We start from the raw sequence: 111,067 nt of genomic DNA, 5'->3' as shown, positions 1-111,067 counted from the left end.
GGCGCGCCCGGCTGGGTCGGCTACGTCCGGGCCGCGGCCGAGGCCGGCATGATCGGCGCGCTCGCCGACTGGTTCGCCGTCACCGCGCTGTTCCGGCACCCGCTGGGCATCCGGATCCCGCACACCGCGATCATCCCGACCCGCAAGGACGCGCTCGGCTCCAGCCTCGGCGACTTCGTCGGCACGAACTTCCTGTCCGAGCAGGTCGTGCGGGAACGGCTGCGCCGGATCGGCGTGGCGCGGCGGCTCGGCGGGTGGCTCGGCGAGCCGGCGAACGCCGAACGGGTGACCGCCGAACTGTCGACCGTCGTTCGTGGCGCGGTCGCGGTGCTGCGTGACGAGGACGTGCAGGCCGTGATGGAGCAGGCCGTGGTCCGGCGGGTGGTCGCGGTGCCGTGGGGCCCGCCGCTCGGCAAACTGCTCGGTGGCGTGATCGCCGACGGCTCGCACCACAAGCTGGTCGACCTGATGTGCGACCGGGCCTACGAATGGGTGAAGGCGAATCACACGACCGTGTTGCGGGTGGTGTCGGACCGGGCGCCGAGCTGGTCGCCGAGGTTCGTCGACTCGATGGTCGCGGACAAGGTCTACGGCGAGGTGCTGTCGTTCGCCTGGCTGGTCAAGACCGACCCGAACCACCCGATGCGGATGGCGATCGACAAGTTCCTGGCCGAGTTCGCCGCCGACCTGCGCACCGACCCGGCGACCATGGAGCGCGCCGAGCAGGTCAAGCAGCAGGTCCTGGAGCACCCCGAGGTGCAGAACGTGATCGGCTCGGCCTGGTCGACGGCGAAGGCCATGCTGCTCGACGCCGCCGAGGACCCGTCGAGCGAACTGCGCCGCCGGGTCCGCGAGGGCCTGGTGTCGCTCGGCCGCCGGCTGACCGACGACGACGCGCTGCGGGACAAGGTTGACGGCTGGGTCGAGGGCGCCGCCGCCTACGTGGTGCTCAACTACCGCGACGAGATCACCACGCTGATCACCGACACCGTGCAGCGCTGGGACGCCGAGGAGACGTCCCGCAAGGTGGAGCTGCAGGTCGGCCGCGACCTGCAGTTCATCCGGATCAACGGCACCGTCGTCGGCGCCCTGGCCGGCCTGCTGATCTACACCGTCGCGCAGCTCATCGTCTAGCCGCCCGCTCCCGCCAGCCGCGCGCCTTCCGCCGGTTGCCGCAGACCTGCATCGAGCACCAGGTGCGGGAGTGGTTGCGGGAGCGGTCGTAGAACGCCCACCGGCAGTCGTCGGCCGGGCACACCTTCACCCGGTCCCACCGCCCGAGCACCACCAGCCGGCTCGCCGCCGCGAGGACCGCGCCCACCACGTCCGGCGCGACCACCCTGGGCACGCCGTCGACCACCGACGCGGTCACCGGCACGTGCACCGGGCGCACCCCGGCCACCGGGTCCCCGACCGCGGCCCGCAGCGTCGCCCGCACCCCGGCCGGATCGACGTCGCCGCGCGCCAGGCCCCGCTCGGCCAGCCAGCCGTCCCACGCCACCGGATCGTCGAGCAGATCGGTGCCCCGCTCCCGGTCGACCGTGTTCAGGAAGTCCAGCACCAAGGCCACGTCCTCGGTCATCCCGCCATCCTACCCCGTGCGAACGAACCCGCAGGTCAGCACGCTAAACACCAGGTGTATAGAACGCGGCTATACACCCTGTGTACTCTGCTCGGCATGTCAGTCGGTCACACGTTGTTAGGTCTGCTGGAACACGGGCCCCGGCACGGGTACGACCTCAAGCGCGCCTACGACGAGCACTTCGGCCAGGACCGTCCGCTGCACTACGGGCAGGTCTACGCGACCCTGTCCCGGCTGCTCAAGAACGGCCTGATCGAGGAGAGCGGCGTCGAGCAGGGCGGCGGCCCGGACCGCAAGCGCTACGCGGTCACCGCCGAGGGCGTCACCGACGTCGAGCGCTGGCTCAGCACGCCGGAGAAGCCGGCGCTCTACCTGCAGAGCACCCTCTACACCAAGGTCGTCATCGCGCTCATGTCCGCGCGCGACGCCGAGGACGTGCTCGACTCCCAGCGCGCCGCCCACCTCGACACCATGCGCGAGCTCACCGCCCGCAAGGCCCGCGGCGACCTGTCCGACCAGCTGATCTGTGACCACGCGCTCTTCCACCTCGAGGCCGACCTGCGCTGGCTGGAACTCACCGCGGCCCGCCTCACCGAACTCCGAAAGCAGGTACGTCCATGACCAACGCGATCCTGGCGGCCGACGCCGTCGTGAAGTCGTTCGGGCCGACCAAGGCGCTCGACGGCGCCTCCATGTCGGTCCGCCCCGGGGAGGTCGTGGCCGTCATGGGCCCGTCCGGCTCCGGCAAGTCCACCCTGCTGCACTGCCTCGCCGGCATCATCAAGCCCGACCGCGGCCGGGTCATCTACGACGGGCGCGACCTCGGCGCCATGCCCGACGTCCCGCGCTCGGCACTGCGCCGCACCGAGTTCGGCTTCGTGTTCCAGTTCGGCCAGCTCGTGCCGGAGCTGACCTGCGTGGAGAACGTCGCCCTGCCGCTGCGCCTCGGCGGCCGCAAGCGCCGCGACGCCGAGGCCAAGGCCCGCGAGTGGCTCACCCGGCTCGAGGTCGACGACGTCGCGCCCAAGCGGCCGGGCGAGGTCTCCGGCGGCCAGGGCCAGCGGGTCGCGGTGGCCCGCGCGCTGGTCACCGCGCCGAAGGTGATCTTCGCCGACGAGCCGACCGGCGCGCTGGACTCGCTGAACGGCGAGCACGTCATGCGCCTGCTGACCGAAGCGGCCAAGGAGTCGGGCGCGGCGGTCATCCTGGTCACCCACGAGGCTCGGGTCGCGGCGTACTCCGACCGCGAGGTCGTGGTCCGCGACGGGCGCACCCGCGAGGTGGCGTTCGCATGAGGGGGTGGGTGAGCGACCTCGCCCTGGGGATCCGGCTGGCCGTCGGGGGCGGCCGGAGCTCCATGGCGAGGTTCGCGCTCAGCACGTTCGGCATCGCGATCGCGGTGGCCGTGCTGCTCGTGGGGGCCTCGGTCGGCAGCATGGTCGAGGAGAACGGCAAGCGCGAGGCGGCCGACGTGTACTGGCTGGAGGGGCAGTCGGAACCGGCGGCCGGCGTCGACCCGCTGTACATCTCCGAGCAGTCGACCGAGTTCCGCGGCGAGCGGGTCGAGATCAACTACGTCTACTCCGACGGCGCCGACCACCCGCTGCCGCCGGGCGTCGACCGCCTGCCCGGGCCGGGCGAGATGCTCACCTCGCCCGCGCTGGCGGACCTGTTGGCCTCCTCGGACGGGCAGCTGTTGCGGCCCCGGCTGCCGGGACCGGTCATCGGCACCCTCGGCAAGGAGGTCGTCACCGAGCCGGACGACCTGAAGGCGTACGTCGGCGCGGAGCCGGCCTTCGTCGAGGCCGGCGAGGCGCAGGCGGTCTACCGGTTCACGGAGGTGCCGACCGGCACCGGCATGCCGCCGCAGCTGTTGCTGCTCGTGCTGATCGGCGCGGTCGTGTTGCTGCTGCCGGTGTTCATCTTCGTCAGCTCGGCCAGCCGGATCGCCGGCGCGGAACGTGACCGCAGGCTCTCGGCGCTGCGGCTGGTCGGCGCCGGCTCGCGGCAGGTGCGCCGGATCGCGGCGGCGGAGTCCCTGGTCAGCGCGCTCGCCGGGCTGGTCCTGGGGTCGGCGGCGTTCCTGTACCTGCGGACGTTCGCCGAGGACGTCGAGTTCTTCGGGATGCGGGTGTACCAGAGCGACGTGGTGCCGAGCCCGGTGCTGGTGGGCCTCATCGTGTTGGCCATCCCGGCGCTCGCGGTGCTCACCGCCCTGTTCGCGCTGCGCCGCACGATCATCGAGCCGCTCGGCGTGGTCCGGCGGACCAAGCCGGTGCGCAGGCGGGCCTGGTGGCGGTTCGCCATGGTCGCGGTGGGCGTGGTGCTGCTGTTCACCGGCGGCGGCGGGGACGAAGGCTCGGACACCTGGGCGGTCGCCGTGTCGGTCGGGACCACGTTGCTGCTGGTCGGGGTGCCGGTGCTGCTGCCGTGGTTGGTGGAGCGGGTGTCCGGGCGGATCCACGGCGGGCCGTCGTCGTGGCAGCTCGCCATCCGGCGGCTGCAGCTGGACAGCGGCACGTCGGCCAGGGTGGTCGGCGGCATCGCGGTCGTGCTCGCCGGGGCGATCGCGCTGCAGACGATGCTGATGACCCTGGAGAGCGACGTCGGGCTGGCGAACGCGCCGGAGGAGCAGCCGGAGCCGACCATCGAGGTGCGGGCCGAAGAATCGGTCGCCGACGAGGTGACCGACGAGGTGATCGCGGTGCCGTCGGTGCTGGCGACGCACCAGGTGCGCGGCACCTCCGTGTACGTGCCGGGCCAGTCGGCCGAGGCGGCCGGTTACCCGTACCTGCACGTGATGGACTGTGCGGCGTTGCTGGCGTTCAGCGGCGTCGAGGACTGCACCGACGGCGACGTGTTCCGGTTCGCCGGCATGGGCGACCAGGTGCGGCCGGGTCAGCGGCTCGAGTTCCGCGAGTACCTTGACCCCAACGCGCCCGAGGGCGACTACGACGTCGTCGGCGACTGGACCGTGCCGGAAACCGTGCGGGAGGTGCCGACGGAGCGCGCGGACTACGCCTACGGGGGGACGATCGCGACCCCGGGCGCGGTCGAGGGCGTCACGCTGCCGGAGATGCGGACCGTCATCCGGGTCGAGGCCGACCCGAACTCCGACGAGCTGGAGCAGCTGCGCAACGCGGTGGCCGGCTTCGGGTGGCGGGCGTCGATGTTCTCGTACAACACGGCCGAGGACCGGACGGCCGACCAGCAGATGTTCGTGACCATCCGCAACGGGCTCTACGCGGGCGCGATCTTCACCCTGCTGCTGGCCGGGGTGAGCCTGCTGGTGTTGGCGCTGGAGCAGATCCGGGAGCGTCGCCGCCCGCTGGCGATGCTGGTGGCGAGCGGGGTGCAGCGTGCGGTGATCGCGCGGTCGCTGCTGTGGCAGGTGGCGCTGCCGATCGCGCTCGGCGTGCTGGTCGCGGTGCTCACCGGGGTCGGCCTGGCGTGGCTGGTCGTGCGCATCACCGACGAGCCGTTCTCCATCGACTGGCTCGGCGTCGGCCTGCTGTCCGCCGGCGCGGCGCTGCTCTCGATCCTGGTCACGGCGATGACGCTGCCGTTCCTGCGCAGCGCCACCCGGCTCACCTCGCTGCGCACGGAGTGAGGCGCGAATTCGATGCAACCGGCGGGCGAACCCGGCGCATGTCTAACGGTAGAGCGCCGTCGAACCGCGACGGCGCGGTCATCGAGGGATGTTGAATGCGCACACGAAAGTGGGTCGTGTCGGGACTCGCCGCGGCCGCGTTGGTGATCGGCACGCCGCTGGTGGCACTGGCCATGGCGGACTCCGACCAGCCGGCGCCGGTGCCTGAGCCGAGCGAGGTGCCGCCGGCGCCGGTGCGTGAGCCGGTCGCGGAACCGCCGTCGAGTGTGCCGGCACCGCCGGTCGCCGTTCCCGGGTCGGGGCAGCCGGCGGACCCGGTGGCGGTTCCCGGGCCGGAGGCGCCGGTGGCCGTTCCCGCGCCGCCGGTGTTGGAGCCGGGGTCGGGCGCGGCGGCACCGCCGGTGATGGAGCCGGGGCCGGGCGCGGTGCCGCCGCCGGTGATGGAGCCGGGGTCGGGTGAGACGGCGCCGCCAGTGGCGGTTCCGGCGCCGCCCGTGATGGAACACGCGCCTCCGGTGGCGGTTCCGGCCGAGCCGGCGGGGTCGTAGCGACCCTGGTGGGCGACAACCGTCCGTCCTACGACGGAGAGTTCAGCGAGTACTTCGCAGCGCGTGCGCACGCGCTGCGAAATACCGCGCACCTCCTGTGCGGCGACTGGCACCGCGCGGAGGACATCACCCAGCTCGCCATGTTGAAGCTGTATGTCGCCTGGCCCCGGCTGGCCCGGCGCGACTCCCTCGACGCCTACGCGCGGCGTGTGGTGGTACGGACGTTCCTCGCCGAGAACCGGCGCGGCTGGCGGCGGCGCGAGCAGCTCACCGAAGAACCGCCGGACACCGTGGCGCCCACCGACGGTGACAGCGCCCACCGGCTGCTGCTGGTCCGCGCGCTGGCCGCGGTCCCCCCGAGGCAACGCGCGGTCCTCGTGCTCCGCTACTGGAACGACCTGAGCGTCGACGAGGTCGCCGCCGCCCTCGGCTGTTCGACCGGCACCGTCAAGAGCCAGGCCGCCCGGGGCCTCGCGACCCTGCGGCAACGACTCGGACCGCACTTCACCGAGGCCACGACCGAGGAAAGGAGTGACGCTCGTGCACGACGAACACGTGCGGACGTTGTTCCACCGCATCGGTGACGGGCCACCGCTCGGTATCGACCCCCGGGACGTCATCTCCCGAGGTCGCCGCCTCCGCGCCCGCCGCAGACGGCTCGCGGTCGTCGCGAGCACCGCCGCCATCGCCGGCGTGACCATGCTGGTCGGCGTCGTCGCCGGCGGTGAGGGTCAGCGGCCAACGCCGGAGAACCTGGTACCGGCCGGGCCGACGACCACCACGAGCGTCCCGGCCACCCCGGCCGAGCCCAGTTCCGAGCCCCCGCCGTCGGTGGTGAACCCCGACGGCCACCCGCCGCCCGTGGCCACCTAACGGAGGGCGGCGAGAGCGTCCCGCTCGCGGTGGATGGTCGCCCGCAGCCGCGCGGCCACCCGCTCGATCGCCGTCGTCGGGTCGTCCCGCCCGAAGCAGAGCGGGCCGAGCCCGGTGGTACGCAGCCGCCGGGTCTCCGCGCGGACCTCGTCCAGGCGGTCCCGGGTCTCGGCCACCGCGGCCCACACGTCGTCCTGGTCGGCCGCCACGGCGTCGGCGCCCCACTCGCGGGCCAGGTCCTCCAGCGCGGCGGCGTCCTCGGCGGCGTAGGCGTCGTTGACCCGTGCGGTGAACTCCGCCCGTCGCCCGCGCTCCGCCTCGTCGGTGCCCAGGTCCGGGTGGCACAGCTTGACCAGGCCCCGGTACAGCCGGCGCGCCCGGTCCGGATCGGGCTCCCCGACCTCGACCGGCTCGTCGGCGGGCTCCGCCGGGGGAGGCGCGGCCGGGCGGCGGCCGGTCCGGGTCGCCAGCACCTCGGCCAGCTCGGCGCGGATCTCGGCCAGCTCCTCGCGCAGCGGGCGCACCACCCGCTCGTGCGCGCGGGTGAACGCGGCCAGCTCGGACCGTACCGACGCCAGCTCGGCCCGCGCGGTCGCCAGGGTCTCGCTCACCTCGGCGAGTTCCCGTTCGGCCCACCCGCGCATCCGCACCGCACCGCTCACGACCACCACCGTGCCAGACGTCAGCCGCCGAGGCGGTACAGGCGCAGCGCCACCTGCACCTCCAGCGCCCGCTCCGGCGCCTGCCAGTCCCCGCCGAGCAGCGACGAGATCCGCTCCAACCGCTGCACCACCGTGTTCACGTGCACGTGCAGCCGGTCCTTGGCCCTGGTCAGGTTGCCGCCGCTGTCGAAGTACGCGTACAGGGTGCCCACCAGGTCCGTGCCCCGCCGCTCGTCGTAGTCCAGCACCGGGCCCAGCACCGACCGGACATAGCCCGCCAGGTCCGTGCGGTCGCCGATCAGCTGCCCCACGAACCCCAGCTCCGGCAGCGCCGCCCCCGACCCCGCCCGGCCGAGCGCCAGCAGCGCCCGCACGCACCGGCCGGCCTCCGCCGCGGCGGCGGCCAGCGCCACCGGACCGGACGCCGGTCCCGCGCCACCGACCGTGACCGGGGCGTCCACCGCCGCCGACAGCTCCGTCGCCAGCTTCGGCGCCAGCGACGCCGGGCCGTCGACCAGCAGCACCACCTGGTCGGCGTGCAGGCCGACCAGCGTCGCGTACCGGGTGCACGCCATCGCCAGCCGGCGCCGGGACACCCCGTCGCAGGACGCGATCAGCACCGCGTGCGGCGCGTCCAGGTCGATGCCCAGCCGCCTGCCCCTGGCCAGCAGCCCGGCCGGGTTCCGGTCCGGCGCGGTCAGCAGGTCCGCCAGCAGCTCCCCGCGCACCTCGTCCTCCGCGGCCGCCACCGACCGGCGCAGCAGCAACAGCAGCGCCGCCACCACGCCCGCGCGCTCGAACAGCCGCCGGTCCGCGTCCTCCAGCGACGGCCGGCCGGTCAGCACCAGGCTGCCCAGCAGCTCCTGGCCGGCGACCACCGAGCACACCCAGTCCTCACCCGCGCGCACCGCCCGCCCGGACGACCGCGACGACGCCACCGCCTCCACCGGCGGGAGGGGCGGCGTGGAACCCACGGCGGCCAGCTCGCCGCCGCCGTCGTCGAACAGCGCGATCCCACCCGCGATCCCGACGCCGAGCACCGACGCGACCTCGGTGGCCACCTCCACCAGGTCGCCGCCGCGCAGCACCAGCTCCATCAGCCGGTCGTGCGCGTCCTCGGCCCGGCGCATCGCCGCGTTGTGGCCGCTGATCGTCTCGTTCGCCCGCCTGGTCTCGGCCAGCAGCTGGGCGTTGTCGATGGCGATGGCCGCGTGGTCGGCGAGCGAGGACAGCAGCGCCACCTCCGAGGCGGTGAACTCCCGCCGCGCCCGGTCGGCCGCGAACAGCACCCCGATCACCTTGGTGCCCAGCGACAGCGGCACGCCGAGGATGCCGACCATGCGCTCGGCCGACACCGCCGCGTCGATCGGCCCGGTGTGCGCGAACCGGGGGTCGGCCAGGTAGTCGGCGCTGGAGTACGGGTGCGCGGTCTGCGCCACCAGCCCGCCGAGACCCTCGCCGTGCCCGATCCGCAGGTTCGGCAGCAGCGAGGACACCGACCCGTCGGTCACCCGCATGTACGTCGTCCCGGCCAGCTCGTCGTTCAGGCTCAGGTACGACAGGTCGACGCCGAGCAGCTGCCTGGCCCGCCGCACGATCGAGCTCAGCACCTCGTCCAGGTCCCGCAGCTTCGACAGGTCCCGCGCGGTGTCGAACAACGCGGTCAGCTCAGCCTCGCGCCTGCGGTGCTCGGTCAGTGTCTGCCGGATCCGCAACGCCACCTCGACGGCCCCATCCAGCTCCGGCGCCCCGACCGCGACGTGCGCCAGCCGCTCGCCGCTCGCCCCTTCGGCGAGCAGATCGAGCAACCGGCGCACGGACACGGTCGTCATCGTGTCAGGTGGACCTCCTCGGCGACCACGTCCTGGCCGTCCTCCAACGTCGAGCCGCGGGTCTCCTTCGCGAGCACCACCGCGACCACGGTGAGCAGGCACATCGACGCCAGGTACAGCGACACCGGCAGCGTGCTGTCCCACGCGTCCAGCAGGGCCACCGCGATCAGCGGCGCCACCCCGCCGGCCGCGATCGAGGCCAGCTGGTAGCCGACCGACGCGCCGGAGTACCGCACCCGGGTGCCGAACAGCTCCGCGAAGAACGCCGCCTGCGGCCCGTACATGGCACCGTGCAGCACCAGGCCGACGGTCGTGGCGAACACCATGATGCCGAACGACCTGGTGTCCAGGAGCACGAAGAACACGAACCCCCACACGCCCATCGCGACCGCGCCGAACAGGTACACCGCGCGCCGCCCGACCACGTCGGACAGCAGGCCCCACAGCGGGATCGTGACGAAGTGCACCGCCGAGCCGATCAGTACCGCGTTCAGCCCGACCGAACGATCCAGGTCCAGCGTCTGGGTGATGTAGACCAGGATGAACGCGGTGATCACGTAGTAGGACACGTTCTCCGCCATCCGCGCGCCCATCGCGATCAGCACCGAGCGCCAGCTGTGCCGGAACACCTGCACGATCGGCGCCTTCTCCGCCACCCCGCGTTCCTCGGCCCGCCGCGCCGCCGCCAGGAACACCGGCGACTCGGCCACCGCGAGCCGGATCCACAGCCCGACCACCACGAGCACCGCGGACAGCAGGAACGGGATCCGCCAGCCCCAGGCCAGGAACGCCTCCTCGGTCTGCACCGCGGCCAGGATCGCGAGCACCGCCGTGGCCAGCAGGTTCCCGCCCGGCGCGCCGCTCTGCGGCCAGGACGCCCAGAACCCGCGCCGCCGCGCGCCGCCGTGCTCGGACACGATCAGCACCGCGCCGCCCCACTCGCCGCCGAGCGCGAAACCCTGCACCAGCCGCAGGAACGTGAGCAGCAGCGGCGCGGCGATCCCGATGGCCGAGTAGGTCGGCAGCAGCCCGATGCCGAAGGTCGCCACCCCCATCAGCAGCAGGCTGACCACGAGCAGCTTCTTGCGGCCGACCCGGTCGCCGAAGTGCCCGAACACGAGCCCGCCGATCGGGCGCGCGGCGAACCCGATGGCGTAGGTGGTGAACGCGAGCAGGGTGCCGGAGAGCGGGTCGAAGGTCGGGAAGAACAGCGTGTTGAACACGATCGCGGCGGCGGAGCCGTAGAGGAAGAAGTCGTACCACTCGATCGTGGTGCCGATCATGCTCGCGGACACGATCCTGGCCAGTGAGTGCTTGCCTGAGCTGGTGGGCAGGGAGCTCATGTTTCTCACCACACTTCGTCGGGGGTGGGATGTCAGGTGGCGGTCCAGCCGCCGTCGAGCGGCACGGACGCGCCGGTGATGGAGCGGGCGTGGTCGCCGCACAGCCACAGCACGAGCTCGGCGACCTCGGCCGGCTCGACCAGCCGCTTGACCGGGGAGCGGTCGAGCAGGACCTTCTCGACGACCTCGTCCTCGGCCAGCCCGTGCGCCGCCGCCTGCGCCGCGATCTGCCGCTCGACCAGCGGGGTGCGCACGTAGCCGGGGTCGACGCAGTTGCTGGTCACCCCGTGCGGGGCGCCCTCGACGGCGGCGACCTTGGACAGGCCCTCGAGACCGTGCTTGGCGGTGACGTAGGCGGCTTTGAACGCGCTGGCGCGGCGGCCGTGCGCGCTGGAGACGTGCACGATCCGGCCCCAGCCGCCGGCGTACATGTGCGGCAGGCTGCGGCGGACCAGCAGGAACGGCGCGGTCACCATGACCAGCTGGATCAGCGCGAACGTCTCCGGTGGGAACTCGTGCAGCGGCGCGACGTGCTGCAGGCCGGCGTTGTTGACCAGCACGTCGACCTCGGTGGGCAGGGACTCGATCGCGGCCCCGTCGACCAGGTCGACGACGTGCGCGACGCCGTCGACCTCGGCGGCGGCCTCCTTGGCCGACTCGGCGTCCCGGTCGACCACGTGCACGGTCGCGCCGGCACCGGCGAGAGCCCGCACGCAGGCGCGGCCGATCCCGCTGCCGCCGCCGGTGACCAGCGCGACGCGGCCGGCCAGGTCGATGTGAGCTGGGCCACGATCCATACCGGCAACGCTAGGTAGGGTCAGAGCCCCGGACCATGTGTCGAAGGACCACAGCTCGACCCGGTCTCGTGTGCGTGTCGCACACCTGTGGTCGAGGTCATGCCGATCTGCGTAACCTTGCATGTGTGATTTGCCCGAAGTGCCAGAACACCATGCGCACCGTGGACCGCCAAGGCATCCACATCGACCAGTGCGACAGCTGTCGCGGGATCTTCCTGGATCGGGGTGAGCTCGAGTCGATCCTGAACGCCGAGCGTCAGTACTCCGCCCAGGCCGCGCCGCCGCCGTACCAGCCGGGGCCGGGCGCCCCGCCGCCTCCGCCGCCCCCGCCCGCCGGCGGCGGCTACTACCGGGACTCGCCGCGTGGCTACGGCTACTCCGACTCCCCGCGCGGCTACCACGGCGGGCACGGTGCACACGGTGGCCACCACGGCCACCGGCGCCGCAAGAGCTTCCTGGAGCAGTTGTTCGACTGATCCCCGGGACGCACAGATGAACCCGATGATCTGTGCCGACTGCGGGATCTGGACCGACGAACCGCGGGTCGAGACCGACGCCGCCGGAACGGTTCTCGTCTGCGCCTCCTGTGGGCACCGAGAGCCGTTCCGGCGCCTCCCGCTGTTCGCGCTGACCGGGCCGAGTGGCACCGGCAAGACCACCGTCGGTCGGCTGCTCGTCGACCGGCTCGCCGACCGCTGCGTGGTCCTGGAGCAGGACCTGCTGTGGGTCGGCGCGTTGCGCGATCCCACCGGCGACTCCGCGGCGTTCCGGCAGACCTGGCTGCGCCTCGCGGCCAGCGTCGGCCAGAACGGTCGCCCGGTGGTGCTGTGCGGGACCGTCGCGCCGCCGCAGTTCGAGCACTGGCCGGAGCGCGTGCTCTTCGCCGACATCCACTACCTGGCGCTGACCTGCGCCCCCGAGGTGCTGCGCGCGCGGCTGCGCGCCCGCCCGGCGTGGCGCGGGTGGGACGCCGACCGCATCGAGGAGATGCTCGAGTTCAACGACTGGGTGCTCGCCGAGCACGCGGACACCAAGCCCCCGATGCGCCTGCTGGACACCACGCAGCGCACCGTCGAGGACACCGCCGACGCGGTCGCCCGCTGGGTGTGGGGCCTGCTCGGCGTGTGACCGGACCCACGCCACCAGCGCAAGCACTGCGCTTGCAACTGCTAGCACTCGCGCGTACCGTCGATGGTGTCGCGAGGAGGTGACCACGATGAGTGACCAGGAGCAGTCCGGCGTCACCGGCAGGGTCACCGACCTCGGGCGGGACATCGGCGAGTACATCAAGCAGCAGCGGGCGTCGGCCAAGATCTCGCTGCGGCAGCTGTCCAAGCTCGCCGGGGTGTCCAACCCCTACCTCAGCCAGATCGAGCGAGGCCTGCGGAAGCCGTCCGCGGAGATCCTCCAGCAGATCGCCAAGGGTCTGCGGATCTCGGCCGAGGCGCTGTACGTGCAGGCCGGCATCCTCGATGTCCCGCACGGCGGCCCGGTGGTCGACGCGGTGCGTGCCGACGACGCGCTGACCGAACGTCAGAAGCAGATCCTGCTCGACGTGTACGAGTCGTTCCGCCGAGAGAACGCGACTTCCGAACAGCCCCCAGTGGAGTGAGAGACATGGTTGCCCTGCCCAAGAGTGAGGACGTCCGCAAGGCGAGCGAGCAGGCCGTCGAGGTGCTCCGCACCCCGCTGCTGGCCGCGCTCGGCGCCGGCGACCTGGCCACCCAGGCCGTGCGCGACGCCGTAGGCAAGACCCGCACCCGGGTGAACGACTCGGCCGGCGCCGCCCGTGGTGCCGTCGACGAGCTGCCCCGCGACCTGGCCGGCGTCCGCGACCGCCTCGACCCGGCCGAGCTGCGCAAGCTGGTCGACGAGTACACCGACGCCGCGCAGAAGCTGTACCAGAAGCTGGCCGACCAGGGCGAGGACGCGCTGGACAAGCTCAAGGCCCAGCCGCAGGTCCGCCGCGCGCTGGACCAGCTCGAGGAGGCCATCGCCACCCTGCAGGAGCGGGTCGGCGACGTGGCGGGCGACGCCCGCGAGCTGGCCGACGAGGTGCTGGCCAAGGTCACCCGGCAGACCCGCTCGGTCGGCGAGAAGACCGCCCGGGACGCGCAGAAGGTCGCCGCCGAGGCCGCCGAGACCATCGAGGAGCTCGGCGACGACGTGGCCCACGAGGTGCGCAGCACCAGCCGCAAGGCCGCGAACCGCACCGCGCCGCGCAAGCCCGCGACCACCACCCGCAAGACCAACGGGACCAAGCCGGCCCCCAAGAAGTAGGTCCGCACGCCCGTCACGCCCCGCGTCCGCTTTCGGAGGCGGGGCGTGGTGTGTCTCAAGTGCGTGGTCCGCTGGTCACCCGCTCCGGTGCGCACGTAGTCTGGGGAGGTGCCGTACGAAGCGCTACTGATCTTGACGATCATCGACTGGGCCGCTGTGCCGGTCGGCGTCTTCGCGTTCGTCCACGCCATGATGCAGCGCCCGGACGCGTACCAGGCCATCGATCGGCTCACCAAGCCCGCCTGGCTGGGCATCACCGGCGGCGCCGCGGTGGCGCTGCTGCTGTTCAGCTTCGCCGGTATCGGCTGGATCTTCTGGATCGCCGGGCTGGTCGCGGCGCTCGTCTACATCGTCGACGTACGACCGAGGCTGATCGAGGTGCAGCGCGGCGGGCAGAAGTGGTGAACTGGACGATCGCCGGGTCGCTGACGCCCCAGCCGGCCCTGGACCGCCCCGACCTGCTCGCCGAACCGGTGGCGAAGGCCCTGGCCGCGCTGCCGGACGCCGACCGGATCGCCGCCGTCGAGATCGACCCGGACCTGGCCGACACCGCCGAGTTCTGCGCCGCCTACAACTCGCCGCTGGCCGCGTCGGCCAACTGTGTCGTGGTCGCCGGCAAGCGCGCCGGCGAGGAGCGGTTCGCCGCGTGCCTGGTGCTCGCCACCACCCGCGCCGACGTCAACGGCGTGGTCCGGCGCAGGCTGGACGTGCGCAAGGCGTCCTTCGCGCCGATGGACACCGCCGTGGAGCTGACCGGCATGGCCTACGGCGGCATCACCCCGATCGGCCTGCCGGCGCAGTGGCCGCTGCTGCTCGACCCGGCCGTCGCCGAGGCGCCCGAGCTGGTCATCGGCAGCGGCGTACGCGGCGGGAAGCTCCTGGTGCCCGGCCCGGTGCTGGCCGCGCTGCCCGGCGCGGAGGTCGTCGAAGGGCTCGGGCGCTAGCCACGAGCTAGGTGCAGGCCCGGCGCAGGGCGTCCAGGCGTTCGGTGTTGCGCTTGGCCCACCTGGCCACGATCGACATGTCCTCGTAGCGGTTCTTCTGCACCTCGACGTACGAGTCGGCGATGCCGAGCAGCGAGTTCTTCACGTCCTGGTCGGCCACGTCCTGGGCCAGCTCGCGGAACCGCCGCTCCTTGTCCTCGGCCCTGGCCCGCAGCCGCTCCGGGTCCACCAGCGGGTTCAGGTCGGCGAGGCCCAGCGCCTCCGCGCAGACCGTCGCCTTGTCCTTGACGGTGTTCACCTGGTCCACCGCCTCGTCCACCTCCGCGCAGCCGCCGGCCAGCAGGGCGACCGCGAGCACGGCGACCCCGTACCGGCGGTTCACGGCGTGCGCAGGGCGTCGACGAGCGTGCGGTCGCCGGTGGTGATCGCGGTGCTCGGGCGGTGCCAGGCGGCCCGGTAGACCGCGTCGGCCGTGCCGACCACGGACGCGTCGGTGTCGATCTCGTCGGCCGGGCCGATCACCGGTACCCCGCCCGGAGTCAGCTCCACCAGCCACGCGCGGCCCGCGTCGGCGGCGTGGAACAGCACGGTGCCCTCGACGTCCGGCAGCTCGCGGGCGAGCCGGCGCGGGACCATCAGCACCAGCAGCTCGTCGATCCCGTCCGCCGCGAACGCGGGTTCGAACACCAGCGAGGGCACCGCGTCCGCCCGGTCCGAGCCGGCGGCGGCGTGTTCGGCGTCGAGCCGGTGGATCGCGGTCTCGTGCGCCTGCCGCCGTGCCCAGAACGCCGCCGTGGACGCGGACGTCGGGTCGAACACCCACGCCGGAGCGTCCGGCCCGGCGGCACGCAGCCCGTCCACCATGGTGGCCAGCTGCTCGTCGAACCAGCCGAGCAGCTCGTCCCACGGCTCGGGCGCCTGGTCCGGGTGCAGGCGCTCCGACTCCGGCGGGGCCACCAGCGACTTGCACACCCAGTTGTAGACCTTCGCCAGGTGCCGGACGAGCTTGTGCACCGTCCAGTCCTGGCACGTCGGCACCGGCGCGTCCGGTCCGGCGCTCACCGCCGCCGCCCGAAACGCCCCCGCCTGCCCCTCGACCTCCGCGACGTACCCACCGAACTCCACCCCACGACCCTAACCGAGTGCGAGGCTCCCTTCGTCGCGTTGAGCGCGACGAAGGGAGCCTGCACCGCATCAGTCCAGGCGGGTGCGGGCGAACTCGGCCATGGCGGCGCGCAGGAACTCCGCGAGCCGAGGGTCGGTCCGGTCGAAGTTCTCCCGGAACCTCGGGTCGTCGGCGTAGAGGTCGCCGAGACCGGTGTAGGACTCCCGGTTGGGCGTCCACATCCCGCTGATCCACCGGTGGTGGCCCTCGATCACGGCCTGGGTCTCCGGATCCGTCGGCTGGTGCCCGGCGTCGATCAGGTCGACCAGCGCACCGAGCTGCTCGGCCCACTTCCGGCCCTCGGTCCGCTGCCACTCCTCGGCACTGCCGACCTTCGCGTTCGCGGCGTCGACGTGCTCGGCGCCCCAGCGCTGCCTGGCCTCCTCCTGGAGGGCCTCCTGCCGGTCCGGGTCGAAGCCCTCGAACCAGTGGTCCATCGACTTGGTACTCATGTTCTCACCTCCTTCCAGCTCGTCGATCGTGCGCGCGACGGTGTCGGCCAGGCGCTGGAACCGGTCCCGCTCGGCGAGCAGCCACGAGTGGTGCATCCGCAGTACCTCGCCGCGCTCACGGCCCCGGTGCACGATCTCCGCGATCGCGTCCAGGCCGACCCCCAACTCGCGCATGACGAGGATCTGCTGCAGCCGCACCAGCTGTTCCTGCTCGTAGTAGCGGTACCCGTTCGCGCCGACCCACGCCGGCGGCAACAGGCCGATGTCGTCGTAGTGCCGCAGGGTCCGTGACGTCACCTTCGACATCCGGGCCACCTGCGCGATCGACCAAGCCATGCCCACTACGGTAGAAGTTGACGTAACGTCAAGGTCAAACCCGATTCGGTGTGGTACCAACCACGGTGTGACGGACCGACTCACGCCGGCCAGGGCGAGCCTGATGGGCCTCGCGGTCGGCGACGCGCTGGGCGAGGCGCTGGACACCACCGGCCTGGACCTGCCCCCGGCCCCGTGGCACTGGACCGACGACACCGAGATGGCCTGCTCGGTCGTGCACGTGCTGGCGACCCGCGGCCACCTCGACGCCGCCGCGCTCGCCGACAGCTTCGTCGCCCGCTACGACGAGGCCCGCAACTACGGCCCCGGCGTCGACGCGATGATCCGCGAGGTGTCCCGCCGCGGCGTGTCGCTGGCCCGGCTGGCGACCGAGACGTTCGGCGGCGACGGCTCCTGGGGCACCGGCGCCGCGATGCGGGTCGCCCCGCTCGGCGCCTGGTACCACGACGACCCCGAGCTGGCCGCCCGCGAGGCCGTCGCGTCCGCCGAGGTCACCCACACCCACCCGGAGGGCGTCGCCGGCGCGGTCGCCACCGCGGTCGCCGCGTCGCTGGCCGCCGCCGGCGCGACCGCCGCCGACCTGCTCGACGAGGTACTGCACCGCACCCCGACCGGCAAGGTCTACGACGGCCTGCGGGACGCCGCCGACCTGGCGGACGCGTCCGCCGGGGAGGCCGCCGCCACGCTGGGCGACGGCGCCCGCCGCAGCGCCCCGGACACCGTGCCGCTCGCGCTCTGGGTCGCCGCCCAGCACCTCGACGACTACGCCGCCGCGGTGCGCGCGGCGGCCCCGGTGGCCGACGACGTCGACACGGTCTGCGCGATCGTCGGCGGCATCGTCGCCGGCCGGCTCGGCGAGTCGGCCATTCCGGCCCAGTGGCGCCAGGCGTGCGAGCCACTGCCCGCCTGGATCCGACATCACCCGTGACAGGATCTCCCCGTGACCTGGTTGATCTGGGTGTTCGGGACCCTGCTGCTGCTGGCGGCCGGGTTCGGCGCGACCTACCTGCCGCGCCGGCGTGCCCGCGACCTGGCCGACCGCACCGCGTGGTCGAGCGCACGGGCGGCGATCGAGTCGGCCGAGGTGAGCCGGGACGCCTGCCCGGACGGGGTCGTCGAGGCCGAGCGGCTGCTGGCGCTGGCGGCGGGCCTGGCCGCGGCGGGCGGTGGCGCCGCCGTCGCCGACGAGGCCCGCGAGCACGCCGAGCGCGCCGACCACCTGTGGCGGGCGGCCGCCGGTGAGTGAGCAGTGAGCGAGCACTGGCCGAGGCTGCGCTGGCTGCTCCTCGGCGTCGCCGTCGCGCTGCTGGTGGTCTACCTCCTCGCGCAGCGGCAGAGCGTGGACGTCAGCTACGGGCAGTCGCCGGCCGGGGGGAACGCCGTCGAGGAGGGGTCCGCCGGGGAGCTGTCCGGCGCGGACGTCCCGTCGGTCGAGGCGATGGAGGGGATGCTGCGCCGCGACCGGGTGGTGCGGCTGCCGGGTTCGATCGCGCACTGGGACCCCGAACGGGTCGACGCCGCCGCGGCCGGTGACGACGTGCGCATCCTCGTCGCCCCACCCGGTCTGGCCGAGGACCAGCGGGACCGGGTGAACGACGTGTCGAACGCGACCGCCGTGGTGCTCGGTACCGAGGTCACCGGTGGCGGGTACCAGGTGAGCGGCGACGACCTGCCGTCCTGGCGCGCGCAGTTCGCCACCGCCGACGTCACCAACCAGCTGGTCGCCCTGCTGCACGCCCTGCGCGACGCGGAGATCCCGGACGACGAGGACACCTTCAGCTGGCGCGCGCCGACGAGCGCCGAGCTGGCCGCCGTCGCGGCCGACCTGCGCGCGAGCGGCCTGCACGTCGCCGAGGGCGCCACCCTCGACGAGGTGCCGGACAACGCGGACGCCGCCCATGACGGCGCCGATGACGCCGCCCTGTTCGCGGTGTTCCCCAGGCAGCCGTTCGGCGAGCCGGTGCCGGAGTACGGGCCCGCGCTCGCCGAGCTGTTCCCGGACACCGGGATCTACGTGATGTACGGCGACTGGGTGGAGTACCACGGGCCGCTGGCCGCCGACTTCGCCGACGTCGTCGGCGCGAGCTTCTACGGCCAGTTCGGCGACCGGCTGAGCCGGTTCGCCTACCCGCAGGGCAACGTGCTGCGCGCGTACCTCGACCGGGTCACCGACGTCCGGTACGCCGGGCTGTTCGACCGCCCGCTGCCGTACCAGCCGTTCGACCCGCTGCGGGTGACGTTGCCCGCGCTGCCGTGGCTGTTCGCCGCGTGCGTGCTCGGGTTCCTGCTGCTGTCGGCCCGTCCGGTGCTCGGCCGGGCCCGCGGCCCCCGCCGCCCGCCGGCCAGGATCGCCGCGCTGACCACGCTCGCGATCGAGCTGTCGGCGCTGTCCCACCACGCGGCGCTGGTGCGCGCGATCGGCAAGCTCCAGGCGGCACGCGAGGCGCTCGCCGACGACCTGCCGGACCGGCAGGTGCGGCGGCTGGTCGACGCCGCGGAGTCCGAGCTGGACACCGCAGCCACCGCCCTCGGCCGGGCCGACTACCGCCCCCGCGTCTACCTGGCCGGGGGGATCTCGTGAAGGGGCTCTTCGGCACCGCGTACGGGCTGTCGGTGCTCGGCTGCCTGGTACTGGCCGGCTGGGCGCTGTTCACCGGCGGGATCCTCGACGGCGAGGTGGCCCGCGAGGTCCGCACGACCTCGGTGTACGCGGCCGAGGAACTCGGCATCGACGAGCGGGCCGCCGAGCGGATCATCGGCAACCGCAGGCTCGTCGTGATCCTCCAGGAGCCGGGCGCCGACCTCCGCGAGACCTGCGATGACGTCCAGGGTGCCGCCGACGACAACGTGATCCTGCTGCTCAGCCACGACGGCGACGAGTACGACACCTACGGCTGCGCCCAGCTCGGCGACGAGGACGAGAACCTCGGCGACCGCGTGGTGGCGGACACCGTGATCTCGAACGGCGTCGACTCGTTCGTCGACGACCCGCTCAGCGCGCTCAAGGTGGTCGCCGTCAACTACGACCTCCTGGTTCGCGCCGGCATCGTGCCGGACGGTGCGCGCACGATCAGCCCGTCCCTGCCGAGGTACCTGATCGCCGGCACCGCGGTGGCCGCCGTCCTGGTCGCGGCCTCGGTGGCCTACCTCGGTGCCCGCCGGGCCGGCCGCTCGGCCGCCGAACGCCGGGAACGACGCGACTCGGCCGAGGACGAGCGCACCGCGCTGAGCGCGCGGTCGGCGGTCCTGGCCCAGGAGATCATCGCCCTGGACCGCCGCTTCCACGGCCGGAACGCCGGCAAGGCCGAACGCCGCTACCGGAGCCTGGCCGCCGAGTACGCCGACCTCGTCGGCGACATCGCGGACGCCGACGAACACGACCAGGTCGACTCCGGCCTCGCCCTCCGGGTGGAGAGCCTGATCATCAGCTGCCGCGAGCTGTCCGACGCGCAGGAACGGAAGCGGAAGAAGAGGAAGCGACAGCGCGCCAAGCGAGGGTGAGCTCGCCGAGGCGCCTGCGCCGGTGGGTGTCCAGCACCGGCCAGCCGCGTTCGGCCAGCAGCCGCACCGTCTCCACCCAGCGGGCCCGCGGACCGAACGGGGTCAGCGGCGCCGCCGTCGCCCAGCACCGGTCGAGCGCGGTGAACAGCGCGTACACCGGCTCGCCCGGGACGTTGCGGTGGATCAACGCCTTCGGCAGCCGCTCGGCCAGGTCCGACGGCCGCTCCAGGTCGCCCGGTCGGCAGGCGAGGGTGAACGTCCTCGGGCCGTCCGAGTCCAGGGTGATCCAGCAGCAGCGTCGCCCCAGCTCGTCGCAGGTGCCCTCGACCAGCACGCCGCCGGGCGCGAGCCGGCCGAGCATCGTCGCCCAGGCGTCGGCGACCTCGTCCTCGGTGTACTGCCGCAGCACGTTGAACGCCCGCACCAGCACCGGCCGCGTCCCGGCCAGCTCGAACCCGCCGCGGGCGAAGTCGAGCCGCGGCGGGTCGGCGGCCGGGCGCGCGGCGGCCACCCGGTCGGCGTCCAGCTCCAGCCCCAGCACCCGCACGTCCGCGCGCACGGTGGCGAGCCGCGCGGCCAGCTCGACCGTGGTGACCGGCGAGGCGCCGTACCCGAGGTCGACCGCCAGCGGGTCGTCGGCGGTCCGCAGCGCCCGCCGGACGGCGTGGTCCCCGGTCAGCCACCGGTCCACCCGGCGCAACCGGTTCGGGTTCGTGGTGCCCCTGGTCGGCGAGCCGACCGGGCTCAGCCGCGCTCGGCCAGCCACTTCTCGGTGAACTCGGCCTCCGTCGCCAGCAACTTGGTGACCTGCTCGACGACGACCTTCTCCAGCTTCCCGCCGACCAGCGGGATGCTCACCCGCACCTCGGCCCGCACCACCAGCAGGCTCTCGCCGCCGTGCTCGCCCAGCCGGGACTGCCCCCGGATCGACCCGGGTACCCCGCTGATCGAGACGCTGGTCTCGGCCGCGTACCGGGACCCGTCCGGCCGCCACCGCTCGGCCCGCTCGACGACCAGGTCGCCGCCGAGGACCGAGCGGGCCGCGCTCGGCAGCCGCTCGGCGTCGACCCCCTGCCGGAGGGTGAACGCGACCGCGTCGCCGGTGCGGGTGTGGTCGAGCAGGGCCGCGTCCTTCCCGCCGATCGCGCGCAGGCGATCGGTGAGGAACCCCTCGTCGACCAGCGTCGAGTAGACCGTGTCGACCGGCTGGGGGTAGGTGGACCGGTGCTCCAGGCTGCGTGCCATGCGACGGAGGTTACCGTTGGAGCCCATGACCAGCCTCCCCCTCGGTGCGGACGGGGTCACCGACCGCGCCGCGGTCCCCCTGTCCGGCTACACGACCCTGCGCTTGGGCGGGCCCGCCGCCCGCTTCGTCTCGGCCGCGTCCGCCGAGGAGGTCGCGGCCGCGGTCAGAGCGGCGGACCGGCGCGGCGACCGGGTGCTGGTACTCGGCGGCGGCTCGAACCTGGTCGTCGGCGACGAGGGCTTCGACGGCACGGTCGTGCGGGTCGGCAACCACGGCAACAAGATCGACGCCCTGGGCGATGGCCGGGTGGCCCTGACCGTCGAGGCGGGCGAGGACTGGGACACCGTGGTCTGCCGCACGGTCGAAGCGGGCCTGGGTGGCCTGGAATGCCTGTCCGGCATCCCCGGCTCGGTCGGCGCGACCCCGGTCCAGAACGTCGGCGCGTACGGCGTGGAGGTCGGCCAACACCTGATCTCGGTGGACCTGCTGGACCGCGCGAGCGGCGAGATCCGCACCCTGGGCGTCGACGAGCTGGGCCTCGGCTACCGCACGTCGGTCCTCAAGGGCAACGAGCGCGCCGTGGTCCTCCGCGTCCGCTTCGAACTGGCCGACGGTGGCCTCTCCGCCCCGATCCGGTACACCGAGCTGGCCCGCGTCCTCGGCGTGCGCCAGGGCAAGCAGGTCCCGGTCGAGCTGGCCCGCGCGGCCGTGCTCGAACTGAGGCGCGGCAAGGGCATGGTCCTGGACGAGTCCGACCACGACACCTGGAGCGTCGGCTCGTTCTTCACCAACCCGATCGTGCTGGACCGCGACCTGGCCGCCGTCCGCGCCCGCATCACCACCCGCCTCGGCCCGGACGTGGCGGTCCCCCAGTACCCGGCGGGTCCCGGCGCGTCCAAACTCTCCGCCGCCTGGCTGATCGAACGCGCCGGTTTCGCCAAGGGCTACCGAGGCCCAGGCGGCCGCGTCACCCTGTCCGGCAAACACACCCTCGCCATCACCAACCGAGGCACGGCGACCACCGCGGATCTACTGACCCTGGCCCGCGAGATCCGCGACGGCGTCCACACGTGCTTCGGCGTCGACCTCCACCCCGAACCCGTACTCGTCGGCTGCACCCTCTAGGAGACGCGATGGATGTGGTACCGACCAAGCTCGAGTCGTTCGACGACCGCCTGAAACTCTTCGGCGACGACCTGTTGGAGCGCCTGCACACCGGCTCCAAGTGGACCGAGGGTCCGGCGTACTTCGCCGCCGGCAGGTACCTCCTGTGGAGCGACATCCCGAACGACCGCGTCCTTCGCTGGGACGAGACGACCGGCCAGGTGGGCGTCTTCCGCCACCCCGCCGGTTACGCCAACGGCCACACCATCGACGCCCAGGGCCGCCTGGTCTCGTGTGAACAGGGCAACCGCCGCGTGACCCGCACCGAACACGACGGCTCCATCACCGTCCTGGCCGACCGGTTCGACGGCAAACGCCTCAACAGCCCCAACGACGTGGTGATCGCCGCCGACGGAGCCGTCTGGTTCACCGACCCGTCCTACGGCATCGACAGCGACTACGAAGGCGTCCGCGCCGAGTCCGAGATCGGCGCCTGCAACGTCTACCGAGTCGACCCGGCAACCGGCGAAGTCCACGTGGTAGCCGACGACTTCGACCGCCCCAACGGCCTGGCGTTCTCCCTCGACCAACGCCACCTGTACATAGTGGACAGCCGCCGCAGACACCTACGCGCCTTCGCCGTGCACGCCGACCGCCTGTCCGGCGGCGAGGTGATCGCCGAGTCCCCCTCCGGCCAGTTCGACGGCATCCGCCTCGACGACCAGGGCCGCATCTGGGCCGCCGCGGCCGACGGCGTCCACTGCCTCCACGCCGACGGCACCCTGCTCGGCCGCATCACGGTCCCCGAGGTCGTGTCGAACATCTGCTTCGGCGGCCCCAAACGCAACCGCCTGTTCATCACGGCCAGCACCTCGGTCTACACCCTGCTGTTCAACATCAACGGTGCCCGGCCCCGGCCGTGATCCATCGTCACGTCCTCTGGCCGAAGACGTAGTGCCGGTTGCCGGAGGGATCGTCGAAGCCGGGGTTCGCCGCGAGGTACTCGGCGACGCTGGGCACCAGATACATCGGCCCGGCGGCCTTGCCCGACGTCGGCACCATGAGCCGCACCGAGGTGTCCGGCTGCGCGTAGGCGATGGTCAGGTCGCCGTCCCGCCACGCCTCCGTCGTGCCGAGCGAGCCGCGATAGAACGCGTCCGCCTCGGTGAGGTCCCACACGGGTACATAGAGGTATTCATGATTCCTCCGGAACGTATCGCCGCAGCGGTGCCCGGCCCGATCACCACAACACCTGGACCCCTGCCAGGGTCTGGAACGCCTCGTCCGCTGTCGCCAGCGGCAGAGACTCCACCATGCACTGCGCGGCGATCATGCGGTCGAACGGATCTCGATGGTCCCACGTCATGGATCCCGCGAGGAGGCTGTGCTCGTCGCCGACGGCAACGCTGTGCACCGCGAGCCGCGCGAGGTGCTGCCGATAGGCCCGTACCAGTACCTCGGCCTGTGGCAGTTTCCCCAAACGTTGCTTCGTCGCGATTTCCCAGGCCGAGGCCGCGGATACGAACAGTTCCGTGCGCCGGTCGGCGACCAGCTCGTGGACCGGCGCGGACAGTCGGACCGGCTCGGTCAACGCCCACAACAGCACGTGCGTGTCGAGCATCAGCCGGCGCGGCGTCATGCCTCCCACGCCGCCAGCTCGTCCTCGGGCAGCGGCTCGTGGAACGAGTCAGGAACGTGATAGGGCACGAACCCCAGCTCCCTTTCCGGCGGCTCCTGAACCGGGATCAATCGAGCCACAGGGACGTCTCCGCGCGCGATGACGACTTCGTCGCCCCGCTCGACGTCGGCCAAGATGGCGGACAACCGCGTCTTGGCCTCCTGCACCTTCACCGTCCGCCGCATACAATCAAACCTACTTGGTCAGGCTTGGTTGGTCAACCTTGGTCTACCTACCCCGCGGCGTGACGCCGACCCGGCCTTCGACGGGTTCTGGCACCTGCCTTCCAGCAAGCTCGACGCCCGGCGAGTCGGTGCTTTCACGCCGCGGCCCGGGAAGCCGAGGAGGAGGTCGGCGTGCTGGTCGAACCGACCGACCTCCGACACACCCACACCATGCACGTCAACGGATCCCAGTGGCTCGGCGAGCCGACCAACCGTGAACCCGGCAAGTGCACCGCCGTCCGCTGGTTCCCCTTTGAACAGCTCCCGGCGCGAACCATCGACTATCCCGCCGCCGGGATCCACGCCTTCCGTGCCGGCGTGGCGTTCAGTACCCGAGGCTGGAGCGACCTCACCCCCGAGGCCTGACCAGCCCCGCGTCGTAGGCGAACACGATCGCCGCCGCCCGGTCCCTGGCCCCGAGCTTGTTGAACAGCCCACCCACGTGCGTCTTCACCGTCGTCTCGGCCAGGTTGAGCTGGTCGGCGATCTCCCGGTTGGACGCTCCGCGCGCCATCAGGCGCAACACGTCCAGCTCGCGGTCGGACAGGGCGCCGACCCGGTCGGCGTACCGGCCCGTGGGGCGGGTGAGCTGGCGGTACGAGTCGAGGATCGGCCCCAGCAGCGTGCCGTCGATCCAGCTCCCCCCGGACGCCACCGTCCGCACCGCCTCGATGAGGTTCTCCGGGGTCGCGGACTTCAGCTCGAACCCGGCGGCGCCGGCGTCGACCGCCGACCACAGCACGTCCTGGTCGCCGAACGTCGTGAGGATGCAAACCGGGGGACCATCGGCCGCGCGCAACCGCCGGGTCGCCTCGACGCCGTCGGTGCCGGGCATCCGCACGTCCATGCACACCAGGTCGGGCGCGCAGCCCGCCACCGCGTCGACGATGTCGTCACCGTCGTCGCGTTCGCCGACCACCTGGATGTCCGGCTGGCTGCGCAGGATCAGCCCGAGCCCGGCACGCACCATGGGCTGGTCGTCGACGAGCAGTACCCGGATCACGTCCGCGTCCCGGTCAGCTGGCGGGGCAGCCGCGCCTCGACGACCCAGCGGGCCAGGTGCGCCTTCGCCCGGAACGTCCCGTTGACCGCCGCCACCCGGTGTTCCAGCCCGGTCAGGCCGATCCCGGTTCCGGCGGGCCGCAACCCGAGCGCGTTCTCGACCCGCACCGTCACGCTGTCGGGGTTGACGTCGATGCGGATCCTGGCCGCCGGGACCGACGCGTGCTTGGCGACGTTCGTGAGGGCCTCGCGCAGCACGTCCTGGAGCACGATCCGGGGCGCCGCCGACAGGTCGTCGACGTCACCGGTCACGTCGAGGGTGATGCGCATCCCCGCGTCGCGGTAGCTCGCCAGCAGGTGGTCCAGCTCACGCCGCTCCGGCGGGGCCGGCGTATGGGTGCCCTCGCGCATGAGCATCAGCGCCTGACGCAGCTCGTCCATGCCGCGGCGGCCGACGGTCTCCGCCTGCCGCAGCGCGTCGGCGGCCTCGGCGGGCGACGACGTGAGGTTCATCCGCGCCCCGGCGAGGTGGAGCAGCACGACGCTGAAACTGTGCCCCACCAGGTCGTGCAGGTCCCGCGCGATCCGCTGCCGGTCCTCGGCGACCGCGGTCTCCGCCAACTTCGTCCTGGTGCGCTCCAGCTCGTCGATCAACGCCCACTGCTGGCCGACCCCGTGCCCGAACACCCAGCCGATCAGCAGGCCGCTGAACCAGATCCAGGCCCCGACCCCGCGGTGCCACTCGGTCGTGTCCAACAACCAGATCAGGAACGGCGACAGCAGGCACAGCGCCATCACGACCGTGTCGACCCGGCTCGTCCGCCCGGCCGCCGCCACCGCCAGCGCGGTGATCACCACGAGGTAGGCGCTCTCGGTCACCACCGCCGCGTCGCCGATGACGGTCGGGATCAGCACCCACGCGAGCAGCAGCCAGCCCGGCATCGTCCGCCACACCGCCCGCACGATCAGCGCCGGCGCCATCAGCAGCGCCAGGATCCAACCCCAGTCCCAGGTGTAGGCGAGGTTGAGCACCGCGAACCCCGTGCCCAGCACGGCCGCCCCGACGACGAACCCGTCGCGGTCACGCAGCAGCGAGCGCATGCCAGAAATATACGGACCCGGTAGGTGTGATCACTCCCGGTGGGCGCGGGTGGCCGACGCCTGGGCGCGCGGCTTGAGCACGATCTGGTCGATGTTCACGTGCGGTGGCCTGGTCACCGCGTACGTGATGGTGTCCGCGACGTCCTCGGCGGTCAGCGGGGTCAGGCCCCGGTACACCTGGTCCGCGCGCCGCTCGTCGCCGTCGAAGCGGACCAGGGAGAACTCCGTCTCCACCATGCCGGGCAGGATCTCGGTGAACCGCACCGGCTCGCCGAGGTGTTCGCCGCGCAGGGTCTGGTGCAGGACCGACTGGGCGTGCTTCGCGCTCGTGTAGCCGGCGCCGTTGTCGTACACCTCCCGTGCGGCCACCGACGTGACCGTCACGACGTGTCCGTCGCCGGAGGCGGTCAGGGCCGGCAGCAGGGCCTTGGTCATCCGCAGGGTGCCGAGCACGTTCGTCTCCCACATCCAGCGCCAGTGGTCCTCGTCGGCCGCCGCCACCGGGTCCAGGCCCCGCGCGCCGCCGGCGTTGTTGACCAGCACCCGGCACGACGGCACGGCGGCCACGAACTCCTCGACCGACGAGGGATCCGTCACATCGAGGGGGTGCGCCTCCCCGCCGGTGTCACGCGCGAGGACGTGTAGTCGATCCAGCCGTCGGGCACCCAGAACGACGTGGAAGCCGGCGGCCGCCAGACCGCGCGCGGTCGCCGCGCCGATGCCCGAGCTGGCTCCGGTAACGACCGCGGTGCCGAGGTTGTTCACGTAACAGGATCCTTTCGGGTCGCGGGAGAGGCTGGTATGACGACAGTCACACCAGCCGGGGCGCACCCCGCGCCGGTCTCGGGCGTCCCCACAAGTGCGCACGCATCACGGCGGAGGTAGATCAGGTGAGATCCAAGCGGTTGTTCGGTTCGGTCGTCACGTTCGTGGCGGGGGTCGCGTTGCTCGCGTCGTGCTCCTCCGACGGCGGCGTGGCCGGCACCGCCAAACCCGCCGACGCCGCGCCCGCCGAGATCGCCTTCGCCCCGGCCGACGGTACCAAGGACGTCTCCGTCCTGGAGCCGGTCAAGATCACCGTCACCGACGGCACGCTCACCGGCGCGACGGTGACCAACCCGGCCGGTGAGGAGGTCGCCGGGGAGCTCGCCGGCGACAAGCTGAGCTGGAGCACCACCGAGCTCCTCGGCTACGGCAAGACCTACACCTACCGCGCCACGGCCACCAACGCCGCCGGCCGCGAGACCACGCTGGAGGGCTCCTTCGCCACCGTCGCCCCGGCCTCGACACCGCGGGCCACGATCAACCCGATCGACGACGTCACCGTCGGCGTCGGCATGCCGATCAGCATCAAGTTCCCCGAGGGCCCGGTCGAGGACAAGGCCGCGGTGGAGAAGGCACTGAAGGTCGAGACCTCCACGCCCGTCGAGGGCTCCTGGGCCTGGCTGAACGACCAGCAGGTCGACTGGCGGCCCAAGGAGTACTGGCCGGCGAACACCGAGGTCGACGTCACCGCCAAGCTCTACGGCGTGAACCTCGGCGGCGGCGCGTACGGCAAGTCCGACCTGACCACCTCGTTCACCATCGGCCGCAACCAGGTGGTGAAGGTGCACACCCCGGACCACAAGATGGAGGTCTACCGCGACGGCAAGCTCTACATGAGCTTCCCGGCCAGCAACGGCAAGGACGCCGACCCGAACCTGAACACGCCCAACGGCACCGTGATCGTGATGGCCAAGGAGAAGGTCGGCAACTTCTCCAACCCGCGCTACGGCTACACCGACGTGGAGAAGCTGTGGGCGGTGCGGATCTCCAACCACGGCGAGTTCATCCACGAGAACGAGGAGAACCGCGCCAACATCGGCAAGGCCAACACCTCGCACGGCTGCATCAACCTGTTCGAGGCCGACGCCAAGAAGTACTTCGACAGCGCCCTGATCGGCGACCCGGTCGAGATCACCGGCTCCAAGGCCGACTTCCCGACCACCTCGGACGTCTTCGACTGGCTGATCCCCTGGGACCAGTGGAAGTCGATGTCCGCGCTGTCGTGACGACCTCGTAGATGATCCGGTACCTGACGGGCGCGGACGGGGTCCGGCTGGCGGTCCGTGAAGCCGGCCACCCCAGCGCTGATTCGACCGCTCCACCGATCGTGCTCGTGCACGGCTGGGCGGCCAGCTCGGCGGCGTGGACGCACCAGCTCACCGACCCCGGGCTCACCGCCGCGCACCGGATCCTCGCACCCGACCTGCGCGGCCACGGCGAGTCCGACGCCCCGGACGGCGGCTACGACGACCCGGCCGCGTGGGCGGGCGACCTCGCCGCGGTGCTCGACCACGCCGGCGCGCCCGCCGTCGTCGTCGGCTGGTCCTACGGCGGCCTCGTGATCACCGACCACCTGCGCGAACGCGGTGCCGAGGGCATCGCGGGGATCGTGCTCGTCGGCGCCATCACCGAGATCGGCGGCGGGCACCCGGGCGGCGCGGTCGGCCCGGCGCTCGGCGGCGTGCTGCGGGAGGTGCTGGCCGACGACCCCGACGTCGCGGTGCCGGCACTGGCGTCGCTGGCCGCCAGGATGACCAGCGAGCCGGCCGCCGGCGCCGAAGTCCAGCGCAGGCTCGCGGACACGCTGCGGGTGTCGCCGAGAGTCCGGCGGGCCCTGTTCCGACGCACGCTGAGCAGCGCGGACGTGCTCGCGGCGGTTGACGTACCCACCCTGGTGGTACACGGCGACGCGGACGAAGTGATCGACTCGACAGCGGGCGAGTACGCGGCCGGGAAGATTCCCGACGCCCGGCGGCGTTGGTTCGCAGGAGTGGGCCACATGCCGTTCGCGGAGCGGGTCGAGGAGTTCAACGGCGTCCTGCGCGCGTTCGCGGGCTCGGTCGCGAACCACTAGTCGGGAGTGGATGTCCTCGTGTCTGTGCTGCAGCTCCACCGGCCGCCGAGCCGGGTCGCCGTGCTCTCCCTGCACACCTCGCCACTCGAGCAGCCGGGCACCGGCGACGCGGGCGGCATGAACGTCTACATCACCCAGACCGCGACGCGGATGGCCCGGCGCGGCATCGCCGTCGAGGTGTTCACCCGCGCCACGTCCTCCGAGCTGCCGCCGGTGGCCGAGCTCGCGCCCGGCGTGCTGGTCCGGCACGTGCACGCCGGCCCGTTCGAGGGACTCGGCAAGAACGACCTGCCGGCCCAGCTGTGCGCGTTCACCGCGGGCGTGCTGCGCGCGGAGGCCAGGCACGAGCCGGGTCACTACGGGCTCGTGCACTCGCACTACTGGCTGTCCGGGCAGGTCGGCTGGCTGGTCAGGGACCGCTGGGGGGTGCCGCTGGTGCACTCCGCGCACACCCTGGCGAAGGTGAAGAACGCCGCGCTGGCCGACGGCGACACGCCGGAGCCGCGCAGCCGGGAGATCGGCGAGCAGCAGGTGGTCGACCAGGCCGACCGGCTGATCGCGAACACGGCCGTGGAGGCGAACCAGCTCGTCGACCTGTACGACGCGCCGCCCGACCGGGTCGACACGATCTCGCCCGGCGTGGACCTGGACCTGTTCCGGCCGGGTGACCGGGCCGCCGCGCGGGCCGCGCTCGGCCTGCGCCAGGACGCGGTGGTGCTCGCGTTCGTCGGCCGGATCCAGCCGCTCAAGGCGCCGGACGTGCTGCTGCGCGCGGCGGCCGAGCTGATCGCGAGCGGGGCGGTGCCGCGTGAGCGGCTCGCGGTGGTGGTGGTCGGCGGGCCGTCCGGCAGCGGGCTGGAGGCGCCGACGTCGCTGCACGAGCTGGGGGCGTCGCTGGGCATCTCGGACGTGCTGCGGTTCCTGCCGCCGCGCCGGGGAGCGGAGCTGGTGGACGTGTACCGGGCGGCGGACGTGGTCGCGGTGCCCAGCCACAACGAGTCGTTCGGCCTGGTGGCGCTGGAGGCGCAGGCGTGCGGGACGCCGGTGGTGGCGGCCGCGGTCGGCGGGCTTCCGGTGGCGGTCGCGGACCGGGCGTCCGGTTTGCTCGTGCCGGGTCACGACCCGGTGCGCTGGGCCGAGGCGCTGGCACTCGCGGTCCGGCCAGGGCTGTGGTCGCGGCTGTCGCGGGGAGCGGTGGCGCACGCGAACGAGTTCTCCTGGGAGCGCACGACCGACGCGCTGGTAGCCGGCTACGTGGACGCGGCCGCGGCGTTCCGGCGGGCGCTGTTCGCGGCCGAGGTGGCAGTCTGAGTGCCGTGACCGACCTCGATGCTGTGATCAGTTCCACGCTGGACGAGCGCGAGCTGGAGTACGACCACCCCGCGCCGGGGCGGTTCTTCGTCACGCTGCCCGGCGTCAAGAAGCTGCGGACCAACTGCTGGCTGCAGGTCGGCGCGCACGCGCTGGTGGTGGAGGCGTTCGTCTGCCGCCGGCCGGACGAGGCGCACGCCGAGGTGTACCGGTTCCTGTTGCGGCGCAACGCGAAGCTCTACGGCGTGCACTACACGGTCGACCAGGTCGGGGACGTGTACCTGGTCGGCCGGGTCGGCCTGCACGCGGTGACTCCCGACGAGCTGGACCGCCTGTTGGGCCAGGTCGTCGAGGCAGCGGACGGCGACTTCAACACGCTGCTGGAGATCGGTTTCGCCTCGTCGATCCGCCGCGAGTACGAGTGGCGGGTGTCGCGCGGGGAGTCGCTGGCGAACCTGAAGGCATTCGAACATCTGCTCACGCCGACCCCGGAATCGGAACACTGACGGCCCGGCGTCGTTTCCAGATGGGAATTCCGAGGGGTTCGCGGCGCGGCTCGAGCGAGGGGGGAGTCGCGATCTCGAGCCGCGCCGCGTGGGTCCCGCCGCGTCGGAGCCCTGAGGCGGGGGGCACCCTGGGTTTCCGGGCGGGGTACGGCTCGGCAGGGGAGACGAGCCGTACTGCTGCCCTCTCGGATCAGGGAGTGCGTGGGAGCTGATCCGGTCGGGCGCTGCCAACCTGTCAGAAGTCGCGCGGCTACACAAGGCCACGAGCTACTTGGCCGAGGGACAACTGCGTTCCGTAGGTAACTATTTGATGACGGTACGGACCGAAAAGGCAACTGGGTGTATTTCGAGGGTTCTGTCTTCCCCCGAATGGGTGCTACCTCGGTGTCTTGCGCGATCTGGCACGCTTTCCTCATGGCTGGATCGATGCACCAGATCGGGACCCTCGTGCTGCTGCGCCACGGCGAGAGCACCTGGAACGCGGAGAACCTGTTCACCGGCTGGGTGGACGTGCCCCTGTCGGAGAAGGGGATGACCGAGGCCCGTCGGGGCGGCGAGCTGATGCGCGAGGCCGGCCTGCTGCCCGACGTGGTGCACACGTCGCTGCTCCGCCGCGCGATCACGACCGCGAACGTCGCCCTCGACGTGGCGGATCGCCACTGGATCGAGGTCAAGCGCGACTGGCGGCTGAACGAGCGGCACTACGGTGCGTTGCAGGGCAAGAACAAGAAGCAGACCCTGGAACAGTTCGGCGAGGAGCAGTTCATGCGCTGGCGGCGGTCGTACGACACCCCGCCGCCGCCGATCGAGCGGGGCAGCGAGTACAGCCAGGACACGGACGTCCGGTACCAGGCACTGGGCGACACCGCCCCGCTGACCGAGTGCCTCAAGGACGTGGTCGCCCGGATGCTCCCGTACTGGGAGGGCGAGGTCGTCCCCGACCTGCGCGCCGGCCGGACCGTGCTGCTGGCCGCGCACGGCAACTCCCTGCGCGCCCTGGTCAAGCACCTCGACGGCATCTCGGACACCGACATCGCGGGCCTCAACATCCCCACGGGCATCCCCCTCCGCTACGACCTGTCCGAGGACCTGAAGCCCCTCAACCCCGGCGGCACCTACCTCGACCCGGAGACCGCGGAGAAGGCCGCAGCCGCCGTGGCCAACCAGGGCCGCTAGTTGTCCACAGGCGTCCGTCGACCACCCCTCCACACCCTTAGGGCCGATAGAATGGCCCTGAGGGGTGCCCCCGGAGCGGGTGGGGGATGCCCTTGACGTGTGCGCGCGAGAAAGCTTCGTGCGGGCGGGCTCGTGCGGGCGGGCTAGCATCCGTGCGCGCGGAGGACGCCATGTGCGGGCCGGGGGACGCACTGTGCGCGTGAGAATGCCTCGTGCGCGGGTGGGAAGGGCTCAGACGAGGCCTAGCTCGCGGGCGCGGACGCCGGCCTGGAAGCGGGAACCTGCACCCAGCGCGGCCATCAGCTCCGCCACCCGGCGCCGGTACGTGCGCACGCCCAACCCCAGCGACCGCGCCGCGGTCTCGTCCTTGCAGCCCGTACCGAGCAGCTCCAGCACCCTCGGCGCCAGCTCCCGCAGCTCCGCGGTCTGCGCGTCGTACACCGCCAGCTCCGTCGCGCCCCGCCACGCCGCCTCGAACAGCGACATCACCCCGGCCACCACGTCCGGCAGCGGGATCACGCTGTAGTTCCGCACTCCGCCCGACGTCTCGCCGGCCAGGATCGCCAGCCGCCGGTCCAGAATGATCGTCTCGTTGAGCTCGTCCGGGGTGATCCGGACGTCCGCCCCGAGCGCGTTCACCTCGGTCACGTGCCGCGCCGAGTTCGGGTCGAGCAGCACCGACGGCCGGTAGATCTTGCGCACCCGCATCCCGACCACCCTGGGCGGCGTGGGTGGGTGCCGGCTCCTCGCCCACGTGTTCAGGTCGTTCGCGGCGCACGCGACGTCCGTCGCCGTCGCGAACAGGTGAGCGGTGCGAGCCCACAGCTCCTCCTCGCCGCGTACGACGGCGACCTGGCCGGTCAGCTCCATGCCGCAAGTCTCCCCGAAACGCAAGCCATCGGCCACGGCCGGCAGGAAGTTGCCGATCCGAGCGCGCCGCACGCCGCCGACGCAGGCTGGAACCCATGAACACCATCACCGCAGCGGACTCCGGTACCTGGCAGCTCGGCGACCGCACCGTCAACCGACTCGGGTTCGGCGCCATGCGACTTCCCATGGGGCCGGGCGGCGTGGAGCGGGACCGCGAGACCGCGATCACCGTGCTCCGGCGGGCCGTCGAACTCGGCGTCAACCACATCGACACCGCCGCCTTCTACTTCGTCGGCCGCCGGTCGGCCAACGAGCTGATCAACACCGCGCTCGCGCCCTACCCGGACGACCTGGTGATCACCACCAAGGTCGGTCCCGGCCGCGACCCGTCCGGCGACTTCCTGTACGCCACGCCCGAGCAGCTGCTCGGCCAGGTCGAGGAGAACCTCCGCCAGCTCGGCCGCGAACACCTCGACGTGGTCAACCTGCGCATCGGCGCCGCCCTCGACCGGGGGACCGGGCCGCTCGCCGACTGGTTCGGGGCGCTCGCCGACCTCCGGGAACAGGGCCTGATCCGCCACCTCGGCATCTCCAACGTCGGCCCCGAGCACCTCACCGAGGCCCTCGCCATCGCCCCGGTCGTCTGCGTGCAGAACCAGTACGGCCTCACCACCCGCCGCGAGGACGACGCCCTCGTCGACCTGTGCGCCCAGCACGGCGTCGCGTTCGTGCCGTTCTTCGCCGTCGGCGGCGCGCCGATGCCGGGCGCGGTCGACGCCCCCGACGCCCTGGAGCAGGTCGCGAAGGAGCTGGACGCCACACCGGCCCAGGTCCGGATCGCCTGGACCCTGCACCAGGGCCCGAACGTGCTGGCCATCCCGGGCACCGGCGACCCCGCTCACCTCGAGGAGAACGTCGCCGCGGGCGCGCTCCGGCTCACCGACGACCAACTGGCCCGTTTGGACACGATCGGGTGAACTCAGCCTGGCCGGAGAACGAACAACGACCGCGTAGATGTCACGACCATCACCGTAAGGCCTCCGCGACTGGTCCACACCACCCCTGACCTGCTTACGATTCGCCCGTGACCGACATGGTCTGGATCCTCCCGACGGCCGGCGCGCTGCTGGTCGGACTCGTCATCGGCTTCACCGCCGGGAAGCGGCGACGTCCGGCGGAGCGCCGGCCCGCCGGCCCCTCCATCGCGGTGCTGATCCAGCGGTTGGTGCAGTCCTCGCACAACGCGATCGTGATCCTCAACGAGTTCGGCGACGTCGTGCAGCACAACCAGCGCGCGGTCGAGCTGGGCGTGGTGCGCGACCGCCGGGTCGACATCCGCACGAAGAAGGCCGCCGAGCTGGTCCTGGAGACCGGCGAGCCGGTCGAGATCGAGCTGTCCCCGACCGAGCGCGGCGTCCAGCTCGGCCGGGGCCCGGAGGCCGTGCGCGGCGAGATCCGTCCCCTCGGCGACGGCTTCCTCGCCGTCGACGCCGCCGACGAGTCCGAGGCCGTCCGGCTCGAGGCCACCCGCCGGGACTTCGTCGCCAACGTCAGCCACGAGCTGAAGACCCCGGTCGGCGCGATGGCCCTGCTCGCCGAGGCCGTCCTGGACGCCGCCGACGACCCGGACGCCGTCCGCCGCTTCACCACCAAGGTCCTGCACGAGGCCACCCGCCTCGGCACCCTGGTCACCGAGCTGATCGCGCTGTCCCGCCTGCAGGGCGCCGAGCGGCTCCCCGAGCTGAACGCGGTCGAGGTCGACGGCGTCGTCCGCGACGCGCTCTCCCGCGCCCAGCTCGCCAGCGAGTCCACCGGCATCGTCATCGCCACCGACGCCGACAGCTGCCTGGTCGTCGAGGGCGACCGCGCCCTGCTGGTCACCGCGCTGGCGAACCTGCTGGACAACGCGGTCGCCTACTCCCAGCCGGGCAGCCCGGTGTCGATCAGCCGCCGCCAGGTCGGCGGGTTCGTCGAGATCGCGGTCACCGACCGGGGCATCGGCATCCCGGCCGACGAGCAGCAGCGCGTCTTCGAGCGGTTCTACCGGCTGGACAAGGCCCGCTCCCGCGCCACCGGCGGCACCGGCCTCGGCCTGGCGATCGTCAAGCACGTCGCCGCCAACCACGGCGGCGAGGTCAAGCTGTGGAGCCGCCCGGGCACCGGGTCCACGTTCACCCTGCGCATCCCCGCCCACAACGGATCATCCAACGGATCACACCCAGGAGAACACCCGTGACGCCCCGTGCGCCGACCTCTGATCAACCTGAGTACCGCTCAACCGCACCTCAGGGGACCGTGACGCGAACCAGCCACGAGTACGTGACCAAGCAGAACCTTTGTTCTCCAACGCAACCGACGCACAAAAATCCGGGGAGGCGGTCGTGACCAGGGTGCTCATCGTGGAGGACGAGGAGTCCTTCGCCGACCCGCTCGCGTTCCTGCTGCGCAAGGAGGGCTTCACCGCGGCCGTCGCGAGCACCGGCCAGCAGGCGCTCGACGAGTTCGACCGCAACGGCGCCGACATCGTGCTGCTCGACCTGATGCTGCCCGGGATGAGCGGCACCGACGTGTGCAAGGCGCTGCGGCAGCGCTCCACCGTCCCGGTGATCATGGTGACCGCGCGGGACAGTGAGATCGACAAGGTCGTCGGCCTGGAGATCGGCGCCGACGACTACGTCACCAAGCCCTACTCCGCGCGCGAGCTGATCGCCCGGGTCCGGGCGGTGCTGCGCCGGGGCGGCGAGACCGCGGACGGCGAGCTGCTGCCCCAGGTGCTCGCCGCCGGCCCGGTGCGGATGGACGTCGAGCGGCACGTGGTCACCGTCGACGGCACCGAGATCCCGCTCCCGCTCAAGGAGTTCGACCTGCTCGAGTACCTGCTGCGCAACGTCGGCCGGGTGCTCACCCGCGGTCAGCTCATCGACCGGGTGTGGGGCGCGGACTACGTCGGCGACACCAAGACCCTCGACGTGCACGTGAAACGCCTTCGCTCGAAGATCGAGCCCGACCCGGCGTCGCCGAGGCATCTGGTGACCGTGCGTGGCCTGGGCTACAAGTTCGAATCTTGACCGAAGGCTTCCCGGATCGCGACCGACGGGTAACCTGACGCTCCGTGCGCCTCGGGGTGTTAGACGTCGGTTCCAACACCGTCCACCTGCTCGTCGTGGATGCGCATCGCGGCGCGCATCCGATGCCGGCCAGCTCGGAGCGCACCGTGCTGCGCCTCGCCGAGCGGCTCACCCCCGACGGTGACCTGTCCGACGAGGGCGCCGACGACCTGGTCCGCACGGTCGCCGAGGCCAGGAAGTCGGCCGACAAGCTCGGCTGCGCGGACCTGATCGCGTTCGCCACCTCCGCCGTCCGCGACGCCGGCAACGCCGCCGACGTGCTCGCCATGGTCCGCGACGAGACCGGCGTCGAGCTGTCGGTCCTCTCCGGCTCCGACGAGGCGCGGCTCACGTTCCTCGCCGCCCGCCGCTGGTACGGCTGGTCGGCGGGCCAGCTGCTGGTCCTCGACATCGGCGGCGGCTCGCTGGAGATCGCCATGGGCGTCGACGAGGAGCCCGACTACGCCATGTCGCTGCCGTTCGGCGCCGGGCGCATCACCCGCGAGCGGTTCACCAGCGACCCGCCGACCCGCGACGAGGTCACCGACACCGCCGAGTGGCTGGCCGACCAGCTCGACACCGTGGCGAAGAAGCTGCGCAAGCAGGGCCGCCCGGACCGGGTGGTCGGCACCTCGAAGACGTTCCGGTCCCTGGCCAGGCTGACCGGTGCCGCACCTTCCTCGGCCGGGCCCCGGGTCCGCCGGGTGCTCACCGAGGTGGGGCTGCGGCAACTGGTCGCGTTCGTGTCCCGGATGCCGGCCGCCGACCTCGCCGAGCTGGAGGGGGTGAGCGCCAGCCGGGCCCCGCAGCTGGCCGCCGGCGCGCTGGTGGCGCAGGCAACCATGCACGCGGTCGGACTGCCGGAGCTGGAGATCTGTCCGTGGGCGCTGCGCGAGGGCGTCATCCTGCGGCGGCTGGACCGGACCAACGGTGAGGATTCGTGATGCTCATAATGTTGGCTGTTCGAACCGACCGACGTCGCTTTCCCCGACGATCGGCTGGACGATTGGCCCGGCGCCGGGCACGGTGGAGTCGATGAGTCACGAAGGCGGACCCGAGCCGGGTCAGCGCACAGTCGCTGAACTGCTCGCCAAGTACGGTCAGGAGACGGGCGAACGCGCGCCCCGTCGCCGCCGTCGGCGCGCCGAGGACATGGAGGACACCGGCGCGCAGGCGATCATCGACCGGGTGCTGTCCGAGAGCGGCGAGATGGCCGCGATCAGCGACGACACCCCCCGCCCCGAGCGCACCTCGCACCGCCAGCAGCGCACCGAGTTCCAGCGTCCCGTCGAGCCGCCGCGCCGTCGCCAGCAGCCGCCTCCCCAGCCACCGCCCCCGCCGCCACCGAGTTCCGGGCCGCCGACGGTGGCCACCAACGGACCGCTGGTCCGGCCGACCCCGCCGGCCGGCCCGCCGCCGTCATCGTCACCGTCATCGTCGCCGCGGATGCCGGCCGTGGCCCAGCCGCCCGAGTCGACCCGACCCGTGCGCGGCGAGCGCCAGACCGGGCCGCAGCCCGCGGTACGCCCGCCCCAGCAACCGCCGGGCCGCCGCCAGCAGCCGTCCCAGCCGCTTCCGGCCCAGCCTCCGGCCCAGTCCCAGCCGCTGCCGAAGCCCCAGCAGCCCTCCCAGCAGCTGCGCAAGCCGCCGCCCGGGCAGCGCAGCGGCATCCAGCCGTCGATGCGCTCCCGGCCCGACGGCGACGCGGGCGCGCCCCAGCAGCCGACACAGATGATGCCGCCAGCGCCGCCCCCGGAGCCGATGACCGAGGAGCTGCCCCGGGTCCCGACCTACCCGTCGATGGAGCCGGCGGCCGACCCGCGCCACCCCGGCGAGGACAGCCGCACCCGGCTCACCCCGGCCGTGCAGCCGCACGACCCGTACGCGTCCGGCCCGCAGCCCCGGGTGCCCGACCGCGAGGACGACTACGCCGGCTACCCGGAACGCGACTTCGACTCCGGCTACGCCGACTACGGCGGCGACCTCGACCAGGGCTACGGCGGCATCGGCCGCGAGCTGGACGACGATCTCCCCGCCGACCTCGACGGCGACCGCGACGGCCGGGACGAGGACGGCGACCGCGCCTACGACGACCTGGACCGCGACCTCGAAGACGAGGATCTCGACGCCACCGACGACGAGGCCGACGCCGGCTCCCGCTCGGCGGTGCGCGAGTGGCTGATCATGGCCGGCCAGCTGGCGGTCGGCGTGGTCGGCGGCGCCGCGGTGTGGCTCGGGTTCAACTGGCTGTGGGGCGCGTTGCCGCAGGCCGCGCTGGTGGCGGCGCTCGTGGTGATCGCCGGGATGGTGTTCATCGTCCGGAAGATCCGCCGCGCCGAGGACCTGCAGACCACCGTGTACGCGGTGCTCGTCGGCCTGCTCGCCACCGTGTCCCCCGCGGCGTTGCTGCTGTTGAACCGGTGACGTGACCACGGGCGGGATCAAGGTCGGGGTGTCGACCGCGTCGGTGTGGCCGCAGACCGCCACCACCGCGTTCCAGCTCGCCGCCGAACTCGGCTACGACGGCGTCGAGGTGATGGTCTGGGCCGATCCGATCAGCCAGGACCCGGCCGCGCTGCGCCGCCGCTCCCGGCAGACCGGGGTGCCGGTGCTGGCTGTGCACGCCCCGTGCCTGCTGATCACCCAGCGGGTCTGGTCGCCGAAGCCGGAGGAGCGGCTGCGCCGGTCGGTGGAGGCCGCCAGGGACCTGGACGCCCCGACCGTCGTCGTGCACCCGCCGTTCCGCTGGCAGAAGCGCTACGCCGACGGGTTCGCCGACCTGGTCGCGTCGCTGGAGGAGGAGAGCGGCGTCGCGATCGCGGTGGAGAACATGTTCCCGGTGCGCCGCTTCAACCGCGAGGTCTCCGCGTTCCAGCCGTCGATCGACCCGACCGATGTCGGGCACCGCAACTACACCCTCGACCTCTCGCACACCGCCGCGTCCGGCGCCGACGCGCTGACCCTGGCCAAGCGGATGGGCGACAACCTCACCCACCTGCACCTGGCCGACGGCACCGGCCTCCCGCGCGACGAGCACCTGGTGCCCGGCCGGGGCGGGCAGCCGTGCGGCGAGGTGTGCGAGTGGCTCGCCGCCCGGGGCGGGCAGGCGCAGGTGGTCGTGGAGATCAACACCCGGCGGGCGCGCGGCCAGGCCGACCGCGCCACCGACCTCGCCGAGGCACTCCTGTTCGCCCGGCTCCACCTCGGACGCTAGGCACGCACCGTAGAGTCACGCTGCAAGGCGTCCGCCGGATGGGGCGGGCGTCCGATGTGCGTGGAATGGGAGCGTTCGTGAACCCGCTACGTAGCTTGATCCTGGCCGCGGCCGGCAACGACGTGATCCGTCGTGCCGTCGCGACCGCCCCGGTGAGCCGGGACGTGGTGCGTCGGTTCGTGGCCGGCGAGACCACGGCCGACGCGGTCGGCGCGACGCGGGGACTGGTCGACGCCGGTCTCACCGTCACGCTGGACTACCTGGGCGAGGACACCACCGACGAGGGCCTCGCCGAGCAGACCGTGCACGCGTACGTGGAACTGCTCGACGCGCTGCACGAACACGGGCTCGCCGACCGGGCCGAGGTCAGCGTCAAGCTGTCGGCCGTCGGCCAGCTGCTCGACGAGCGGCTGGCGGCGGAGAACGCGGCCCGGATCTGCGCCGCCGCCCAGCGTTGCGGCACCACCGTGACGCTGGACATGGAGGACCACACCACCACGGACTCCACCCTGCGCGTGCTGGCCGAACTGCGCGGCACCTACCCGTGGGTGGGCGCGGTGCTCCAGTCCTACCTGCACCGCACGGTCGACGACTGCGCCCGGCTCGCCGGGCCCGGCTCGCGGGTGCGGCTGTGCAAGGGCGCGTACGCCGAGCCGGCCGAGGTGGCGTACCAGGACACGCACGAGGTCGACCTGAGCTACGTGCGGTGCCTGAACGCGCTGCTCGCCGGCGACGGCTACCCGATGTTCGCCACCCACGACCCCCGGCTGGTGCCGATCGTCGGCGCGCGGGCGGAGTTCCACGGGCGCAAACCGGGGAGCTTCGAGTTCCAGATGCTGTACGGCATCCGGCCCGACGAGCAGCGCAGGCTCGCGGGCCTCGGGCACACCGTCCGGGTGTACGTGCCGTACGGCGTGCAGTGGTACGGGTACCTGATGCGCCGGCTCGCCGAACGCCCCGCGAACACGGCGTTCTTCCTGCGTGCGCTGACCTCCCGCGCCTGACGGCCGCGTTCGCGAACGCAATTCGATCAAGACAGACCCGACGTGGCAGGCTAATAATCATGAGCAGTCTTGCGGGTGAGGCCCGCGGCGGGCCCGGTTCGTCCGTCGGCCCGTTCACCGCGGCCTCCAGGGTCCGTTCGCTCGGGGACGGCACCTTCACCGCGGATCTCGGCAGCACGTGGACCGTCGGCGGCAAGCCGCACGGCGGGTTCCTGCTCGCGCTGCTGGCCAGGGCGGCGGTCGCCACCGCGGGCTCCGGCTCCCCGGTCGCCGACCCGCTGTCGGTCAGCGCCCAGTTCCTCCGCGCGCCCGAGGTCGGCCCGGTGCTGCTGCGCACCGACGTCCGCAAGTCCGGCCGGCAGGCGACGGTGGTGTCGGTGCACCTGGAGCAGCGCGGCCAGCCGTGCGTGGAGGGCGTGGTGACCACCGGCCGGCTGCCGAGGGAGCGGGCGGCCTGGTCGGACCTGCCCAACCAGCCGCCGGAGCCGCCCGGCAACGCCGTCGACGTGGCCACGCTGCCGATGGCGTCGGTGTTCCGGCTGACCGCGGGCTGCGACGTCCGCCTCGACCCGAACGGCGCCGGCTTCCTGCACGGCCACGTCGGCGACCCGCCCCGCCTGCGGCTGTGGGCGCGACCGAAGGGTGAGCAGGTGGACCCGATGTTCGCGCTGCTCGCCGGCGACGTGTCGATGCCGGTGACGTTCAACCTCGGCCGCTTCGGCTGGTCGCCGACGGTCCAGCTGACCGCCCTGCTGCGCTCCCGCCCGGCTCCGGGCTGGCTCCGCATCCAGATGGACTGCAAGGCCGTGCACGGCCCCTGGTTCGACGCGGACGCCACCGTCGTGGACGCCACCGGCCGCCTGATCTGCCAGGCCCGCCAGCTCGCGCTCTCCGCCAAGGCCCAGCCGATGCCCTGAACGTCCAAGCGAGTCGTTCATGGGCACGTGGCAGGCTTGCGCGCATGACTGAAGCGGACAGGCCCGCCATCGCCGTGCTCGGTGCGGGCAAGATCGGGGAGGCGCTGCTGTCCGGCCTGCTCACCGGCGGCCGGCGCGCGGACGAGCTGATGTTCACCGAGCGGCACCCGGAGCGGTCGGCCGAGCTGACCACCCGGTACGGCATCCGCGGCGTCGACGTCACCACCGCGGCCAGGGAGGCCGGCGTCCTCGTCGTGGCCGTCAAGCCGCAGGACATCGACCCGGTGCTCGAGGAGCTGGCGCCGGTGGTCACGGCGGACACGCTCGTGGTGTCGCTGTGCGCCGGCCTGCCGACCGCGCTGTACGAGCGCAGGCTGCCCGACGGCGTCCCGGTCGTGCGGGTCATGCCGAACACCCCGATGGTCGTCGGCGAGGCGATGAGCGCCATCTCGCCCGGCCGGCACGCCACCGCCGACCACCTGGCCGTCGTCGAGCAGGTACTGGGGACCGTGGGGACCGTGGTGCGGGTGCCCGAGTCGCAGCAGGACGCGGTGACCGCGCTCTCCGGCTCCGGGCCAGCGTACTTCTTCTACCTGGTCGAGGCCATGATCGACGCCGGCATCCTGCTCGGACTGCCGCGCGCGGTGTCGGAGAAGCTGATCATCCAGTCGGCGGTCGGGGCGGCGTCGATGCTCGCGCGGACCGGGGAGCACCCGGTGACCCTGCGGGAGGCGGTGACCTCGCCGGCCGGCACGACGATCATGGCGATCCGCGAGCTGGAGAACCACGGCGTGCGGGCCGCGCTGCTCGCCGCGATCGAGGCCGCGCGGGACCGGTCGGCGGAGCTGGGCCGCGCGCACGAGCCAAAATAGTCGGTCCTCGGCGTCGCATCTGTCACACCAGTCCCGCTACCCTCGGGTGAAGCACGTGCGTGTCGATACCGCCCGGTGGGGAAGCCGAGCGGCGCGACGCGTGTCGAAGGGCTGGTGATGATGCCGGCGAACGCGAACGACCCCGAACATCCGGCTGGGCTCGCGCAGGCCAAGTTCCTCACCGTCGCCGAGGTGGCGACGGTGATGCGGGTGTCGAAGATGACCGTGTACCGGTTGGTGCACAACGGAGAGTTGCCCGCGGTGCGGGTCGGCAAGTCCTTCCGGGTGCCGGAGAAGGCGGTCGACGAGTACCTGCGCAGCGCCTACTTCGACGCCGGCTGAAACGCCGGCTGAAGCGACGGGTAACCTTGGGGACCGTTGTGCCTGGTTCCCTTGAGCACGTCCGTGACCTCACCGGTCGAGTGGTCGTCGCCGTCCAGGCAATCCGACCACCGACGACAGTGAAGGATCCGCATGGGCTCGGTCATCAAGAAGCGCCGCAAGCGCATGTCGAAGAAGAAGCACCGCAAGCTTCTGCGCAAGACGAGGGTGCAGCGCCGCAAGCTGAAGAAGTAACCACGTCGTGTGACGTGCGTTAACTACACGTTGCCACCGACGTTTCGATCACGATTCAGCGGTAAGCTGGTGGGCGGTCCGCCACTGTGATAGCCGGATCGCCCTCCACCGTGATCGATCCATCGGAGTCGCATGGCGCCCAACGTCGTCCTCGTGACCGGGGTCGCCGACCGCATCGCCGGTCGGCTGGCCGCGGAACTCGCCGCTGACGAGAGCATCGAGCGGGTGATCGGGGTCGACCCGAACCCGCCCGCGACCGGCCTGCCCGAGCGGGTCGAGCTGGTGGCGGCGGACCCGCGTGGCCCACTGGTCACCCGGGTGCTGCGGTCGGCCGGCGTCGACACCGTGGTGCACGCCGCGCCCCTGACCGGTCCCGGTCAGGTCGTCGGCACCATGCGCCTGCTGGCCGGGTGCCAGCGCGCCGGCGGTGTGCGCAAGCTCGTGGTCCGCTCGACCGCCGAGGTCTACGGCGCGAGCGCGACCTCGCCGGCCGTGTTCACCGAACAGGACGTGCCCGACGGCGTCCGCCGCGACGCGCTCGAGGTCGAGAGCCACGTGCGCGGCTTCGCCCGCCGGCACCCCGAGGCCACGGTGACCACGGTTCGCCTGGCCGAGCTGCTCGGTTCCGGCGCCGACTCCCCGCTCGCCAGGTACCTGGCGCTCCCCGTGGTGCCGACCGCGCTCGGCTTCGACGCCCGCGTCCAGGTACTGCACCCCGGCGACGCCGTGGCCGTCCTCCGCCGGGCGGTGACCCACGACCTCCCCGGCGTCTACAACGCCGGCGGTGACGGCGTACTCCTGCTGTCCCAGGCGATCCGCCGCGCCGGTCGGGTGCAGCTCCCGATGCCACGCGCGGCCGTGCCCGCCGCGGCTCGGCTCGCCCGCGCCGAGCTGTCCCCGGACCTCGCGCGCCTGCTCAACTACGGCCGCGTGCTCGACACGACCCGGCTGAAGACCGCGTTCGGCTACGCCCCGCGGTGGTCGACGACCGCCGCGTTCGACGACTACGTGCACGGCCAGAGGAGATGACGAGGTTGGGCGAGGCCCAGGTGATCCCACTTCCCCGGCGGGAGCTCGACGGCCCACCGGTGACGGTTCCTCGGCCGCGTCCCGTGACCCGGCTGCGTCAGCGCCGGGAGGCGCCCGGCCTGCGCGCGTTCGTCCGCAACCGCCTGACCGGTGAGTACCCGGTCGACGAGTTCGGCTTCGACCCCGAGCTGACCGACACCCTGCTGCTCCCACCCCTGCGCGCCGTCTACGAGAAGTGGTTCCGCGTCACCGTGACCGGCACTCTTCCGCCAGGCGGTTCCCTGGTGGTGGCGAACCACTCGGGCACCCTCCCGTGGGACGCCCTGATGACCGCCGTCGCCGTGCGCGACAACCACCCGGAACGCCGCCACCTGCGGATGTTGGGTGCCGACCTGGTGTTCAAGGTGCCGGTGCTCGGGAGCCTGGCCCGCAAGTCCGGCCAGACCCTGGCGTGCCGGGCGGACGCCGTGCGCCTGCTGCGGGCGGGCGAGGTGGTCGGCGTGTGGCCGGAGGGCTTCAAGGGCATCGGCAAGCCGTTCCACGAGCGGTACCGCCTACAACGCTTCGGCAGGGGCGGTTTCGTGACCACGGCGCTGCGGGCCGAGGTCCCGATCGTCCCGTGCTCGATCGTCGGCGCGGAGGAGATCCATCCGAAGATCGCCGACCTCAAGCCACTGGCGAAGCTCCTCGGCCTCCCGTACTTCCCGGTGACCCCGCTGTTCCCGTTGCTTGGTCCGCTGGGCGCGATCCCCCTGCCCACCAAGTGGCACATCCACTTCGGCGACCCCATCCGCCCCGCGCCGTCCACCCCAGACGCCGCCGACGACCCGGCCCAGATCCTGGAGATCGCCGACACCGTCCGCGACACGATCCAGGCCACCCTGGACCACCTGGTCGCCACCCGCCCCTCGATCTTCTGACCCCCCGCGCACCGCTGACCCCGCCCTCGCGCCCAGAGTTGTCCACAGCTACCCCGCACCCCTCCAAACCGCCTCTGATCAGCGGTAATCTGGATCCAGGGGTCCCCCTTGCGATCACGGGGACGTCTGTCGGGAGGCGTTTGCTATCGCACCGACCATGGCGGGGTGGGCGATCGCCTTCCGATGCGCGGCGGTGCTCGGGTGGCGTCGCGATCAGGCGAGGCGGTCGCGTCTGCGGTAGGCGAGGCCGGCGGCCACCGCGCCCGCCACCGCGCCCGCGCCGAGGACCGACGGCACGCCGATCTTCGCCGCCTTGCGGCCGGTCCGGAAGTCGCGGATCTCCCAGCTGCGCTTGCGGGCCGTCTCGCGGAGGGCGCCGTCGGGGTTGACCGCCACCGCGGTGCCGACCACCGACAGCATCGGCACGTCGTTCGACGAGTCCGAGTACGCCGTGCAGCGCCGCAGGTTCAGGCCCTCGCGCGCCGCGAGCGCCCGCACCGCGTGCGCCTTCGCCGGCCCGTGCAGCATCTCGCCGACGAGGCGCCCGGTGTACACCCCGTTCTCGCTCTCCAGGACCGTTCCGAGCGCGCCGGTCAGGCCGAGACGCCTGGCGATGATCGTCGCCAGGTCGACCGGGGTCGCGGTCACCAGCCAGACCCGCTGGCCGGCGTCCAGGTGCATCTGCGCCAGCGTGCGCGTCCCGGGCCAGATCTTGTCGGCCATCAGCTCGTCGTAGATCTCCTCGCCGAGGGCCATCAGTTCGGCGACCGAGTGCCCGGCGACGAAGGACAGGCCGGACTCCCGCGCGTTCCGGATCCCGTCGCTGGTCTCCCGCCCGCCGACCCGGAACATCACCTGCTGCATCGCGAACTTCGCGAGGTCGGAGCTGGTGAAGAACTTCCTGGCGGCCATCCCCCTGGCGAAGTGGAAGATCGACGCGCCCATCATCATCGTGTTGTCCACGTCGAAGAACGCGGCCGCCGTCAGATCCGCGGGCGGCGCCGGCCGGCCCGGCTCCTCGACCTCCGGGGTCGCCTGCTCGATCGCGACCGCGGCCTCGGCGGAAGCCTCGCCCGCCAGCGTGGCGAGCTGCTCCTCGACCTCCGGCTCCTTGTCACGGCCACGCCACAGGGCCACGTCTCGCCTCCGCGCATTCGACCAGCTGTACTCCTACCGACAGCCTAGTAGTGCCCGCTCAACCGCCGATCCGGACGCCGGGGAGCCCGGGCAGCAGCGGCGGCACCTCCACCTGCGGCAGCGGCAGCGGCACCTCGACCGACGGCAGCGGCTCGGTGGGCTCGGAACGGGCCCCCGGCGCGGGCGTCTCGGGCAGCACGCTCGCCACGTCGGGTACCGGTACCAGCGGCGGCAGCGGCGGGGTCGGGGTCTGCGGCTCCGGCTCGGTGCCGGCGGGCGGCCGCGGGGTCGACGTCGGTGCCGGGTCGGCGGGCGACGGCGCGGGAGCCGGCGGGACCGAACCGGACACCCGCTCGCACGTCCCGCTCGCCGGCAGCGCTCCCACGTCGTCGAACGAGCCCGAGGTGATCTGGTAGCAGTCCATCCTGGCCAGCAGCGCGTCCGCCCGACCGGCGATCCGGCCAAGCAGGGTCAGCGACGCCGCCTCCCGGCCGCGCACCGCCGCGGGCAGCGTCACGTCGGTCAACCGCGCCGAATGCCGTCGCGCCCACGTGCCAAGCAGCTCCAGCTGGCTGCCGTCCGCGCGGGTCGCCAGCGCGATCAGCTGACGCGACCCGGCCGCGGCGTCGTTGTCGAAGTCGGTCAGCGCGGTGAGGTAGCTGCCGATCGGCGCGCCGCTCGCACCCGGATAGCGGGTCGCGAGGGTCTCCAGTTCGGTGATCCGCGCGCTGGCGAAGTCCAGGTGCTTGAGCGCCTTCGACTCGTCGCCGAAGGTGAGCCCGAGCGCCGCCGCCTCGGCCGTCCGCTTGAACCCGTACAGCGCGTCACCGGGCAGCGCGTCCCTGGCCAGCAGCAGGCTCATCCCGGTCAGCGACCCGACCAGCGCGAGCAGCGCCACCGCCGCGACGGCCAACCGCCCTCTGGCACCGGACAGGGGTCTGGCGGGGCGGTCCTCCCGCCCGCCGCCCCTGGTCGGCCCCCGGCGGCCGCGCGGCCCCCGACTCGCCCGCGCGACACGCCCGGAGGCGACCCGCTGGGGCCGCACCCGGTCACCGGGAGCAGGTTCGGACAGGCCGGCGAGGACACGCTCGCGCATCCGAGCGCGCTCGTCGGCCGTCGGTGCGGTCAGCGGGGCCAACGCGGCCAGTACCGGCGCGACGCCAGCGGCGTCATCACCGACGGCCGAGTCCGGCCGGTCCGGCTCGCTGCCCGTGTCCACATCCTGCTCCGGTCCTGATCCTGGAACCGAATCCCGGATCTCGTGTTGTGAACGAGCCGCCCGCACCCGGGTTACGGCCGCACGCCTGGATTTCCGCCTCATCGCAGCTCCGTCGGCAGCAGCTGGGCCAGCCGGCGCACCGCCCGGTGCTGCAACGCCTTCACCGCGCCCTCGCCGCGCTCCATCACCCGCGCCGTCTCGGCCACCGACAGGCCCTGCAGGAACCGCAGCACGATGCACTCCCGCTGGTCGTCGCCGAGCTGGCCGACGCACTCCAGCAGCGCCGACCGGGTCAGGTGGGCCAGCACCTGCTGCTCCGGCCCCGCCTCGACCCGCTGCGAGTCGTCGACCTCGGCGGTGGCGACCTCCAACCGGAACCGGCTCGACTTCACGTGGTCGAGCACCAGGTTGCGGGCGATCGTGACGAACCACGCGCCGACGTCGCGGCCCTGGTAGGTGATCGAGGTGATCCGGCGCAGCGCGCGCAGGAACGTCTCGCTGGTGACGTCCTCGGCCAGCTCCCGGTTGCCGACCCGGAACAGGACGTACCGGAACACCACGTCCACGTACTGGTCGTAGAGCTGGGCGAACGCACCCCGGTCGCCGTCCTGGGCGGCGTGCACGAGGTCCCATGAGCGGCCCGGGTCCTGGCTGGAGATGTCAGCCTCCACCGCGTCCCGTGGAACTGGGCGCACGGACGGCATCGACCTTCTCCCTCGCTACCGGAGCCTCGAAGAGCATACGTCTTGTTACTTCGTAGTAGGTAACGGTTCCGCTCGCCGGCCTCCCGGGGTCTCGACCCTGACGACAGTGAGTCGTGCCACACTGCGGGAAGTTACGGGATCCGGGCGAGTGGATGCGGAGGTCCCCCCTGTGGTTGACGCGTCGAGGGCCAACGTCGCCGATCTGGTCACCGAGGCGGCCGCGCGCGTGCCTCGGCACGCGGCGCTCGTCGACCAGCCGACCGGACGGTCGCTGACCTGGCGGCACGTGGACACCGCGGTCACCGCGTTCGCCGGCACCCTGCTCGAAACCGGCCTGGTGCCGGGCGACCGGGTCGCGATCGTGCTGCCCAACGGGCCGGAGTTCGCCGTCGCGCTGTTCGGCGTGCTGCGCGCGGGCGGGGTCGCGGTGCCGGTCGGCACGCACTTGCCGCCGGCCGAGCTGACCAGGGTGCTCACCGACAGCGGCGCCTCGGTCCTCGTCGGAGCGGGCGCCGACACGGGCGCGTACGACACGGGCACCATCCTCGCCCCGCCCGACCTGGACGCCGTGCCCGAGGTCGAGCCGACCGCCGACGCACCGCGCGGCGGCGAGGACGTCGCCGTGCTCTGCTACACCTCCGGCACCGCCGGCTCACCGCGCGGGGTGATGCTGTCCCACCGCGCGCTGCTGTCCAACGTGGAGCAGTGCGCTGCGCTGCGCCCGGCGCCGGTCACCGCGACCGACCGGGTGCTGCTGGTGGTGCCGCTGTTCCACGCCTACGGCCTCGGCCCCGGCCTGCTGCAGGTCGCCGCGGCCGGCGCGACCGCGGTGCTGATGGAGACCTTCGGCGTCGAGCCCGCCCTGGACGCGTGCGCCGGGTACCGGGTGACCGCACTGGTCGGCGTGCCCGCGATGTACCAGGCGTTCGCCGAGGTGCCGGCCGACCGGCTCGCCGAGGCGCTGTCCACCGTTCGGCTGCTGACCTCGGGTGCCGCGCCGCTGCCGCCCCCGGTGCTCACCGCGATCCAGCGCGCCACCGGCCTGCACGTGTTCGAGGGCTACGGGCTCGCCGAGACCGGGCCGGTGCTGACCTCCACGCTGGTCGGCGGCCTCGCCAAGCCGGGGTCGGTCGGACGCCCGCTGCCCGGCGTCGAGCTGGTCCTGGTCGACTCGGACGGCCGCCCGGTCGGCGCCGCGCCGGAGGAGGACGAGCCGGGCTGGTTCGACGACGACGCCGCGTCCGAGACCGGCCGGGTCGCCGCACGCGGCCCGAACCTGTTCAGCGGGTACTGGCCGGACGGCGCGCACGGCCCGGACGCCGACGGCTGGTTCACCACCGGCGACGTCGGCTACCTCGACGCCGACGGCGACCTGCACCTGGTCGACCGGGCCAACGACCTGATCATCGTGAACGGCTTCAACGTGTACCCGAACGAGGTGGAGCGGGTCCTCGGCGAGCTGCCCGAGGTGGCCGAGTCGGCCGCGGTCGGCGTGCCGGACGAGCGGACCGGCGAGCTGGTGAAGGCCGTGATCGTGCTCGCCCCCGGCGCGTCCCTGACCGAGGACGCGGTCCGCGAGCACTGCGCCGAGCGGCTGGCCAGGTTCAAGGTGCCGAGCGCGGTCGAGTTCGTCGACGCCCTCCCGTACGGGGTCACGGGCAAGGTCCGCCGGGCCAGCCTGCGCGGGTAACGTCGGGCACGTGGTGGAGCGAGAGCGAAGGAGCGTGCGCCGTCTGGACTGAGGAGCGCGCGCAGGCGCGTCAGCGCCGAGCACGTGACGAGGGAAGACGGCGGCTTAGCGGATGAGCGAAGCGACCAATGTGACAGTGACCGTCATCACCCGGCAGGGATGCCATCTGTGCGAGGCCGCGGAGGCCGACGTGGCGCGGATCTGCGGCGAGCTGGGCGTCGAGTGGACCACCACCGACGTGGACGGCGACCCGGAGCTGCGTGCCGAGTACGGCGACTACGTCCCGGTCATCCTGATCGACGGCGCCCAGCACGGGTACTGGCGTGTCGAGGAGGACCGGTTCCGCGCCGCCCTGGCCCGGTAACCGATCCGTAAGCCCGATCCGGTTGCCGCCGCCCACCGCGCGGGACGACCGTGGAGAGCGTGCAACTCGACACCGGAACGGCTCGGATGAGCCGCGGTCGCGCGATCGCCGTCGCGCTGGTCTCGCTCGGGGCCGCGCTCGCCGCCGGGCACCTGGTCGCCGGGTTCGTCGGCCCGCCCGCCTCGCCGTTCCTCGCGGTCGGGAACTGGGTGCGCGACCTGAGCCCGCACCCGGTCACCGAGTGGGCCAAGGACACCTTCGGCACCGCCGACAAGCTCGTCCTGTTCCTCGGCGTCACGCTCGTGATCCTGGGCTGCGCGGTCGCCGCCGGCCTGCTCTCCCGGACCAGGCCATGGCCCGGCCTGCTGGTCGCCGGCGCGCTCGGCGTCGTCGGGTTCGTCGCCGTGCTCACCCGCCCCGACCTCGGCCAGCTCGGCATCCTCGCGCCGGCGGCGAGCCTGCTGGCCGGCGTCGGCACCTTCAACCTCCTGCACAAGCGCGCCGACCCGGTCACCAGCACCGGCCGGCGCGACTTCCTGCGGCTGTCCGCCGGCGTCGCGGTCGGCGCCGGCGTGCTCGGCGGCGTCGGCCAGGCGTTCGGCTCGCGGGTCGACGTTGAGGCGTCCCGGCGCGCGGTCGGCCGGCTGCGGGTCGCCGAGCCCGCGCCGCCGATCCCGGCCGGCGCGGACTTCCCCGGCACGGTGAGCTTCCTCACCGACAACCGCGACTTCTACCGCATCGACACCGCGCTGACCGTCCCCCGGGTGACCGCCGACGGCTGGTCGCTGCGCGTGCACGGCCTGGTCGACCGCGAGCTGGAGCTCGACTTCGCCGCCATCCGCGAGCGGCCCCTGGTCGAGCGCACGATCACGATGGCCTGCGTGTCCAACGAGGTCGGCGGCTCCCTGGTCTCCACCGCGAACTTCATCGGCGTCCCGCTGCGCGACGTGCTCCTGGAGGCCGGCGTACGCCCCGAGGCCGACCAGTTGCTGTCCACCAGCGTCGACGGCTTCACCGCCGGCAGCCCGGTCGACGCCGTCCTCGACCCCGAGCGCGGCGCGCTGCTGGCGATCGGCATGAACGGCGAGCCGCTGCCGGTCGAGCACGGCTTCCCCGCGCGCCTGGTGGTGCCCGGCCTGTACGGGTACGTCTCGGCCACCAAATGGCTCACCGAGCTGGAGCTGACCACGTTCGCCGCCGAGCAGGGCTACTGGATCCCGCGCGGCTGGTCGGCCCTCGGCCCGGTGAAGACCCAGTCCCGGATCGACACCCCACGCGACGGCGACACCACCGGCACCACGGTCACCGTCGCCGGTGTCGCCTGGGCCCCGGCCGTCGGCATCGACCGCGTCGAGGTCGCGGTGGACGTCGATTCCGGCGGCGACTGGCGGGACGCCCGGCTCGCCGCCGAGGTCGGCCGGAACACCTGGCGGATGTGGCGCGCCACCGTGGACCTGCCGCCCGGCGAGCACCGGATCGCGGTGCGCGCCACCGACCGGAACGGCGAGACCCAGACCGACGCGTTCGCCCCGCCCGCTCCGAACGGCGCCAGCGGGTGGCACACGATCACCGTCACCAGCCGGTAAGACCCCCTCCACCCGGATGCGAGCCGGCCGTAGTAGACAGGGGGTGGACGTGCCAGGAAAGGCCCCTAACCGGCGACTTTGTGCCTGCGTTCACAAGCGGCTACCGTTAGGCGCATCCCAGGGGCGAGTCTTTCAAGGAGTGTCAGCGTGGCGCAGCGTGGCCAGTCCGACGCAGCCGGTAGAACACCCCGCGCGCCTGCCGAGAACGCGGCCGAGATCACCACTCCGATGCCGACCATCAACGGCAACGGACTGCGGGACCGCGCCCGGGCCATCCCCGAGGCCGCCGTCGCCCGGCTCGCCGTCTACCTGCGGGTTCTCTCCGGAATGCGGGAGCAGGGCGTCGCCAGCGTGTCCAGCGAGGAGCTGTCCGGCGCGGCCGGCGTCAACTCGGCGAAGCTGCGCAAGGACCTGTCCTACATCGGCTCGTACGGCACCCGCGGCGTCGGCTACGAGGTCGAGGTGCTGGTCGACCAGATCGAGCGTGTGCTCGGACTCACCCGTGAACAGAGCGTGGCCGTCGTCGGCATCGGTAACCTCGGACACGCACTGGCAAACTACGGCGGATTCCCAGGCAGGGGCTTCCCGGTGACCGCGCTGTTCGACGTCGACCCCGACCTGATGGGCGTGCCCGTCGGGGGGATCCCGGTCGACCACATCGACGACATCCCGAAGGTCTGCGCCGCGCGCGAGGTGACGATCGGCGTCATCGCCACCCCGCCGCCGGCCGCGCAGGCCGTGTGCGACCGGCTCGTGCAGGCCGGCGTCGAGTGCATCCTGAACTTCGCCCCGGTCGTGCTCCAGGTCCCGGAGACGGTCGAGGTGCGCAAGGTCGACCTCGCGGTGGAGCTGCAGATCCTGTCCTTCCACGTCGCCCGCCGCGCCGACCACGCCCCGGACGCCGACGCCACCCCGGCCCAACGGGTCAACGGGAACGCGCCGAACGGGGTGGTGGTCCGCAGATGAGCGAGCTTGCGAGCGAATCCATGTCACAGGGCGACCGCGACCGGCGCGACCGAGCCTGCGAGGGGGCGTCGTGAGTGTCATAGCCGTGGGGCTCTCGCACCAGTCGGCGGACCTGCGCGTGCTGGAACGCGCCACCGTGCCGGCCAACGAGGTCGGCAAGATCCTCGACGAGCTGATGCACCGGTCCAACGTCGTCGAGGCCACCCTGGTCAGCACCTGCAACCGGGTCGAGGTCTACGCGGTCGTGCAGGCCTTCCACGGCGGCCTCGCGGACATCGTCGACGTGCTCGGCCGGCACTCCGGGCTGGACACCGCCGAGCTGTACGAGCACCTCTACGTGCACTACGCGGCCGCCGCGGTCGAGCACCTGTTCTCGGTCACCGCCGGGCTGGACTCCATGGTCGTCGGCGAGTCGCAGATCCTCGGCCAGGTCCGCAACGCCTACGGCACCGCCCGCGAGGCCGGCACCGTCGGCCGCACCATGCACGAGCTGGTCCAGCGCGCGCTGCGGGTCGGCAAGCGGGTGCACGCCGAGACCGGCCTGGACGCCGCGGGCGGCTCCGTTGTCTCCGAGGCGCTCGCCGACGCCGACCGGCTGCTCGACGGGCTCGCCGGCCGCACCGCGCTGCTCGTCGGCGCCGGCTCGATGGGCGGGCTCGCCGCCGCCGCGCTGCGCCGCGCCGGCATCGGGGAGATCGTCGTCGCCAACCGCACCGAGGCCACCGGCGCGCGGCTCGCCGAACTCCAGCGCGCGGCCGGTGTCCCGGCCACCTCGGTCGGCCTCGGCGACCTGGCCGACCACGTCGCCGCCGCCGACCTCGTCGTCGCCTGCACCGGCGCCACCGGCACCGTCGTCGAGCTGGACGCGGTCCGCCCGCGCACCCGGCCGCTGGTCGTCTGCGACCTCGGCCTGCCCCGCGACGTCGACGCCGCGATCGGCGACCTCGACCTGGTCACGATCGTCGACCTGGAGCACCTGCAGCGCCGGCTGGCCGACTCGCCTGCCGGGCTGGACACCCGCCGCGCCGGCGAGATCGTCGCCGAGGAGGTCCGCGGCTACCTCGCCACCCAGCGCTCCGCCGAGGTCACCCCGACCGTCACCGCGCTGCGCCGCCGGGCCGCCGAGGTGGTCGACGCCGAGCTGCTGCGCCTGGACTCGCGGCTGCCCGACGTGGACGCCCGGGTACGCGGCGAGGTTGCCCAGACCGTGCGCCGGGTAGTCGACAAGCTGCTGCACACGCCGACCGTGCGGGTCAAGGAGCTGGCCTCCGGCCCCGGCGGCGCCGAGTACGCCGAGGCGCTCCGCGAGCTGTTCGGGCTCGACCCGACGGCGCCGGCGGCGATCACGAACACGACGGACGGTGAACACCGGTGACCCGCACGATCCGCATCGGCACCAGGGGCAGCACGCTCGCCCTCGCCCAGACCGCCACGGTGGCCGAACAACTCGAGTCGGACGACGTCAAGGTCGAGCTGGTCACGGTGGAGACCCCCGGTGACCGCTCGTCCGCGCCGATCGCCGAGATCGGCATCGGCGTGTTCACCTCGGCGCTGCGCGACGCGCTCGCCGACGGCACGGTCGACGTGGCCGTGCACTCCTACAAGGACCTGCCGACCAAGCCCGACCCGAGACTGTCGCTCGCCGCGGTGCCGCCGCGCGTCGACCCCCGGGACGCGCTGGTGGCCAGGGACGGGCTGACGCTCGGCGAGCTGCCGCCCGGTTCCCGCGTCGGCACCGGCGCCCCGCGCCGGGTCGCGCAGCTCCAGGCCCTGGGCCTGGGACTCGAAATCGTGCCGATCCGCGGCAACGTGGACACCCGCATCCGCAAGGTGACCGATGGCGAGCTCGACGCGGTCGTGCTCGCCAGGGCCGGGCTAGCCCGGCTCGGCAGGCTGGGCGAGATCACCGAGGTACTCGACCCGATCCAGGTCCTGCCGGCCCCCGCGCAGGGTGCCCTCGCGGTGGAGTGCCGCGTCGACGACGTCGACACCGAGCACCTCCTGCAGTCCGTCGTGGACGACGAAGCCACCCGGGTCGCGGTGGCCGCCGAGCGCGCCTTGCTGGCCGCGCTCGAGGCCGGCTGCAATGCCCCGGTTGGCGCACTGGCCGACGTGGTCGAGGACCTCGACAGTGACGACCGGGTGGTACAGCGCCTGTCGTTGCGCGGGGTCGCGGCCGCGAACTGGACCGCCGACGGCGACCTCTCGGGGACCGCCGTCGACCTGCTCCGGGCCTCGGCCACCGGTGACCTGACCGAAGGTGAGCAGCTGGGGCGTGCCGTGGCCGCCGAGCTGCTCGAGCTCGGAGCCGGCGTGCTGTCCGGCCCCGAGCAGTAGTCCGATAGGAAGTGGCCAAGAGATGACCACCCGTACCCGAAACAGCTCGGGTCGTATCGCGTTCGTCGGCTCCGGTCCGGGTGACCCGGGGCTGCTCACCGTCCGCGCCAGGGAACTGCTCGCCAGGGCCGAGCTCGTGGTGACCGACCCCGACGTGCCGGCCGGCGTGCTGGAGCTCGCCGGCAGCGGCGTCGAGGGCGAGCCAGAGGTCCGCCCGGCCGTCGGCGACCCGGCCGACGTGGCGAAGGACCTGGTGACCGAGGCCAAGGCGGGCCGCGTCGTGCTCCGCCTGGTCTCCGGCGACCCGCTGACCCACTCCGCGCTGGTCGCCGAGGCGCAGGCGGTGGCCCGCACCAGCGCCGCGTTCGACGTGGTGCCCGGCGTGCCGGCCGCGACCGCGGTGCCCGCCTACGCCGGCATCGCGCTCGGCGCCGCGCACGCCGTGGTCGACGTGCGCGGCGAGGTCGACTGGGCCGGTCTGGCGCGCACCCCCGGCCCGATCGTCATGCTGGCCAGCTCCAGCCACCTCGCCGAGGCCGCCTCGGCCCTGGTCGAGCACGGGCTCGCGGCGCAGACCCCGGTCGCGGTCACCGCGGACGGCACCGGCTCCGGCCAGCGCACCCTGGACACCACGCTGGCCTCGCTGGCGCAGGACGCCGGGGAGATCGCCGGCAACCTGGTGGTCACCGTCGGCCAGGCGGTGTCGGGGCGGACCAAGCTGTCCTGGTGGGAGTCCCGCGCCCTGTACGGGTGGCGGGTGCTGGTGCCGCGCACCAAGGACCAGGCGGGGGAGATGAGCGAGCGGCTGCGGCTGCACGGCGCGATCCCGTCCGAGGTGCCGACGATCTCCGTCGAGCCGCCGCGCAGCCCGGCGCAGATGGAGCGCTCGGTGAAGGGCCTGGTCGACGGGCGGTACCAGTGGCTGGTGTTCACCTCGACCAACGCCGTGCGCGCGGTGTGGGAGAAGTTCGCCGAGTTCGGCCTGGACGCCCGCGCGTTCTCCGGCGTGAAGATCGCCTGCGTCGGCGAGTCGACCGCGGAGAAGGTGCGCTCGTTCGGGATCATCCCCGAGCTGGTGCCGACCGGGGAGCAGTCCAGCGAGGGCCTGCTCGAGGTGTTCCCGCCCTACGACGACATCCTCGACCCGGTGGACCGGGTGCTGCTGCCGCGCGCCGACATCGCCACCGAGACCCTGGCCGCCGGCCTGCGCGAGCGCGGCTGGGAGATCGACGACGTGACCGCGTACCGGACGGTGCGTGCCGCGCCGCCGCCCGCCGAGACCCGAGAGATGATCAAGACGGGTGGCTTCGACGCGGTGTGCTTCACCTCGTCGTCCACCGTGCGGAACCTGGTCGGCATCGCCGGCAAGCCGCACACCCGCACGCTGGTCGCCTGCATCGGCCCGAAGACCGCGGAGACCGCCCGCGAGTTCGGCCTCCGCGTCGACGTCCAGCCGGAGAACCCCCAGATCCCGACCCTGGTGGACGCCCTGGCCGAGCACGCCGCCCGCCTCCGCGCGGAGGGTGCGCTGCCGCCGCCCCGCAAGACGAAGCGAGCCCGCCGCTAGGAGGCGCGCATGTTTCCCAGCCACCGGCCCCGCCGGCTGCGCACGACCCCGGCGATGCGCCGGCTGGTCGCCGAGACCACGGTCCGGCCGAACCAGCTGGTGCTGCCGATGTTCGTCAAGGAGGGCGCGACCGAGCCGACGCCGATCGCGACCATGCCGGGCGTCGTCCAGCACACCCGGGACAGCCTGCGCAAGGCCGCCGTCGAGGCGGTGCAGGCCGGGGTCGGCGGGCTGATGCTGTTCGGCGTGCCGGAGACCCGGGACGCCACCGGCTCCGGCGGGCTCGACCCGGACGGCGTGCTCAACGTGGCCCTGCGCGACCTGCGGCACGAGCTCGGCGACGAGACCGTGCTGATGTCGGACCTGTGCCTGGACGAGTTCACCGACCACGGCCACTGCGGGCTGCTGGACGCCGACGGCAACGTCGACAACGACGCCACCCTGCGGGTCTACGGCGAGATGGCGCTCGCGCAGGCCGAGGCGGGCGCCCACCTGCTCGGCCCGAGCGGGATGATGGACGGCCAGGTCGGCGCGATCCGCGAGGCGCTCGACCGGCACGGCCGCTCCGACGTCGGCGTGCTGGCGTACTCGGCGAAGTACTCCTCGGCGTTCTACGGCCCGTTCCGCGACGCCGTCGAGTCCCAGCTCACCGGCGACCGCAAGACCTACCAGCAGGACTCCGGCAACGTCCGGGAGGCGCTGCGCGAGGTGCGGCTGGACCTCGACGAGGGCGCCGACCTGGTGATGGTCAAGCCCGGGATGCTCTACCTCGACGTGATCCGCGCGGTCGCCGACATCAGCGACGTCCCGGTCGCGGCCTACCAGATCTCCGGCGAGTACGCGATGGTCGAGGCCGCCGCGGCCAACGGCTGGCTCGACCGGCGCTCGGCCGTGCTGGAGACGCTGACCTCGCTGCGCCGCGCCGGCGCGGACATAGTGCTGACCTACTGGGCCGTCGAGGCCGCCCGCTGGCTGCGGTGACCGCGCGGGTAACCTGCGCGCCGTGACCAAGCCAGGCAATTCGGACCCCGACGAGGCCCCGGAGCCCCCGGTGGAGAAGACACCGGAGAAGCCGGCGGCCAAGCGGCCGGCGGCCCGCCCCGCCAAGAAGCCGATCATGCCCACCGCCCGCGAGGCGGCGGCGGAGACCACCGGCAACCCGCCGCCCGGCGTCGTCCGCTGGGGCTTCTACCTGGTCGTCATCGGCGTCGTGATCGGTGTACTCGGCGCGATCTACCTGCTGGTCAACCGGGATGTCCTGGTCGAGAACCAGCTGGAGCTGGACGGGGAGCTGACCCGCGTCGAGGCCGAGCAGATCGTCACCAACGCGCTCTGGACGCTGATCATCATCAACGTGATCTTCGGCGCGTTCCAGGCCCTGTTCGGCTGGAAGGCCCGCGAGGGCCAGCGCCGCGCCAGGATGTTCGTGACGATCGCGACCGTGATGGTCGTGCTCTTCCACTACCTGCTGGTGCCGACCCTGTTCGGCCAGCTCGCCGCCCTGGTCACCGCGATCGGCGTCGCCCTGTACCACCTGCCGGCGGCCCGCACCTACTACCCGCCACGGCAGCAGTTCAGGTAAGACACCCACCTTCGGACCGCACTTGACCACAAGTACGTGACCAGGCCGAAGCCACCGGGCCGAACGCGACCAACAGGGATGAATTCCGGGGAGGCGGGACTGTGACCGGGGAGCCGGACGAGCCGGTCCTGTTCGCCGAGGCGGGCTCCAGCTGGTGGCCGGTGCTGTGGGGCCCGCTGTTCGCGGCCGTCGGCGTCGTGCTGGAGGCGCCGACCGGCCCGGTGAACTGGCTGCCGTGGATCGTGGTGGCCGCCGTGTTCGGCGGCGGCGCCGCCGTGTGGGTGTCCGCCCGCCGCAGGGTCTACCTGGTGCGGCTCACCACCGGCACCCTCACCCAGGGCCGCGAGCACGTGCGGGTGGCCGAGATCGCCGCGGTCACCGACGTCGGCACCCCGGCCGGTGCGAAGGTCCTCGGCGGCGGCTGGACCGTGCCGCGCAAGACCGAGGCCGTCCCGGTCCGCCTCACCGACGGATCGGTGGCCCTGGCCTGGGCACGTGACGACGACGGCCTGCGCGACGCCCTGCGCCGGCTGGTCGAACCCGACCCCACCTGAACGGATCGGCGTCATGTTCAATGGAGGTGTGTCGAACCCCCACGAAGACGGCCACCTGGAACCGGCGCCCCCGGTGCGGGACGACGAGTCCGCCGAGATCCCCCGGCCGAAGGCGATCGACACCGCCTTCCAGGCCAGCCTCGCCGGCGCCGCGATCGGCGCCATCGCCACGGTGGTCACCGTGCTGTTCGACAGCGAGGGTCTCGCGCTGCTGGTCCGCGACATGCTCTCCGGCGCCGGCCTGCCGGACGGCGACGCCGAGGTGGCGCAGGCGGTCGGCACGTTCCGGGTCGCCATGGTGCTCGGCATCCTCGTGTTCCTCGGCCTGTCGCTGCTGTTCGCGCTGAAGATGCGCGCCGGCCGCAACTGGGCCAGGATCCTGATCACCGTGCTCGCGTTCGTCGGCGTGGTCGGCTTCCTCAACGCGATGGCCGCCAGCGGCGCCGCGCTCGAGCTGATCTGGAGCCTCGCGGAGGTCGCGTTCGCGGTCACGGCGGTGATCTACATGTTCCGCCCGGAGTCCACCCGGTACTTCGTCGAGCACAAGAAGCGTCGCCTCGCCCGGCGCGGCTTCCGGGCATGAGAGGCTTGGATCCGTGACCGCACCGCCCGCAGAAGAGCTGGTCGCGCCGCCGCCGACCGAGCCGGCCAGGTTGCACCGCCCGGCCCGCGCCGCCGTCGCGCTCGCCGAGCTGCTCGCCGCGGCCGGACTGGTCGCCGCCGCGGTGTGGTGGGCGTGGCCGAACGGGTTCGCGACGATCGTCACCGTGGCGCGCGACGGCACCGAGCTGACCTCGGAGCGGACCTCAGGCAACTGGCTGGCCGCCGCCATCGGCCTCGGCGCGCTCGCCGCGCTGCTGCTGGTGGACGCGGTGCGGCAGGTGGTGCTCGCGGTCCGGACCAGGCCGCGACCGAGACGATCGGCGAAGGTGGCTCGTGGTTGAGGTGACGTCCGCACGGCGCTCGGCGGAACTGTTCGACCGGGCGCGGGCGGTGATTCCGGGCGGGGTGAACTCCCCGGTGCGCGCGTTCCAGGCGGTCGGCGGCACCCCGAGGTTCATGGTCCGCGGCGACGGCCCGTACCTGTGGGACGCCGACGGCACGAGGTACGTCGACCTGGTCTCCTCGTGGGGCCCGATGATCCTCGGGCACGCGCACCCGGCCGTGGTCGAGGCGGTGCGCTCGGCGGCATCGGCCGGCCTGTCGTTCGGCACCCCCACCCAGGGCGAGATCGAGCTGGCCGAGGAGCTGATCGGCCGGGTCGCCCCGGTCGCCCAGGTGCGGCTGGTCAACTCGGGCACCGAGGCCACGATGAGCGCGATCCGGCTGGCCCGCGGGTTCACCGGCCGGCGCAAGGTCGTCAAGTTCGCCGGCTGCTACCACGGCCACGTGGACGCCCTGCTCGCCGACGCCGGCTCCGGGGTGGCCACGCTCGGCCTGCCCACCACCCCCGGCGTGACCGGCGCGTCCGCCGCCGACACGGTGGTGCTCCCGTACAACGACCTGGCGGCCGTGCGCGAGGTGTTCGCCGCCGAGGGCGCCGAGATCGCCGCGGTGATCACCGAGGCCGCGGCCGGCAACATGGGCGCGGTGCCGCCCGAGCCCGGGTTCAACGAGGGCCTGCGGGCACTGTGCGACGAGCACGGCGCGCTGCTGGTGATGGACGAGGTGATGACCGGCTTCCGGGTGTCGGCCGCCGGCTGGTACGGCATCGACGCGGTCGCCGGTGACCTGTACACGTTCGGCAAGGTCATGTCCGGCGGCCTGCCCGCGGCGGCGTTCGGCGGCCGGGCCGACGTGATGGCCGCGCTCGCCCCGGCCGGCCCGGTGTACCAGGCGGGGACGCTGTCCGGGAACCCGGTGGCGGTCGCCGCCGGCCTGGCGTCGCTGCGCGCGGCCACCACCGACGTCTACACCGCCCTGAACGCGAACTCGACCCGCGTCGGGGCGCTGCTGACCTCGGCGCTGTCGGCGGCCGGCGTCGAGCACCGGGTGCAGTTCGCCGGCAACCTGCTGTCGGTGTTCTTCGCCGCCGACCCGGTCCGCGACTACGCCGCCGCCAAGGCGTCCGCGACCGACCGGTACCCCGCGTTCTTCCACGCCCTGCTGGCCCGAGGCGTGTACGCCCCGCCGAGCGCGTTCGAGGCGTGGTTCGTCAACGCGGCCATGGACGACGAGGCGTTCGAGATCATCGGTGCGGCGTTACCCGCGGCCGCCGCGGCCGCGGCCGAGGGGGAGATGTGAGCGAGCGCACGACCGTGCACATGGTGCGGCACGGGGAGGTGGAGAACCCGACGGGGATCCTGTACGGCAGGCTGCCCGGGTTCGGGTTGTCCGAACTGGGCAGGCGGCAGGCGCTGATCGTGGCCGAGCACCTGTCCGGCAACGACGTCGCCCACGTGGTGGCGTCCCCGCTGGAGCGGGCCCAGCAGACCGCCGGCCCGATCACCGACTCGCACCGGCTCACCCTGGCCACCGACGACCAGCTGATCGAGGCGGACAACAAGTTCGAGGGCCAGCGCGTCGCGGTCGGCGACGGGGCGCTGCGCTCGCCGAGGCACTGGCCCCAGCTGCACAACCCGTTCCTGCCGTCCTGGGGCGAGCCGTACCTGCGGATCGCGCACCGGATGCTGGGTGCGGTGCACCGGGCGCGGCACCGCGCCGAGGGCCGGGAGGCGGTGTGCGTGTCGCACCAGCTGCCGATCTGGACCCTGCGCCGGTTCCTGGAGGGCAAACGCCTCTGGCACGACCCGAGGCGGCGCCAATGCTCGCTGGCGTCGATCACCAGCCTGATGTTCGAGGGCGAGCGCCTGATCGCGATCCGCTACTCCGAGCCGGCCGGCGCGTCCAGCCCGAAGGTGACCGGCGCATGAGGGCCCTGCTGCTCGCCGCGGTGCTGCTCGTCGTCAGCGCGTGCACCTCCGGAGCCGACGCCGGCGTCGGCGGCGCCGAGTTCCAGTTCGTCTCGCCGGGCGGCCAGACGGAGATCTTCTACGAACCCGACGAGCGCCAACAGATCCCCGAGATGTCCGGCGAGGACCTGATGAACGAGGGCGAGCGGATCTCGGTGTCCGACTTCGCCGGCGACGTCGTGGTGCTCAACATCTGGGGCTCGTGGTGCTCGCCGTGCCGGGTCGAGGCCCCCGAGCTGCAGGAGGTCTACGAGCTCAGGAAGGACCAGGGCGTCACCGTCCTCGGCATCGACGTCCGCGACGGGAACCGCACCGCTCCGCAGGACTTCGTCCGCGACACCGGCCTGACCTACCCGTCGATCTACGACTTCGCCGGCCGGTCCCTGTTCGCCCTCAAGGGCTACCCCCGCTCGATCGTCCCGTCCACGATCGTCCTGGACTCCCAGCACCGCGTCGCCGCCGTGTACCTCCAGAGCCTCCTCGCCGAGGACCTGCTCCCGGTCGTCGACCGCCTGCTCGCCGAGAAGAACGGGTAGCGCGCGCCACGTCGGCGGGGAGGTGCCGGTCGGGGCGTCGGGGGCGGTGCCTACCCTGAGCGCGTGGACCCCTCCGCCCTCGCCTACGACGGGCCGCTGCTGCTGGCCGCGGGGGTCGCGCTGCTCGCCGGGATCATCTCGTTCGCCTCGCCGTGTGTGGTGCCGTTGGTGCCGGGTTATCTGGCCTACCTCGCCGCGCTCGTCGGTGCGGACGCGCCGCCGGTGACGGTGCCCGCGAAGGACGGGACCGGGGCGACCACCACAGTCGCCGAGAAGCCGGTCACCGAGAAGCCGGTCACCCGGTGGCGGGTCGTCGGCGCGGTCGGGCTGTTCGTGCTCGGGTTCACCGTCGTGTTCGTCGGGACGATCGGCAGCATCGTCTGGCTGGCCGACGCCCTGTTCGTCAACCAGGACCTGCTCCAGCGCATCGGCGGCGTGGTCACCATCGGCATGGCGCTGGTGTTCGTCGGGCTCGTGCCGTGGCTGCAGCGGGACGTGCGGGTCCACCGGGTACCGCGCCTCGGGCTCGCCGGCGCGCCGCTGCTCGGCGCGGTGTTCGGGCTCGGCTGGACGCCCTGCCTCGGGCCGACGCTCTCCAGCGTGATGGCCATGGCCCTCGGCAGCGGCGGCACCGCGGTCCGCGGGTACGCACTGACCCTCGTCTACTGCGTCGGCCTCGGGCTGCCGTTCCTGGTCATCGCGCTCGGTGCCAGGTGGACGGTCCGCACCAGCGGTTGGCTGCGCCGCAACAGCCGCACCATCCAACTCGTCGGAGGAGTCCTCCTGTTCGTCGTCGGCGTGCTCCTGGTCACCGGGCTGTGGGGCGAGCTCACGTCCTGGCTGCGCATCACCTTCATCAGGGACACGGAGCTCCCGCTGTGATCGCGTTCCTCCGCAACACCTGGCGCGGGCTCACCTCGATGCGCACCGCGCTCATCCTGCTGTTCCTGCTCGCGCTCGCCGCGATGCCCGGGGCACTGCTGCCGCAGCGCGACCTCAACGCCGGCGCGGTCGAGGACTACATCGCCGCCAACGGCTGGTGGGGCCGCCTGCTCGACCGGCTCGGCTTCTTCGACGTCTACGCCAGCGTCTGGTTCTCCGCGATCTACCTGCTGCTGTTCGTCTCGCTGATCGGCTGCCTCGTCCCGCGCACCTTCGAGTACGCCAAGGCCCTGCGCGGCAAGCCGGTGCTCACCCCGCGCAACCTCGCCCGGCTGCCGCACCACCGCGAGGGCCGCACCGACGCCGGCGTCACCGAGGTCATGGCCGGCGCCCGCCGCCGGCTGCGGGGCTGGCGGCTGACGGAGCGCGAGGAGGACGACGGCGCCCGCAGCATCAGCGCCGAGCGCGGCTACCTGCGCGAGACCGGCAACCTGGTGTTCCACTTCGCCATGCTCGGCCTGATCGGGGCGCTCGCGCTCGGCAAGATGTACCAGTACGAGGGCCAGGTCATCGTTCTCGCCGACGGTTCCGAGTTCTGCAACTCCGGTACCTACGCCTACGACAGCTTCCAGCCCGGCCTGCGCGTCGACGGCACCGATCTCACCCAGTTCTGCGTCCGGGTCAACGACTTCACCGCGAACTTCCTCCCGTCCGGGGCGGCCGACTACTTCCGCGCCGACATCGAGTACCAGACCGGCGAGGACCTCGAAACCGGCACCTGGCGGCCCTACGCGCTCGAGGTGAACGACCCGCTGCGCATCGCGGGCGACCGGGTCTACCTGCTCGGCAACGGCTACGCACCCACCTTCACCGTCACCTTCCCGAACGGCGAGCAGCGCACCCAGACCATCCAGTGGCGCCCGGTCGACCTGCAGACCTACCTCTCCGAGGGCGCGACCAAGTTCGACCCGCCCGGCATCACCGACCCGGCCGAGCGGCGGGAGAAGCAGATCGCGGTCACCGGCCTGTTCGCGCCGACGGCCGTGCTGCAGGGCAACGTGCTCGCCTCCGCGTTCCCGGAGGCCCGCGACCCGGCCGTGGCGGTCGACGTGATGCGCGGCGACCTCGGCACGAACTCCGGCCGCGGCCAGTCCATCTTCGAGATCGACCAGCGGATGGTCGACCAGGGCAGGCTGGAGCGGGTGGCGCGGGAGAACCTGCGCCCCGGCGAGGAGATCCGGCTCGACGACGGCACCGTGGTCCACTTCGACGGCGTCGAGCGGTTCGCCTACCTCCAGGTCTCGCACGACCCGACCCAGGTGTGGGTGCTCGGGTTCGCGGTCGCGCTGGTCCTGGGGCTGGTCACGTCGCTGACGATCAAGCGCAGGCGGGTCTGGGTGCGCGCGACCCCGATTACCGATGACGACGGCACCGGTCGTACCGTGGTCGTGCTCGGTGGCCTCGCCCGCACCGACCAGGCCGGCTACGGCGAGGAGTTCGGCCGGATCGCCGACGACCTGCTGGAGCCGGAACCGGAGGACGCCGAGCGCGTCCCCGCAGGGAGGGAGACCTGATGCCGGTCGACGAGACGCTCTCCACCTACAGCGACTGGTGCTACGGCTCCGCGGTCGGCGTGTACGTGCTCGCGATGCTGTTCTCCCTGGTCGACCAGGCGTTCGGCCGGCACGGCACCCGGCAGGCGGAGCGGACGGAGCGGACGCGGGAGCTCGTCGGCGCCGGCGCCCCGGTCGAGCCGCCGGAGCCGCCGGAGCGGCCGGAACCTGCCACGTCCGGGCGGGCCGAGCGGGCTCGCCGGTTCGGGCGGATGGCGGTCGCGCTGACCGTGCTCGGCGTCGGCCTGCACGTCGCCGCGCTGGTGCTGCGCGGGTTCGCCACCGGGCGGGTGCCGTGGAGCAACATGTACGAGTACGGCGCGACGCTGTGCCTGGCCGCGGTGATCACCTGGCTGGTGATCCTGCGCCGGTTCGCGATCCAGCACCTGTCGGTGTGGGTGCTGCTGCCGGTGATCGTGCTGATGTTCCTGGGCGGCGTTGTCCTCTACACCGAGGCCGCTCCCGTGCAGCCGGCCCTGCAGTCGTACTGGCTGGTGATCCACGTCGTCTCGATCGCGCTGGGCAGCGGGATGGTGCTGGTGCCCGGGGTGGTGTCGGTGCTGTACCTGATCAAGGTGCGCAAGCCGGAGTGGGCCGGCCGGCTGCCCGCCGCCGACGTGCTCGACCAGGTCGCCTACCGCACCACGGTGTTCGCGTTCCCGATCTACACCGCCGGGGTGATCTTCGGCGCCATCTGGGCCGAGTCGGCCTGGGGCCGGTTCTGGGGCTGGGACCCCAAGGAGGTCGTGGCGTTCGTCGCCTGGATCGTCTACGCCGCCTACCTGCACTCGCGGGCCACCGCCGGCTGGCGCGGCGGCCGCGCGGCGGCGATCAACATCCTCGGCGCCGCCGTGATGGTGTTCAACCTGTTCTTCATCAACCTGGTCGTCGCGGGCCTGCACTCCTACGCGAACGGCTGACCAGTCCGGTTGGACAAGCCGCCAAAGGATCAGTACTCTCCGCCACCGGGGTTCGCCAAGATCACCCTTGTGGGTGAGGCTTACAGGCCAGGAGGGTGCAATTGAGTTACGCAGCTGCTTATGGTGGTCACGATCGCGTTCCGGCTGAGCGACGGTTACGTCGCGAGCACCCGTTAGGGGTTCCCCGGACCTACGCCGATCCGGCCGACGAGGTCGACGAGACCGGCACCGGCCGCAAGTGGACCTTCGGGGTCGCCGCCGGCGCGCTGCTCGTCGCCGGCACGTTCGCGGCCGGCGCGCTCGGCCTGAACAACGGCGTGCCACTCGCCACCGACCACGCCGCGCCGGAGCACGCCCCCGCGTCGCCCGGCAACAACCCGAACGACATCGGCGGCCCGGCCGCCGTCGCCCCGCCCGACCGGGAAGCCGACTCCGACAAGCGCAAGCCCGCCGAGAAGCCGGCGCCGAAGCCGGTCGGCTCGGTCACCCCGGCTCCCGACCGCCAGGCGCCCAGCGGCGCTCACGGCGGCAGCGGCGGCAGCGGCGGTGACATCACCACCCCCGCACCCCAGCCCGCGCCCGCCCCGGCCCCCGCTCCCGCACCGCAGCCGGCACCCCAGCCCACGCCGCCGCCGCCCGCCCCGGAGCCCGCGCCGGAGCCGCGGCCCGGCCCGGTCGAGCAGATCGTGACCCCGGTGACCGACACCGTCGGCGGCATCCTCGACCCGGTCACCGACACCGTCGGCGACGTGCTGTCCCCGGTCACCGGGCTGCTCAGCGCGGGCGACCGCCCGGCCATGACGATGATCGACGACCCGATGGCCGACCTGGTCGGCAAGTAGGGATCCGCTGAGAGGCCGGCCCGGCCGACCCGGCACGGTTGCTGGTGCGAACACCGGTGGCCCCCGGTGTCGACGCTGTCTCCGCCCTGCGACTACCGTCGCGTCCGGAGGCGGTCTCGGGCAGTCTTTTCAGGGAGGAACCCAGCGGTGAGTGGGCGCGAAGGCGAGCCGGACACGGCTGGAGTGGGCCAGGACTTCTCCTGGTTGCCGCCCGGTCAGCGGGCTCGCGCCGAAGGCGGGTCGGACCAGCAGGACTTCGGCCCACGGTCACACCTGGACGAGGACGTGCGCACGGACTCGGCCCGGCATCCCGACCCGGCCCAGCCGGGACCGACCCAGGGGCACCCGCAGCCGCAGTACACCGACCCGACCCCGTCCGGCCCCCAGCCGTACGCCGACCCGAACGCCTCCGGCCCGCACCCGTACGGCGACCCCGCCGCCTCCGGCCCGCACCCGTACGGTGACCCTGCGGCCTCCGGCCCGCACCAGAGTGGCCCTCAGTACGGCGACCCGTCGGCCTCCGGCCCGCACCAGGGCGGCCCCCAGTACGGCGACCCCGCCGCTTCCGGCTCCCACCCGTACGGTGACCCCTCGGCCTCCGGCCCGCACCAGGGCGGCCCCCAGTACGGCGACCCCTCGACGTCCGGCCCGCGCTACGCCGAGGTCACCCCGTCCGGCCCGCAGCCGGTCCAGCCCGGCTACGCCGAGGCCACGCCCTCCGGTCCGCAGCCGGTCCCGCCGCCCGGCTACGGCCAGCAGCAGTACCCCCAGCAGCAGTACCAGCAGCCGCAGCAACCCCAACAGCCCCGTCATGGCAAGTCCGACGAGCTGTCCTCGGCCAAGCTGATCAAGCAGGCCAAGCGCCGCCCCCAGTCCGGCTGGCGCAAGGCCGTCTACGTGGCCTCCGGGCACCTGATCAACGTCGGCGAGAGCCCGGCCGACGTGCACCGCCGCGAGCTGATCGGGCGGGTCAACCAGCCCCTGCGCGGCTGCTACAAGATCGCCATGCTGAGCCTCAAGGGCGGCGTCGGCAAGACCACCACGACGACCACGCTCGGCTCCACGTTCTCGTCCCTGCGCGGCGACCGCGTCATCGCCGTGGACGCCAACCCCGACCGGGGCACGCTCAGCCAGAAGATCCCGCTGGAAACCACCGCGACCGTCCGGCACCTGCTGCGCGACGCCGACCGGATCCACCGGTACAGCGACATCCGCGCCTACACCTCACAGGGCCCCAGCCGGCTCGAGGTGCTGGCCAGCGAGCAGGACCCGGCGGTGTCCGAGGCGTTCAGCGAGGACGACTACCGCCGCACGGTCGCGCTGCTCGAGCACTTCTACAACATCGTGCTCACCGACTGCGGCACCGGCCTGATGCACTCGGCGATGAAGGGCGTGCTGGACATCGCCGACTCGCTGGTCATCGTCTCGTCCGGGTCGGTGGACGGCGCCCGCAGCGCGTCGGCCACGCTCGACTGGCTGGACGTGCACGGCTACCGCGACCTGGTGTCCCGCTCGGTGGCGGTGATCAACTCGGTGCGTCCCGGCTCCGGGTCGGTCGACCTGGACAAGCTCGCGCAGCACTTCGGCGCGCGTTGCCGGGCGGTGTGCCGGATCCCGTTCGACCCGCACCTCGAGGAGGGCGCGGAGATCGAGCTCGACCGGCTGGCCGCGCCGACCCGGCTCGCGCTGCTGGAGCTGGCCGCGACCGTGGCGGACGCGTTCCCCAGCGAGTTCACCTACATGCGTTAGGCCGGCGGCTGCTTGCCGTCCGGGTCGGCCGGCGGCTTGCGCTCACCGAGCTTGCGCAGGAAGTCCGGGTCGTCGTCGGGCGCGATGGGTGCCCGACGGGCCGGACGGGCGGGGCGCATTGGTCGAATCGGTCGAACCGGACGGCGTTCGCCCTGCTCGACGGAGTTCGACACGAACGCCCGCCACAACAGCACGGCGACGCAGATCGCACCGATCGCGGCGAGCAGGTAGAGCATCGTGCCACCTCCCGGGAGTTCTCTCCACCGAGATTAACCCGTTTGTCCCGTTTGCGGGGGGCCAGGGTGCGGGTGGTGACTGTGAGTCGCGTTATGCCGGCCCGTCGCCCTTGGTGGCCTCGGTGGTCAGCTCGGCGAGCAGGGTCTTCACCTCGGACTCGCGGAAGCGCCGGTGACCGCCCGGAGTGCGGATGGAGCCGATGCGTCCCGCCGTGGCCCAGCGGGTGACGGTCTTCGGGTCGACGCGGAACAGCGCCGCGACCTCGCCAGGGGTCAGCAGTCGTTCGCCGACGTGTGCTGCGGTCACGAGTCCTCCTCTGTCGTGCAGGAACCGGACGGGAGCAATCGTGTCATCTCGCCCGTCGGGTACTCGAACGGTTGTCTGATGGTAAAGAGGTAGTAAGGGACAAAACGGCTGGTTCGGGCGTCCCGGGCCGGCCGATAGGCTCGCGGTCGTGGACATCGTCGATCGCAGGATCATCGCGGCGCTGCGCGAGAACGGCCGGGCGACCTACGCCGAGCTTGGGCGCCAGATCGGCCTGTCCGCGTCGGCGGTGCACGAGCGGGTCGGCAAGCTCGAGGCCACCGGAGTGATCACCGGGTACCACGCGGTGGTGAACCCGTCGTCGGTCGGTCTCGGGGTCACCGCGCTGATCGGGATCCACTCGACCGACGTGGCCGACGACGAGGACGTGGCCGCGGCGCTCGCGCAGCTGCCGGAGGTCGAGTCGTGCTATCGGGTGGCCGGCGACGAGTCGTTCGTGGTCAAGGTGCGGGTGGCGACGGTCGACGACCTCGAGCACACCCTGGGCGGCCTCCGGCGTATCGGCGGCGTCGCGCGCACCAGGACGACGCTGGTGCTGTCGACCCGGTTCGAGGGCCGGCCGAACACGTCCGAGGCGGACGCGGAGGTGAATGGGGATGACGAGTGAGCTGCGGCGCGACCTGGCGCTGTACACGCTGGTGCGGATCGGCCTGGTGGTGGTGGTCGCGCTGGTGCTGATGGCGTTCAAGGTGCCGTTGCTGGTGAGCCTGGCGGTGGCGGTCGTGGTCGGCTTCCCGCTCGGCCTGCTGCTGTTCCGCGACCTCAACCGCCGCGTCACCACCGGCCTGGCCAAACGCGGCGAGACCCGGGACGCCGAACGCGACCGGCTGCGCGCCCAACTGCGCGGCGAGGAGCACGAGGACTGATGTCCGCCGTAGACCGGTGCTGCGAGAAGACCAGGACGTGGGTGAACGAGGCCGTCCGCGTCATCGAGGCGGACGCCAACCGGAGTGCGGACACGCACCTGATCCCGTTCCCGCTGCCGCCAGAGTGGAACGTTCACCTGTACCTCAAGGACGAGTCGACGCACCCCACCGGTTCGTTGAAACATCGCCTGGCCAGGTCCTTGTTCCTGTACGCGCTGTGCAACGGCTGGATCGTCGAAGGCACCCCCGTCATCGAGGCGTCCTCCGGTTCGACCGCGGTCTCCGAGGCCTACTTCGCCAGAATGCTCGGCCTCCCGTTCATCGCCGTGATGCCCAGAACGACGAGTGCGGAAAAGGTCGACCTCATCGAACGCCAGGGCGGCCGCTGCCACTTCGTCGACGAGCCGAGCCGCCTCTACGCCGAGTCCCACCGCCTGGCCGACGAGCTGAACGGCCACTTCATGGACCAGTTCACCCACGCCGAACGCGCGACCGACTGGCGCGGCAACAACAACATCGCCGAGTCGATCTTCGAGCAGATGGCCCTGGAACCGCATCCGGAGCCCGAGTGGGTGGTCGTCGGCGCCGGCACCGGCGGCACCAGCGCGACCGTCGGCCGGTACATCCGCTACCGCCAACTCCGCACCAGGCTGGCGGTCGTCGACCCCGAACACTCCGTCTTCTTCGACGCCTGGCGCGACTCGGAGCCCGAGCTGACCGCGTGCCATGGCTCCCGCATCGAAGGCATCGGCAGGCCGAGGGTGGAGCCGTCCTTCATCGGCCAGGTCATCGACCGCATGATCAAGGTGCCGGATGCGGCGTCCCTGGCCACCATCCACGCCGTGGAACCGATCCTCAACCGCCGCGTCGGCGGCTCCACCGGCACGAACCTCTGGGGCGCGTTCCAACTCGTGGCCGAACTACGAGCGGCGGGCCGCTCCGGCAGCGTCGTCACCCTCCTCTGCGACGCGGGCGACCGCTACGGCAACACCTACTACGACGACACCTGGCTCGCCACCAACAACCTCGACCTGACCCCCCACCGAACCAGCGTGGCAGACTTCCTCACCACCGGCTCCTGGCCCGCCTGAGCAAAGCGGTCACCCGAGCCAGAAGGTGGTGCCGGCGAGGAGTGCCCAGGCCAGCATGGCCAGGCCGGTGGACTGGATCACCGGGATCAGGGCCGGTCCTTCCCGGCCGGCGAGCACGATGCGTACCCCCGGCGCCACCAGTACCGCCGCCGCCAGGGTCACCAGGACCCACGGCGTCGCCACCGCGGCCAGGGCCGCCACCGCGAACGGCACGCTCACCAGCGCCACGTACAGCACCCGCGTCCGTTCCTCGCCGAGGCGGACCGCCAGGGTGCGCTTGCCCGTCGTGCGGTCGGTGGGGACGTCGCGGAGGTTGTTCGCCACCAGTACGGCGGCGGAGAACGCGCCGAGCGCCACCGCCCCGGCGACCCCGAGCCACGTCACCCGTTCCGCCTGCACGTACTGCGTCCCCAGCACCGCAACCAGGCCGAAGAACACGAACACCGCGGCCTCGCCCCAGCCCGAGTAGCCGTACGGCCTCGACCCGCCGGTGTAGAACCACGCCCCGGCCACCGACACCGCCCCGATGGCCACCATCCACCACAGGCCGGTCAGCGCCACCAGCACCAGACCCGCCGCGCACGCCACGGCGAAGCACGTGAACGCCGCTCGCTTCACCGCCGACGGCGTGACCAGCCCGGAACCGACCAGGCGCAGCGGGCCGACCCGCTCGGCGTCCGTTCCGCGTACGCCGTCGGAGTAGTCGTTGGCGTAGTTCACCCCCACCTGCAACGCCAGCGCCACCACCAGCGCGAGCAGCGACGCCCACCAGTTGAACCGCTCGACCGCCCCCGCCGCCCCCGCGCCGACGATCACCGGCGCCACCGAGTTCGGCAGCGTGCGGACCCGAGCTCCCTGTACCCACTGGGCGGCGGTGGCGACCATGCGCCCATCATCGCCGATCAGCCGAGCCGATCAGCAGGCGCGCACCCCGGCGGCACCCGCGACCCACGCGGCGGACACGAACTTCCCCGGGGCCAGGCGGTACCAGACGTTCGTCCGGCCCTGGGTGCCCTCCGCGTGGTCACCGCGCACCGAGCACTGGATCCCGACCCGCGCGTACTCCGCCGCGAACCCGACGTTCGGGGAGTGCCTGGTCGGGCGCTCGCGCACGTTCAGCGGCGTGCCGTGCGTGTCGACCCGACCCGCCGGGCCGCCACCGGTCCACAGGTAGGTCACCGTCACCCACGCGTTGTTCCGCAGCCGCAGCCCGTCCCAGAACGTGCCGTCGGCCAGGTCGATCCCCGCCGGGTTGGCCACCTGCCGGCCGAACTGGTCCTTCCCGCCGTTGTGCCCGTTCTGGTACGCCGCCTGCGCCTGCGGCAGCCCCCTCGGCAGGCCGCGCCACTGCTCGCGGCGCTCGTTCCAGTAGTCGTCGCGGGTGTTCCACGGGCCGACGTCCCACACCGGCGCCCACTCGCACCGGCCGTTCGCCGCGCACACCCGCACGCTGTACTCGCCGGACCGGTCCCGCGACAGGCCACGGCGCGACGGCAGCGCCACGAAGTGGTCCCGCCGGGTGATCACGTGCCCGTTCGCCGTGGTGCCGCCGACCAGGCCCTCGCGGGTGGCGAACACCCGGTACGAGACCGGGCCGGCCGCCCTGGCCGGCGCGGCCGCCGTCCGCGACGGGGTGACGGTCAGCGACCGCAGCACCGGGGACGCCGTTCCGTCCGGGGCGATCAGCATCACCCGGACCTCGACGGTGCCGGAGGCGGCCGGGAGCGTCGTGGGCGCGTCGGGGCGGATCTCGGTCCACTCGGACCACTGCCCGTCGTGCCGGGCGCGTACGTCGACGGCGAGGCGGGCGTCCGGTGGCACCGTGCTGTCCACCGTTGCCTCGAACGTGTTCGCCGGGCGGGTGACTGGCAGCCGGTACACCGCGAACCCGGTGCGCAGCGACTCCATCCGGTTGGCCGCCGCGCTCAGCCGCAGCTCGTCGGTCGCCACGACGTTGGTCGACGCGGACTCGCGGTCGAGGTCGACCCGCAGGCCACCCTCGGCGGCCGCCGGTGCCGACGTCGCCGCCGGGCCGAGTAGCCAAGCGGTCAGGATCATGACCAGGACTGGCTTCATGCCGGTCAAGGCAAGGCGCCGGGTGTCCGGATGTCAACGCGGCGTGGCCGCCCGCCGTCCGATTTCCCCCGATCGGGTTTCACCCCTTGCGCAGTGCCGCCCGCACCCCTGCCCGGTCCACCTTCCCCGGCCCACGCAGCGGCAACGCGTCGGCGAACCGCACCAGCTTGGGCACCGACGGGCCGCCGAGCGCCGCCCGCACAGCGTCCCGCAGCGCCGACACCGGCGGCGGCGCGGCCGGATCGGCCGGCACCACGGCCGCGGCGACCAACTGCCCCCACTCCTGGTCCGGCAGGTCGACCACGCATGCCTCGGCCACCCCCGGCTGTGCGGTCAGCACGTCCTCGACCGCGGCCGGCACCACCTTCACCCCGCCGGTGTTGATCACGAAGTCCGCCCGCCCGTGCACGGTCAGCCTGCCCTCGTGCAGCGTCCCCAGGTCGGCCGTGCGGAACCAGCCGCCCGCGAAGGCCGCCTCGGTCGCCGCCGGGTCGAGCCGGTAGCCGTCCGCCAGCGTCGGCCCGGACAGCTCGACCAGGCCGTCCGCGATCCGCACGCCGACACCGTCCAGCGGGAGCCCGTCGTACACGCAGCCGCCCGCGGTCTCCGACATGCCGTACGTGGTCACCACCCGGATGCCCGCGTCCCGGGCCCGGTCGAGCAGCCGGGCCGGAGTGACCGCGCCGCCGAGCAGCACCGCGTCGAACCGGCGCAGCGTGTCCGGCTCGTCGACCATCCGCGCCAGCTGGGTCGGTACCAGCGCGGTGTAGTGCGGCCCGGGAAGCCGGAACAGCTGGTCCGCGCCCTCGGCAAACGTGTGCGCCACCACCGGCTCCGCGCCGGCGAGCAACGCCCGCACGATCACCTGCACCCCGGCGATGTGCTGCCCCGGCAACGTCAGCAACCACCGCCCCGGCCCGCCCAGCCGCGCGTGCGTGGCCGTCGCCGAGGCCGTCAGCGCACGAGCCGACAGCAGCACGCCCTTCGCCACCCCGGTCGACCCGGACGTCGCCACCACCAACGCCGTCCCCGGCGCCACCGGCCGCTCCGGCGCCAGCCGCGCCACCAGCTCACCCCGCCGGGGATCCCCGGCCGACACCGGCAACACCGCCGGCCCCGACCCGTCGAGCGCGGCCCGCACCGCCGCCGTCAACTCGGCGACGTCACCCGGACCGGCAAGCTCCACCACACGCACGCCGGTCATTGTCGCCTCAGCGCGGCCCGCGCTCGCCGAGCGCCCAGAACGGCTCGACCCTGGCCGACGTCCGCTCGATCCGGACGCGTCCATCGAAGGAGACGCGGGTCAGTGCTCGTCCGGCAGCTCGCCCCGGCGCAGGTCGCGCAGCGCCGACCGGCGGCCCTCGGTGACCCCCTGCCGGCGCCCGAGTCCGAACCCGAACACCACCCCGACCAGCAGCGCGACCAGGATCGCGATCGTGATGGCCATGTCCGGCTCCTCAGTAGTAGTAGGGGAACGGCGACCAGTCCGGGTCCCGCTTCTCCAGGAAGGCGTCCCGGCCCTCCACCGCCTCGTCGGTCATGTACGCCAGCCGCGTGCTCTCCCCGGCGAACAGCTGCTGGCCGACCAGCCCGTCGTCGATCAGGTTGAACGCGTACTTCAGCATCCGCTGCGCGGTCGGTGACTTCCCGTTGACCTCCCGCGCCCACTCCAGCGCGGTCGCCTCCAGCTCCGCGTGCGGCACGACGGCGTTCACCGCGCCCATCCGGTGCATGTCGGCGGCGGTGTACGCCCGCCCCAGGAAGAAGATCTCCCTGGCGAACTTCTGCCCCACCTGACGCGCCAGGTAGGCCGAGCCGAACCCGCCGTCGAAGCTGCCGACGTCCGCGTCGGTCTGCTTGAACCGCGCGTGCTCCTCGCTGGCCAGCGTCAGGTCGCAGACGACGTGCAGGCTGTGCCCGCCACCGGCCGCCCACCCCGGCACCACCGCGATCACGACCTTCGGCATGAACCGGATCAGCCGCTGGCACTCCAGGATGTGCAGCCGGCCCGCCCGCGCGGGGTCCACCGTCGACGCGGTCTCGCCGGACGCGTACTGGTACCCGGTCCGGCCGCGGATCCGCTGGTCACCGCCCGAACAGAACGCCCAGCCGCCGTCCCGGGGCGACGGGCCGTTCCCGGTGATCAGCACGCAGCCGACGTCCGGGGTCATCCGGGCGTGGTCGAGCGCCCGGTACAGCTCGTCGACGGTGTGCGGGCGGAACGCGTTGCGTACCTCCGGCCGGTCGAACGCGATCCGCACGGCTCCGGTGTCGACCGCTCGGTGGTAGGTGATGTCGGTGAAGTCGAAGCCATCGACCTCCCGCCAGGCCGCGGGATCGAACAGCTCGGACACGGGGTGTTCTGCCACGCAGGCGAGCATATGGGCCCGCCGAAGCGCCCGGTGAATCGCGCGCCGTCGGACCGCCGTGTCAAGCTGACCCAGTGCACGACGTCGACACCGCGCTGGATCTCCTGTGCGGCCGGGACCTGGCCTCCGGTCGCCGGGTGAGCGAGGCGTGGCACGGGCTGTCCGGTGGCGACACCGGCTACCGGGCCTCGCAGTTCGACGTGCAGCGGTACCTGTGGCTGATCCTGCCCAGGATGGTGCGTGCCGGCGACCCGCCCGACGGGCGCCCGGTGGCGGCGGCGTTCGCGGAGTTCTTCGACCTCACCGGCGAGCCCCGGTACGCGGCGATCTGCCGGGGCCGCTGGACGGAGCGGGTGCTGGCCGCGGCCGGCGACCGGGAGCGCTGCGCGGAGCTGGCGATCAACGCGATGGACGACTCAGGCGTGCTGCCGCCCGAGGAGCTGGACATCGCCTGGCTGCCCGAGCCGGGCCCGTACGAGGCGGCCGCGTTCGACGCGATCGCCCGCGCGCTGGAGACCGCCATCGCCGAGGGGCAGATCCCGCTGGCCACCCCCGCGACCGACACCCTGCGCCTGGTGCTCGCCCTCGACCTGCTGGGCAGCCGGATCGCCGACGACGGCGCCCGCACGGTCGTCCAGGCGATGGTCGCCGAACGGATGCGGTACTGGTCCCGCCAGACCCCCAGCCAGGCACTGCGCGAGCAGCTCGTGCGCACCGAGCCCGACGTGGCCACCCCGCCGCGCACCGAACTCGACACGGCCCCCGCGCTCGCCCCGCTGCGCCTGCTGCTGGAGAGCTGCGCCGGTCCGGGCGCGAAGCTGACCAGGGCCGGCTACCTGCCGACGGACCTGGTGGCCAGCCTGGTCGAGGCGATGCCGTGCGCGCGCACGTTCCCCGGCAGCGGCCGCAGCGAGTCGCACTGGCCGCCGGTGGGCCAGCTCCGCGACCTGGCCTACCGCTGCGAGCTCGTCGACCACGAGGACGGCCGCCTGCGCCTGACCCACGTCGGCGAGGACGCGCTTGCGGACGACCGCACCCTGTTCGAGGCGCTGGCCACGACGTTCATCGGGTACGCGGACCCGCCGCACCGCCAGCACGTGCTGGAGACGGTGCTGACCATGCTCCTGCTGGAGAACCGCGTCGACCGCGCGGCGATCGACCGCAGGCTCGGCGTCGTGCTGGCGGAGTACGCCGTCGACCCGCCGCCGTCGCGGGAGGACGTGCTGCGCCTGCGGGTGGAGGCCCTGTGGGACCTGCGGGTGGTCGGCGCCCTGCTGACCGACGACGTGGAGCGCCCGGTCGGCCTCAACGAGGTGGGTCGCGAGCTGGCGGTCGCCGCGCTGCGGGCCCGGGTCCTGCAGGGCTGGTGGTGGGGATGAACCCGTCCACCGCGCAGGCCTCGGTGATCACCGACGAGCTGGTGCGGTGCGGCGTGGAGCACGTCGTGGTGTGCCCCGGCTCCCGCAACGCCCCGCTGTCGATGGCGCTGTTCGAGGCGGCCAGGTCCGGCCGCGTCACCCTGCACGTCCGCGTCGACGAGCGGGCGGCGGCGTTCCTGGCCCTGGGCCTCGCGACGGGTAGCGCCCGCCCGGTGGCCCTGACCTGCACCTCCGGCACCGCCGTGGCGAACCTGCACCCCGCCGTCCTGGAGGCGAGCCACGCCCGCGTGCCCCTCCTGCTGCTGACCGCGGACCGCCCGCCCGAGCTGCACGGCACCGGCGCCAATCAGACCGTCGACCAGCGCGCCCTGTTCGGCCCCGCCGCCGGCGCCGTCGAGTTCCCGGTGGCCGAACGCCGCCCCGGCCAACAGGCGGTGTGGCGCGCCCTCGTCTGCCGAGCCGTCGCGCACGCCGAACAGGGTGGCCCGGTCCAGGTCAACGTCCCGTTCCGCGAGCCCCTGGTCCCCACTTTCGAACCCCACTGGCCGGACTCCCTCGACGGCCGCCCCGACGGCCGGTCCTGGACCACCGTGGCCCCAGCCGCCACGCCGGTCAGCCGCGTCGACTTCCCCCTGCCCGCCCGCACCCTCATGGTCCTCGGCAGCGGGAGCCCCGCCCGCGCCCGGGCCGCCGCGGCGGTCGCCGCCATCGCCGGCTGGCCGGCCGTGGCCGAACCCCCGGCCCACGCGGCCGCCCTGTCCGGCGGCGCGAACGTCCTCCGCCGAGGGACCCTGCTCCTGTCCGCCGATCTCCCCGACACCCTGCGCCCCGACGCGGTGGTGGTCGTCGGCCGCCCGACGCTGTCCCGCGCGATCGGCCGCGTGCGGACCCAGGCCCCGACCTACGTCATCGACGACGCGCCGGCGTGGACGGATCCCCAACACCTGGCCGTCCAGGTCCGCACCTGGCTCGACCTCGACGACATGCCCCACGTCGCCGACGTGGACCCGGACTGGTTGCCGGCCTGGCGCCACGCCGACACCAACGCCCACACCGCCGTGGACAAGCTCCTCGACGAACAGGAGTGGCCAACCGGCCTGCACCTGGCCGCGGACGTCCTGGCCACCATCCCCACCGGCACGAACCTGTTCCTCGGCTCGTCCAACCCCATCCGCGACGTGGACCTGGTGGCCGAGCCCCGCTCCGACGTGGCGGTGTTCGCCAACCGGGGCGTGGCCGGCATCGACGGCAACACGTCGACCGCCGCCGGGATCGCCCTGGCGACCGCCCGCCCCACCTACGCCCTGATCGGCGACGTGACGTTCCTGCACGACGTCAACGCCCTACTCCTCGGTCCCCAGGAACCCCGCCCGGACCTGACGGTCATCGTCAACAACGACGCGGGTGGCGGCATCTTCTCCCTGCTGGAACAGGGCGCCGCCGAACACCAGGAAAGCTTCGAACGCGTCTTCGGCACCCCCCACCAGGCCGACCTGGCCGCCCTGTGCGCCGGCTACGGCATCCCACACACACTCGCCCCCGACCGCGAGGCCTTCCGTGCCGCGCTCCGCCCCGCCCGGGGTCCGCGCGTCGTCGAGGTCCGGACCACCCGCGCCCCCCTCCGCGACCTCCACGCCCGCCTCCGCACCGAGGTCACCGCCACCCTCCACTGACGCGCCCACGATCGCTCCCAACGCCAGCGGCCAGTGATGGTAGGGGCGGTGTTGGGGACGCTCCCACCCTCGCTCAACCATCTGGTTGACAACGCCGGTGGCGCGGTCTACCTTCATACTCAACCGACAAGTTGAGGAAGAGTGGTGGAGGACAGCACCGAACGGCTGAACCGAGCGTTCGCGGCACTGGCCGACCCGACCCGGCGCGACCTGGTGGCCCGACTGGCCACCTCGGACGCGACCGTGGGCGAGCTGGCCGAGCCGTACGACATGAGCCTCCAGGCGGTCTCCAAGCACGTGAAGGTGCTCGAGGAAGCCGGCCTGGTCACCCGTAGCAAGGACGCCCAGCGCCGACCGGTCCACCTGGACGCGGAGGTGTTCGACCTGATGACGAAGTGGATCGAGCGGTACCGCCAGCAGGTCGAGGAGCGCTACCGGCGCCTCGACGCCCTGCTCGCCGACGAGAACCAGCAGAAACAGCCCCGGAAGGACGCGTCATGACCATGACCAGGCACGAGACCACCATCGCCGCCGACGAGAAGGTGCCGACGATCGAGATCGTCCGGGAGTTCGACGCCAGCCCGGAGCAGGTGTTCCGCGCCCACGTCGACCCCGAGCTCTACGCCAAGTGGATCGGCCCGCGCTCGCTCACCACCCGGATCACCAGGTGGGAGCCCAGCACGGGCGGCGCGTGGGCCTTCGCCAACGACCGCGACGGCGAGGAGATCGCCTCCTTCTTCGGCAGCTTCCACGAGGTCCGGCGGAACGAGCGGATCGTCTGGACCTTCACCTACGAGGGCCAGCCCGACGGCGTCGCGCTGGAGACGCTGACCTTCGAGGAGCTCGACGGCGGCCGCACCCGGCTGCGCACGCTGAGCGTGGTCGCGGACTTCGAGACCCGGGACGCCATGCTGTCCAGCGGCATGGACGTCGGGGTCAACGAGGGCTACGAGAAGCTCGACGAACTGCTCGAGAAGCGATGACGGCGCCCGCCGAGCGGCACGCCCGCGACGCGGCCCGGTTCACCGAACTGGTCGAGTCCGCCTCGCCCGGCGACTGGTCCCGGCCCAGCCCGGTCGCGGACTGGACGGCCGTCGACATCGTGCGGCACCTGGTCGAGTGGCCCCGGGGCTTCCTCCAGGGCGCCGGGATCGAGCTGCCGGCGCTGGACGTCGGGGCCGACCCGGTCGGCGCCTGGAAGCAGCACGTCACCGACATCCAGGCGATCCTCGACGACCCGGCCGGGCGGGTGCTGAGCAACCCGCACACCGGCGACAAGCCGGTCGACGAGGCGATCGACCAGTTCTACACCGACGACGTCTGGCTGCACTCCTGGGACCTCGCCAAGGCTCTCGGCCGCGAGCCCGACCTGGACCAGGAGCGCTGCGCCGCCGGGCTGGCGGCCATGGTGCCGGCGGAGCGGATGCTGCGCGACAGCGGGCAGTTCGGCCCGGCCGTGCCGGTCGCCGACGACGCCCCGGCGCAGGACCGGCTGATGGCCTTCATCGGCCGCGACCCCGCCTGGCGGCCATGACGAGAACGAGGCGGGCCTCAGGGGAAGAGGCCCGCCTCGTTCTCGTGGACTACTTGCTGCCGATGCGGATCTTCATCGAGGTGCCCTGCTGCTTCTGCACCTTGATCGTCGTCCCCGTCGCCGGGAGCTTCACGCCCGAGAACGGCTGCTCGGCGTACCAGTACTTCCTGGTGTCGTCGAACTTCGGCACCGCGGCCTGGCCGCGGATGTAGCTCGGCTTGCCGTTCACGTGCAGCGTGAACGACTCCGCCTTGGACAGCGAGAACGGCGCGTCGTAACCCGCGATCCGCTCCCGCCACATCTCGCCCTCCAGGTTGTGGATCGGCGCCGGGTGGGCGTCGACCGGGAGCGCGAGACCCTCACCGGGGTGCTGGCTGGTGTTGTTGTCCGACTGCGACGTGTCCCAGTACCAGACGTGCAGACCGGTCTCGTACGGGAAGTGCTCGACCCAGTCCGGCCGGTCCGGGAACCCGAAGTTGTACGGGCCGGTCTCCATGTACTGACCGTAGGACTCGTAGGTCCGGTTCGACGCGATGTAGAAGTTGTCGAACAGCTCGGTCTCCACCGCCTTCGTCGGCCGGAAACCGTTCAGCGTCCAGCCGTTCGCGCCGTCCTCGGCGCCGTCGGTGAAGATCGGCTGGCCGTCGGCCGACACGACGAGCTCGTCGGCGAAGAAGCCGTTCTGCACCAGGGCCCCGTCGGTGATGTACCGGAACCGCAGCTGGATCTCCGACCCGGCGAACTGGTCGAGCGGAACGCTCAGGTCGACCCACTGGTCCTCCGACGTCCCGGTCAGCGCCGGCTGCCCGTCGCCGTCACGCGGGAACGCCGCGCCGTCGACGGTGCCGTCCAGCGACGTCCAGGTGTCCCCGCCGTCGGTGGACGCCTGCACGTACAGGTAGTCGAAGTCCTGCTCGATCTGGTACCGCGTCCGGAGATCGAGTGACGCGGTGGACGCGCCGGTCAGGTCGACGGTCCTGGTCATCGTGGTGTCCAGGTCGTCGCCCTTGGTCGACCACCACTGGTACTCGCCGGCCGCCGGCGCCCCGTGCTCGGACTCGACCTCCTTGTCCGGCAGCACCACCACGACGCCCTGCGGCTTGGTCGAGTTGTACTCGTGCGGACCCAGCTCCAGCGTCCGCTGCTGTCCGGCGACCACGACCTCGTAGTCCAGCCAGCCCAGCTGCAGCTTCGACCACGGGTCCATGTCGTTGACCCGCGAGCCCAGCACCTCGCCCGGGCCGGAGACCCGCTGCTGGGCCATCAGCGACCACCAGTTGACGTGGTTCGAGCCGCCGCCCGAGTAGTCGTACAGGTCCGGCAGGCCGAGGTCGTGGCCGTACTCGTGGGCGAACACGCCGATGCCGCCGTTCTCCGGCTGCATCGTGTAGTCGCCGACCCAGAGGCCGGTGTCGCCGATCTCGGTGCCGCCCTGCAGGTTGCCGTCCGGACCGGAGGTGGTGCCGCTGAACGCGAACGCGCGGTGGGCCCACAGCGCGTCCTCGCCGTAGATCGGGTCGCCGTTGGACTGGTCGCCGCCGGCGTGCACGATCTGGAAGTGGTCGAGGTAGCCGTCCGGCTCGTCGAAGTTCCCGTCGCCGTCGTGGTCGGTGCGGTCCCACACGTCGTAGCGGGCGAGTTCGGTCTTGATCTGCTCCGGCGTCTTACCGGCCGCGATCTGCTGGTCGTACCAGGCGTTCACGCCGTCCTTGACCAGGTGGTACGCGTTGCTGCAGACGTTGCCGGTGCACGGGTAGCCGTTGGACCGGCCGTAACGCGCCTGGTTGTACTCGACCTCGACCCAGTCCGACACCGTGCCCTGCACCGAGTAGCGGCCGGAGGACTGCTTCTCGTAGTAGTTGGCGAGCGAGTCGACGTTCGGGTCGTCGGAGAAGTACAGGTCCTGGTAGTGCTGCCGGTCGTAGTTCTCCTGCCAGATCGTGGAGTTGTCGACCGAGCGGTCCGGCTCCGGGATCTCGTTGTGCGTCGGACCATCGAAGCTCACCGGGCCGGGCGTGTTCGGGTCGGTGTCCTGGTCGGGGTAGTCGGGGTGCCGCTGGTCGCCGAACTCCGCGAGCACGACGAAGATGTTGTCCGTCTTCTCCCGGGCCAGCTCGACGTACTGGTCGACGGTGCCGTTCGCGCCGCGCTTCCCGGTCTCCGGGCCGGGCTTGGTGCCCATCTTCACCACGGTGCTGTCCCCGCGCTTGATCGCCTCGCGCTCGCCGGACAGCACGTCGGCCAGTGCCTCCTGGCGCAGTGCCCGCCGCTTCTGCTCCGTCTTGCTCGGCAGGTCGTCGATTCCGTTGGTGTGCGCGCTCGCCTGGGCGGGCGGAGCGCCGGGCGAGGGTGCCGCCTGGGCGGCCGGACCGAGGGTCGCCAGCCCGGACGCCACCACGGCGGCGCTCGTCAGGCCGACGAGAATTCTTCGTTGCAACACGTCCTCCATCGATCTCGCGAAAGCGCAAACCACCCGGTAGGGGGCCTCAGCGCCAGCGAGATATTACGGAAAGTGCAATTCCCTGGGACCCGACGAAAGAAGTAATCCAAGCGGGCTAACGCAGTAGTGTTGCTCCAGGTGGGCGTGCGCACCCGGCCACTCAGCGTCAGCCGGATAGGCTCGGCGCGTGGTGAAGCAGGGGACCGACGCCCGATGGCGGCTGACCCGTCGGGTCGCCGCGCGGGCGCTGCTCGCCCTCGGCGGGATCGTCACCTTCCTCGGCGTGGTGCTCGTGGTCGCCGCGTGGACCGAGGACATCGCGATCGACGAGAGCATGGTGCTCACCAACGCCGAGGTGCTCGACGACACGTTCGCCCGCACGCTGATCCGCTTCTACACCCCGGACGGCGCCGAGCAGATCCCGCAGGTCGGCGTGCTGTACCCGGCCGGGCTCGACGTCGGCGACGTGGTCGAGGTCGAGTACCGGCAGGACGATCCGGAGCTGGTGCGGGTGGCCGGCCGGGGGGCCGTGGTCACGCTGCTGCCGGTCGGGCTGACCGTCCTGGGCGTGTGGGCGGTGCTGGTACCGGCGATCTGGGCGCTGCGCCGACGGATATAACAGCTTTCCGAAAATCGTGCTCGCAGATGTAACATCAGGTCGTGGACGCTGAACTGGAGCGCGAGTTCGACCGTGTCGTCGGCGCGGAGCAGCGCATCGAGCCGAGGGACTGGATGCCCGACGGCTACCGGAAGACGCTCATCCGCCAGATCGCCCAGCACGCGCACTCCGAGATCATCGGCATGCAGCCGGAGGCGAACTGGATCAGCCGCGCGCCCTCGCTGCGGCGCAAGGCGATCCTGCTGGCGAAGGTGCAGGACGAGGCCGGGCACGGGCTGTACCTGTACGCGGCGACCGAGACCCTCGGCGCCGACCGCGAGGACCTGACCCGCAAGCTCGTCGAGGGCCGGCAGAAGTACTCGTCGATCTTCAACTACCCGACGCTGAACTTCGCCGACGTCGGCGTGATCGGCTGGCTGGTGGACGGCGCGGCGATCGTCAACCAGGTGCCGCTGTGCCGCACGTCGTACGGGCCGTACGCGCGGGCGATGATCCGGATCTGCAAGGAGGAGTCGTTCCACCAGCGGCAGGGATACGAGCTGCTGATGACGATGATGCGCGGTACCGAGGCGCAGCGCCGGATGGTCCAGGACGCGGTGGACCGCTGGTGGTGGCCGTCGCTGATGATGTTCGGCCCGCCGGACGCGGAGTCCTCGAACACCGCGCAGTCGATGGCGTGGCGCATCAAGCGGCACACCAACGACGAGCTGCGGCAGAAGTTCGTCGACATGACGGTCCCGCAGGCCGACGCCCTGGGCGTCACCCTGCCCGACCCGGAGCTGCGCTGGAACGCCGACCGCGGCCACCACGACTTCGGCGAGATCGACTGGACGGAGTTCTGGCAGGTCGTCGGCGGCAACGGCCCGTGCAGCCGACAGCGGATCGAGCACCGCCGAGCCGCCCACGACGACGGCGCCTGGGTCCGCGAGGCCGCCGCCGCGTACGCCCACCGGCAGACCGACAGGGAGGCGATCGCTTGAAGCCCCTGCTGTCGACCTCCCTGACCGTCACCTCAGGGGAACGTGACGCAACCCAGCCACAAGTACGTGACCGGGCCGAACACAAGATTCCCAACGCGACCAACAGGGACAAGTCCGGGGAGGCGGAACGATGAGTACCCCCAGGTCGGCCTGGCCCCTGTACGAGGTGTTCGTCCGAGGCAAGCGCGGCCTCAACCACGTGCACGTCGGCTCGCTGCACGCACCCGACGACGAGATGGCCCTGCGGAACGCGCGGGACCTGTACACCAGGCGCAACGAGGGCGTCAGCATCTGGGTGGTGCCGGCGTCCGCGATCACCGCGTCCTCCCCGGACGAGAAGGACCCGTTCTTCGCCCCGGCCGGCGACAAGGTCTACCGCCACCCGACGTTCTACGAGATCCCCGAGGACGTGCCGCACCTGTGAGCGAGCTTGCGAGCGAACCAATGGATACAGGCGACCGAGCCTGCGAGGGGGCGACGTGAGTTTCGACAACGCGTACGACGCGATCACCGACGGGGCCGGGGACGACCAGCACTGGGCGTTCGGCACCGGCTTCGACGACCCGCTGGCCGGGGTCGACCGCGCGGTGCCGGCCGACACGTCCGCCGTCGACTTGTCGACTTATTGCCTGATGCTCGCCGACGACGCCCTGATCCTGTCCCAGCGCCTCACCGAGTGGTGCTCCCGCGCACCCGAGCTGGAGGAGGACGTCGCCCTGGCCAACATCGCGCTCGACCTGCTCGGCCAGGCCCGCCTGCTGCTGACCCGCGCCGGCGAGGTCGAGGGCGCCGGCCGCGACGAGGACACCCTCGCCTACCTCCGCGACGAGCACGAGTTCCGCAACGTCCGCCTGGTCGAACTCGACTGCGGCCCCGGCCCCGGCGGCGACTTCGCCACCACCATCGCCCGGCTCCTCGTCTTCTCCACCTGGCGCCTCGCCGTCTTCACCCAGCTCGCCCACTCGGCCGACCCGGTCCTCGCCGCCATCGCCGCCAAGGGCGTCAAGGAACTCGCCTACCACCGCGACCACGCCGCCCAGTGGACCCTCCGCCTGGCCGGCGGCACCGACCACTCCCGCACCCGGATGATCGCCGCCCTCGACCAGATCTGGCCCCTGGTCGACGAACTGTTCACCCCCCACCCCGTCGAACAGTCCCTCCCCGCCATCGCCGTCGACCCGGCCACCGCCCGCCCCGAGTTCGACGACGTCCTGGACACCGTCCTCACCGCCGCCACCCTCCCGCGCCCCACCGTCCCACCCATGTCCCCCGTGGCCGGCCGCACCGGCCGCGACGGCGCCCACACGGAGGCCCTCGGCTACCTCCTGGCCGAGATGCAGCACCTCGCCCGCTCCCTCCCCGGAGCCACCTGGTGACCCCGCGAGTCCCACCCTCCCGTCCCGCGAGTCGTACCCTCCCGTCCCGCGAGTCGTACGCTCCCGTCGCGCGAGTCGTACCCTCCCGTTCCGCCCGCGAGGTCGCCGAGAGCGTCCTCGACCCCGAGCTGCCCGTGCTCACCCTCGCCGACCTCGGCGTCCTCCGCGACGTCACCGAGCACGACGACCGGGTCGTGGTCACCATCACCCCCACCTACTCCGGCTGCCCCGCCCTCGACGAGATGCGCCGTGACCTGCGCGCCAGCCTCCGCGACGCCGGCTACCCCGACGTCGAGGTCCGCACCGTGCTCGCCCCCGCCTGGACCACCGACTGGATCAGCGACGCCGGCCGCCGCACGCTCGCCGAGCACGGCATCGCCCCGCCCGCCCGGATCGGCCCGCGCCCGGCCGGCCCGGTCCCGCTGAACCTGACCCCGCCGCCCAGCCGGGTGCACTGCCCGCACTGCGGTTCGGCCGACACCGTCGAGCTGTCCCGGTTCGCCGCGACCGCGTGCAAGGCGCTGCGCCGCTGCGAGTCCTGCCGGGAGCCGTTCGAGCACGTCAAGGAGCTGTAGATGCCGACGTTCCACCAGCTCCCGGTCGCCAGGGTGGACCGGCTGTGCGCGGACGCGGTCGCGGTGACCTTCGCCGTCCCGCCCGAACTGGCGTCGGAGTTCGCCTTCCGCGCCGGCCAGTACCTGACCCTGCGCCAGGAGGTCGACGGCGTCGAGGAACGCCGCTCGTACTCCATCTGCGCCTCGCCGTCGGCCGCCCCCAGGATCGGCGTCCGCCGGGTCGAGGACGGGCTGTTCTCCACCCGCCTGGTCGACCGCCTGCGCCCCGGCGACCTGCTGGACGTCATGCCCCCACAGGGCCGCTTCACCCCCGACCCCGCCGACCACGGGGGCCACCACGCGTTCGTCGCCGCCGGCTCCGGGATCACCCCGGTGCTGTCCATCATGACCGCGCTCCTGGAGTCCGATGAGGACACCCGGGTCACCCTGCTGTACGGGAACCGCCGCACCGACACGGTGATGTTCGGCGACGAGCTGGCCGACCTCAAGGACCGCCACCCGGCACGCCTGCAGCTGGTGCACGTGCTGTCCCGGGAACCCCGCGACGTGGCCCTGTTCTCCGGCCGCCTCGACGAGGAACGCCTGACCACGTTGCTGGGCACCGTGATCCCGACGTCCGATGTGGACCACTGGTGGCTGTGCGGCCCCTACGGCATGCTCACCGACGCCGGCCGCGCCCTCGACGCGCACGGCGTGCCGCCGAACCGGGTGCACCGCGAACTGTTCTATGTGGACGAACCGCCGCCGGAGGTCCGGCGCGTCGAGGAGACCGGGGTCGACGGCCCCGCCGCCGACGTCACGATCGTGCTCGACGGCCGGGAGACCACGCTGACCCTGCCCGCCGACACCCCGATCCTCGACGCCGCCCAACGGGTCCGCGCCGACCTGCCGTTCGCCTGCAAGGGCGGCGTCTGCGGCACCTGCCGCGCCAAACTGACCGAGGGCGAGGTCGAGATGCGCCGCAACTACGCCCTCGAACAGCACGAGCTGGACGAGGGTTTCGTGCTCACCTGCCAGGCCCTGCCCCGCTCACCCACGATCGCCGTCGACTACGACGCCTGACACCCGTGGCATGAACTGGACAACCTGACCGCCCCGCGCCGCTGCCGACACGAGAATTCCGTTGGGCGCGGAAAGGAGCGGTCGTGACCGGATTCATGGAGATGAACACGGACACCACGTCCCGGTTCATGGACGGCATGGCGACCGTCGCCGACACGTTCGCCACCGGGTGGGCGAGCGCGAAAGGCGACATCACCGCCGCTGAGGCGGGCATCGGCACGGACGTGTTGGCCGCGGCGTTCGTCGCGGGTTACCGCACGCGGACCGACTCGCTGGTGGCGGCGCTGGATCGGGTGCCCGAGGTGTACCGGGCGATGAGTGCCGCGGGCCAGCGGTGCGTCGCGGAGTACCGCACCGCCGACGAGGCCAGCGCGGCCGCGCTCAACCAGGTGTCCTCCGGCGGGGTGGCTCGGTGGTCGTAGCCGAACCAGCCGACTCACTGGGACTGTGGGCGCGGATCAAACCCGCTGTCGGCTGGCCGGACAGCCGAGCGGACCTGTTGGGCGGTCTCGAGGTGGGCTGGCGGCAGGGCGCCGGGCACCTCGACGCGGTTGGGGACTTCGACACCCGCCCGGTGCTGGAGGCGTGGACGGACGACGTGGGCGCCACGTTCCACGCCGACGTGACCAGCGCGGGACGGCAGATCGGCCCAATGGCCGACGCCATGCGGGGAATGGCCGACTATGCCGCCATGTTCGTCGCGGAGGACCGGAACGCCAAGGTCACGATCGCCGACGGCGTGCACCGGACCCTGCCGCTGTACGCCTCCACGTACCAGTTGCCACCCGCGATCGGCGAACAGGTCCGGACACAGATCGCCACCCAGCTGGCCGGCCAGTTGAGCACCGTGCTGCCGGCGGCGGCGCAGCGCATCCGGGCCGCCGCCCCGCCGGAAGATGAGTGGGGGGAGTTCGGCGAGGAGTTGGGCGAGAACCTCGGCCGGTGGGGTGACTTCGCCCGCGGGCTCACCCAACCGTCGGGCGCGCCGGACGAGAACGCGGAACCGGGTGGTACGCCGACCACCATCCCGCCCAAGGAGATGCCGGAGAACAAGCGGGCGCTCGAACTGGAGAACCGGACGGCCGAGATCCTCGCCAAGGACGGATACGATGTCGAACAGAATCCGCCGACCACTTCGACTGGCAAGAATCCCGACTACCGGGTCGAAGGGAAGTACTTCGACAACATCGCGCCGACCACCGACAACGTACGCAACATCGCGTCGAGGATCGAAGGAAAGGTGGTCGCCGGTCAGGCCGACCGGATCACCCTGAACATGACGGACTCCAACGCCGATCACGGTGCGCTGTACCAGCAGCTGCGGGACTACCCGATCGACGGCCTGCACGAGGTGCTGATGATCGACGAACACGGCGATGTCCGCCGCCTCTACCCGTGACGAGGGAACCTGATCATGTCCATCTCCTACCACCTCGAGCTGGCGACCACCCTGTCGGCGGCGGAGGTCGCGCGGACACTGCACAGCGTCTCGTCGAACACGCTGGAATCCCCGGTCCCGGCCGACTCCGCACTGGCCGGCGGGGTGACCGCCGCCGGTGTCTGGCTCCGGGTCGTCGAGGTCGACCCGAAGCCCTGGAACGTCGTCGTCACCGACCTCGGGATCAAGCCGACGGTGATGGCGGTCTTCGAACCCGGCAAGACCGGTGACGTCGACCGCCAACGGGCCGACATCGTGCGCCTGGTGTCGGGTCTGTTGACGCACCTCGCGGACGATGCCGTGCTGCACCAGGACCACCAGACGATCTGGCTCCTTCGCCGCGCGGGCACGCTCGTGGTCAACGACCGCGACGACGTGTGGCCGCCGGAGCTGTTGGCGCTGCTGACGCCGCCGTACGAGCGGGGCGAACTCTCGTTCGCGGACTGACGGCACAAGCGTTCCGGCAACGTTAGCCCCGTGGCCACGTCGGCGTTCTCCCGTCGGCAGCGCGGGTTGCGACGGTCATCGACGTGCGCGTCGCCATCGTCACAGAGAGTTTCCTGCCGCAGGTCAACGGCGTGACGAACTCGGTTCTCCGCGTCGTCGAACACCTGCACGGGCGCGGCCACGACACCCTCGTGGTCGCGCCGGGCACCGCGGGACCCGACCGGTACCTGCACGCCCCCGTCCGCCGGGTCCGCGCCGTCGACCTGCCCGTCATCAGCACGTTGCCGATCGGCGTCCCGTCGCCGAAGGTGCACGCCGCCCTGGCCGAGTTCGGGCCGGACGTCGTGCACCTCGCGTCGCCGTTCGTGCTGGGCGCCGCCGGCCTGCGCTCGGCCAGACGGCTCGGCGTCCCGGCGGTCGCGGTCTACCAGACCGACGTCGCCGGGTTCGCCGCCGCCTACGGGCTCAAACACGGCGCCCGTGCCGCCTGGCGCTGGATCCGCCGCCTGCACAGCGCCGCGGACCGCACGCTCGCGCCGTCGCTCGCCTCCGTCCGCGCGCTCACCGAGCACGGCGTGCCCCGCGTGTACCACTGGGCGCGGGGCGTCGACACCGACCGCTTCGCGCCCCGGCACGCCGACCCCGCACTGCGCGCCGGCCTCGCCCCGCGCGGCGAGCTGCTGGTCGGTTACGTGGGCCGCCTCGCGCCGGAGAAGCAGGTGCACCGGCTCGCCACGCTGCACGGCCTGCCCGGCGTGCGGGTCGTCGTGGTCGGCGACGGCCCGGAGGAGCCGACGCTGCGCCGCCTGCTGCCGGACGCGGCGTTCCTCGGCTTCCGCACCGGCGCGGAGCTGGCCGCCGCCTACGCCAGCCTCGACGTGTTCGTGCACACCGGCCCGCACGAGACCTTCTGCCAGGCCGCGCAGGAGGCGATGGCCTCCGGCCTGCCGGTGCTCGCGCCGGACGCGGGCGGTCCGCGTGACCTGGTCGAGTCCGGCCGTACCGGCTTCCTGCTCGAACCGCACGACGACGAGCGGTTCGCCGGCGAGCTCCGGTCCACCGTGTCGCTGCTGGCCGACCGCGCCCTGCGCGGGCGGATCGGTGCCGCGGCCCGCGCCTCCGTGCGCACCCGCACCTGGCCGGCCGTCTGCGACGAGTTGCTCGGCCACTACGACCAGGTGAGCGGCGCGCTGCTGGCCGCTTGATCCGGGTGTCGTAGGGTCTGGACATGTCTCGTGCCGGGCTGGACAAGGACCCTCGCGACGTGGCCGAGATGTTCGACGGTGTGGCGAGAGGCTACGACCGGACGAACTCGGTGATGACGCTCGGGTTCGATCGCCGCTGGCGCTGGCTGACGCGCCGGGTGCTGGACGCGTCGCCGCGCGAGCGCGTCCTCGACCTGGCCGCCGGCACGGCGGTGTCCACCGCCGAGTACGCCCGCTCCGGCGCCTGGTGCGTCGCCGCCGACTTCTCGCTCGGCATGCTCGTCAGCGGCGCGCACCGGAACGTGCCGAAGGTCGCCGCCGACGCGTTCCACCTGCCGTTCGCCGACGACGCGTTCGACGCGGTCACGGTGTCGTTCGGCCTGCGCAACATGAGTCCGACGGTCGACGCGCTGCGGGAGATGCACCGGGTGGTGCGGCCGGGCGGGCGACTGGTGGTCTGCGAGGTCTCCCAGCCGCCGTGGCGGCCGATCCGCTGGCTGCACCACAACGTCGTACTGCGGCTGCTGCCGTTGATCACCCGGCCGTTCTCGTCCAACCGCGACGCCTACGCCTACCTTTCCGAGTCCATGCACGACTGGCACGACCAGCGCACCCTCGCCCAGCTGATCGCCGAAGCGGGCTGGGGCGACGTCGAATGGCTCAACCTGACGTTCGGCGTCGTGGCGCTGCACCGCGCGGTCAAACCCGCCGAGGCACCGCCTGCCACGAGCTGACCTGTCGCACCACGGCGATCAGGAACACCCCCGCGAGGCACTGCGCGACGGTGGCGACCGTGTTGGCGACGGCGACGCTCTCGAGCGCCTCGACGGTGCTGGCGTAGCGCGCGTCCTGGCGCACGATCGCCACCGCGATCAGGGTGGCGATCCAGGCCGTCCACCACCGGGCCACCGGCCGGCCCCGCGCGACCGTGCCCGGCGGCACGCTCGCCGACCAGATGTCGGTGACGATCCGGAACGGGAACCACAGGTTGACGACCGGGCAGAACCACCCGCCGATCGTCCAACCGCGCCGCATGCGGTGCCCGTCCGGCCTGAGCTGTTCCGCGTTCAGCCGCGCCTGCCACAGCCAGACGATCAGGACGACCGCGGTGGCCACCGTGGCGAGCAGCAGCGCGATCCCGATCGCGAGGTTCCGGCCGTCCGCGGCGTCGACGTCGGCGAGGGTGACGCCGCCGAAACCCGCCACGTAGTCCTCGACGGTGTGGTAGGCGCTCCAGAACGACCACATCTCGGCCACGCTCACCACACAGGTGGTCGCCACCAGGACGGAGGTCGCGGTGGCGAGCCCGCCCAGCGGCTTGAGCAGCAGGGTGTCGTCGGGCAGGACCGGTTCGTGCGTGGTCACGGGACCCCCAGGTTCGGTGATACGTCACCCTCGCATCGCTCGGCCCCGTTGGTTCGTTTCAACCCTGATCATGACGATGACCAGCGCGCCGACCACGAGCTGGGCCACGGCGGTCACCGAGTCGACGACGCCCAGCGTCGACAGCTCCGCCGCGGTGCCGGCGTCCACCAGGAGCGTCGCCCCGACTCCGACCAGGCTGACCCCGAACCAGCCGGCGACGGCGAGCGTGCGCCACCGCCGGCGGGTGTCGTGGCCGAGCAGGCGGGCGTTGGCGCGCAGCCGCGAGCCCCAGACCAGCAGGGCCACCCCCGCCGAAGCCAGCGCGAGCAGGTAGACGATGCCGGCGGTGCGGCTGGTGGCGGCCGCGCTCATCAGATCGGCCACCCAGACACCCGGCTCGCCCGCGGCGTAGTCGACGACGACGCCGTGCCGGTACCAGGTGGCCCATGCGTCCAGCAGGGCGGCCAGCGAGGCGACGCCGACCAGGATGGAGGAGGCCGCGGTCGGTCCGAGCAGGGGGACCGGCCGGGGTGGGCCGGGTTTCGGCAGGATCGGTTCAGGAGTCGCCATGTCGGCCCCCAGGCAGCGTGGTGTCATCTGAGAGTCGCCGAATCGGGCCTGTCCGTTTCGTCACGCACTGGTATTGCCCGACGGCGGATAGAATGTTCGTGAACGTTTTCACAAGCCCACCACCCGAGGAGCCGCCGGAATGGGAACACCAAGCCGACGCAAGGCAGCGGAGGACGCCGAGGTCATCGTCGTCGGCGCCGGTCCGGCCGGGGCCACCGCCGCCACCTACCTCGCCCGCGCCGGACTGGACGTCCTGCTGCTCGAGAAGAGCACGTTCCCCCGCGAGAAGGTCTGCGGCGACGGCCTCACCCCGCGCGGAGTGAAGCAGCTGATCGATCTCGGGGTGGACACCCGCGAGGAGGCGGGTTGGCTGCACAACCGCGGCCTGCGCGTGGTCGGCGGCGGCGTGACCCTGGAGTTGGACTGGCCCGACCTGGCGACGTTCCCCCCGTACGGCGTGGTGCGGCCCCGCCAGGACTTCGACGAGATGCTGGCCAGGACCGCGCAGCGGGCCGGCGCCCGCCTCCTGGAGCAGACCAACGTCACCGGCGCGATCACCGACGAGCGCGACGGCCGGGTGGTAGGCGTGACCGCCAAGGCCGGCCCGTCCCGCGAGCCGGTCACCTACCGGGCTCCGATCGTCCTGGCCTGCGACGGCGTCTCGGCACGCCTGGCGCTGTCGGTAGGTATGGAGAAGTTGGAAAGCCGCCCCATGGGCGTAGCCGTACGCCGGTACTACGCGTCCCCGAGGTCGAAGGACGACTACCTGGAGTCGCACCTGGAACTGTGGGACCGCTCCGGCGACGAGCCCAGGCTGCTGCCCGGGTACGGCTGGATCTTCGGCATGGGCGACGGCACGGTGAACGTCGGCCTGGGCATCCTCTCCACGTCGAAGGCGTTCGGCAAAACCGACTACCGAGCCCTGATGCGCTCGTGGCTGGACGGGACCCCCGACGAATGGGGCTTCCGCGAACACAACGCCGAAGGCAAGATCGGCGGCGCGGCGCTGCCCATGGGCTTCAACCGCGTCCCCCACTACAGCCGAGGCCTCCTTCTCGTCGGCGACGCGGGCGGCATGGTCAACCCCTTCAACGGCGAAGGCATCGGCTACGCCATGGAGTCGGCGAAGCTGGCGGCGGAGTGCGTGGTCCAGGCGCTCGCCCGCCCCGAAGGCCCGTCCCGCGAACGAGCCCTGGCCGGCTACCCGATCGCGATGAAGCAGGCCCTGGGCAGCTACTACCGCCTGGGCAACATCTTCAGCCGCCTGATCGGCAACCCCCTGGTCATGCGCACAGCCACCAAGTACGGCCTACCCCGCACCACCCTGATGAAGCTCGTCCTCAAGCTCCTGGCCGGCCTCTACGACCCCAAGGACGGCGACGCCTTCGACCGCATGATCACCGCCGCCACCCGCATGGCCCCCAGCGTCTGACCTGCTGAAATTCGCGCGCGCCTACACGTGAAGGGCATCCCCCGCCCTCTCCGGGGGCACCCCTCAGCGCCAGTCTAGTTCGGAGTGAGGCTCAGCGGGCGGGACAAGATCGACATGTGGACAACCGGGGCGGCTGTGGACAACCTCTGGCGGCGCATCCTCAGCTACGACGCCAGTAGGTCGGTCGCCACCAGTACAGAGTCGTACGGTCATCGGGCCAGGACGCCGCCTGGGAACCTCGCGGCTCGAAGTCGTCGACGGCGAGGTCAATGAGGCGCCAGCCGGCATCGATCGGTTCGGGCGCGGTGCCTCGGCGTACGAGACCGGTGAACCGGAACTCCGTCGCGCCATGCTCGGCGTAGGCCCGCTGCGCGTCGATCAGCGACGGCTTGTTGGCGCCACCGCTCCAGTCGGGCCAACGAAGCTGGACCGCGTCGTCCTCCCAGAAACACACCTGGCAGATCTCGTAACTTCCCGGCGGTTCGCCGAACGTGGTGTAACCACAGCACGGGCACGGGTAGCCCGGCTCGACCGATTCCACTAGCGCCCGGTCAGCTCAGGCGCTCCAGGACCATGGCCATGCCCTGGCCGCCGCCGACGCACATCGTCTCCAGGCCGAACTGCTTGTCGTGCCACTGCAGGGAGTTGATCAGGGTGGTGGCGATTCGGGCGCCGGTCATGCCGAACGGGTGGCCGACCGCGATCGCGCCGCCGTTGACGTTCAGTTTGTCCTCGTCGATGCCCAGGTCCCGGTACGACGGGATGACCTGTGCCGCGAACGCCTCGTTGATCTCCACCAGGTCGATGTCGTCGATGGTCATCCCCGCCAGAGCCAACGCCCGCCGGGAGGCCTCCACCGGCCCCAGACCCATGATCTCCGGCGACAGCCCCGACACCCCGGTCGACACGATCCGCGCCAACGGGGTCAAACCCAGCGCAGCGGCCTTGTCCGAACTCATGATCACCAACGCCGCCGCACCGTCGTTCAGCGGGCAGCAGTTCCCGGCCGTCACCCGACCGTCCGGGCGGAACACCGGCTGCAGCGTCGACGTCTTCTCGTACGTCACCCCCGGCCGCGGACCGTCGTCGGTGTCCACCACGCGTCCGTCCGGCAGCGTCACCGGCGTGATCTCGCGCGCCCAGAACCCCTGCTTGATCGCCTCCTCGGCCAGGTTCTGCGACCGCACGCCGAACCGGTCCATGTCCTCCCGCGTGACGCCCTTCGCCAGCGCCAGGTTCTCCGCGGTCTGCCCCATCGCGATGTACACGTCCGGCACCGACCCGTCCTCGCGCGGGTCGTGCCACTCGCTCGCGCCCTCGGCCGCGGCGGCCGCCGTACGCGCCTCCGCGTCGGCGAACAGGGGATTCCGCGTGTCCGGCCAGCTGTCCGAGCTGCCGCGCTCGTACCGGGACACCGTCTCCACCCCGGCCGACACGAACACCGAACCCTCGCCCGCCCGGATCGCGTGGAACGCCATCCGGGTGGTCTGCAGGCTCGACGCGCAGTACCGCGTCACCGTGCAGCCGGGCAGGTGGTCGTAGCCCAGCTCGACGGCCACCGCCCGGCCCATGTTGAAGCCCTGCTCACCGCCGGGCAGGCCACAGCCGAGCATCAGATCGTCGATCTCGGTCGGGTCCAGCGCGGGCACCTTGTCCAACGCCGCCCGCACGATCTGCGTGGCGAGGTCGTCCGGGCGGATGTCGACGAGCGAACCCTTGCCCGCGCGGCCGATGGGGGACCGGGCCGCGGAGACGATGACCGCATCTGGCATGGCGCAACTCCCTTGTTCGGTGCCTGACAGGGAGGTTACGCGCCAGTAAGCTCCCTGCCCCCCAGCAAGCCGGCAGCATCACACAACGGCGCCAACATCACGCTCGCCGCCAGCTCGTACCCGGCCCCGTTCGGGTGGAACCGGTCGTCGCTGAACAGCTCGTCCGGGCGCTGGCGGAACTCCGGCGACACCAGCGCCGCCAGCGACACCGTCCGCACCCCCTGCTGCTCCAGCCGCCGCCGCTGCGCCCTGGCCAGCGCGAGCCCCCACCGCGACGCGATCGTGCGCAGCGGCTGCGGGATCGGCTGCACGATGTCCAGGTCGGGGCACGTGCCCACCACGACCGTCGTCCCGGCTCGCCGCAGCCGCGCCACCTGGTCGGCCAGCACCTCGGCGGACGTGCCGACCCGCATCCTGGACGTCACGTCGTTGCCGCCGACGATCACCAGCACCAGGTCCGGCGGCTGGATCAGCGCGACGTCGACCTGGACCTCCAGGTCCGAGGTGCGTGAGCCGCCGACGGCGTGGGTCGCCAGCCGCACCGGGCGGCCGGACTCCTCGGCGAGGCCCTTCGCCAGGATGACGCCGGGCAGCCGGCCGACGGTCTCGGCGCCGAGACCCGCCGCGAGCGAGTCACCCAGGACGGCGAACGACAGCGGATCGGCCGGCTCGTCGGCGACCGGGCCGGAGCCGTCCGGCAGGTACACGCCGTCGGCGTTGAGCGGCAGCGCGACGGTCTTGCCGATGATCGTCCGCGCACGCTTGGACTGCCCGTTGAGCAGGCCGTACGCCGCACCGGACAGTCCACCGACCGAGCCGGCGCCGAGCATCAGGGCCTTGAGTACCCGTACCCATGCCATCGCCGTTCCTCCCGTCTCCAGTGAACCACCGGATCGCGTTCCTGCTACGGCGGTCAGCCGTAACGCCGCTGTTCTGAAGCGTGACCCACATCACTAGTGTCTCGTTGGAAGTCGACTCGAACACGCTGAGCGGAACTGGTCGTGCCGTGGTAGCGACGCACGGCTACGCTCGCCGCGTGCCGGGGGGCACGTCACGGACGCGAGGAGTGCAGGTGGAGTACGTCGAGCATGTCATCGATCTGGTCGGCAACACGCCGCTGGTCAAGCTGAACTCGCTGGCCGACGGGGTGTCGGCAACGGTGCTGGCGAAGGTCGAGTACTTCAATCCCGGCGGCAGCGTGAAGGACCGCATCGCCCTGCGGATGGTCGAGGCGGCCGAGGCGGCGGGCGAGCTCAAGCCCGGCGGCGTCATCGTCGAGCCGACCAGCGGCAACACCGGCGTCGGCCTGGCCATGGTGGCCCAGAAGAAGGGCTACCGGTGCGTGTTCGTGTGCCCGGACAAGGTCAGTGAGGACAAGCGCAACACCCTCAAGGCCTACGGCGCCGAGGTCGTGGTGTGCCCGACCGCCGTCGCGCCGGAGCACCCGGACTCCTACTACAACGTCTCCGACCGCCTGGTCACCGAGATCGACAACGCCTGGAAGCCCAACCAGTACGCCAACGTCAACAACCCCGAGAGCCACTACCACTCCACCGGCCCGGAGATCTGGCGGCAGACCGAAGGCAAGATCACCCACTTCGTCGCCGGCGTCGGCACCGGCGGCACGATCTCCGGTACCGGCCGCTACCTCAAGGAGGTGTCCGACGGCCGGGTGAAGGTCGTCGGCGCCGACCCGGAGGGCTCGGTGTACTCCGGCGGCTCCGGCCGGCCGTACCTGGTCGAGGGCGTCGGCGAGGACTTCTGGCCGGACACCTATGACCGAGGCATCGCCGACGAGATCATCGCGGTGTCCGACGGCGAGTCCTTCGAGGTCACCCGCCGCCTCGCCCGCGAGGAGGGCCTGCTGGTCGGTGGCTCCTGCGGGATGGCGGCGGCCGCGGCGATCCGCCTGGCGAAGCGGCTCGGCCCGGACGACGTGGTGGTCGTGCTGCTGCCCGACGGCGGCCGCGGCTACCTGTCGAAGGTGTTCAACGACGACTGGATGGCCTCCTACGGCTTCCTGCCGCCCGAGCACTCCGGCGCGACGGTCGGCGACGTGCTGCGCCGCAAGGGCACCGGCGGCGCGATGCCGGACCTGGTGCACGCCCACCCGACCGAGACCGTCGCCGACGCGGTGACCTACCTGCGCGAGTTCGGGGTCAGCCAGATGCCGGTGGTCAACGCCGAGCCGCCGGTGATGGCCGCCGAGGTCGTCGGCGCGGTGAACGAGCGGGACCTGCTGGAGGCCCTGTTCACCGGCAAGGCCGCCCTGGCCGACCGGCTCGACACGCACATGTCGCCGCCGCTGCCCACCATCGGCGCCGGTGAGCAGGTGACCGCCGCGATGAGCGCCCTGGCCGGCGCCGACGGCGCGCTGGTGCTGATGGACGGCAAGCCGGCGGGCGTGGTCACCCGCCATGACCTGCTGGGATTCCTCGCCGGTCGGTAGCCCCCGGTGATGGTTGCGGACCGTTGGCGGCAGGCGTAACACCAATGGGCTAGCGTTGCCCCGAACGCACCTTGACAGAGATCCGAATGAGGGGTTGGAACCCGATGAGCTCTCCGCAGCCGCCGAACCAGCCATGGCAGGGTGGCCCGCCACCGCAGCAGGGGGAAGGCGAGCAGCAGCCCGGGCAACCGGCGGAGCCGGGTCAGCAGAACCCCGCGCTCGCCAGCCCCGGTCCGACGCAGGTCGTCCAGCCGGGCCAGACTCCGTCCCCGAACACCCAGACCGGCGCCGACGGCGTGGAACGCACCCAGGCGATCCAGCCCGGCCAGCAGCCGCCGGCCGCGGGTGACGCCGGCGCGACCCAGGTCGTGCCGCCGGGGTCGTTCGGTCAGCAGCAGCCCGGCCAGCCGGGCCAGGACGCAGGAGCCACCCAGATGGTGCCACCCGGTTCGATGCCGCCCCAGCAACCGCCGTACAACCCGCCGCCCGGCGCCGACGCCAGCTCGCCCGCCGGCGGTTTCCCCGGCCAGCAGCCGGGTGGCTTCGGCCAGCAGCCAGGGTACGGCCAGCAGCCGCAGGGCTTCGGTCAGCAGCAGCCCGGCTACGGCCAGCCCCCCGGGTTCCCGAACCAGCAGCAGCCCGTGCCGTACGGCCAGCAGCCGCCGGCCCCCTACGGCCAGCAGCCGCCGGGTGGGTTCGCCCAGCAGCAGGGTCTCGGTGCCGGCCCGTCGTTCGGCGGTCCCGGCCAGAACACCCAGATGATCGCCTGGGGCCTCGCCGGCGTGGCCGGGCTCCTCGGCCTGCTCGTGGCCATCTTCGCGCTCACCGACCTCGGTGACCTCGGTGAGTACTCCGACCTCTACGACTCCATTCCGGAAGCGCAGCTCGACGCCGCCGGCGTCCCGTCGCCCGGGATGCTCTACCTGTGGACGATCATGGCGATCGTCGGCTCGCTCGGTGCCATCGGCGCCGGTGTGCTGATCTTCCTGAAGCACAAGCTCGCCGGCATGGTGGCCGCTGGCGGCGGTGGCCTGATGCTGATCGCCGGCATCGGCTCCCTCATCAGCATCGGCGACCTGCCCGTCGACAGCCCGTTCACCACCCCGATGTGGTCGCTCATCGGCGGCATCCTGGTCGGCGCGATCGGTGCGCTCGCGTTCATCCCGCAGACCAAGAAGTTCCTCGGCGCCGAGTCCGCCCTCGGCGGTCCCGGTGGCCCGGGCGGTCCGGGTGGCTTCGGCGGCCCTCCGGCCGGTGGTTTCGGTCAGCCCCAGCAGGGCTTCGGCCAGCAGCCGGGCCAGTACGGCCAGCCGCCCCAGCAGGGCTATGGCCAGCCCCCGCAGCAGGGCGGCCCGCCACCCCAGTGGTGAGCTGAACAACACGACCCCGAGACGCCGGTGGGCCCAGCCCGCCGGCGTCTCGCTCGTTCAGCGGGCCGTGCTCAGCGGGCCGGTGACCACGGGAACCGGGCGAATCGCCAACAAGCCCTCGAGTCCCAGGAAGTCCCGTGGGTTGGTCGTGTACAGCGGCAGTCGGTTGCCCATCGCGACACTGGCGATCATCAGGTCCGCCAGTCTCCGACGTGTCGTCCGCCCGGCGGTGAGCACCGCCGCCGACACCACCCCGAACGCGCGCGCGGCATTGGCGTCGAACGGCAGCGCGTCGAACTCGGACTCCACGCGTTGCAGCACCTCGAGCCGACGGGCCCGCTCCATTGGGTCGTCCGTGTGGTGCGGGCCCGCGGACAGCTCGGCGAGCGACACCGCACTGATCGACACCACGTCCGGCAGCCGGGTGTGGTCCAGGCTCGCCCGCAGGATCAGGATGTTCGTGTCGACGAGGCCCGCACGGTCACTGTTCATACGGGTCGCGGAAGGCGTTGTCGGCCGCCTCGTCGAGGTCGGCACGGAATCGTTCGGCATCGACGAGCGGGGCGTTGGCGGACGAGGCGGCGAACTGCTCCCGGGTGACGGTGCGGCGTGCGGGCATGGGCACCAGCCGCCCGATCGGGTGACCGTTGCGGGTCACGGTGAACTCACCGCCGTGTTCGACGGCGTCCATGATCTCGGCCGATCTGCTGCGCAGGTCCCGTTGAGTGATCTCCCGATCCTCGACCGCCATGCTTGTCATGATGACAGCGCGCCACGCGGTAGCACAAGGTGGCACCGGAGGGCGCCGGCGCTGCTTCCCACATGCTGAACGCTTGAGCCGGTGCACGTACCCTGGGCGCATGGCAGACGACACGAGTCGATGGGGATTCGAGACCAGGGCCATCCACGCTGGTCAGCGGCCTGATCCGCGGACCGGTTCGGTCATCGTGCCGATCTACGCCACCTCCACGTTCGCCCAGGACGGGGTCGGCGGGCTGCGCGAGGGCGGGTACGAGTACTCGCGCACCGCCAACCCCACCCGGTCCGCGCTGGAGGAGGCGCTCGCCTCCCTCGAGGGCGGCCGGCACGCGCTCGCGTTCGCCTCCGGGATGGCCGCCGCGGACGTCGCGCTGCGGGCCATGACCCGGCCGGGCGACCACATCGTCCTCGGCGGCGACGCCTACGGCGGCACGTTCCGCCTGCTCGACAAGGTCCTGTCGCTCTGGGGCGTCGAGTACACCACCGTCGACCTCGCCGACGTCGACGCCGCGCGGGCCGCGGTCCGGCCGAACACCAGGGTCATCTGGTGCGAGACGCCGACCAACCCGCTGCTCGGCATCGCCGACATCGCCGCGCTGGCCCAGGTCGCCGCGGTCGCCGGCGCCCGCCTGGTCGTCGACAACACGTTCGCCACGCCCTACCTGCAGTCGCCGCTCGGCCTCGGCGCCGACGTCGTGCTGCACTCCACCACCAAGTACCTCGGCGGCCACTCCGACGTCGTCGGCGGCGCGCTGATCACCTCCGACGACGAGCTGCACGAGCAGTTCGGCTTCCTGCGCAACTCGGTCGGCGCGGTGCCCGGCCCGTTCGACGCCTGGCTGACCCTGCGCGGCGCGAAGACCCTCGGCCTGCGCATGGAGCGGCACAGCGACAACGCCGAGCGCGTGGTCGAGGCGCTGGTCGGCCACCCGAAGGTGCGCAAGGTGTACTACCCGGGCCTGCCCGGCCACCCCGGCCACGAGGTCGCCGCCAAGCAGATGCGCCGGTTCGGCGGGATGGTCTCGTTCGCGGTCGAGGGCGGTGAGGAGGCCGCGCTCGCGGTCGCCGCCAACACGAAGCTGTTCATCCTCGGCGAGTCGCTCGGCGGCGTCGAGTCGCTCATCGAGCACCCCGGCCGGATGACCCACGCCAGCACCACCGGCTCGCCGCTGCAGGTGCCGGCCGACGTCGTCCGCCTGTCGGTGGGCATCGAGGACGGCACCGACCTCGTCGGCGACCTGCTCCAGGCCCTGGGCTGACCCGCTACGGCGCCTTGACCAGGTCGTTCACCGCGGGCTCGACTGGCTCCTGGTCACGGTCGTGGTCGTACTTGTGCTTCTTCGGCAGGTGCGCCGGGTCGACGCAGCTGCCGACGAGCTCCACCGTGCCGTCGTCGTGCCGGACGTAGCGGCCTGGGTCGGTGCACGACGCCTGCGCGACGGTGTACACGGCAGCACCGGCCAGTGCCACGGCGGCCAACGACGCACCGGCTAGCGGGAGCACTCCCGCGACTCGAGACCCAACGGCCATCGCTGTTCCCCATCCACACGCTGCTTGCGTTCGAGAATACCCGGCTTCGCGGAATTCCCGCCGAGCGCTGTCGATCCGTGGGATGCCCGTCCGACGCGTCGGTGAACCAGGAACCACCGAACGACCGGGAGCCAAGCCATGACCAGCACCGTCACCAGCAGCTATGCCGACGTCAACGGCCTGCGGATGTACTACGAGACGCACGGCGAGCCGGACGGCCGGCCGCCGGTCGTGCTGATCCACGGCGCGTTCTCCGCCACCGGCACCTCGTGGGGCGCGCTGCTCGCCCCGCTGGCCGCCACCCGCCAGGTCATCTCGGTCGAGCTGCAGGGCCACGGCCACACCGCCGACGTCGACCGCCCACTGCGCATGGAGCAGCTGGCCGACGACGTCGCCGCGCTCCTCGACGAGCTCGACGTCCAGGTGGCCGACGTCTGGGGTTACAGCATGGGCGGTTCCGTCGCGCTGCACGTCGGTCTCGCCCACCCGGAGAAGGTGCGCAAGCTGGTGCTGCAGTCGTCGTCGATCGACAACGGCGGCTACCACCCCGGTCACCTGGAGGCCATGGACCAGCTGTCGCCCGAGCTGCTGCACGGCTCCCCGTTCCACGAGGAGTACCTGCGGCTCTCGCCCCACCCCGAGGGCTTCGGGACGCTGGCCGAGAAGGTCAGGGACCTGGTCCGGAACACGCCCGACGTGCCGGCGTCGGCGATCGCCGCGATGGGTTGCCCGGTGCTGACCGTCGTGGGCGACTCGGACATCTTCCGCCCCGAGCACGCGGTCGAGATGTTCCGCGCCTTCGGCGGCGGCGTGAACGGCGACATCGTCGGCCTGCCCGAGTCGCAGCTGGCCGTCCTGCCGGGCACCACGCACATCGGCACCTCGCAGCGCGCCGACCTGCTGCTCACGATCGTTCCGGCGTTCCTGGACGCGTGAAAGCCCTGAAGGTCACCTTCGAGACGTTGGGCGTCGCGAAGGTGACCTTCAGGGCAGTGGTTCAGAGGTTCCCGCGTCGGTCCTGTTCGCGCTCGATGGCCTCGAACAGGGCCTTGAAGTTGCCCTTGCCGAAGCCCAGCGAGCCGTGCCGCTCGATCAGCTCGTAGAACACCGTCGGCCGGTCGCCGATGGGCTTGGTGAAGATCTGCAGCAGGTAGCCGTCCTCGTCCCGGTCCACCAGGATCCGGTGCTCCTTGAGCACCTCGATCGGCACCCGCACCTCGCCGATCCGCGCGCGGAGCTCCGGGTCGTCGTAGTACGAGTCGGGGGTGTCCAGGAACTCCACACCCGCCTCGCGCATGGTGTTCACCGTGGCGATGATGTCGTTCGTGGCCAGCGCGATGTGCTGGCAGCCGGCGCCGTCGTAGAACTCCAGGTACTCGTCGATCTGCGACTTCTTCTTCGCCACCGCGGGCTCGTTGAGCGGGAACTTCACCCGGTGGTTGCCGTTGGAGACGACCTTGCTCATCAGCGCCGAGTACTCGGTGGCGATGTCGTCGCCGACGAACTCCGCCATGTTCACGAAGCCCATCACCCGGTTGTAGAACTCGACCCAGTAGTCCATCCGCCCGAGCTCGACGTTGCCGACGCAGTGGTCGATGGCCTGGAACACCCGCTTGCGCGCCGGGATCGTGGACTCCTTGGCCACGTAACCCGGCAGGTAGGGGCCGGTGTAGCGGGAGCGGTCGATCAGCGTGTGCCTGGTCTCGCCGTAGGTGGCGATGGCCGCGCGCCGGATCGTGCCGTTCTCGTCGGAGACGTCGTTCGGCTCCTCCAGCACGGTGGCGCCCTGCGCGCGGGCGTGCTCGACGCACCGGTCCACGTCGGCGACCTCGAGCGCCAGGTCGACCACGCCGTCGCCGTGCTTGCGGTGGTGGTCGTGCAGCGGGCTGTCCGGGGCGACGCCGCCGTTGATCACGAACCGGGCCGAGCCGGACTTCAGCACGAACGACTTGTGGTCCCGGTTGCCGGTCTCCGGGCCCGAGTACGCGACCAGCCGCATGCCGAACGCGACCTGGTAGAACCACGCGGTCTGGGTGGCGTTGCCGGCCACGAACACCACCGCGTCCATGGCGCGGACCGGGAACGGGTCCTTCGACTCGTCGTGCTCCACCAACCCGACGAGCTGGCGCAGCTGGTCCAGAGTCACGTCATCGAGCTGCTTGTCCTGACCGAGGGTGCCGGTCATGGGTCACCTCCCTGCTTGCGGTACTCGCAGGATCGGTGCCGTCCGGCAGTCTGCGCAACCGTCCTCTCGTTCACTGGACAATCTGACCAGTAGACGGCTGGGATGTACGCGCGTGATGCGGCATTCTGTCCGGGTGAGTGAGCTGGATGCCCTGGACGCCAGGTTGCTGCTGTTGCTGTCCGACGAGCCGCGGCTCGGCGTGCTGGAGTGTTCCCGGCGGCTCGGGGTCGCCCGCGGCACCGTGCAGGCCAGGATGGACCGCCTGGAGCAGCGGGGAGCGCTGCGCGGCTTCCCGCCGGACGTGGACCTGGCCGCGATCGGCTACGGGTTGACCGCGTTCGCCGTGCTGGAGATCGCCCAGGGCAGGCGTACCGAGGTGGCCAGGCGGCTCGCCGCGATCGACGAGGTGTGCGAGGTGCACGCGACCACCGGCGAGGGTGACCTGCTGGTGCGCATGGTGGCCCGGTCGAACGCCGACCTGCAACGGGTCATCGACGAGGTGGTCGACGTGCGGTGGGTACGCCGCACGTCGACCTCGATCGCGTTGTCGACGCCCGTCCCGCCACGGGTCCGGCCGTTGCTCGAACGGGTGATCCGGCAGATGAAATGAGGCCCATTTCCCCTGCGGAAATGGGCCCATTCACGCCGCGAAAGATCGTGGTTCAGCCCGCGTACGGCACGGCCTTGACCAGCGTCACCTTCTGGGTGTTGCCGTTGGGCAGCTCGTAGGAGCGGGTGTCGCCCTCCTTGGCGCCCATCAGCGCCCTGCCGAGCGGGGACTCGGGGGAGTAGACCTCCAGCTTGCCCTCGGCGCCCTCCTCGCGGGTCGCCAGCAGGAACTTCTCGGTCTCGTCGTCACCCTCGTACCGGATGGTGAGCACCATGCCGGGCTCGGCCAGCCCGTCGTTCGCCGGCGCCTCGCCGACCTTCGCGTTGCGCAGCAGTTCCTGCAGGTGGCGGATGCGCGCCTCGGCCTGTCCCTGCTCCTCGCGGGCCGCGTGGTACCCCCCGTTCTCCTTGAGGTCACCCTCCTCGCGGCTCGCGTTGATCTTCGCGGCGATAACCGGGCGATTGTCAACGAGCTCGTCTAGCTCCTGCTTGAGCCGGTTGTAGGCCTCCTGGGTCAGCCAGGTCACCTGGGTGTCGCTCACGGTCACCAACTCCTCGCTAATACTTCCGGGTCCCGCGGATTCGGGCCGGTAGTTCCCGGGCGGCGGCGTTCACCCGGAACGGAAAAACACGGCCCCCGCTGGGGCCGTGCAGGTACGACAGGCTATCACGAAAGCCTGGTGTGCCATGTCCGATTTGTGCAGTTTGGTGGCGTGTCTCTCCTAGTTCACTCTGATGGCGGCAGGTCCGTGGACAGGTATGGCGGAACCTGGTATGAGCAACCGAACACATCGGCCGTGACCGGCTCGTCCGTGCTGTGGATGACGGTCGTCACCCGCGTGGACTCCGCTCCCGGCGGAACCAGGACCTCCTTGCGGCCGCCCTCGCTCCCGTCGAGCACCCGCACCCGCACGATGCACACCACCGCGCGCTCGGGCGTGTCCCGGCTGATCTCGAAGGTGAACCGCATCGCGTCGTCCGGCAGGTTCTCGAACGTCGACGCTTGCGTCTCGATGGGCGCCGAGCCCAGGTTGGCGTAGCCGATCCAGGCGACCGCCACGCCCAGCGCGACCGCGAGGGCGCCGAGCAGCCAGCGGGTGCGGCGGGAGGTGGTGCGCGGTCGAGTGCCGTACCGGTCCTCCAGCTTGGTACCGGTAGGCGCGCTCACGCTGGCCTCCATCCGGATTGTCGGGCCCGGCGGGAACAATGGACCCGCCAGGCGTGGTTCGTACAACCGAGTCGAGTATCCGACAAGCGAGCGGCGGGGTCTTTCCGGGGTGAGAGGACTGGGATCGTGGGCGAGAAGCTGAGGCTGATGGCGGTGCACGCGCACCCGGACGACGAGTCAAGCAAGGGCGCGGCGACCATGGCGCGGTACGTGGCCGAGGGGCACGAGGTCATGGTCGTGACCTGCACCGGAGGCGAGCGGGGGAGCATCCTCAACCCCGCGATGGACCGCCCGGACGTGCTGGAGAACATGGACGAGTACCGGCGCAAGGAGATGGCGCGGGCCGCGGAGATCCTGGGCATCTCGCACCAGTGGCTCGGCTTCGTCGACTCCGGCTTCCCGGAGGGCGACCCGCCGCCGCCGCTGCCGGAGGGCTGCTTCGCGCTCGTTCCGCTCGAGGAGTCGGTACCGCCGCTGGTCCGGGCCATGCGTGAGTTCAAGCCGCACGTCGTGATCACCTACGACGAGAACGGCGGTTATCCGCACCCCGACCACATCCGCTGCCACGAGGTCTCGGTGGCGGCCTTCGACGCCGCGGGCGACCCGGACCTCTACCCGGAGGCCGGCGAGGTGTGGACGCCGCTGAAGCTGTACTACTCGCACGGCTTCTCCCGGGCGAAGATCGAGGCCATGCACGGGGCGCTGCTGGCCCGCGGCATGGAGTCGCCGTACACCGAGTGGCTGGCGAACTGGGACTCCTCACGGGGCGATGTCGCGAGCCGCGTGACGACCCGGATCGAATGTGCGGAATACTTCGAGCAGAGGGACGCCGCGCTGCTCGCCCACGCGACGCAGATCGACCCGGACAGCCGGTGGTTCGCCGTGCCGCTGGAGGTGCAGCGGGACGTGTGGCCGCACGAGGAGTACGAGCTGGTGCGGTCCCTCGTGGACACGACCCTGCCGGAGGACGACCTGTTCTCGGGCATCAGTGAAAAGGTGCGTGCGTGACGTTGTTGCCGGGGTTCGACCAGGCCGCCGTGGCCGACACGGTGGCCCTGGTCGCCCAGCCGCCGCCCACCGAGGAGGAGCCGGGCGGCCGCGGTGAGGACTTCGGCAAGTCCTCACCGGTCGGCCTGCTGGTCATCCTGCTGTTCTTCGTGGCGGTGGCGTTCCTGGTGCGTTCGATGACCAAGCACCTCAAGCGCATCCCGGAGAGTTTCGACAAGCCGGACCCCGAGCCTGACGAGAAGTCCGAACCCGCCGAGAACGGGGAGTCCGGCTCCGCGAAGAGCTAGCCCGCCGCCCGTCTGGGAGGCTGGGGGCATGGCGAACCGGCTGGCGCACGCGACGAGCCCCTACCTGCTGCAACACGCCGAGAACCCGGTCGACTGGTGGCCGTGGTCGGACGAGGCGTTCGCCGAGGCGCGGCGCCGCGACGTGCCGATCCTGCTGTCCGTCGGCTACGCGGCCTGCCACTGGTGCCACGTGATGGCGCACGAGTCGTTCGAGGACGACGAGATCGCCGCCGTGATGAACGCGGGCTTCGTCAACATCAAGGTCGACCGCGAGGAACGCCCCGACGTCGACGCCGTCTACATGACCGCCACCCAGGCGATGACCGGCCACGGCGGCTGGCCGATGACCTGCTTCCTCACCCCCGACGGCGCCCCGTTCCACTGCGGCACCTACTACCCGCCCGCCCCGCGCGCCGGCCACCCGTCGTTCCGCCAGCTGCTCGAGGCCGTCGCCGAGGCCTGGTCCGACCGCGACGACGAGGTCCGCGACGCGAGCGGCCGGATCGTCGCCGAGCTGGCCAAGCAGACCGCCGCCCTCCCCGCGTCCCCGGTCGACGCCGCGTCCCTGGACGGCGCCGCAGCGGCCATGCTCGGCGAGTACGACCGTCGCCACGGCGGTTTCGGCGCCGCACCGAAGTTCCCGCCGTCGATGGTGCTGGAGTTCCTGCTGCGCCACCATGAACGCACCGGCTCGGTCGAGGCCCTCTCCATCGCGACGGGCACGGCGGACGCGATGGCCGCCGGCGGCATCCACGACCAGCTCGACGGCGGCTTCGCCCGGTACAGCGTGGATGCCGCGTGGGTGGTCCCGCACTTCGAGAAGATGCTGTACGACAACGCCCTGCTGCTCGGCGTCTACGCGCACCTGGCGCTGCGCACCCGCTCGCCGCGCCACCGCGAGGTCGCCACCGGGGTCGCCGAGTTCCTCCTGCGCCGCCTGCGTACGCCCGAGGGCGGCTTCGCCGCGTCCCTGGACGCCGACACCGACGGCGTCGAGGGCGCCACCTACGCCTGGACCCCCGCCCAGCTCACCGACGTCCTCGGCCCCGACGACGGCCCGTGGGCGGCGGAGCTGCTGGGTGTCACCCAGTCGGGGACGTTCGAGCACGGCACCTCGACCCTGCGCATGCTCCGCGAGCCCGAGGTCCCCGCCCGCTGGGCCCGCGTCCGCGAGTCCCTGCTGGCCGCCCGCGACCAACGCCCCCAGCCCGGCCGCGACGACAAGGTGGTGACCGCCTGGAACGGCCTGGCCATCGCCGCCCTCGCCCGCGCGGGCGTCGCGCTCGCCGAGCCCCGCTGGATCGACGCCGCCGTCGCCGCCGCCGACCTCGTGACGTCCCTGCACCTGGTCGACGGCCGCCTCCGCCGAGCGTCCCGCGACGGTGTGGTGGGCGATGCCGCGGGCGTCCTCGAGGACTACGGCTGCCTGGCCGAGGGCCTGCTCGCCCTGCACCAGGCCACCGCCGACCCCCGCTGGCTCGAGTCGGCCACCGCCCTGCTCGACACCGCCCTCGCCCACTTCACCGACCCGTCGGCCGAAGGCGCGTTCCACGACACCGCCGACGACGCCGCCGCCCTGGTCTGGCGCCCGTCCGACCCGAGCGACAACGCCAGCCCGTCCGGCGCGTCGGCCACCGCGTCCGCCCTGCTCACCGCGTCCGCCCTGGTCGGCCCCGACCGCGCCGCCCGCTACCGCGCCCACGCCGAACAGGCCGTGTCCCGCGCGGGCCTGCTCGCCGAGCGCGCCCCCAGGTTCGCCGGCCACTGGCTCTCCGTGGCCGAGGCGGTCGCCGCCGGCCCGATCCAGGTAGCCGTGGTGGGCCGAGCCGGCGATCCCCGCCACGAAGCCCTCGTCGAAGCCGCCACCCGCCACGCCCCGGGCGGTGCGGTGGTCGTAGCCGGCGCCCCCGACGCCACCCCGTTGCTGGCCGACCGCCCCCTCGTCGACGGCGTCCCCGCGGCCTACGTCTGCCACGGCTACGTCTGCGACCGCCCCGTGACCGAGGTGGCCGACCTCCTCCAGGCCCTTCACTCCCAGCGAACACCCGAACGCCGTGATCTCACGTAACCTCAGTAGTGACGTAATCATGTAATCCAGCCCCCTGGAGGCTGCGATGTTCGGACGATGTGGGGTGGAGTTTCAGATGGGACCACGAGGACACCGCTGGGGCGGCCCGGGCCGAGGCTGGGGCGGTCCGGGAGGCAAGGGCCGAGGCCGGAGCGCCGATCTCCCGTCGGCGGATGACGCGTCGGCCTGGTTCACCGGCCGCCTGCCAGAGGCCTGGTTCACCGAACCCCCGATGGTGGTGGTCGACCGCGAGGAGATCACCATCGTCGGCCAACTGCCGGCCCTGGAGGGTGAGTTCGCCGACGACGCGGCTCGCGCCGCGGCCGAGTCGGGCCGGATCAGCCGCTTCCGCGAGGAGACCCGCGAGGAGCGCATCGAGATCGCCAGGCAGGCCGAGCACCGCTACGGCCGCAAGGTCGCGTGGGGCGCCAAGGTCGGCGACACGGAGGAGCTGTTCACGACACTGTCGGTCCCGGTGATGACCCGCCTCCGCCAGGAGGAGCGCCTGATCCTGGACACCCTGGTCGACGCCGGCGTCGCCAGGTCCCGCTCCGAGGCGCTGGCGTGGGCCGTCCGCCTCGTCGGCGAACACGCCGAGGAGTGGCTGACCGAACTCCGCCAGGCCATGACCAAGGTCGACGACCTCCGCACCAAGGGCCCCGAGCTGTAATCACCCGTTCGATCGCCGCGTTCGGCCCAACGCCCGAACGCGGCGATCACGCGTTCCCGGCCTCCTCCGGCAGGCGAATCGTGAGCCGCGCCAGCCGATCCGGATCGCCGACGACGTCGTAACCCCCGATCCGCCCGTTCGCATAGCTGAGAACGACCGCCAGCACCAACCGCCCCCGCGGCGCGACGACGAAGCCGATGCCCCCGTCGATCAGCGCCAACTCGGCCGCCCTGGCCCGCGCCGCGAGCGTCACCGTCTCGCCCACCACGGCGTCCACGCCCCGAATCTCCCCCGGTACCCCGGCCGGTACCGCCACCGCGTCGGCCCGCCGAACGACGTCGGGCGCCAGCACCGCCGCCAGCCCCCGCACGTCCCCACCGCGCGCGGCGGTCAGGAACGCCGCCGCGAGCCGCCGCTGCTCGTCGAGCCGCCCGCTCGCCTCGCCGCCACGCACCTTCCCCCGCGCGCGGCTGGCGAGCTTCTTCGCCGCCACCGGTGACCGCCCCACGATGGCACCGATCTCGTCGAACGGCACCGCGAACACGTCGTGCAGCACGAACGCCACCCGCTCGGCAGGCACGAGCCGCTCCAACACGACGAGCATCGCCCGCCCGACCGACTCGGCGAGCACGACCTCCTCCTCGGCCGACGGCGCAGGATCGGCCGCGCGCTCGTCGTCGGCCAGCGCCACCTCCCCCCGCCGCTTCCGGCTCCGCAGAACGTCGAGACACTCCCGCGCCGTCACCGTGGTGAGCCACCCCGTCAGGTTCCGCACATCGCGCCGATCGTCCCGGCTGGCCTTCAACCAGGCCCGCTGAACCGCGTCGTCCGCGTCGTCGAGCGACCCGAGAATGCGAAACGCGACGCCCCGCAGTTGCTCCCGATCGGCCTCGAACCGCACGGCCAGGTCAGTGCTCATCCGGTCACCTTCTCCACTCGCGAATCGTCATACCGACGCGACCCGGTCACATCGACTCACGAGGAGAACCACTCCCATGACCCTAGCAATCGTCCGCTTCACCACCCGCCCCGAACAGGCCAAAGAGGTCGAGGAGTCGGTGGCGGACCTGTTCGCCGCCATCCACGAGGAGTCACCCACCGGCATCCGTTACCTCGCGACCCGCCACCCCGACCAGCCGGAGTTCGAACTACTCCTGCACCTGGCCGACGGCACGCGGAACCCCCTGCCGGCCATCCCGCGAGCGGCCCGTTTCCGCGAGCGGCTGGCCGCCTGGTCCCTCACCGACCCGGCTCCCAAACCCCTGCGTGTCCTCAACGACTACCGCATGCTGGGCTGACCGCGTGTTCGCCACCTACGTGGTCGTCACGGTGCTGACCATCATCGCCAACGCCGCCATCGCCGTGGCTGATTTACGCGGCGCGCGTTTCGTCCTGGCCAACTCGGCCGAGGTGAACGTCCCCCGAACGTGGCTCCCCATGCTGGCCGCCCTCAAAGCCGCCGGTGCGCTGGGCCTGCTGGTGGGCCTACTGGGCATCCGCGTACTGGGCATAGCCGCGGCGGTTGGCCTGACCCTGTTCTTCACCGGCGCCCTGATCGCCCACGTGCGAGCAAGGGTCTTCCACAACATCGCCTTCCCCGGCACGTACTGGCTGCTGGCCGCCGCCAGCCTGACCCTCGCCCTGACCACCTACTGAGACCCGCCCACCGGCAACGAGAGTACGAACCGAAGCCCCCGCTTCCCGCTGAGCAGTACCTCCTCGCCGGTGGGCACGAACCCGACCCGAGCCAACACCGCCCGCGACCCCACGTTCTCCACCGCCGCCGACGCACGCAAGGTGCGCAACCCGTACTCCGCGACAGCGAGCCCGCACACCTCCCGTACCGCCGCCGTAGCGACCCCCCGCCCAGCCACCTTCTCCGCGACCCGGAACCCCAACTCAGCCGCCCCGTCCGCGACGTCGACCAGATTCACCCGCCCCAACACCTCGCCCCCATCCCCCACGACGAGGTGAAAGTGGATCCCCCCGGCCTCCTGCTCCGCGATCAACTCCCGATGCCGCTCCTCGAACCGAGCGAAGTAAGCGTCTCCCCGATCAGGCACGGAAGCAGCGAAGTAGCCCCGGTTCTTCCGCTCGAACGCGAGCAACGCGCCCGCATGATCCACCCGAAGCCGCTCCACCCTGAGGGTCTATCCCATAATCGGTGTTTCCGGCGTTGTTGATCAATAGGTGTCAGCTCCCGGCCAGCGGTCACCGAACGTGATGGCGAAGGCGTTGAGAACGGGTTTCCAGCGCATCGTCCATCGGGCGCGGCCTGTGCCGGTGGGGTCTA

General features: G+C 72.4%; 130 protein-coding genes (1 of these 130 cut by a window edge). 89 read left to right on the top strand and 41 right to left on the bottom strand.

The genetic code is table 11. The annotated features are described in order from the left end of the window. On the top strand, window positions 1-1,134 hold the 3' portion of the coding sequence (locus JT362_RS21805; protein WP_260193825.1) for a DUF445 domain-containing protein. 75 nt of this gene lie to the left of the window's left edge; 1,134 of the gene's 1,209 nt are visible here — the last part of the coding sequence; its start codon lies beyond the left edge, outside the window; it ends in the stop codon at window positions 1,132-1,134. Here JT362_RS21805 and JT362_RS21800 read toward each other — a convergent pair. Continuing rightward, window positions 1,124-1,582, bottom strand: coding sequence for a CGNR zinc finger domain-containing protein (locus tag JT362_RS21800; protein ID WP_260193413.1), 459 nt, complete (start codon window positions 1,580-1,582; stop codon window positions 1,124-1,126). The two genes, JT362_RS21805 and JT362_RS21800, sit on opposite strands and share 11 nt — an antisense overlap. A 96-nt stretch (window positions 1,583-1,678) precedes the next feature. Between JT362_RS21800 and JT362_RS21795 the strand changes: the two genes are divergently transcribed. From JT362_RS21795 to JT362_RS21770, 6 genes are all read left to right on the top strand, one after another. Then, window positions 1,679-2,203, top strand: coding sequence for a PadR family transcriptional regulator (locus JT362_RS21795; protein WP_260193411.1), 525 nt, complete (start codon window positions 1,679-1,681; stop codon window positions 2,201-2,203). Continuing rightward, window positions 2,200-2,877: an ABC transporter ATP-binding protein gene (locus JT362_RS21790; protein WP_260193410.1), complete on the top strand. Its 678-nt coding sequence runs from the start codon at window positions 2,200-2,202 to the stop codon at window positions 2,875-2,877. The genes JT362_RS21795 and JT362_RS21790 overlap by 4 nt, the downstream gene beginning before the upstream one ends. After that, entirely contained in the window at window positions 2,874-5,192 is a 2,319-nt protein-coding gene (locus tag JT362_RS21785; RefSeq protein WP_260193409.1) for an FtsX-like permease family protein, read from the top strand. Before JT362_RS21790 ends, JT362_RS21785 begins: the two co-directional genes overlap by 4 nt. 95 nt (window positions 5,193-5,287) lie before the next feature. Then, on the top strand, window positions 5,288-5,740 hold the full coding sequence (locus JT362_RS21780; protein WP_260193846.1) for a hypothetical protein: 453 nt from the start codon (window positions 5,288-5,290) through the stop codon (window positions 5,738-5,740). Between the two features lie 5 nt (window positions 5,741-5,745). Continuing rightward, complete coding sequence (locus JT362_RS21775; RefSeq protein WP_260193824.1) at window positions 5,746-6,324, top strand: SigE family RNA polymerase sigma factor; 579 nt, start codon at window positions 5,746-5,748, stop codon at window positions 6,322-6,324. Continuing rightward, window positions 6,281-6,613, top strand: coding sequence for a hypothetical protein (locus tag JT362_RS21770; RefSeq protein WP_260193408.1), 333 nt, complete (start codon window positions 6,281-6,283; stop codon window positions 6,611-6,613). The genes JT362_RS21775 and JT362_RS21770 overlap by 44 nt, the downstream gene beginning before the upstream one ends. On the opposite strand, the gene JT362_RS21765 is transcribed toward JT362_RS21770, so the two are convergent. From JT362_RS21765 to JT362_RS21750, 4 genes are read right to left on the bottom strand one after another with little or no spacing between them, the layout of a single operon-like run. Further along, on the bottom strand, window positions 6,610-7,275 hold the full coding sequence (locus tag JT362_RS21765; protein WP_260193407.1) for a hypothetical protein: 666 nt from the start codon (window positions 7,273-7,275) through the stop codon (window positions 6,610-6,612). The genes JT362_RS21770 and JT362_RS21765 overlap by 4 nt on opposite strands. A gap of 20 nt (window positions 7,276-7,295) precedes the next feature. Next, window positions 7,296-9,107, bottom strand: coding sequence for a helix-turn-helix domain-containing protein (locus tag JT362_RS21760; RefSeq protein WP_260193405.1), 1,812 nt, complete (start codon window positions 9,105-9,107; stop codon window positions 7,296-7,298). After that, a complete protein-coding gene (locus tag JT362_RS21755) occupies window positions 9,104-10,450 on the bottom strand; it encodes an MFS transporter (RefSeq protein WP_260193404.1) in 1,347 nt (448 codons plus the stop codon). The genes JT362_RS21760 and JT362_RS21755 overlap by 4 nt, the downstream gene beginning before the upstream one ends. Window positions 10,451-10,482: 32 nt before the next feature. After that, window positions 10,483-11,247 (bottom strand): 3-hydroxybutyrate dehydrogenase, encoded by a 765-nt coding sequence (locus JT362_RS21750; protein ID WP_260193403.1) that lies wholly within the window; start codon window positions 11,245-11,247, stop codon window positions 10,483-10,485. Between the two features lie 125 nt (window positions 11,248-11,372). On the opposite strand from JT362_RS21750, the gene JT362_RS21745 reads away from it, so the two are divergent. The 6 genes from JT362_RS21745 to JT362_RS21720 all read left to right on the top strand — a co-directional run bounded on the left by JT362_RS21745 (window position 11,373) and on the right by JT362_RS21720 (window position 14,471). Next, a complete protein-coding gene (locus JT362_RS21745; RefSeq protein WP_260193401.1) occupies window positions 11,373-11,723 on the top strand; it encodes a TFIIB-type zinc ribbon-containing protein in 351 nt (116 codons plus the stop codon). Window positions 11,724-11,748: 25 nt separating this feature from the next. Next, on the top strand, window positions 11,749-12,375 hold the full coding sequence (locus tag JT362_RS21740) for an ATP-binding protein (protein WP_260193823.1): 627 nt from the start codon (window positions 11,749-11,751) through the stop codon (window positions 12,373-12,375). Between the two features lie 88 nt (window positions 12,376-12,463). Then, on the top strand, window positions 12,464-12,859 hold the full coding sequence (locus JT362_RS21735; protein ID WP_260193400.1) for a helix-turn-helix domain-containing protein: 396 nt from the start codon (window positions 12,464-12,466) through the stop codon (window positions 12,857-12,859). A 5-nt stretch (window positions 12,860-12,864) separates the two neighbouring features. After that, window positions 12,865-13,527 (top strand): hypothetical protein, encoded by a 663-nt coding sequence (locus tag JT362_RS21730; RefSeq protein ID WP_260193399.1) that lies wholly within the window; start codon window positions 12,865-12,867, stop codon window positions 13,525-13,527. Window positions 13,528-13,635: 108 nt separating this feature from the next. Then, window positions 13,636-13,932 carry a DUF2516 family protein gene (locus JT362_RS21725; RefSeq protein WP_260193398.1) on the top strand — a complete coding sequence of 99 codons (297 nt, stop codon included), beginning with the start codon at window positions 13,636-13,638 and terminating at the stop codon, window positions 13,930-13,932. Then, window positions 13,926-14,471 (top strand): YbaK/EbsC family protein, encoded by a 546-nt coding sequence (locus JT362_RS21720; protein ID WP_260193396.1) that lies wholly within the window; start codon window positions 13,926-13,928, stop codon window positions 14,469-14,471. The genes JT362_RS21725 and JT362_RS21720 overlap by 7 nt, the downstream gene beginning before the upstream one ends. Before the next feature lie 7 nt (window positions 14,472-14,478). Here JT362_RS21720 and JT362_RS21715 read toward each other — a convergent pair whose 3' ends face one another. The 3 genes from JT362_RS21715 to JT362_RS21705 form a co-directional block, all read right to left on the bottom strand. Then, the gene (locus tag JT362_RS21715; RefSeq protein WP_260193395.1) at window positions 14,479-14,853 is read right to left on the bottom strand and encodes a DUF8711 family protein; all 375 of its coding nucleotides are present in this window, start codon (window positions 14,851-14,853) and stop codon (window positions 14,479-14,481) included. Continuing rightward, entirely contained in the window at window positions 14,850-15,596 is a 747-nt protein-coding gene (locus JT362_RS21710) for a maleylpyruvate isomerase N-terminal domain-containing protein (RefSeq protein WP_260193394.1), read from the bottom strand. The genes JT362_RS21715 and JT362_RS21710 overlap by 4 nt, the downstream gene beginning before the upstream one ends. A gap of 69 nt (window positions 15,597-15,665) precedes the next feature. Next, entirely contained in the window at window positions 15,666-16,424 is a 759-nt protein-coding gene (locus tag JT362_RS21705) for a MerR family transcriptional regulator (RefSeq protein WP_260193393.1), read from the bottom strand. 67 nt (window positions 16,425-16,491) lie between these two features. Here JT362_RS21705 and JT362_RS21700 point away from each other — a divergent pair, with 67 nt between their 5' ends. Genes JT362_RS21700 through JT362_RS21685 form a run of 4 tightly spaced genes read left to right on the top strand, consistent with a single transcriptional unit; the run spans window position 16,492 to window position 19,925 of the window. Then, complete coding sequence (locus tag JT362_RS21700) at window positions 16,492-17,352, top strand: ADP-ribosylglycohydrolase family protein (protein WP_260193392.1); 861 nt, start codon at window positions 16,492-16,494, stop codon at window positions 17,350-17,352. A 12-nt stretch (window positions 17,353-17,364) separates the two neighbouring features. Further along, window positions 17,365-17,670, top strand: a complete 306-nt coding sequence (locus JT362_RS21695) for a DUF6403 family protein (protein WP_260193391.1) — start codon at window positions 17,365-17,367, stop codon at window positions 17,668-17,670. A gap of 3 nt (window positions 17,671-17,673) precedes the next feature. Then, window positions 17,674-19,005: a hypothetical protein gene (locus JT362_RS21690; protein ID WP_260193390.1), complete on the top strand. Its 1,332-nt coding sequence runs from the start codon at window positions 17,674-17,676 to the stop codon at window positions 19,003-19,005. Continuing rightward, a complete protein-coding gene (locus JT362_RS21685) occupies window positions 19,002-19,925 on the top strand; it encodes a hypothetical protein (protein ID WP_260193388.1) in 924 nt (307 codons plus the stop codon). Before JT362_RS21690 ends, JT362_RS21685 begins: the two co-directional genes overlap by 4 nt. Here the strand turns inward: JT362_RS21685 and JT362_RS21680 are convergent. Beyond that, window positions 19,849-20,691, bottom strand: a complete 843-nt coding sequence (locus JT362_RS21680; RefSeq protein ID WP_260193387.1) for a class I SAM-dependent methyltransferase — start codon at window positions 20,689-20,691, stop codon at window positions 19,849-19,851. The genes JT362_RS21685 and JT362_RS21680 overlap by 77 nt on opposite strands. Continuing rightward, complete coding sequence (locus tag JT362_RS21675) at window positions 20,670-21,170, bottom strand: DUF2505 domain-containing protein (RefSeq protein ID WP_260193386.1); 501 nt, start codon at window positions 21,168-21,170, stop codon at window positions 20,670-20,672. Before JT362_RS21675 ends, JT362_RS21680 begins: the two co-directional genes overlap by 22 nt. A gap of 25 nt (window positions 21,171-21,195) precedes the next feature. On the opposite strand from JT362_RS21675, the gene JT362_RS21670 reads away from it, so the two are divergent. Then, window positions 21,196-22,296 carry a UDP-N-acetylmuramate dehydrogenase gene (locus JT362_RS21670; RefSeq protein WP_260193384.1) on the top strand — a complete coding sequence of 367 codons (1,101 nt, stop codon included), beginning with the start codon at window positions 21,196-21,198 and terminating at the stop codon, window positions 22,294-22,296. 8 nt (window positions 22,297-22,304) lie between these two features. Continuing rightward, window positions 22,305-23,198: an SMP-30/gluconolactonase/LRE family protein gene (locus JT362_RS21665; protein ID WP_260193382.1), complete on the top strand. Its 894-nt coding sequence runs from the start codon at window positions 22,305-22,307 to the stop codon at window positions 23,196-23,198. A gap of 7 nt (window positions 23,199-23,205) precedes the next feature. On the opposite strand, the gene JT362_RS21660 is transcribed toward JT362_RS21665, so the two are convergent. From JT362_RS21660 to JT362_RS21650, 3 genes are all read right to left on the bottom strand, one after another. Next, on the bottom strand, window positions 23,206-23,454 hold the full coding sequence (locus tag JT362_RS21660) for a hypothetical protein (RefSeq protein WP_260193380.1): 249 nt from the start codon (window positions 23,452-23,454) through the stop codon (window positions 23,206-23,208). 61 nt (window positions 23,455-23,515) lie between these two features. Continuing rightward, window positions 23,516-23,914: a type II toxin-antitoxin system VapC family toxin gene (locus JT362_RS21655; RefSeq protein ID WP_260193379.1), complete on the bottom strand. Its 399-nt coding sequence runs from the start codon at window positions 23,912-23,914 to the stop codon at window positions 23,516-23,518. Further along, on the bottom strand, window positions 23,911-24,138 hold the full coding sequence (locus JT362_RS21650; RefSeq protein WP_260193377.1) for a type II toxin-antitoxin system Phd/YefM family antitoxin: 228 nt from the start codon (window positions 24,136-24,138) through the stop codon (window positions 23,911-23,913). The genes JT362_RS21655 and JT362_RS21650 overlap by 4 nt, the downstream gene beginning before the upstream one ends. Before the next feature lie 171 nt (window positions 24,139-24,309). Between JT362_RS21650 and JT362_RS35440 the strand changes: the two genes are divergently transcribed. Continuing rightward, window positions 24,310-24,543, top strand: coding sequence for an NUDIX hydrolase (locus tag JT362_RS35440; RefSeq protein WP_311202737.1), 234 nt, complete (start codon window positions 24,310-24,312; stop codon window positions 24,541-24,543). Here the strand turns inward: JT362_RS35440 and JT362_RS21640 are convergent. From JT362_RS21640 to JT362_RS21630, 3 genes are read right to left on the bottom strand one after another with little or no spacing between them, the layout of a single operon-like run. Continuing rightward, window positions 24,527-25,180, bottom strand: a complete 654-nt coding sequence (locus tag JT362_RS21640; RefSeq protein ID WP_260193376.1) for a response regulator transcription factor — start codon at window positions 25,178-25,180, stop codon at window positions 24,527-24,529. The two genes, JT362_RS35440 and JT362_RS21640, sit on opposite strands and share 17 nt — an antisense overlap. After that, on the bottom strand, window positions 25,177-26,280 hold the full coding sequence (locus tag JT362_RS21635) for a sensor histidine kinase (protein ID WP_260193375.1): 1,104 nt from the start codon (window positions 26,278-26,280) through the stop codon (window positions 25,177-25,179). Before JT362_RS21635 ends, JT362_RS21640 begins: the two co-directional genes overlap by 4 nt. A 30-nt stretch (window positions 26,281-26,310) precedes the next feature. Then, window positions 26,311-27,045 carry an SDR family NAD(P)-dependent oxidoreductase gene (locus tag JT362_RS21630; RefSeq protein WP_260193374.1) on the bottom strand — a complete coding sequence of 245 codons (735 nt, stop codon included), beginning with the start codon at window positions 27,043-27,045 and terminating at the stop codon, window positions 26,311-26,313. A gap of 125 nt (window positions 27,046-27,170) precedes the next feature. Between JT362_RS21630 and JT362_RS21625 the strand changes: the two genes are divergently transcribed. The 5 genes from JT362_RS21625 (at window position 27,171) to JT362_RS21605 (ending at window position 32,172) form a co-directional block, all read left to right on the top strand. Next, window positions 27,171-28,331: a L,D-transpeptidase gene (locus JT362_RS21625; RefSeq protein ID WP_260193373.1), complete on the top strand. Its 1,161-nt coding sequence runs from the start codon at window positions 27,171-27,173 to the stop codon at window positions 28,329-28,331. Between the two features lie 11 nt (window positions 28,332-28,342). Then, a complete protein-coding gene (locus JT362_RS21620) occupies window positions 28,343-29,179 on the top strand; it encodes an alpha/beta fold hydrolase (protein WP_260193372.1) in 837 nt (278 codons plus the stop codon). Between the two features lie 18 nt (window positions 29,180-29,197). Next, entirely contained in the window at window positions 29,198-30,490 is a 1,293-nt protein-coding gene (gene mshA, locus JT362_RS21615; protein WP_260193371.1) for a D-inositol-3-phosphate glycosyltransferase, read from the top strand. A 5-nt stretch (window positions 30,491-30,495) separates the two neighbouring features. Next, complete coding sequence (locus JT362_RS21610) at window positions 30,496-30,996, top strand: type III secretion system chaperone family protein (protein WP_260193369.1); 501 nt, start codon at window positions 30,496-30,498, stop codon at window positions 30,994-30,996. A gap of 426 nt (window positions 30,997-31,422) precedes the next feature. Beyond that, window positions 31,423-32,172 (top strand): phosphoglyceromutase, encoded by a 750-nt coding sequence (locus tag JT362_RS21605; RefSeq protein WP_260193822.1) that lies wholly within the window; start codon window positions 31,423-31,425, stop codon window positions 32,170-32,172. Between the two features lie 231 nt (window positions 32,173-32,403). Here the strand turns inward: JT362_RS21605 and JT362_RS21600 are convergent, their stop codons facing one another. Continuing rightward, window positions 32,404-33,042 (bottom strand): DNA-binding response regulator, encoded by a 639-nt coding sequence (locus JT362_RS21600; RefSeq protein ID WP_260193368.1) that lies wholly within the window; start codon window positions 33,040-33,042, stop codon window positions 32,404-32,406. Between the two features lie 95 nt (window positions 33,043-33,137). Between JT362_RS21600 and JT362_RS21595 the strand changes: the two genes are divergently transcribed. The 13 genes from JT362_RS21595 (at window position 33,138) to JT362_RS21535 (ending at window position 44,681) form a co-directional block, all read left to right on the top strand. Continuing rightward, window positions 33,138-34,019 (top strand): oxidoreductase, encoded by an 882-nt coding sequence (locus tag JT362_RS21595; protein WP_260193366.1) that lies wholly within the window; start codon window positions 33,138-33,140, stop codon window positions 34,017-34,019. Window positions 34,020-34,135: 116 nt separating this feature from the next. Then, a complete protein-coding gene (locus JT362_RS21590) occupies window positions 34,136-35,278 on the top strand; it encodes a sensor histidine kinase (RefSeq protein WP_260193821.1) in 1,143 nt (380 codons plus the stop codon). 145 nt (window positions 35,279-35,423) lie between these two features. Continuing rightward, on the top strand, window positions 35,424-36,110 hold the full coding sequence (locus tag JT362_RS21585; RefSeq protein ID WP_260193364.1) for a response regulator: 687 nt from the start codon (window positions 35,424-35,426) through the stop codon (window positions 36,108-36,110). A 44-nt stretch (window positions 36,111-36,154) separates the two neighbouring features. Beyond that, window positions 36,155-37,093, top strand: a complete 939-nt coding sequence (locus JT362_RS21580) for a Ppx/GppA phosphatase family protein (protein ID WP_260193363.1) — start codon at window positions 36,155-36,157, stop codon at window positions 37,091-37,093. Window positions 37,094-37,184: 91 nt separating this feature from the next. After that, window positions 37,185-38,573, top strand: coding sequence for an Rv0497 family membrane protein (locus JT362_RS21575; protein WP_260193361.1), 1,389 nt, complete (start codon window positions 37,185-37,187; stop codon window positions 38,571-38,573). 1 nt (window position 38,574) lies between these two features. Further along, window positions 38,575-39,363, top strand: coding sequence for a sugar phosphate isomerase/epimerase family protein (locus tag JT362_RS21570; protein WP_260193360.1), 789 nt, complete (start codon window positions 38,575-38,577; stop codon window positions 39,361-39,363). A gap of 77 nt (window positions 39,364-39,440) precedes the next feature. After that, window positions 39,441-40,367, top strand: coding sequence for a proline dehydrogenase family protein (locus JT362_RS21565; RefSeq protein WP_260193359.1), 927 nt, complete (start codon window positions 39,441-39,443; stop codon window positions 40,365-40,367). 59 nt (window positions 40,368-40,426) lie between these two features. Continuing rightward, window positions 40,427-41,284 carry a thioesterase family protein gene (locus JT362_RS21560; protein WP_260193357.1) on the top strand — a complete coding sequence of 286 codons (858 nt, stop codon included), beginning with the start codon at window positions 40,427-40,429 and terminating at the stop codon, window positions 41,282-41,284. Between the two features lie 44 nt (window positions 41,285-41,328). Further along, a complete protein-coding gene (gene proC, locus JT362_RS21555; protein ID WP_260193355.1) occupies window positions 41,329-42,156 on the top strand; it encodes a pyrroline-5-carboxylate reductase in 828 nt (275 codons plus the stop codon). A 120-nt stretch (window positions 42,157-42,276) separates the two neighbouring features. Beyond that, window positions 42,277-42,498: a helix-turn-helix domain-containing protein gene (locus JT362_RS21550; protein WP_260193820.1), complete on the top strand. Its 222-nt coding sequence runs from the start codon at window positions 42,277-42,279 to the stop codon at window positions 42,496-42,498. A 132-nt stretch (window positions 42,499-42,630) separates the two neighbouring features. Further along, the gene (locus JT362_RS21545; protein ID WP_018684825.1) at window positions 42,631-42,732 is read left to right on the top strand and encodes a 30S ribosomal protein bS22; all 102 of its coding nucleotides are present in this window, start codon (window positions 42,631-42,633) and stop codon (window positions 42,730-42,732) included. A gap of 132 nt (window positions 42,733-42,864) precedes the next feature. Continuing rightward, a complete protein-coding gene (locus JT362_RS21540) occupies window positions 42,865-43,761 on the top strand; it encodes an NAD-dependent epimerase/dehydratase family protein (RefSeq protein WP_260193349.1) in 897 nt (298 codons plus the stop codon). Next, the gene (locus JT362_RS21535; protein WP_260193347.1) at window positions 43,758-44,681 is read left to right on the top strand and encodes a lysophospholipid acyltransferase family protein; all 924 of its coding nucleotides are present in this window, start codon (window positions 43,758-43,760) and stop codon (window positions 44,679-44,681) included. The genes JT362_RS21540 and JT362_RS21535 overlap by 4 nt, the downstream gene beginning before the upstream one ends. 213 nt (window positions 44,682-44,894) lie before the next feature. Here JT362_RS21535 and JT362_RS21530 read toward each other — a convergent pair whose 3' ends face one another. The 3 genes from JT362_RS21530 to JT362_RS21520 form a co-directional block, all read right to left on the bottom strand. Continuing rightward, the gene (locus JT362_RS21530; protein WP_260193346.1) at window positions 44,895-45,818 is read right to left on the bottom strand and encodes an HAD family hydrolase; all 924 of its coding nucleotides are present in this window, start codon (window positions 45,816-45,818) and stop codon (window positions 44,895-44,897) included. A 58-nt stretch (window positions 45,819-45,876) separates the two neighbouring features. Further along, the gene (locus JT362_RS21525; protein ID WP_260193345.1) at window positions 45,877-47,037 is read right to left on the bottom strand and encodes a DUF5667 domain-containing protein; all 1,161 of its coding nucleotides are present in this window, start codon (window positions 47,035-47,037) and stop codon (window positions 45,877-45,879) included. Between the two features lie 98 nt (window positions 47,038-47,135). Then, entirely contained in the window at window positions 47,136-47,741 is a 606-nt protein-coding gene (locus tag JT362_RS21520) for a sigma-70 family RNA polymerase sigma factor (RefSeq protein ID WP_260193344.1), read from the bottom strand. A gap of 169 nt (window positions 47,742-47,910) precedes the next feature. Here JT362_RS21520 and JT362_RS21515 point away from each other — a divergent pair, with 169 nt between their 5' ends. From JT362_RS21515 to JT362_RS21420, 20 genes are all read left to right on the top strand, one after another. Continuing rightward, complete coding sequence (locus tag JT362_RS21515; RefSeq protein WP_260193343.1) at window positions 47,911-49,431, top strand: AMP-binding protein; 1,521 nt, start codon at window positions 47,911-47,913, stop codon at window positions 49,429-49,431. Window positions 49,432-49,543: 112 nt separating this feature from the next. Further along, complete coding sequence (locus JT362_RS21510; RefSeq protein WP_260193341.1) at window positions 49,544-49,795, top strand: glutaredoxin family protein; 252 nt, start codon at window positions 49,544-49,546, stop codon at window positions 49,793-49,795. An 86-nt stretch (window positions 49,796-49,881) separates the two neighbouring features. After that, window positions 49,882-51,381, top strand: a complete 1,500-nt coding sequence (locus tag JT362_RS21505) for a molybdopterin-dependent oxidoreductase (RefSeq protein WP_260193819.1) — start codon at window positions 49,882-49,884, stop codon at window positions 51,379-51,381. A gap of 228 nt (window positions 51,382-51,609) precedes the next feature. Next, window positions 51,610-52,347: a redox-sensing transcriptional repressor Rex gene (locus tag JT362_RS21500; RefSeq protein ID WP_260193340.1), complete on the top strand. Its 738-nt coding sequence runs from the start codon at window positions 51,610-51,612 to the stop codon at window positions 52,345-52,347. 70 nt (window positions 52,348-52,417) lie between these two features. After that, entirely contained in the window at window positions 52,418-53,722 is a 1,305-nt protein-coding gene (locus JT362_RS21495; RefSeq protein WP_260193339.1) for a glutamyl-tRNA reductase, read from the top strand. Continuing rightward, a complete protein-coding gene (gene hemC, locus JT362_RS21490; protein WP_260193338.1) occupies window positions 53,719-54,684 on the top strand; it encodes a hydroxymethylbilane synthase in 966 nt (321 codons plus the stop codon). The genes JT362_RS21495 and hemC overlap by 4 nt, the downstream gene beginning before the upstream one ends. Before the next feature lie 22 nt (window positions 54,685-54,706). Next, on the top strand, window positions 54,707-56,251 hold the full coding sequence (locus JT362_RS21485) for a bifunctional uroporphyrinogen-III C-methyltransferase/uroporphyrinogen-III synthase (RefSeq protein ID WP_260193337.1): 1,545 nt from the start codon (window positions 54,707-54,709) through the stop codon (window positions 56,249-56,251). Between the two features lie 9 nt (window positions 56,252-56,260). Beyond that, a complete protein-coding gene (hemB, locus tag JT362_RS21480) occupies window positions 56,261-57,232 on the top strand; it encodes a porphobilinogen synthase (RefSeq protein ID WP_260193336.1) in 972 nt (323 codons plus the stop codon). 22 nt (window positions 57,233-57,254) lie between these two features. Next, window positions 57,255-57,833, top strand: a complete 579-nt coding sequence (locus JT362_RS21475; protein WP_260193334.1) for a hypothetical protein — start codon at window positions 57,255-57,257, stop codon at window positions 57,831-57,833. 101 nt (window positions 57,834-57,934) lie between these two features. After that, a complete protein-coding gene (mce1N, locus tag JT362_RS21470) occupies window positions 57,935-58,387 on the top strand; it encodes a transport-regulating membrane protein Mce1N (RefSeq protein ID WP_260193332.1) in 453 nt (150 codons plus the stop codon). 28 nt (window positions 58,388-58,415) lie between these two features. Continuing rightward, window positions 58,416-58,970, top strand: coding sequence for a hypothetical protein (locus JT362_RS21465; protein ID WP_260193331.1), 555 nt, complete (start codon window positions 58,416-58,418; stop codon window positions 58,968-58,970). Window positions 58,971-58,983: 13 nt separating this feature from the next. After that, complete coding sequence (locus JT362_RS21460) at window positions 58,984-59,331, top strand: hypothetical protein (RefSeq protein WP_260193330.1); 348 nt, start codon at window positions 58,984-58,986, stop codon at window positions 59,329-59,331. A gap of 1 nt (window position 59,332) precedes the next feature. Further along, window positions 59,333-60,631 (top strand): glutamate-1-semialdehyde 2,1-aminomutase, encoded by a 1,299-nt coding sequence (gene hemL / locus JT362_RS21455; protein WP_260193329.1) that lies wholly within the window; start codon window positions 59,333-59,335, stop codon window positions 60,629-60,631. Window positions 60,632-60,651: 20 nt separating this feature from the next. Next, window positions 60,652-61,260 (top strand): histidine phosphatase family protein, encoded by a 609-nt coding sequence (locus JT362_RS21450; protein WP_260193818.1) that lies wholly within the window; start codon window positions 60,652-60,654, stop codon window positions 61,258-61,260. Next, the gene (locus tag JT362_RS21445) at window positions 61,257-61,835 is read left to right on the top strand and encodes a TlpA family protein disulfide reductase (RefSeq protein WP_260193327.1); all 579 of its coding nucleotides are present in this window, start codon (window positions 61,257-61,259) and stop codon (window positions 61,833-61,835) included. The genes JT362_RS21450 and JT362_RS21445 overlap by 4 nt, the downstream gene beginning before the upstream one ends. Before the next feature lie 63 nt (window positions 61,836-61,898). Continuing rightward, the gene (locus tag JT362_RS21440; RefSeq protein ID WP_260193325.1) at window positions 61,899-62,717 is read left to right on the top strand and encodes a cytochrome c biogenesis CcdA family protein; all 819 of its coding nucleotides are present in this window, start codon (window positions 61,899-61,901) and stop codon (window positions 62,715-62,717) included. A 38-nt stretch (window positions 62,718-62,755) separates the two neighbouring features. Beyond that, window positions 62,756-64,291 carry a cytochrome c biogenesis protein ResB gene (gene resB / locus JT362_RS21435; RefSeq protein ID WP_260193817.1) on the top strand — a complete coding sequence of 512 codons (1,536 nt, stop codon included), beginning with the start codon at window positions 62,756-62,758 and terminating at the stop codon, window positions 64,289-64,291. After that, on the top strand, window positions 64,291-65,250 hold the full coding sequence (gene ccsB / locus JT362_RS21430) for a c-type cytochrome biogenesis protein CcsB (RefSeq protein ID WP_260193324.1): 960 nt from the start codon (window positions 64,291-64,293) through the stop codon (window positions 65,248-65,250). The genes resB and ccsB overlap by 1 nt, the downstream gene beginning before the upstream one ends. A 101-nt stretch (window positions 65,251-65,351) precedes the next feature. Next, complete coding sequence (locus JT362_RS21425) at window positions 65,352-66,092, top strand: hypothetical protein (RefSeq protein ID WP_260193845.1); 741 nt, start codon at window positions 65,352-65,354, stop codon at window positions 66,090-66,092. Window positions 66,093-66,239: 147 nt separating this feature from the next. Further along, the gene (locus JT362_RS21420; protein ID WP_375546542.1) at window positions 66,240-67,841 is read left to right on the top strand and encodes an AAA family ATPase; all 1,602 of its coding nucleotides are present in this window, start codon (window positions 66,240-66,242) and stop codon (window positions 67,839-67,841) included. Here the strand turns inward: JT362_RS21420 and JT362_RS21415 are convergent. Both JT362_RS21415 and JT362_RS21410 read right to left on the bottom strand, forming a co-directional pair. Further along, window positions 67,838-68,077 carry a hypothetical protein gene (locus tag JT362_RS21415; protein ID WP_260193322.1) on the bottom strand — a complete coding sequence of 80 codons (240 nt, stop codon included), beginning with the start codon at window positions 68,075-68,077 and terminating at the stop codon, window positions 67,838-67,840. The genes JT362_RS21420 and JT362_RS21415 overlap by 4 nt on opposite strands. 91 nt (window positions 68,078-68,168) lie before the next feature. Beyond that, entirely contained in the window at window positions 68,169-68,384 is a 216-nt protein-coding gene (locus tag JT362_RS21410) for a BldC family transcriptional regulator (RefSeq protein WP_260193321.1), read from the bottom strand. A 148-nt stretch (window positions 68,385-68,532) separates the two neighbouring features. Here JT362_RS21410 and JT362_RS21405 point away from each other — a divergent pair, with 148 nt between their 5' ends. From JT362_RS21405 to cds1, 3 genes are read left to right on the top strand one after another with little or no spacing between them, the layout of a single operon-like run. Next, window positions 68,533-69,009: an Lrp/AsnC family transcriptional regulator gene (locus JT362_RS21405; RefSeq protein ID WP_260193320.1), complete on the top strand. Its 477-nt coding sequence runs from the start codon at window positions 68,533-68,535 to the stop codon at window positions 69,007-69,009. Next, window positions 68,999-69,268, top strand: a complete 270-nt coding sequence (locus tag JT362_RS21400; RefSeq protein ID WP_311202736.1) for a DUF4229 domain-containing protein — start codon at window positions 68,999-69,001, stop codon at window positions 69,266-69,268. The genes JT362_RS21405 and JT362_RS21400 overlap by 11 nt, the downstream gene beginning before the upstream one ends. Then, on the top strand, window positions 69,268-70,359 hold the full coding sequence (gene cds1 / locus JT362_RS21395) for an L-cysteine desulfhydrase Cds1 (RefSeq protein WP_260193317.1): 1,092 nt from the start codon (window positions 69,268-69,270) through the stop codon (window positions 70,357-70,359). The genes JT362_RS21400 and cds1 overlap by 1 nt, the downstream gene beginning before the upstream one ends. A gap of 9 nt (window positions 70,360-70,368) precedes the next feature. Here cds1 and JT362_RS21390 read toward each other — a convergent pair whose 3' ends face one another. The 5 genes from JT362_RS21390 to JT362_RS21370 all read right to left on the bottom strand — a co-directional run bounded on the left by JT362_RS21390 (window position 70,369) and on the right by JT362_RS21370 (window position 74,816). Then, a complete protein-coding gene (locus JT362_RS21390) occupies window positions 70,369-71,244 on the bottom strand; it encodes a 1,4-dihydroxy-2-naphthoate polyprenyltransferase (protein ID WP_260193315.1) in 876 nt (291 codons plus the stop codon). Window positions 71,245-71,274: 30 nt separating this feature from the next. Continuing rightward, complete coding sequence (locus JT362_RS21385) at window positions 71,275-72,435, bottom strand: DUF8814 domain-containing protein (RefSeq protein ID WP_260193314.1); 1,161 nt, start codon at window positions 72,433-72,435, stop codon at window positions 71,275-71,277. A 79-nt stretch (window positions 72,436-72,514) separates the two neighbouring features. Further along, window positions 72,515-73,630, bottom strand: coding sequence for an o-succinylbenzoate--CoA ligase (gene menE / locus JT362_RS21380; RefSeq protein ID WP_260193311.1), 1,116 nt, complete (start codon window positions 73,628-73,630; stop codon window positions 72,515-72,517). Window positions 73,631-73,738: 108 nt separating this feature from the next. Beyond that, window positions 73,739-73,882, bottom strand: coding sequence for a hypothetical protein (locus JT362_RS21375; RefSeq protein ID WP_260193310.1), 144 nt, complete (start codon window positions 73,880-73,882; stop codon window positions 73,739-73,741). Between the two features lie 10 nt (window positions 73,883-73,892). Continuing rightward, complete coding sequence (locus tag JT362_RS21370; RefSeq protein ID WP_375546541.1) at window positions 73,893-74,816, bottom strand: 1,4-dihydroxy-2-naphthoyl-CoA synthase; 924 nt, start codon at window positions 74,814-74,816, stop codon at window positions 73,893-73,895. A gap of 62 nt (window positions 74,817-74,878) precedes the next feature. Here JT362_RS21370 and JT362_RS21365 point away from each other — a divergent pair, with 62 nt between their 5' ends. From JT362_RS21365 to JT362_RS21345, 5 genes are all read left to right on the top strand, one after another. Next, window positions 74,879-76,183, top strand: coding sequence for a hypothetical protein (locus JT362_RS21365; protein ID WP_260193307.1), 1,305 nt, complete (start codon window positions 74,879-74,881; stop codon window positions 76,181-76,183). After that, window positions 76,180-77,856 (top strand): 2-succinyl-5-enolpyruvyl-6-hydroxy-3-cyclohexene-1-carboxylic-acid synthase, encoded by a 1,677-nt coding sequence (menD, locus tag JT362_RS21360; RefSeq protein WP_260193306.1) that lies wholly within the window; start codon window positions 76,180-76,182, stop codon window positions 77,854-77,856. Before JT362_RS21365 ends, menD begins: the two co-directional genes overlap by 4 nt. 144 nt (window positions 77,857-78,000) lie before the next feature. Further along, window positions 78,001-78,357, top strand: a complete 357-nt coding sequence (locus JT362_RS21355; RefSeq protein ID WP_260193304.1) for an ArsR/SmtB family transcription factor — start codon at window positions 78,001-78,003, stop codon at window positions 78,355-78,357. Next, entirely contained in the window at window positions 78,354-78,839 is a 486-nt protein-coding gene (locus JT362_RS21350) for an SRPBCC family protein (protein ID WP_260193303.1), read from the top strand. The genes JT362_RS21355 and JT362_RS21350 overlap by 4 nt, the downstream gene beginning before the upstream one ends. Beyond that, window positions 78,836-79,390, top strand: coding sequence for a TIGR03086 family metal-binding protein (locus JT362_RS21345; RefSeq protein ID WP_260193302.1), 555 nt, complete (start codon window positions 78,836-78,838; stop codon window positions 79,388-79,390). The genes JT362_RS21350 and JT362_RS21345 overlap by 4 nt, the downstream gene beginning before the upstream one ends. 49 nt (window positions 79,391-79,439) lie before the next feature. Here the strand turns inward: JT362_RS21345 and JT362_RS21340 are convergent, their stop codons facing one another. Further along, a complete protein-coding gene (locus JT362_RS21340; protein WP_260193301.1) occupies window positions 79,440-81,830 on the bottom strand; it encodes an immune inhibitor A domain-containing protein in 2,391 nt (796 codons plus the stop codon). 187 nt (window positions 81,831-82,017) lie between these two features. On the opposite strand from JT362_RS21340, the gene JT362_RS21335 reads away from it, so the two are divergent. The 11 genes from JT362_RS21335 (at window position 82,018) to JT362_RS21285 (ending at window position 90,266) form a co-directional block, all read left to right on the top strand. Beyond that, window positions 82,018-82,449 carry a DUF3592 domain-containing protein gene (locus JT362_RS21335; RefSeq protein ID WP_260193300.1) on the top strand — a complete coding sequence of 144 codons (432 nt, stop codon included), beginning with the start codon at window positions 82,018-82,020 and terminating at the stop codon, window positions 82,447-82,449. A 41-nt stretch (window positions 82,450-82,490) separates the two neighbouring features. Continuing rightward, window positions 82,491-83,429, top strand: a complete 939-nt coding sequence (paaA, locus tag JT362_RS21330) for a 1,2-phenylacetyl-CoA epoxidase subunit PaaA (protein ID WP_260193298.1) — start codon at window positions 82,491-82,493, stop codon at window positions 83,427-83,429. 130 nt (window positions 83,430-83,559) lie between these two features. After that, window positions 83,560-83,853, top strand: coding sequence for a 1,2-phenylacetyl-CoA epoxidase subunit PaaB (gene paaB / locus JT362_RS21325; protein WP_260193296.1), 294 nt, complete (start codon window positions 83,560-83,562; stop codon window positions 83,851-83,853). A gap of 55 nt (window positions 83,854-83,908) precedes the next feature. Then, the gene (paaC, locus tag JT362_RS21320) at window positions 83,909-84,805 is read left to right on the top strand and encodes a 1,2-phenylacetyl-CoA epoxidase subunit PaaC (RefSeq protein WP_260193294.1); all 897 of its coding nucleotides are present in this window, start codon (window positions 83,909-83,911) and stop codon (window positions 84,803-84,805) included. Next, window positions 84,802-85,380, top strand: a complete 579-nt coding sequence (gene paaD, locus JT362_RS21315) for a 1,2-phenylacetyl-CoA epoxidase subunit PaaD (protein ID WP_260193291.1) — start codon at window positions 84,802-84,804, stop codon at window positions 85,378-85,380. The genes paaC and paaD overlap by 4 nt, the downstream gene beginning before the upstream one ends. Continuing rightward, complete coding sequence (gene paaE, locus JT362_RS21310) at window positions 85,381-86,442, top strand: 1,2-phenylacetyl-CoA epoxidase subunit PaaE (RefSeq protein ID WP_260193289.1); 1,062 nt, start codon at window positions 85,381-85,383, stop codon at window positions 86,440-86,442. Between the two features lie 83 nt (window positions 86,443-86,525). Continuing rightward, window positions 86,526-86,864, top strand: a complete 339-nt coding sequence (locus JT362_RS21305) for a hypothetical protein (protein WP_260193287.1) — start codon at window positions 86,526-86,528, stop codon at window positions 86,862-86,864. Beyond that, window positions 86,855-87,841, top strand: a complete 987-nt coding sequence (locus JT362_RS21300) for a CdiA C-terminal domain-containing protein (RefSeq protein WP_260193285.1) — start codon at window positions 86,855-86,857, stop codon at window positions 87,839-87,841. The genes JT362_RS21305 and JT362_RS21300 overlap by 10 nt, the downstream gene beginning before the upstream one ends. Window positions 87,842-87,856: 15 nt before the next feature. Then, window positions 87,857-88,327: a SitI3 family protein gene (locus JT362_RS21295; RefSeq protein WP_260193284.1), complete on the top strand. Its 471-nt coding sequence runs from the start codon at window positions 87,857-87,859 to the stop codon at window positions 88,325-88,327. An 83-nt stretch (window positions 88,328-88,410) separates the two neighbouring features. Next, complete coding sequence (locus JT362_RS21290; RefSeq protein ID WP_260193282.1) at window positions 88,411-89,532, top strand: glycosyltransferase family 4 protein; 1,122 nt, start codon at window positions 88,411-88,413, stop codon at window positions 89,530-89,532. Between the two features lie 23 nt (window positions 89,533-89,555). Beyond that, window positions 89,556-90,266, top strand: a complete 711-nt coding sequence (locus JT362_RS21285) for a demethylmenaquinone methyltransferase (protein WP_260193281.1) — start codon at window positions 89,556-89,558, stop codon at window positions 90,264-90,266. Here JT362_RS21285 and JT362_RS21280 read toward each other — a convergent pair. Beyond that, window positions 90,232-90,897 (bottom strand): DUF4328 domain-containing protein, encoded by a 666-nt coding sequence (locus JT362_RS21280; protein WP_260193280.1) that lies wholly within the window; start codon window positions 90,895-90,897, stop codon window positions 90,232-90,234. The two genes, JT362_RS21285 and JT362_RS21280, sit on opposite strands and share 35 nt — an antisense overlap. Window positions 90,898-90,921: 24 nt before the next feature. Next, window positions 90,922-91,467: a hypothetical protein gene (locus JT362_RS21275; protein ID WP_260193279.1), complete on the bottom strand. Its 546-nt coding sequence runs from the start codon at window positions 91,465-91,467 to the stop codon at window positions 90,922-90,924. A gap of 139 nt (window positions 91,468-91,606) precedes the next feature. On the opposite strand from JT362_RS21275, the gene JT362_RS21270 reads away from it, so the two are divergent. Then, window positions 91,607-92,899, top strand: a complete 1,293-nt coding sequence (locus tag JT362_RS21270) for a geranylgeranyl reductase family protein (protein ID WP_260193277.1) — start codon at window positions 91,607-91,609, stop codon at window positions 92,897-92,899. A 160-nt stretch (window positions 92,900-93,059) separates the two neighbouring features. Here JT362_RS21270 and JT362_RS21265 read toward each other — a convergent pair whose 3' ends face one another. From JT362_RS21265 to JT362_RS21255, 3 genes are read right to left on the bottom strand one after another with little or no spacing between them, the layout of a single operon-like run. Further along, on the bottom strand, window positions 93,060-93,440 hold the full coding sequence (locus tag JT362_RS21265) for a CPCC family cysteine-rich protein (RefSeq protein ID WP_260193275.1): 381 nt from the start codon (window positions 93,438-93,440) through the stop codon (window positions 93,060-93,062). A 10-nt stretch (window positions 93,441-93,450) separates the two neighbouring features. Beyond that, on the bottom strand, window positions 93,451-94,671 hold the full coding sequence (locus tag JT362_RS21260) for an acetyl-CoA C-acetyltransferase (protein WP_260193274.1): 1,221 nt from the start codon (window positions 94,669-94,671) through the stop codon (window positions 93,451-93,453). Window positions 94,672-94,706: 35 nt separating this feature from the next. Then, window positions 94,707-95,531 carry an SGNH/GDSL hydrolase family protein gene (locus tag JT362_RS21255; RefSeq protein WP_260193273.1) on the bottom strand — a complete coding sequence of 275 codons (825 nt, stop codon included), beginning with the start codon at window positions 95,529-95,531 and terminating at the stop codon, window positions 94,707-94,709. 212 nt (window positions 95,532-95,743) lie between these two features. Here JT362_RS21255 and JT362_RS21250 point away from each other — a divergent pair, with 212 nt between their 5' ends. Then, on the top strand, window positions 95,744-97,120 hold the full coding sequence (locus tag JT362_RS21250; protein ID WP_260193271.1) for a cystathionine beta-synthase: 1,377 nt from the start codon (window positions 95,744-95,746) through the stop codon (window positions 97,118-97,120). 104 nt (window positions 97,121-97,224) lie between these two features. Further along, window positions 97,225-98,490, top strand: coding sequence for a hypothetical protein (locus JT362_RS21245; protein WP_260193270.1), 1,266 nt, complete (start codon window positions 97,225-97,227; stop codon window positions 98,488-98,490). Window positions 98,491-98,547: 57 nt separating this feature from the next. Here JT362_RS21245 and JT362_RS21240 read toward each other — a convergent pair whose 3' ends face one another. After that, entirely contained in the window at window positions 98,548-98,982 is a 435-nt protein-coding gene (locus JT362_RS21240; protein WP_260193268.1) for a type II toxin-antitoxin system VapC family toxin, read from the bottom strand. Continuing rightward, window positions 98,972-99,241: a type II toxin-antitoxin system Phd/YefM family antitoxin gene (locus tag JT362_RS21235; RefSeq protein WP_260193267.1), complete on the bottom strand. Its 270-nt coding sequence runs from the start codon at window positions 99,239-99,241 to the stop codon at window positions 98,972-98,974. Before JT362_RS21235 ends, JT362_RS21240 begins: the two co-directional genes overlap by 11 nt. A gap of 109 nt (window positions 99,242-99,350) precedes the next feature. Between JT362_RS21235 and JT362_RS21230 the strand changes: the two genes are divergently transcribed. Then, complete coding sequence (locus tag JT362_RS21230; RefSeq protein ID WP_260193266.1) at window positions 99,351-100,508, top strand: cystathionine gamma-synthase; 1,158 nt, start codon at window positions 99,351-99,353, stop codon at window positions 100,506-100,508. A gap of 4 nt (window positions 100,509-100,512) precedes the next feature. Here JT362_RS21230 and JT362_RS21225 read toward each other — a convergent pair whose 3' ends face one another. Further along, window positions 100,513-100,728, bottom strand: a complete 216-nt coding sequence (locus tag JT362_RS21225) for a hypothetical protein (protein ID WP_375546540.1) — start codon at window positions 100,726-100,728, stop codon at window positions 100,513-100,515. Between the two features lie 189 nt (window positions 100,729-100,917). Here JT362_RS21225 and JT362_RS21220 point away from each other — a divergent pair, with 189 nt between their 5' ends. Next, complete coding sequence (locus JT362_RS21220; RefSeq protein WP_260193264.1) at window positions 100,918-101,715, top strand: alpha/beta fold hydrolase; 798 nt, start codon at window positions 100,918-100,920, stop codon at window positions 101,713-101,715. 61 nt (window positions 101,716-101,776) lie between these two features. On the opposite strand, the gene hppD is transcribed toward JT362_RS21220, so the two are convergent. Next, on the bottom strand, window positions 101,777-102,964 hold the full coding sequence (gene hppD, locus JT362_RS21215; protein ID WP_260193263.1) for a 4-hydroxyphenylpyruvate dioxygenase: 1,188 nt from the start codon (window positions 102,962-102,964) through the stop codon (window positions 101,777-101,779). 133 nt (window positions 102,965-103,097) lie between these two features. Here hppD and JT362_RS21210 point away from each other — a divergent pair, with 133 nt between their 5' ends. After that, window positions 103,098-103,574, top strand: coding sequence for an Lrp/AsnC family transcriptional regulator (locus JT362_RS21210; RefSeq protein WP_260193262.1), 477 nt, complete (start codon window positions 103,098-103,100; stop codon window positions 103,572-103,574). A 52-nt stretch (window positions 103,575-103,626) separates the two neighbouring features. On the opposite strand, the gene greA is transcribed toward JT362_RS21210, so the two are convergent. After that, a complete protein-coding gene (gene greA / locus JT362_RS21205; protein WP_260193260.1) occupies window positions 103,627-104,121 on the bottom strand; it encodes a transcription elongation factor GreA in 495 nt (164 codons plus the stop codon). 179 nt (window positions 104,122-104,300) lie between these two features. Continuing rightward, the gene (locus JT362_RS21200; RefSeq protein WP_260193259.1) at window positions 104,301-104,741 is read right to left on the bottom strand and encodes a DUF4307 domain-containing protein; all 441 of its coding nucleotides are present in this window, start codon (window positions 104,739-104,741) and stop codon (window positions 104,301-104,303) included. Window positions 104,742-104,867: 126 nt separating this feature from the next. On the opposite strand from JT362_RS21200, the gene mca reads away from it, so the two are divergent. From mca to abmR, 4 genes are all read left to right on the top strand, one after another. Next, a complete protein-coding gene (gene mca, locus JT362_RS21195; protein ID WP_260193258.1) occupies window positions 104,868-105,749 on the top strand; it encodes a mycothiol conjugate amidase Mca in 882 nt (293 codons plus the stop codon). Beyond that, window positions 105,746-106,036 (top strand): hypothetical protein, encoded by a 291-nt coding sequence (locus tag JT362_RS21190; protein WP_375546539.1) that lies wholly within the window; start codon window positions 105,746-105,748, stop codon window positions 106,034-106,036. The genes mca and JT362_RS21190 overlap by 4 nt, the downstream gene beginning before the upstream one ends. A gap of 28 nt (window positions 106,037-106,064) precedes the next feature. After that, window positions 106,065-108,104 (top strand): thioredoxin domain-containing protein, encoded by a 2,040-nt coding sequence (locus JT362_RS21185; RefSeq protein WP_260193257.1) that lies wholly within the window; start codon window positions 106,065-106,067, stop codon window positions 108,102-108,104. A gap of 76 nt (window positions 108,105-108,180) precedes the next feature. Continuing rightward, window positions 108,181-108,774, top strand: a complete 594-nt coding sequence (abmR, locus tag JT362_RS21180) for an ATP-binding transcription factor AbmR (protein ID WP_260193256.1) — start codon at window positions 108,181-108,183, stop codon at window positions 108,772-108,774. Window positions 108,775-108,820: 46 nt separating this feature from the next. Here abmR and JT362_RS21175 read toward each other — a convergent pair whose 3' ends face one another. After that, complete coding sequence (locus tag JT362_RS21175; RefSeq protein ID WP_260193255.1) at window positions 108,821-109,693, bottom strand: sigma-70 family RNA polymerase sigma factor; 873 nt, start codon at window positions 109,691-109,693, stop codon at window positions 108,821-108,823. A 76-nt stretch (window positions 109,694-109,769) separates the two neighbouring features. Here JT362_RS21175 and JT362_RS21170 point away from each other — a divergent pair, with 76 nt between their 5' ends. Both JT362_RS21170 and JT362_RS21165 read left to right on the top strand, forming a co-directional pair. Beyond that, window positions 109,770-110,072, top strand: coding sequence for a hypothetical protein (locus JT362_RS21170; protein ID WP_260193254.1), 303 nt, complete (start codon window positions 109,770-109,772; stop codon window positions 110,070-110,072). Window positions 110,073-110,076: 4 nt separating this feature from the next. Further along, the gene (locus JT362_RS21165; RefSeq protein ID WP_260193252.1) at window positions 110,077-110,430 is read left to right on the top strand and encodes a DoxX family protein; all 354 of its coding nucleotides are present in this window, start codon (window positions 110,077-110,079) and stop codon (window positions 110,428-110,430) included. Here JT362_RS21165 and JT362_RS21160 read toward each other — a convergent pair. After that, the gene (locus JT362_RS21160) at window positions 110,424-110,915 is read right to left on the bottom strand and encodes a GNAT family N-acetyltransferase (RefSeq protein ID WP_260193250.1); all 492 of its coding nucleotides are present in this window, start codon (window positions 110,913-110,915) and stop codon (window positions 110,424-110,426) included. The genes JT362_RS21165 and JT362_RS21160 overlap by 7 nt on opposite strands. Window positions 110,916-111,067 lie beyond the last annotated feature (152 nt).

The sequence above is a fragment of the Actinophytocola gossypii genome, assembly GCF_025165815.1.
GTDB lineage: Bacteria > Actinomycetota > Actinomycetes > Mycobacteriales > Pseudonocardiaceae > Actinophytocola > Actinophytocola gossypii.
The sequence above is the reverse complement of the archived record's forward strand: the minus strand, read 5'-3'. Positions and strand labels throughout refer to the sequence as shown.

Coding starts and splice junctions, on each gene's coding strand:
- JT362_RS21800 (WP_260193413.1), bottom strand. CDS start 1,582: ATGACCGAGGACGTGGCCTTGGTGCTGGACTTCCTGAACACGGTCGAC.
- JT362_RS21795 (WP_260193411.1), top strand. CDS start 1,679: ATGTCAGTCGGTCACACGTTGTTAGGTCTGCTGGAACACGGGCCCCGG.
- JT362_RS21790 (WP_260193410.1), top strand. CDS start 2,200: ATGACCAACGCGATCCTGGCGGCCGACGCCGTCGTGAAGTCGTTCGGG.
- JT362_RS21785 (WP_260193409.1), top strand. CDS start 2,874: ATGAGGGGGTGGGTGAGCGACCTCGCCCTGGGGATCCGGCTGGCCGTC.
- JT362_RS21780 (WP_260193846.1), top strand. CDS start 5,288: ATGCGCACACGAAAGTGGGTCGTGTCGGGACTCGCCGCGGCCGCGTTG.
- JT362_RS21760 (WP_260193405.1), bottom strand. CDS start 9,107: ATGACGACCGTGTCCGTGCGCCGGTTGCTCGATCTGCTCGCCGAAGGG.
- JT362_RS21755 (WP_260193404.1), bottom strand. CDS start 10,450: ATGAGCTCCCTGCCCACCAGCTCAGGCAAGCACTCACTGGCCAGGATC.
- JT362_RS21750 (WP_260193403.1), bottom strand. CDS start 11,247: ATGGATCGTGGCCCAGCTCACATCGACCTGGCCGGCCGCGTCGCGCTG.
- JT362_RS21740 (WP_260193823.1), top strand. CDS start 11,749: ATGATCTGTGCCGACTGCGGGATCTGGACCGACGAACCGCGGGTCGAG.
- JT362_RS21735 (WP_260193400.1), top strand. CDS start 12,464: ATGAGTGACCAGGAGCAGTCCGGCGTCACCGGCAGGGTCACCGACCTC.
- JT362_RS21730 (WP_260193399.1), top strand. CDS start 12,865: ATGGTTGCCCTGCCCAAGAGTGAGGACGTCCGCAAGGCGAGCGAGCAG.
- JT362_RS21705 (WP_260193393.1), bottom strand. CDS start 16,424: ATGGCTTGGTCGATCGCGCAGGTGGCCCGGATGTCGAAGGTGACGTCA.
- JT362_RS21675 (WP_260193386.1), bottom strand. CDS start 21,170: ATGGCACGCAGCCTGGAGCACCGGTCCACCTACCCCCAGCCGGTCGAC.
- JT362_RS21670 (WP_260193384.1), top strand. CDS start 21,196: ATGACCAGCCTCCCCCTCGGTGCGGACGGGGTCACCGACCGCGCCGCG.
- JT362_RS21665 (WP_260193382.1), top strand. CDS start 22,305: ATGGATGTGGTACCGACCAAGCTCGAGTCGTTCGACGACCGCCTGAAA.
- JT362_RS21655 (WP_260193379.1), bottom strand. CDS start 23,914: ATGACGCCGCGCCGGCTGATGCTCGACACGCACGTGCTGTTGTGGGCG.
- JT362_RS21650 (WP_260193377.1), bottom strand. CDS start 24,138: ATGCGGCGGACGGTGAAGGTGCAGGAGGCCAAGACGCGGTTGTCCGCC.
- JT362_RS21635 (WP_260193375.1), bottom strand. CDS start 26,280: ATGCGCTCGCTGCTGCGTGACCGCGACGGGTTCGTCGTCGGGGCGGCC.
- JT362_RS21620 (WP_260193372.1), top strand. CDS start 28,343: ATGATCCGGTACCTGACGGGCGCGGACGGGGTCCGGCTGGCGGTCCGT.
- JT362_RS21605 (WP_260193822.1), top strand. CDS start 31,423: ATGCACCAGATCGGGACCCTCGTGCTGCTGCGCCACGGCGAGAGCACC.
- JT362_RS21600 (WP_260193368.1), bottom strand. CDS start 33,042: ATGGAGCTGACCGGCCAGGTCGCCGTCGTACGCGGCGAGGAGGAGCTG.
- JT362_RS21595 (WP_260193366.1), top strand. CDS start 33,138: ATGAACACCATCACCGCAGCGGACTCCGGTACCTGGCAGCTCGGCGAC.
- JT362_RS21590 (WP_260193821.1), top strand. CDS start 34,136: ATGGTCTGGATCCTCCCGACGGCCGGCGCGCTGCTGGTCGGACTCGTC.
- JT362_RS21575 (WP_260193361.1), top strand. CDS start 37,185: ATGAGTCACGAAGGCGGACCCGAGCCGGGTCAGCGCACAGTCGCTGAA.
- JT362_RS21560 (WP_260193357.1), top strand. CDS start 40,427: ATGAGCAGTCTTGCGGGTGAGGCCCGCGGCGGGCCCGGTTCGTCCGTC.
- proC (WP_260193355.1), top strand. CDS start 41,329: ATGACTGAAGCGGACAGGCCCGCCATCGCCGTGCTCGGTGCGGGCAAG.
- JT362_RS21550 (WP_260193820.1), top strand. CDS start 42,277: ATGCCGGCGAACGCGAACGACCCCGAACATCCGGCTGGGCTCGCGCAG.
- JT362_RS21545 (WP_018684825.1), top strand. CDS start 42,631: ATGGGCTCGGTCATCAAGAAGCGCCGCAAGCGCATGTCGAAGAAGAAG.
- JT362_RS21540 (WP_260193349.1), top strand. CDS start 42,865: ATGGCGCCCAACGTCGTCCTCGTGACCGGGGTCGCCGACCGCATCGCC.
- JT362_RS21535 (WP_260193347.1), top strand. CDS start 43,758: ATGACGAGGTTGGGCGAGGCCCAGGTGATCCCACTTCCCCGGCGGGAG.
- JT362_RS21520 (WP_260193344.1), bottom strand. CDS start 47,741: ATGCCGTCCGTGCGCCCAGTTCCACGGGACGCGGTGGAGGCTGACATC.
- JT362_RS21510 (WP_260193341.1), top strand. CDS start 49,544: ATGAGCGAAGCGACCAATGTGACAGTGACCGTCATCACCCGGCAGGGA.
- JT362_RS21505 (WP_260193819.1), top strand. CDS start 49,882: ATGAGCCGCGGTCGCGCGATCGCCGTCGCGCTGGTCTCGCTCGGGGCC.
- JT362_RS21500 (WP_260193340.1), top strand. CDS start 51,610: ATGCCGACCATCAACGGCAACGGACTGCGGGACCGCGCCCGGGCCATC.
- JT362_RS21485 (WP_260193337.1), top strand. CDS start 54,707: ATGACCACCCGTACCCGAAACAGCTCGGGTCGTATCGCGTTCGTCGGC.
- hemB (WP_260193336.1), top strand. CDS start 56,261: ATGTTTCCCAGCCACCGGCCCCGCCGGCTGCGCACGACCCCGGCGATG.
- JT362_RS21450 (WP_260193818.1), top strand. CDS start 60,652: ATGGTGCGGCACGGGGAGGTGGAGAACCCGACGGGGATCCTGTACGGC.
- JT362_RS21445 (WP_260193327.1), top strand. CDS start 61,257: ATGAGGGCCCTGCTGCTCGCCGCGGTGCTGCTCGTCGTCAGCGCGTGC.
- resB (WP_260193817.1), top strand. CDS start 62,756: ATGCGCACCGCGCTCATCCTGCTGTTCCTGCTCGCGCTCGCCGCGATG.
- ccsB (WP_260193324.1), top strand. CDS start 64,291: ATGCCGGTCGACGAGACGCTCTCCACCTACAGCGACTGGTGCTACGGC.
- JT362_RS21415 (WP_260193322.1), bottom strand. CDS start 68,077: ATGCTCTACCTGCTCGCCGCGATCGGTGCGATCTGCGTCGCCGTGCTG.
- JT362_RS21400 (WP_311202736.1), top strand. CDS start 68,999: ATGACGAGTGAGCTGCGGCGCGACCTGGCGCTGTACACGCTGGTGCGG.
- cds1 (WP_260193317.1), top strand. CDS start 69,268: ATGTCCGCCGTAGACCGGTGCTGCGAGAAGACCAGGACGTGGGTGAAC.
- JT362_RS21390 (WP_260193315.1), bottom strand. CDS start 71,244: ATGGTCGCCACCGCCGCCCAGTGGGTACAGGGAGCTCGGGTCCGCACG.
- JT362_RS21385 (WP_260193314.1), bottom strand. CDS start 72,435: ATGAAGCCAGTCCTGGTCATGATCCTGACCGCTTGGCTACTCGGCCCG.
- JT362_RS21375 (WP_260193310.1), bottom strand. CDS start 73,882: ATGGCCATCACGATCGCGATCCTGGTCGCGCTGCTGGTCGGGGTGGTG.
- JT362_RS21370 (WP_375546541.1), bottom strand. CDS start 74,816: ATGCTCGCCTGCGTGGCAGAACACCCCGTGTCCGAGCTGTTCGATCCC.
- menD (WP_260193306.1), top strand. CDS start 76,180: ATGAACCCGTCCACCGCGCAGGCCTCGGTGATCACCGACGAGCTGGTG.
- JT362_RS21350 (WP_260193303.1), top strand. CDS start 78,354: ATGACCATGACCAGGCACGAGACCACCATCGCCGCCGACGAGAAGGTG.
- JT362_RS21345 (WP_260193302.1), top strand. CDS start 78,836: ATGACGGCGCCCGCCGAGCGGCACGCCCGCGACGCGGCCCGGTTCACC.
- paaB (WP_260193296.1), top strand. CDS start 83,560: ATGAGTACCCCCAGGTCGGCCTGGCCCCTGTACGAGGTGTTCGTCCGA.
- paaE (WP_260193289.1), top strand. CDS start 85,381: ATGCCGACGTTCCACCAGCTCCCGGTCGCCAGGGTGGACCGGCTGTGC.
- JT362_RS21295 (WP_260193284.1), top strand. CDS start 87,857: ATGTCCATCTCCTACCACCTCGAGCTGGCGACCACCCTGTCGGCGGCG.
- JT362_RS21285 (WP_260193281.1), top strand. CDS start 89,556: ATGTCTCGTGCCGGGCTGGACAAGGACCCTCGCGACGTGGCCGAGATG.
- JT362_RS21275 (WP_260193279.1), bottom strand. CDS start 91,467: ATGGCGACTCCTGAACCGATCCTGCCGAAACCCGGCCCACCCCGGCCG.
- JT362_RS21270 (WP_260193277.1), top strand. CDS start 91,607: ATGGGAACACCAAGCCGACGCAAGGCAGCGGAGGACGCCGAGGTCATC.
- JT362_RS21260 (WP_260193274.1), bottom strand. CDS start 94,671: ATGCCAGATGCGGTCATCGTCTCCGCGGCCCGGTCCCCCATCGGCCGC.
- JT362_RS21255 (WP_260193273.1), bottom strand. CDS start 95,531: ATGGCATGGGTACGGGTACTCAAGGCCCTGATGCTCGGCGCCGGCTCG.
- JT362_RS21245 (WP_260193270.1), top strand. CDS start 97,225: ATGAGCTCTCCGCAGCCGCCGAACCAGCCATGGCAGGGTGGCCCGCCA.
- JT362_RS21240 (WP_260193268.1), bottom strand. CDS start 98,982: ATGAACAGTGACCGTGCGGGCCTCGTCGACACGAACATCCTGATCCTG.
- JT362_RS21235 (WP_260193267.1), bottom strand. CDS start 99,241: ATGGCGGTCGAGGATCGGGAGATCACTCAACGGGACCTGCGCAGCAGA.
- JT362_RS21230 (WP_260193266.1), top strand. CDS start 99,351: ATGGCAGACGACACGAGTCGATGGGGATTCGAGACCAGGGCCATCCAC.
- JT362_RS21220 (WP_260193264.1), top strand. CDS start 100,918: ATGACCAGCACCGTCACCAGCAGCTATGCCGACGTCAACGGCCTGCGG.
- hppD (WP_260193263.1), bottom strand. CDS start 102,964: ATGACCGGCACCCTCGGTCAGGACAAGCAGCTCGATGACGTGACTCTG.
- JT362_RS21185 (WP_260193257.1), top strand. CDS start 106,065: ATGGCGAACCGGCTGGCGCACGCGACGAGCCCCTACCTGCTGCAACAC.
- abmR (WP_260193256.1), top strand. CDS start 108,181: ATGGGACCACGAGGACACCGCTGGGGCGGCCCGGGCCGAGGCTGGGGC.
- JT362_RS21175 (WP_260193255.1), bottom strand. CDS start 109,693: ATGAGCACTGACCTGGCCGTGCGGTTCGAGGCCGATCGGGAGCAACTG.
- JT362_RS21170 (WP_260193254.1), top strand. CDS start 109,770: ATGACCCTAGCAATCGTCCGCTTCACCACCCGCCCCGAACAGGCCAAA.